Annotated in this window: 101 protein-coding genes and 1 riboswitch (2 of these 102 only partly in view); of the genes, 51 read left to right on the top strand and 50 right to left on the bottom strand. The window is 68.4% G+C overall.

The features are described from left to right. Positions 1 to 1,122: the start of a TonB-dependent receptor gene (locus ACZ9YD_RS11600; protein ID WP_465075365.1), read on the bottom strand. Its footprint begins 1,131 nt before the window's first position; 1,122 of the gene's 2,253 nt are visible here — the first part of the coding sequence; it begins with the start codon at positions 1,120 to 1,122; its stop codon lies off the left edge, out of view. A 302-nt stretch (positions 1,123 to 1,424) separates the two neighbouring features. Between ACZ9YD_RS11600 and ACZ9YD_RS11595 the strand changes: the two genes are divergently transcribed. Beyond that, positions 1,425 to 1,916 (top strand): Lrp/AsnC family transcriptional regulator, encoded by a 492-nt coding sequence (locus ACZ9YD_RS11595; protein WP_465075364.1) that lies wholly within the window; start codon positions 1,425 to 1,427, stop codon positions 1,914 to 1,916. A 7-nt stretch (positions 1,917 to 1,923) separates the two neighbouring features. On the opposite strand, the gene ACZ9YD_RS11590 is transcribed toward ACZ9YD_RS11595, so the two are convergent. Continuing rightward, positions 1,924 to 4,029, bottom strand: a complete 2,106-nt coding sequence (locus ACZ9YD_RS11590; protein ID WP_465075363.1) for a gluconolaconase — start codon at positions 4,027 to 4,029, stop codon at positions 1,924 to 1,926. Positions 4,030 to 4,038: 9 nt separating this feature from the next. Further along, positions 4,039 to 5,208, bottom strand: coding sequence for a class I SAM-dependent rRNA methyltransferase (locus tag ACZ9YD_RS11585; RefSeq protein WP_465075362.1), 1,170 nt, complete (start codon positions 5,206 to 5,208; stop codon positions 4,039 to 4,041). A 245-nt stretch (positions 5,209 to 5,453) separates the two neighbouring features. Between ACZ9YD_RS11585 and ACZ9YD_RS11580 the strand changes: the two genes are divergently transcribed. Continuing rightward, entirely contained in the window at positions 5,454 to 6,413 is a 960-nt protein-coding gene (locus ACZ9YD_RS11580) for a TerC family protein (protein WP_465075361.1), read from the top strand. Between the two features lie 12 nt (positions 6,414 to 6,425). Here the strand turns inward: ACZ9YD_RS11580 and ACZ9YD_RS11575 are convergent, their stop codons facing one another. Continuing rightward, a complete protein-coding gene (locus tag ACZ9YD_RS11575; RefSeq protein ID WP_465075360.1) occupies positions 6,426 to 7,622 on the bottom strand; it encodes a GGDEF domain-containing protein in 1,197 nt (398 codons plus the stop codon). A 134-nt stretch (positions 7,623 to 7,756) separates the two neighbouring features. Between ACZ9YD_RS11575 and ACZ9YD_RS11570 the strand changes: the two genes are divergently transcribed. The 5 genes from ACZ9YD_RS11570 to ACZ9YD_RS11550 all read left to right on the top strand — a co-directional run bounded on the left by ACZ9YD_RS11570 (position 7,757) and on the right by ACZ9YD_RS11550 (position 12,693). After that, entirely contained in the window at positions 7,757 to 8,563 is an 807-nt protein-coding gene (locus tag ACZ9YD_RS11570; protein ID WP_465075359.1) for a rhomboid family intramembrane serine protease, read from the top strand. A 299-nt stretch (positions 8,564 to 8,862) separates the two neighbouring features. After that, complete coding sequence (locus ACZ9YD_RS11565) at positions 8,863 to 9,945, top strand: two-component system sensor histidine kinase NtrB (protein WP_465075538.1); 1,083 nt, start codon at positions 8,863 to 8,865, stop codon at positions 9,943 to 9,945. Continuing rightward, positions 9,942 to 11,363 carry a nitrogen regulation protein NR(I) gene (gene ntrC / locus ACZ9YD_RS11560; RefSeq protein WP_465075358.1) on the top strand — a complete coding sequence of 474 codons (1,422 nt, stop codon included), beginning with the start codon at positions 9,942 to 9,944 and terminating at the stop codon, positions 11,361 to 11,363. The genes ACZ9YD_RS11565 and ntrC overlap by 4 nt, the downstream gene beginning before the upstream one ends. 45 nt (positions 11,364 to 11,408) lie before the next feature. Beyond that, positions 11,409 to 11,960, top strand: coding sequence for a superoxide dismutase family protein (locus ACZ9YD_RS11555; RefSeq protein ID WP_465075357.1), 552 nt, complete (start codon positions 11,409 to 11,411; stop codon positions 11,958 to 11,960). Between the two features lie 103 nt (positions 11,961 to 12,063). After that, a complete protein-coding gene (locus tag ACZ9YD_RS11550) occupies positions 12,064 to 12,693 on the top strand; it encodes a superoxide dismutase family protein (protein ID WP_465075356.1) in 630 nt (209 codons plus the stop codon). A 226-nt stretch (positions 12,694 to 12,919) separates the two neighbouring features. Here ACZ9YD_RS11550 and ACZ9YD_RS11545 read toward each other — a convergent pair whose 3' ends face one another. Further along, entirely contained in the window at positions 12,920 to 13,819 is a 900-nt protein-coding gene (locus ACZ9YD_RS11545) for a hypothetical protein (protein WP_465075355.1), read from the bottom strand. Between the two features lie 92 nt (positions 13,820 to 13,911). Between ACZ9YD_RS11545 and ACZ9YD_RS11540 the strand changes: the two genes are divergently transcribed. Beyond that, the gene (locus tag ACZ9YD_RS11540) at positions 13,912 to 15,189 is read left to right on the top strand and encodes an acetyl-CoA C-acetyltransferase (protein ID WP_465075354.1); all 1,278 of its coding nucleotides are present in this window, start codon (positions 13,912 to 13,914) and stop codon (positions 15,187 to 15,189) included. A 17-nt stretch (positions 15,190 to 15,206) separates the two neighbouring features. Then, a complete protein-coding gene (locus ACZ9YD_RS11535; protein WP_465075353.1) occupies positions 15,207 to 15,782 on the top strand; it encodes a hypothetical protein in 576 nt (191 codons plus the stop codon). A 231-nt stretch (positions 15,783 to 16,013) separates the two neighbouring features. Here the strand turns inward: ACZ9YD_RS11535 and ACZ9YD_RS11530 are convergent, their stop codons facing one another. Then, a complete protein-coding gene (locus ACZ9YD_RS11530; protein ID WP_465075352.1) occupies positions 16,014 to 17,297 on the bottom strand; it encodes a heme biosynthesis HemY N-terminal domain-containing protein in 1,284 nt (427 codons plus the stop codon). A gap of 85 nt (positions 17,298 to 17,382) precedes the next feature. Continuing rightward, a complete protein-coding gene (locus ACZ9YD_RS11525; RefSeq protein WP_465075351.1) occupies positions 17,383 to 18,159 on the bottom strand; it encodes a uroporphyrinogen-III synthase in 777 nt (258 codons plus the stop codon). 67 nt (positions 18,160 to 18,226) lie between these two features. Between ACZ9YD_RS11525 and ACZ9YD_RS11520 the strand changes: the two genes are divergently transcribed. Next, entirely contained in the window at positions 18,227 to 18,697 is a 471-nt protein-coding gene (locus ACZ9YD_RS11520; protein WP_465075350.1) for a YiiD C-terminal domain-containing protein, read from the top strand. Between the two features lie 136 nt (positions 18,698 to 18,833). Next, positions 18,834 to 19,274, top strand: coding sequence for a YkgJ family cysteine cluster protein (locus ACZ9YD_RS11515; RefSeq protein ID WP_465075349.1), 441 nt, complete (start codon positions 18,834 to 18,836; stop codon positions 19,272 to 19,274). A gap of 105 nt (positions 19,275 to 19,379) precedes the next feature. Here the strand turns inward: ACZ9YD_RS11515 and ACZ9YD_RS11510 are convergent, their stop codons facing one another. Next, a complete protein-coding gene (locus tag ACZ9YD_RS11510) occupies positions 19,380 to 20,321 on the bottom strand; it encodes an alpha/beta fold hydrolase (RefSeq protein ID WP_465075348.1) in 942 nt (313 codons plus the stop codon). A 125-nt stretch (positions 20,322 to 20,446) separates the two neighbouring features. Here ACZ9YD_RS11510 and ACZ9YD_RS11505 point away from each other — a divergent pair, with 125 nt between their 5' ends. Together ACZ9YD_RS11505 and ACZ9YD_RS11500 are read left to right on the top strand one after the other, a co-directional pair. Next, the gene (locus ACZ9YD_RS11505) at positions 20,447 to 21,034 is read left to right on the top strand and encodes a biliverdin-producing heme oxygenase (protein WP_465075347.1); all 588 of its coding nucleotides are present in this window, start codon (positions 20,447 to 20,449) and stop codon (positions 21,032 to 21,034) included. Continuing rightward, complete coding sequence (locus ACZ9YD_RS11500; protein ID WP_465075346.1) at positions 21,031 to 22,752, top strand: GAF domain-containing protein; 1,722 nt, start codon at positions 21,031 to 21,033, stop codon at positions 22,750 to 22,752. Before ACZ9YD_RS11505 ends, ACZ9YD_RS11500 begins: the two co-directional genes overlap by 4 nt. A 73-nt stretch (positions 22,753 to 22,825) precedes the next feature. Here ACZ9YD_RS11500 and ACZ9YD_RS11495 read toward each other — a convergent pair whose 3' ends face one another. The 5 genes from ACZ9YD_RS11495 to ACZ9YD_RS11475 form a co-directional block, all read right to left on the bottom strand. After that, positions 22,826 to 23,077 carry a hypothetical protein gene (locus ACZ9YD_RS11495; protein WP_465075345.1) on the bottom strand — a complete coding sequence of 84 codons (252 nt, stop codon included), beginning with the start codon at positions 23,075 to 23,077 and terminating at the stop codon, positions 22,826 to 22,828. Between the two features lie 43 nt (positions 23,078 to 23,120). After that, entirely contained in the window at positions 23,121 to 24,137 is a 1,017-nt protein-coding gene (locus ACZ9YD_RS11490) for a 3-oxoacyl-ACP synthase III (RefSeq protein ID WP_465075344.1), read from the bottom strand. 167 nt (positions 24,138 to 24,304) lie between these two features. Continuing rightward, a complete protein-coding gene (locus ACZ9YD_RS11485; protein WP_465075343.1) occupies positions 24,305 to 25,603 on the bottom strand; it encodes an amidohydrolase in 1,299 nt (432 codons plus the stop codon). 113 nt (positions 25,604 to 25,716) lie between these two features. After that, positions 25,717 to 27,669 (bottom strand): S8 family serine peptidase, encoded by a 1,953-nt coding sequence (locus tag ACZ9YD_RS11480; RefSeq protein ID WP_465075342.1) that lies wholly within the window; start codon positions 27,667 to 27,669, stop codon positions 25,717 to 25,719. Between the two features lie 47 nt (positions 27,670 to 27,716). Continuing rightward, complete coding sequence (locus ACZ9YD_RS11475) at positions 27,717 to 31,292, bottom strand: YadA-like family protein (RefSeq protein WP_465075341.1); 3,576 nt, start codon at positions 31,290 to 31,292, stop codon at positions 27,717 to 27,719. A gap of 162 nt (positions 31,293 to 31,454) precedes the next feature. Here ACZ9YD_RS11475 and ACZ9YD_RS11470 point away from each other — a divergent pair, with 162 nt between their 5' ends. After that, on the top strand, positions 31,455 to 32,819 hold the full coding sequence (locus tag ACZ9YD_RS11470; RefSeq protein ID WP_232136343.1) for a sensor histidine kinase: 1,365 nt from the start codon (positions 31,455 to 31,457) through the stop codon (positions 32,817 to 32,819). A gap of 74 nt (positions 32,820 to 32,893) precedes the next feature. On the opposite strand, the gene ACZ9YD_RS11465 is transcribed toward ACZ9YD_RS11470, so the two are convergent. Continuing rightward, positions 32,894 to 33,616, bottom strand: a complete 723-nt coding sequence (locus ACZ9YD_RS11465; RefSeq protein WP_465075340.1) for a response regulator transcription factor — start codon at positions 33,614 to 33,616, stop codon at positions 32,894 to 32,896. A 190-nt stretch (positions 33,617 to 33,806) separates the two neighbouring features. Between ACZ9YD_RS11465 and ACZ9YD_RS11460 the strand changes: the two genes are divergently transcribed. Genes ACZ9YD_RS11460 through ACZ9YD_RS11450 form a run of 3 tightly spaced genes read left to right on the top strand, consistent with a single transcriptional unit; the run spans position 33,807 to position 35,840 of the window. Next, positions 33,807 to 34,781, top strand: coding sequence for a transaldolase (locus ACZ9YD_RS11460; protein ID WP_465075339.1), 975 nt, complete (start codon positions 33,807 to 33,809; stop codon positions 34,779 to 34,781). A 1-nt stretch (position 34,782) separates the two neighbouring features. Beyond that, positions 34,783 to 35,649, top strand: a complete 867-nt coding sequence (locus ACZ9YD_RS11455; RefSeq protein WP_465075338.1) for an acid phosphatase — start codon at positions 34,783 to 34,785, stop codon at positions 35,647 to 35,649. A gap of 26 nt (positions 35,650 to 35,675) precedes the next feature. Continuing rightward, entirely contained in the window at positions 35,676 to 35,840 is a 165-nt protein-coding gene (locus tag ACZ9YD_RS11450; protein WP_465075337.1) for an oxidoreductase-like domain-containing protein, read from the top strand. A 12-nt stretch (positions 35,841 to 35,852) separates the two neighbouring features. On the opposite strand, the gene ACZ9YD_RS11445 is transcribed toward ACZ9YD_RS11450, so the two are convergent. The 8 genes from ACZ9YD_RS11445 to ACZ9YD_RS11410 all read right to left on the bottom strand — a co-directional run bounded on the left by ACZ9YD_RS11445 (position 35,853) and on the right by ACZ9YD_RS11410 (position 43,772). After that, positions 35,853 to 37,253 (bottom strand): PepSY-associated TM helix domain-containing protein, encoded by a 1,401-nt coding sequence (locus ACZ9YD_RS11445; protein ID WP_465075336.1) that lies wholly within the window; start codon positions 37,251 to 37,253, stop codon positions 35,853 to 35,855. Between the two features lie 2 nt (positions 37,254 to 37,255). After that, a complete protein-coding gene (locus ACZ9YD_RS11440; protein WP_465075335.1) occupies positions 37,256 to 39,487 on the bottom strand; it encodes a TonB-dependent receptor in 2,232 nt (743 codons plus the stop codon). A gap of 111 nt (positions 39,488 to 39,598) precedes the next feature. Further along, positions 39,599 to 40,003, bottom strand: coding sequence for a DUF2946 family protein (locus tag ACZ9YD_RS11435; RefSeq protein ID WP_465075334.1), 405 nt, complete (start codon positions 40,001 to 40,003; stop codon positions 39,599 to 39,601). A gap of 92 nt (positions 40,004 to 40,095) precedes the next feature. Next, positions 40,096 to 40,482 (bottom strand): hypothetical protein, encoded by a 387-nt coding sequence (locus tag ACZ9YD_RS11430; protein WP_465075333.1) that lies wholly within the window; start codon positions 40,480 to 40,482, stop codon positions 40,096 to 40,098. A gap of 153 nt (positions 40,483 to 40,635) precedes the next feature. Continuing rightward, positions 40,636 to 40,989, bottom strand: coding sequence for a hypothetical protein (locus ACZ9YD_RS11425; RefSeq protein WP_465075332.1), 354 nt, complete (start codon positions 40,987 to 40,989; stop codon positions 40,636 to 40,638). Between the two features lie 17 nt (positions 40,990 to 41,006). Then, positions 41,007 to 41,810, bottom strand: a complete 804-nt coding sequence (locus ACZ9YD_RS11420) for a MetQ/NlpA family ABC transporter substrate-binding protein (RefSeq protein WP_465075331.1) — start codon at positions 41,808 to 41,810, stop codon at positions 41,007 to 41,009. Between the two features lie 280 nt (positions 41,811 to 42,090). After that, positions 42,091 to 42,768 carry a methionine ABC transporter permease gene (locus ACZ9YD_RS11415; protein ID WP_465075330.1) on the bottom strand — a complete coding sequence of 226 codons (678 nt, stop codon included), beginning with the start codon at positions 42,766 to 42,768 and terminating at the stop codon, positions 42,091 to 42,093. After that, positions 42,765 to 43,772: a methionine ABC transporter ATP-binding protein gene (locus ACZ9YD_RS11410; protein ID WP_465075329.1), complete on the bottom strand. Its 1,008-nt coding sequence runs from the start codon at positions 43,770 to 43,772 to the stop codon at positions 42,765 to 42,767. Before ACZ9YD_RS11410 ends, ACZ9YD_RS11415 begins: the two co-directional genes overlap by 4 nt. A 175-nt stretch (positions 43,773 to 43,947) precedes the next feature. On the opposite strand from ACZ9YD_RS11410, the gene ACZ9YD_RS11405 reads away from it, so the two are divergent. The 3 genes from ACZ9YD_RS11405 (at position 43,948) to ACZ9YD_RS11395 (ending at position 46,607) form a co-directional block, all read left to right on the top strand. Continuing rightward, complete coding sequence (locus tag ACZ9YD_RS11405; RefSeq protein WP_465075328.1) at positions 43,948 to 44,841, top strand: fructose bisphosphate aldolase; 894 nt, start codon at positions 43,948 to 43,950, stop codon at positions 44,839 to 44,841. Positions 44,842 to 45,551: 710 nt separating this feature from the next. Further along, positions 45,552 to 45,701, top strand: coding sequence for a hypothetical protein (locus tag ACZ9YD_RS11400; RefSeq protein ID WP_465075327.1), 150 nt, complete (start codon positions 45,552 to 45,554; stop codon positions 45,699 to 45,701). Positions 45,702 to 45,938: 237 nt separating this feature from the next. Beyond that, positions 45,939 to 46,607: a class I SAM-dependent methyltransferase gene (locus ACZ9YD_RS11395; protein WP_465075537.1), complete on the top strand. Its 669-nt coding sequence runs from the start codon at positions 45,939 to 45,941 to the stop codon at positions 46,605 to 46,607. A 34-nt stretch (positions 46,608 to 46,641) separates the two neighbouring features. Here the strand turns inward: ACZ9YD_RS11395 and mntR are convergent, their stop codons facing one another. After that, the gene (gene mntR / locus ACZ9YD_RS11390; protein WP_465075326.1) at positions 46,642 to 47,109 is read right to left on the bottom strand and encodes a manganese-binding transcriptional regulator MntR; all 468 of its coding nucleotides are present in this window, start codon (positions 47,107 to 47,109) and stop codon (positions 46,642 to 46,644) included. Between the two features lie 193 nt (positions 47,110 to 47,302). Continuing rightward, entirely contained in the window at positions 47,303 to 47,680 is a 378-nt protein-coding gene (locus ACZ9YD_RS11385) for an acyl-CoA thioesterase (protein WP_465075325.1), read from the bottom strand. A 306-nt stretch (positions 47,681 to 47,986) separates the two neighbouring features. Between ACZ9YD_RS11385 and ACZ9YD_RS11380 the strand changes: the two genes are divergently transcribed. Then, positions 47,987 to 49,276: a LysM peptidoglycan-binding domain-containing protein gene (locus tag ACZ9YD_RS11380; RefSeq protein WP_465075324.1), complete on the top strand. Its 1,290-nt coding sequence runs from the start codon at positions 47,987 to 47,989 to the stop codon at positions 49,274 to 49,276. 187 nt (positions 49,277 to 49,463) lie between these two features. Then, a complete protein-coding gene (locus ACZ9YD_RS11375; protein ID WP_465075323.1) occupies positions 49,464 to 49,781 on the top strand; it encodes a hypothetical protein in 318 nt (105 codons plus the stop codon). A 123-nt stretch (positions 49,782 to 49,904) separates the two neighbouring features. Here the strand turns inward: ACZ9YD_RS11375 and ACZ9YD_RS11370 are convergent, their stop codons facing one another. From ACZ9YD_RS11370 to ACZ9YD_RS11350, 5 genes are all read right to left on the bottom strand, one after another. After that, the gene (locus ACZ9YD_RS11370; protein ID WP_465075322.1) at positions 49,905 to 50,231 is read right to left on the bottom strand and encodes a thioredoxin family protein; all 327 of its coding nucleotides are present in this window, start codon (positions 50,229 to 50,231) and stop codon (positions 49,905 to 49,907) included. Then, positions 50,203 to 50,697, bottom strand: coding sequence for a flavodoxin (locus ACZ9YD_RS11365; RefSeq protein WP_465075321.1), 495 nt, complete (start codon positions 50,695 to 50,697; stop codon positions 50,203 to 50,205). The genes ACZ9YD_RS11370 and ACZ9YD_RS11365 overlap by 29 nt, the downstream gene beginning before the upstream one ends. A gap of 6 nt (positions 50,698 to 50,703) precedes the next feature. Beyond that, positions 50,704 to 51,435, bottom strand: a complete 732-nt coding sequence (locus ACZ9YD_RS11360) for a hypothetical protein (protein ID WP_465075320.1) — start codon at positions 51,433 to 51,435, stop codon at positions 50,704 to 50,706. 35 nt (positions 51,436 to 51,470) lie between these two features. Next, positions 51,471 to 52,520: a ribonucleotide-diphosphate reductase subunit beta gene (locus ACZ9YD_RS11355; RefSeq protein WP_465075319.1), complete on the bottom strand. Its 1,050-nt coding sequence runs from the start codon at positions 52,518 to 52,520 to the stop codon at positions 51,471 to 51,473. A 178-nt stretch (positions 52,521 to 52,698) separates the two neighbouring features. Next, a complete protein-coding gene (locus ACZ9YD_RS11350) occupies positions 52,699 to 55,203 on the bottom strand; it encodes a ribonucleoside-diphosphate reductase subunit alpha (protein ID WP_465075318.1) in 2,505 nt (834 codons plus the stop codon). Between the two features lie 185 nt (positions 55,204 to 55,388). Next, positions 55,389 to 55,603: riboswitch (cobalamin riboswitch) on the bottom strand. 910 nt (positions 55,604 to 56,513) lie between these two features. Here ACZ9YD_RS11350 and ACZ9YD_RS11345 point away from each other — a divergent pair. Beyond that, complete coding sequence (locus ACZ9YD_RS11345) at positions 56,514 to 57,305, top strand: hypothetical protein (protein ID WP_465075317.1); 792 nt, start codon at positions 56,514 to 56,516, stop codon at positions 57,303 to 57,305. Positions 57,306 to 57,318: 13 nt separating this feature from the next. Here ACZ9YD_RS11345 and ACZ9YD_RS11340 read toward each other — a convergent pair whose 3' ends face one another. The 7 genes from ACZ9YD_RS11340 to ACZ9YD_RS11310 all read right to left on the bottom strand — a co-directional run bounded on the left by ACZ9YD_RS11340 (position 57,319) and on the right by ACZ9YD_RS11310 (position 67,208). Next, positions 57,319 to 59,790: a mechanosensitive ion channel family protein gene (locus ACZ9YD_RS11340; RefSeq protein WP_465075316.1), complete on the bottom strand. Its 2,472-nt coding sequence runs from the start codon at positions 59,788 to 59,790 to the stop codon at positions 57,319 to 57,321. Positions 59,791 to 59,884: 94 nt separating this feature from the next. Next, positions 59,885 to 61,087, bottom strand: coding sequence for a cell division protein ZapE (gene zapE / locus ACZ9YD_RS11335; RefSeq protein ID WP_465075315.1), 1,203 nt, complete (start codon positions 61,085 to 61,087; stop codon positions 59,885 to 59,887). Between the two features lie 46 nt (positions 61,088 to 61,133). After that, on the bottom strand, positions 61,134 to 61,802 hold the full coding sequence (locus ACZ9YD_RS11330) for an alpha/beta hydrolase (protein WP_465075314.1): 669 nt from the start codon (positions 61,800 to 61,802) through the stop codon (positions 61,134 to 61,136). A gap of 254 nt (positions 61,803 to 62,056) precedes the next feature. Next, positions 62,057 to 63,763, bottom strand: a complete 1,707-nt coding sequence (locus ACZ9YD_RS11325) for an ExeM/NucH family extracellular endonuclease (RefSeq protein WP_465075313.1) — start codon at positions 63,761 to 63,763, stop codon at positions 62,057 to 62,059. 86 nt (positions 63,764 to 63,849) lie between these two features. Beyond that, positions 63,850 to 64,365, bottom strand: coding sequence for a c-type cytochrome (locus ACZ9YD_RS11320; protein ID WP_465075312.1), 516 nt, complete (start codon positions 64,363 to 64,365; stop codon positions 63,850 to 63,852). 236 nt (positions 64,366 to 64,601) lie between these two features. Next, complete coding sequence (locus tag ACZ9YD_RS11315; protein ID WP_465075311.1) at positions 64,602 to 66,287, bottom strand: electron transfer flavoprotein-ubiquinone oxidoreductase; 1,686 nt, start codon at positions 66,285 to 66,287, stop codon at positions 64,602 to 64,604. 222 nt (positions 66,288 to 66,509) lie between these two features. After that, entirely contained in the window at positions 66,510 to 67,208 is a 699-nt protein-coding gene (locus ACZ9YD_RS11310; protein ID WP_465075310.1) for a rhomboid family intramembrane serine protease, read from the bottom strand. Positions 67,209 to 67,434: 226 nt separating this feature from the next. On the opposite strand from ACZ9YD_RS11310, the gene ACZ9YD_RS11305 reads away from it, so the two are divergent. Then, positions 67,435 to 68,763 (top strand): OmpP1/FadL family transporter, encoded by a 1,329-nt coding sequence (locus ACZ9YD_RS11305; protein ID WP_465075309.1) that lies wholly within the window; start codon positions 67,435 to 67,437, stop codon positions 68,761 to 68,763. A 110-nt stretch (positions 68,764 to 68,873) separates the two neighbouring features. Here the strand turns inward: ACZ9YD_RS11305 and ACZ9YD_RS11300 are convergent, their stop codons facing one another. The 3 genes from ACZ9YD_RS11300 to ACZ9YD_RS11290 all read right to left on the bottom strand — a co-directional run bounded on the left by ACZ9YD_RS11300 (position 68,874) and on the right by ACZ9YD_RS11290 (position 74,042). Beyond that, a complete protein-coding gene (locus ACZ9YD_RS11300; RefSeq protein WP_465075308.1) occupies positions 68,874 to 69,788 on the bottom strand; it encodes an AEC family transporter in 915 nt (304 codons plus the stop codon). 358 nt (positions 69,789 to 70,146) lie between these two features. Then, entirely contained in the window at positions 70,147 to 73,323 is a 3,177-nt protein-coding gene (putA, locus tag ACZ9YD_RS11295; RefSeq protein WP_465075307.1) for a bifunctional proline dehydrogenase/L-glutamate gamma-semialdehyde dehydrogenase PutA, read from the bottom strand. 92 nt (positions 73,324 to 73,415) lie between these two features. Beyond that, positions 73,416 to 74,042 carry a hypothetical protein gene (locus ACZ9YD_RS11290; RefSeq protein ID WP_465075306.1) on the bottom strand — a complete coding sequence of 209 codons (627 nt, stop codon included), beginning with the start codon at positions 74,040 to 74,042 and terminating at the stop codon, positions 73,416 to 73,418. 292 nt (positions 74,043 to 74,334) lie between these two features. On the opposite strand from ACZ9YD_RS11290, the gene coxB reads away from it, so the two are divergent. From coxB to ACZ9YD_RS11265, 5 genes are read left to right on the top strand one after another with little or no spacing between them, the layout of a single operon-like run. Further along, positions 74,335 to 75,264: a cytochrome c oxidase subunit II gene (gene coxB / locus ACZ9YD_RS11285; RefSeq protein WP_465075305.1), complete on the top strand. Its 930-nt coding sequence runs from the start codon at positions 74,335 to 74,337 to the stop codon at positions 75,262 to 75,264. 20 nt (positions 75,265 to 75,284) lie between these two features. Continuing rightward, positions 75,285 to 76,910, top strand: coding sequence for a cytochrome c oxidase subunit I (gene ctaD / locus ACZ9YD_RS11280; protein ID WP_465075304.1), 1,626 nt, complete (start codon positions 75,285 to 75,287; stop codon positions 76,908 to 76,910). Next, positions 76,910 to 77,053 (top strand): hypothetical protein, encoded by a 144-nt coding sequence (locus tag ACZ9YD_RS11275; RefSeq protein ID WP_465075303.1) that lies wholly within the window; start codon positions 76,910 to 76,912, stop codon positions 77,051 to 77,053. Before ctaD ends, ACZ9YD_RS11275 begins: the two co-directional genes overlap by 1 nt. Positions 77,054 to 77,061: 8 nt before the next feature. After that, positions 77,062 to 77,682 carry a cytochrome c oxidase assembly protein gene (locus ACZ9YD_RS11270; RefSeq protein ID WP_465075536.1) on the top strand — a complete coding sequence of 207 codons (621 nt, stop codon included), beginning with the start codon at positions 77,062 to 77,064 and terminating at the stop codon, positions 77,680 to 77,682. A 49-nt stretch (positions 77,683 to 77,731) separates the two neighbouring features. After that, positions 77,732 to 78,613 carry a cytochrome c oxidase subunit 3 gene (locus ACZ9YD_RS11265; protein WP_465075302.1) on the top strand — a complete coding sequence of 294 codons (882 nt, stop codon included), beginning with the start codon at positions 77,732 to 77,734 and terminating at the stop codon, positions 78,611 to 78,613. A gap of 54 nt (positions 78,614 to 78,667) precedes the next feature. Here ACZ9YD_RS11265 and ACZ9YD_RS11260 read toward each other — a convergent pair whose 3' ends face one another. Further along, positions 78,668 to 78,886 (bottom strand): twin transmembrane helix small protein, encoded by a 219-nt coding sequence (locus ACZ9YD_RS11260; protein ID WP_232136828.1) that lies wholly within the window; start codon positions 78,884 to 78,886, stop codon positions 78,668 to 78,670. A gap of 65 nt (positions 78,887 to 78,951) precedes the next feature. Here ACZ9YD_RS11260 and ACZ9YD_RS11255 point away from each other — a divergent pair, with 65 nt between their 5' ends. The 5 genes from ACZ9YD_RS11255 (at position 78,952) to ACZ9YD_RS11235 (ending at position 83,721) form a co-directional block, all read left to right on the top strand. Next, the gene (locus tag ACZ9YD_RS11255; RefSeq protein WP_465075301.1) at positions 78,952 to 79,686 is read left to right on the top strand and encodes an SURF1 family protein; all 735 of its coding nucleotides are present in this window, start codon (positions 78,952 to 78,954) and stop codon (positions 79,684 to 79,686) included. After that, complete coding sequence (locus ACZ9YD_RS11250; RefSeq protein WP_465075300.1) at positions 79,683 to 80,279, top strand: hypothetical protein; 597 nt, start codon at positions 79,683 to 79,685, stop codon at positions 80,277 to 80,279. Before ACZ9YD_RS11255 ends, ACZ9YD_RS11250 begins: the two co-directional genes overlap by 4 nt. Further along, positions 80,279 to 81,478, top strand: coding sequence for a COX15/CtaA family protein (locus ACZ9YD_RS11245; protein WP_465075299.1), 1,200 nt, complete (start codon positions 80,279 to 80,281; stop codon positions 81,476 to 81,478). The genes ACZ9YD_RS11250 and ACZ9YD_RS11245 overlap by 1 nt, the downstream gene beginning before the upstream one ends. Before the next feature lies 1 nt (position 81,479). Beyond that, positions 81,480 to 82,412, top strand: coding sequence for a heme o synthase (gene cyoE / locus ACZ9YD_RS11240; protein WP_465075298.1), 933 nt, complete (start codon positions 81,480 to 81,482; stop codon positions 82,410 to 82,412). A gap of 490 nt (positions 82,413 to 82,902) precedes the next feature. Continuing rightward, the gene (locus ACZ9YD_RS11235) at positions 82,903 to 83,721 is read left to right on the top strand and encodes a hypothetical protein (RefSeq protein ID WP_465075297.1); all 819 of its coding nucleotides are present in this window, start codon (positions 82,903 to 82,905) and stop codon (positions 83,719 to 83,721) included. Positions 83,722 to 84,111: 390 nt separating this feature from the next. Here the strand turns inward: ACZ9YD_RS11235 and ACZ9YD_RS11230 are convergent, their stop codons facing one another. The 6 genes from ACZ9YD_RS11230 to rpsU form a co-directional block, all read right to left on the bottom strand. After that, on the bottom strand, positions 84,112 to 84,747 hold the full coding sequence (locus ACZ9YD_RS11230) for a hypothetical protein (RefSeq protein ID WP_465075296.1): 636 nt from the start codon (positions 84,745 to 84,747) through the stop codon (positions 84,112 to 84,114). Positions 84,748 to 84,967: 220 nt separating this feature from the next. Continuing rightward, entirely contained in the window at positions 84,968 to 86,695 is a 1,728-nt protein-coding gene (gene dnaG, locus ACZ9YD_RS11225; RefSeq protein WP_465075295.1) for a DNA primase, read from the bottom strand. A 137-nt stretch (positions 86,696 to 86,832) separates the two neighbouring features. Further along, positions 86,833 to 87,816 carry a YihY/virulence factor BrkB family protein gene (locus ACZ9YD_RS11220; protein ID WP_465075294.1) on the bottom strand — a complete coding sequence of 328 codons (984 nt, stop codon included), beginning with the start codon at positions 87,814 to 87,816 and terminating at the stop codon, positions 86,833 to 86,835. 104 nt (positions 87,817 to 87,920) lie between these two features. Next, positions 87,921 to 88,418, bottom strand: coding sequence for an N-acetyltransferase family protein (locus ACZ9YD_RS11215; RefSeq protein WP_465075293.1), 498 nt, complete (start codon positions 88,416 to 88,418; stop codon positions 87,921 to 87,923). Next, positions 88,415 to 88,861, bottom strand: a complete 447-nt coding sequence (locus ACZ9YD_RS11210) for a GatB/YqeY domain-containing protein (RefSeq protein ID WP_465075292.1) — start codon at positions 88,859 to 88,861, stop codon at positions 88,415 to 88,417. Before ACZ9YD_RS11210 ends, ACZ9YD_RS11215 begins: the two co-directional genes overlap by 4 nt. Before the next feature lie 144 nt (positions 88,862 to 89,005). Then, a complete protein-coding gene (rpsU, locus tag ACZ9YD_RS11205; protein WP_101926061.1) occupies positions 89,006 to 89,221 on the bottom strand; it encodes a 30S ribosomal protein S21 in 216 nt (71 codons plus the stop codon). A gap of 183 nt (positions 89,222 to 89,404) precedes the next feature. On the opposite strand from rpsU, the gene tsaD reads away from it, so the two are divergent. The 11 genes from tsaD (at position 89,405) to ACZ9YD_RS11150 (ending at position 99,548) form a co-directional block, all read left to right on the top strand. Continuing rightward, positions 89,405 to 90,442 carry a tRNA (adenosine(37)-N6)-threonylcarbamoyltransferase complex transferase subunit TsaD gene (gene tsaD, locus ACZ9YD_RS11200; RefSeq protein WP_465075291.1) on the top strand — a complete coding sequence of 346 codons (1,038 nt, stop codon included), beginning with the start codon at positions 89,405 to 89,407 and terminating at the stop codon, positions 90,440 to 90,442. A 113-nt stretch (positions 90,443 to 90,555) separates the two neighbouring features. Next, positions 90,556 to 90,915 carry a dihydroneopterin aldolase gene (gene folB, locus ACZ9YD_RS11195; protein WP_465075290.1) on the top strand — a complete coding sequence of 120 codons (360 nt, stop codon included), beginning with the start codon at positions 90,556 to 90,558 and terminating at the stop codon, positions 90,913 to 90,915. Positions 90,916 to 90,926: 11 nt separating this feature from the next. Continuing rightward, positions 90,927 to 92,243 (top strand): mechanosensitive ion channel family protein, encoded by a 1,317-nt coding sequence (locus ACZ9YD_RS11190; RefSeq protein WP_465075289.1) that lies wholly within the window; start codon positions 90,927 to 90,929, stop codon positions 92,241 to 92,243. Between the two features lie 67 nt (positions 92,244 to 92,310). Further along, entirely contained in the window at positions 92,311 to 92,814 is a 504-nt protein-coding gene (folK, locus tag ACZ9YD_RS11185) for a 2-amino-4-hydroxy-6-hydroxymethyldihydropteridine diphosphokinase (RefSeq protein WP_465075288.1), read from the top strand. Next, a complete protein-coding gene (locus ACZ9YD_RS11180; protein ID WP_465075287.1) occupies positions 92,814 to 93,818 on the top strand; it encodes a 3-oxoacyl-[acyl-carrier-protein] synthase III C-terminal domain-containing protein in 1,005 nt (334 codons plus the stop codon). The genes folK and ACZ9YD_RS11180 overlap by 1 nt, the downstream gene beginning before the upstream one ends. A gap of 1 nt (position 93,819) precedes the next feature. After that, a complete protein-coding gene (locus ACZ9YD_RS11175; protein WP_465075286.1) occupies positions 93,820 to 94,698 on the top strand; it encodes an MBL fold metallo-hydrolase in 879 nt (292 codons plus the stop codon). Next, entirely contained in the window at positions 94,683 to 95,639 is a 957-nt protein-coding gene (locus ACZ9YD_RS11170) for an NAD-dependent epimerase/dehydratase family protein (RefSeq protein ID WP_465075285.1), read from the top strand. The genes ACZ9YD_RS11175 and ACZ9YD_RS11170 overlap by 16 nt, the downstream gene beginning before the upstream one ends. After that, on the top strand, positions 95,627 to 96,790 hold the full coding sequence (locus ACZ9YD_RS11165) for a glycosyltransferase (protein WP_465075284.1): 1,164 nt from the start codon (positions 95,627 to 95,629) through the stop codon (positions 96,788 to 96,790). Before ACZ9YD_RS11170 ends, ACZ9YD_RS11165 begins: the two co-directional genes overlap by 13 nt. After that, positions 96,780 to 97,361: a hypothetical protein gene (locus tag ACZ9YD_RS11160; protein WP_465075283.1), complete on the top strand. Its 582-nt coding sequence runs from the start codon at positions 96,780 to 96,782 to the stop codon at positions 97,359 to 97,361. The genes ACZ9YD_RS11165 and ACZ9YD_RS11160 overlap by 11 nt, the downstream gene beginning before the upstream one ends. Next, a complete protein-coding gene (locus tag ACZ9YD_RS11155; RefSeq protein WP_465075282.1) occupies positions 97,346 to 98,608 on the top strand; it encodes a glycosyltransferase in 1,263 nt (420 codons plus the stop codon). Before ACZ9YD_RS11160 ends, ACZ9YD_RS11155 begins: the two co-directional genes overlap by 16 nt. Before the next feature lie 109 nt (positions 98,609 to 98,717). Then, positions 98,718 to 99,548, top strand: coding sequence for a DUF6159 family protein (locus ACZ9YD_RS11150; RefSeq protein WP_465075281.1), 831 nt, complete (start codon positions 98,718 to 98,720; stop codon positions 99,546 to 99,548). Positions 99,549 to 99,668: 120 nt separating this feature from the next. Here the strand turns inward: ACZ9YD_RS11150 and ACZ9YD_RS11145 are convergent, their stop codons facing one another. Continuing rightward, positions 99,669 to 100,400, bottom strand: a complete 732-nt coding sequence (locus ACZ9YD_RS11145; RefSeq protein ID WP_465075280.1) for a pteridine reductase — start codon at positions 100,398 to 100,400, stop codon at positions 99,669 to 99,671. Between the two features lie 238 nt (positions 100,401 to 100,638). On the opposite strand from ACZ9YD_RS11145, the gene ACZ9YD_RS11140 reads away from it, so the two are divergent. Both ACZ9YD_RS11140 and ACZ9YD_RS11135 read left to right on the top strand, forming a co-directional pair. After that, positions 100,639 to 101,823 carry a class I SAM-dependent methyltransferase gene (locus ACZ9YD_RS11140; RefSeq protein WP_465075279.1) on the top strand — a complete coding sequence of 395 codons (1,185 nt, stop codon included), beginning with the start codon at positions 100,639 to 100,641 and terminating at the stop codon, positions 101,821 to 101,823. Between the two features lie 10 nt (positions 101,824 to 101,833). Next, a complete protein-coding gene (locus tag ACZ9YD_RS11135; RefSeq protein ID WP_465075278.1) occupies positions 101,834 to 102,253 on the top strand; it encodes a VanZ family protein in 420 nt (139 codons plus the stop codon). Positions 102,254 to 102,367: 114 nt separating this feature from the next. Here ACZ9YD_RS11135 and ACZ9YD_RS11130 read toward each other — a convergent pair whose 3' ends face one another. From ACZ9YD_RS11130 to ACZ9YD_RS11120, 3 genes are all read right to left on the bottom strand, one after another. After that, positions 102,368 to 104,710: a beta-N-acetylhexosaminidase gene (locus ACZ9YD_RS11130; RefSeq protein ID WP_465075277.1), complete on the bottom strand. Its 2,343-nt coding sequence runs from the start codon at positions 104,708 to 104,710 to the stop codon at positions 102,368 to 102,370. 129 nt (positions 104,711 to 104,839) lie between these two features. Then, positions 104,840 to 107,551 carry a TonB-dependent receptor gene (locus tag ACZ9YD_RS11125; RefSeq protein WP_465075276.1) on the bottom strand — a complete coding sequence of 904 codons (2,712 nt, stop codon included), beginning with the start codon at positions 107,549 to 107,551 and terminating at the stop codon, positions 104,840 to 104,842. A gap of 164 nt (positions 107,552 to 107,715) precedes the next feature. Continuing rightward, positions 107,716 to 108,732 (bottom strand): glucokinase family protein, encoded by a 1,017-nt coding sequence (locus tag ACZ9YD_RS11120; RefSeq protein ID WP_465075275.1) that lies wholly within the window; start codon positions 108,730 to 108,732, stop codon positions 107,716 to 107,718. A gap of 382 nt (positions 108,733 to 109,114) precedes the next feature. Between ACZ9YD_RS11120 and ACZ9YD_RS11115 the strand changes: the two genes are divergently transcribed. The 4 genes in view from ACZ9YD_RS11115 to nagA are tightly spaced (at most 41 nt apart) and all read left to right on the top strand, a layout consistent with a single transcriptional unit that may run on beyond the window. Further along, on the top strand, positions 109,115 to 110,395 hold the full coding sequence (locus ACZ9YD_RS11115; protein ID WP_465075274.1) for a sugar MFS transporter: 1,281 nt from the start codon (positions 109,115 to 109,117) through the stop codon (positions 110,393 to 110,395). A 41-nt stretch (positions 110,396 to 110,436) separates the two neighbouring features. Next, positions 110,437 to 111,513 carry a LacI family DNA-binding transcriptional regulator gene (locus tag ACZ9YD_RS11110; RefSeq protein ID WP_465075273.1) on the top strand — a complete coding sequence of 359 codons (1,077 nt, stop codon included), beginning with the start codon at positions 110,437 to 110,439 and terminating at the stop codon, positions 111,511 to 111,513. Further along, a complete protein-coding gene (locus tag ACZ9YD_RS11105; protein ID WP_465075272.1) occupies positions 111,497 to 112,549 on the top strand; it encodes an SIS domain-containing protein in 1,053 nt (350 codons plus the stop codon). The genes ACZ9YD_RS11110 and ACZ9YD_RS11105 overlap by 17 nt, the downstream gene beginning before the upstream one ends. Beyond that, a protein-coding gene (nagA, locus tag ACZ9YD_RS11100; RefSeq protein ID WP_465075271.1) for an N-acetylglucosamine-6-phosphate deacetylase crosses the window boundary here: on the top strand, positions 112,549 to 113,279 show its 5' portion. Its footprint extends 409 nt past the window's final position; the window shows 731 of its 1,140 coding nt (coding positions 1-731); it begins with the start codon at positions 112,549 to 112,551; its stop codon lies off the right edge, out of view. Before ACZ9YD_RS11105 ends, nagA begins: the two co-directional genes overlap by 1 nt.

Genomic DNA, 113,279 nt, shown 5'->3' with positions numbered 1-113,279 from the left:
AGGCGAGGCCAGACGCAGTTCGAGGCTGCGGCCTGTGCTTTCGCCGCCCGAGGCGATGAACAGCGGCGTGTCGAGATCGAGGTCGAGATCGGCGTTGTAGGCGCCGCGGATCGGGGTGAAATCGAACTGCCAGTCTTGCTGCTTGTGCTGCTGCGACAGCAGCGCGGTCAGCGTGGCGAAGCCGAGATCCTGATCCAGCCGCAGGCTGTGCACGGCGACTTTCGTATCGGTGAATTCGGGAATCGCGGTGTCGCGCTCGAACTCGCCGAGTCCGGCGATGCGGTAGCTGTTGTCGTCGGCATCGGTGTTCTGCCACAGGCTCAACCAGCTCAGCGTGGTCGCCTCCGAAGGCGTCAGCGTCACCGACAGGCGGCCACCCGCGGTGCGGCTGTCGTTGCTGCCTTCGCGGCCGAGGCCGATGTTGTCGAGATAGCCGGGATCGTCGCGGTACTGCGCAACCGCGCGCACCGCGAGGATGTCGTCGGCGATCGGCAGGTTGACCATCGCCTTGCCGCCGAAGCCGATGTCGGCGTTGCGGGTCTGGCTGGCGGTGGCCTCCACGGCCGCATCGAAGCCGGTCGGGTCGGCGACATTGGCCACGTAGTTGATCGCGCCGCCCATCGAGGCCGAACCGAACAGCGTGCCCTGCGGCCCGCGCAGCACTTCGACGCGGTTGATGTCGAAGGCGTCGATGTCGGGGATGACGATGCTGAAGCCCGGCTCGGTCAGCGGCACTTCGTTGAGGAAGTACCCGGTGGTCGTCTGGCCCTGCACGTTGCCCGAACTGGTCGCGATGCCGCGCATGACCACATGCGAGACGCCCGGCTGATAGCTGTTGAACACCACGCCCGGCGTGCGCTGGATGTAATCGGCCAGCGACTGCGCGCCCAGATCCTCGAGCTGCTGGCCGGTGACGGCCGAGACGGAGCCGGCGATCTCGCGCACGGACTCGTTGGTCTTGCCGGCGGTGACGACGATCGTGTCGAGTTCGGTGGTGGAAGCAGGCACCGTCGAAGCGCCAGACGCTGCGGTCTGCGCCAGCGCCGGCGCGGCGATCAACGGCGTACACAAACAGACGAGACGGATGGCGTGGGCCAGGCGTGCGGTGGTGAGCGGCTTCATGTCGATTCCCGTTGGGCGATGGCTGGGCTGGGACCAGGCCGCTTCGACTTCAGGCGTGATGCCGAAGCGCGGCGCTGACGTACGAGTAATAGAAGACCGGCGCTATCGCGTCCAGCAGATTCCACGGGTCGGAAAGATCGTGCAAGAGATTGATTCAAAAAAGTTTTGCAGTGACATGCACCGAATAAATCACGGAATGCAGACACGAATTACGCAGGATCTGCGCCTGCGATCCCGGAATTCGATACGTTGTAGCGCTGCCGCAGCCCGTCGCGGCCGCCGGAACCGCCCAGGAGCGCCGCATGTCCGCCCGTTCGCCCGACCGCACCGACCTGAAGATCCTCGACGTGCTGCAGCAGGATGCACGGATCACCAATCACGCCCTTGCCGAGCGCGTCGCGCTGTCGCCCAGCGCCTGCCTGTCCCGGGTGCGCGCGCTGGAGCAGCGCGGCCTGATCCGCAGCTATCGCGCGCACGTCGCCGTCGACCGCATCCGCTCGGCGACGATCGTCATGGCCCAGATCAGTTTCCAGAAGCACGCGCTGGAGGAATTCAGCGCCTTCGACCACTGCATCCTGGCGATGCCCGAGATCGTCGAAGCCAGCCGCGTGTCCGGCGCCTATGACTACATGCTGCGGGTCATCGTGCGCGACGTGCACCACTGGAAGGACATCGCCCGTTCGCTGCTCAGCGGCGACTACGGCGTGGAGAAGATCGTCTCCCACTTCCTGATGGACGAGGTCAAATCCTTCGCCGGCTATCCACTGACCGACGACGAGCCGGCGCGCGGTTGAGCGCGAGTCAGTACAGCCGGATCGGCAGGTCGCGCGTCGCGGTATTGCCGCTGGCATCGCGCACGGTGGCGCGCAGTGCGTAATCGCCCATCGGCAGGTCCGCCGGATCCCACAGCATCGGCTCGAGGCGACCGTCGCGGACGATGTTGTTGACCGCGTAGCGGAAGCGCGTGCGCGAGGCGCCGTGCACGGTGATGCCGCTGTCGGCGGAATAGGCAACGCGCACCGCGTCGCGATGCGGCGGCATGCGGTCGAAATCGATCGTGAAGCGCGGCACCTCGAAGCCGGGCATCGGCCTGCCGTCCGCGGCGAGCAGCTGCCAGCCGAGCGTATGCAGGCCGAGGCGCCGGCGCGCCTGGTTGCCGTCCACCTGGTCCCAGGCCTCGACGATGATCTGCAGGCCGCCGCCATCGCGCGGCAGGATCACGCGGCCGCCTTCGAGAGACGTCATCGGCGCATCGAGGGCGTCGAGCAGCGCGAGATCGTCGATGCGGGGCACGACGGTGTCGACGAAATTGCGGAAGCCCAACACCACCGCGTTGCGCTGGTAGCCCGACGGGCCGACCACCAGATGCACGTGCGCCTGCGCGTTGATCGTGCCGATCGCCTCCCCCGCCCGCACATGCGTGCCACGCGGAATGCGCACGCGCATCGGGCGGCCGTCGTCGCCTGCGATCAGCTGGAAACGCGGATCGAGCACGTCCCCGCGCGGTGTGCGGCCGACGCGCATGTGGATGTAGGTCAGGTCGTCGATCGCCAGGCGCTCGGCCTGGTCGCCGAACCCGGACGCGGCATAGGGACTCGCGACCTTGGCATCCGCGATCGCCAGCACCGGCGTGCCGACATCGCCGCGCACATCGAAGCCGGCATGCAGATGGCTGCGCGATTCACCACGGAAATTGCCGCGCACTTCCCCGAGCGTGCCGACCACTTCGTGCCAGCCGTCCTGCGGCGCGAGTGGCCAGCGGCCACGTGTGTCGGGCAACGCGGCATCCGTGGCGGGACCGACTGCGACGTTGGCGAGATTCTGCTTCGCACCGGCGCGGCGTACCTGGGTGATGCGATGCACGCGATACGCCGCGGCATCGGCGACCCACAACCGGCCGAAGCGATCGAACGCGAGACCGGCCGGACGCGCGAGACGCTGCGCCATGTCGCGACCGGTCAGTACGCGCGCGCGACCGTCGGCTTCGATCTGCAGCACGCGGCCCTGCGCGAGTTCGCCGACGTAGAGGCGCTGCTGCGCATCGATGGCGATGGACACTGGCGACGCGGGTGCCGCGTCGGGTTCGTCACCGTGCAGTTCCAGCGTCGTCGTGGTGCCGTCGGGCGCGACGCGACGCAGCGCGTGGTTGCCGGTGTCGGCGATCCACAGCGCGCCGGTCGCATCGAGTGCGAGTCCGCTGGGCGTATCGAAGCGCGCCTGTGCGCCGATGCCGTCAACGAATCCCGGGCGTCCGTCGCCGGCGAGCGTGCGCACGGCGCCGGCTTCGATCACGCGGATGCGGTCGTTGAAGCCATCGGCGACGAACACGCGCCCCGCTGCATCGACGGCCACGCCGGTCGGCGCATGGAAACGTGCTTGCGCAGCCGGGCCGTCGAGGAAACCTGCCTCACCGGTGCCGGCGAGCGTTGTCACCGTCCCGTCGGGCGCGATGCGACGGATCGCGTGGTTGCCGGTATCGGCGACATACAGCACACCGCCCGCATCGAGCGCGAGACCGGATGGCGTGTGGAAACGCGCATCGGCGCCGCGGCCATCCTTGAGCCCTTCGAGACTGCCGGCGAAGGTTTCGACGCGGCCGTCGGGCTGCACGCGGCGGATACGGTTCGACGCGCCGCCATCGGCGACGAACGCGGTGCCGTCCGCTGCGATGACGATGCCGAAGGGATCGTCGAACCGGGCCTCGGATCGCGCGCCATCGCGCACGCCTCGATGTCCGTTACCAGCCACGGATTCGATCCGCGCCGGCAGGCCCGCAGGCGGCGGACCGGGATCAGGCCGCTCGAGCGTGCGCCAGTCCCAGACGAAGCTCGCCGCGAGCACGACCGCCGTCAGCGCGGCGACGCCCCAGATCGCGCCACGCAAGCCGGGCCGCAGCCTCCGCGCCATGCAGCGGGATCAGTCCACGACGCGGCAGAACACCGCCTTGAGATAACGCGATTCCTGCACGTGCGCCATGAACGGATGATCCGCGCCCGCGCCCGACACCTTGAGGATCTGGATCGTGCGGTTGGCGTAGAACGCCGCGCGCCGCAGCATGTCGAGGAACTGTTCTTCGCTGACCAGGCCCGTGCACGAGAACGTCGCCAGCAGGCCGCCCGGCTTGACCACGCCGAGCGCGAGCTTGTTCATGTCGAGGTACTTCTTCAGCGCCGGAATCACCTGCTCGCGGTCGCGGGTCATCTTGGCCGGGTCGAGCACGACGACGTCGTAGGCATCGCCCGCGTTCGATGCATCGCGCAGCCACGGGAAGATATCGGCCTGTACGAACTTGATGCGCGCGTCGTTGAGCCTGGCGTTGCCCTTGGCGATCTCGATCACGTCTTCGTCGATGTCGATGCCGACGACTTCGCTGGCGCCACGGACCGCCGCGTACACGCCGAAACCACCGGTGTTGCAACACAGGTCGAGCACGCGCTTGCCGGTCACCTGGCGACTCAGCCATTCGCGGTTCTCGCGCTGGTCAGCGAAGAAGCCGGTCTTGTGCGCGCCGGCCGGATCGGCGCGGAAGCGCACGCCGTACTCGGTGATGACCGCCGGATCGGCCGGCACGCTGCCGCGGTAGTCGAAGCTTTCCTGCTTCTGCACGTGTTCGTCGGCGAAGCTGTGGAAGCGGCAGCCGGGGAACTGTTCGGTCAGCGCTTCGTAAATCCACTCGCGGTGGCGGAACATGCCGGCGCTGAAGAATTCGACGACCAGCAGATCGTCGTAGCGATCGACCACCAGGCCCGACAGACCATCGCCCTCGCTGTGCACGACGCGCCAGGCATTGGAGACTTCGTCGAGCTTCAGCACCTCGCGGCGCAGCGACACGGCCTCGGCGATCTTGCGCGAGAACCAGCCGGCATCCACCGGCACATCCGGATGCGTTTCGAGGATGCGCACGGCGATGCGCGAATGGCCGTTGTAGAAACCACGGCCGATCCACTCGCCTTCGACGCCGATGACATCGACGATGCTGCCCGGCTTGGGGCGCTGCGCCGGCTTTTCGACGAGGCGCTGGAAGATCCACGGATGGCTGGAACGCCAGGCGTTCTTCAGGTGTACGGTCGGGTAGGGTGCGTTCATCCTTGCGATTTTACCGCGTGCACTTGCCCATCACGCGCTGTATCCGCAGAATCCGTACCCGAAGGGGAGTAGCTCCCAGCGTGCAGGCCGTCATTTCGAGCAGCGATGCTCCGGTCCCACGGCAGCCCAACCGGGCTGTGAGCAAGACCTTCGCCGCATGGCGAAGGCATGTCCCCGGATTCCGGTTCCCGGTTCCCGACGATGTCCGCGCCCTGCGGACCTCCTCCACATGCTCGGGAATCTCGATGGAAACGATTGGCAATCTCTGGTTATGGGCTGGCTTCGGCGGTCTGGTCGTGGTCGCGCTGCTGGTCGATCTGGTGCTGATGCGCCATGGCGGCGCGCACAAGGTGACGTTCAAGGAGGCCTTGTGGTGGAGCCTGGGCTGGGTGGCGCTGGCGCTGCTCTTCAACGCGGGCCTGTGGTGGTACCTGCACGAGACCGCGGGCGCTGCGATCGCCAACCGTGTGGGCCTGGAATTCCTGACCGGCTATCTGGTCGAGAAGTCGCTCGCGGTCGACAACATCTTCGTCTTCCTGCTGCTCTTCACCTTCTTCGGCGTGCCCGAGGAACAGCGCCAGCGCGTGCTGATCATCGGCATCCTGCTGGCGCTGGTGCTGCGCGCGGTCCTGATCTTCGTCGGTGCCGCGCTGCTGGCCCAGTTCCACTGGCTGCTGTACGTGTTCGGCGCGTTCCTGCTGCTGACCGGCTTCAAGATGTGGTTCGCCGCCGGCAAGGAACCGGATCTGGAGAACAACGTGGTGCTGCGCTGGATGCGCGGGCATCTGCGGCTCACCGACGGCTACCGCGGCGATGCGCTGCGCGTGCGCGAAGGCGGTGCCTGGGCCTACACGCCACTGTTCGTGGTGCTGGTGCTGATCGGCGTGATCGATGTGATCTTCGCGGTCGACAGCATCCCGGCGATCTTCGCGATCACCACCGATCCCTTCATCGTGCTGACGTCCAACGTGTTTGCGGTGCTGGGCCTGCGCGCGATGTTCTTCATGCTCGCCGGTATGGCCGACCGCTTCCATCTGCTGCCCTATGGTCTGGCCGTGGTGCTGGTCTTCATCGGCGCCAAGATGCTGCTGATCGACGTCTACAAGATTCCGGTGCTGTGGTCGCTCGGCGTCGTGGCGGTGATCCTGGCGGTGACGGTGGCACTGAGTCTGGCGCGGCCGCCGAAGTCGGTGTCTGACGCCTGAGCGGCGTGTGCGTCAGGCCGGCGCGGGCAGCGCGACTTCGACATCGCGATCGATGACCCGGTTGCGGCCCGCGCGCTTGGCCAGATAGAGCCGGCGATCGGCCATCGCCAGCAGTGCGTCGAGGTCCGGCTCACGGCCCTCGCGCACATGGGCGATGCCGATCGACAGCGTCACGGCTGTGGCCACGCCGTCGACCACCGGCGGATATGCGGCGACCTGCGCGCGCAGACGTTCTGCGCGCTCGGCCGCATCGCCGATGCCGCCACCGGTCAGCAGCATGCAGAACTCGTCGCCGCCGAAGCGGCCGACGACTTCGCCATCGCGCATCGCGGCGCGCAGGCGCGCGGCGACGCTCGCCAGCACGCCGTCGCCGGCCGCGTGGCCATGTGCGTCGTTGACCGCCTTGAAGCCGTCGACATCGATCATCAGCAACGCCGCCAAACCGGTGTCGTGCGCACGCGCGAGTCGCCGCTGCGCGAGTTCGAAGAACGCACGCCGGTTGTGGATGCCGGTCAGCGCGTCTTCGGCTGCCAGTCCTTCGAGCCAGCGCTGCTGGCGTTCGAGCTGCAGCAGCAGGAACGCGAACGTCGCGAACACCGGCGCCACCAGGAAGTACCCGAGCGCAACCTGCTGGCCCGGCGTGATGCTGGCATCGAAGGTCGGGCCGGACTGCGGATTCCAGCCCTGCTCGGCGAGGCGATAGACGCACACCAGCGCCGCGCCGACGAACAGCACCACCAGCGCGCGCTCCGGCCACGGTCGTCGCCCGCCGCGTCGCAATGGCGCACGTATCGCCAGCAGCACCGTCAGCAACGCGGCGATCCAGAACATCGCGATGCGCTGCTCCGGGCCCTGCCCGGGCATCAGCAGCGCGAGCAGCAACATCAGCGACGGCAAATAGACCACCGCCCACGACCACGACGTGCGCGCGGGTGTCGACGGCAGGCTGCGCAGCAGGGCGCGCAGCATCGCCGCGTAACCGGCCACCAGCAGCGCGCAGGCGATGGCTTGTACGGTTCCGCCGAGGACCGACGTGGGCACCGCGAACAACGGCCAGGCCAGCGTCTGCAGCGCGAGTCCGACGGTCCATTCGCGCAGACCCGCCCGTTCGCGGATGCGCTGCTCGCGCAGCACCAGCCACGTCATCGCCGCCAGCGAGACCGCCAGCAGCACGAACATCGACAGCAATGTGACGTGCCAGGCATCCACGTCGACACAGGCTCCATCAGCCACCCCGGGGCGGGGCCGGGCGATACGGTAGCGTGTGGCGACGGCATGCGTGTTGTGCGCGACGTGAACGGCGACGCGCGTCACGCCGGCTTGCAACCGCGCGATCCGTCGCCATGCTGGGACGCATGCATCTCGACAGTCCCGACGACACCCCCGATTCCGACCTTCAACGCGCACGCGACAAGCGCCGCCTGTCGAACGCGCTGAAGACCAGCGTGCTGTTCGTGCTGCTGCTGTGCATCGTGTTCGGCGTGCAGGCGGCGATCGACTGGCGCTTCCTCGCGGTGCAACCCGGCGATTGGAGCGGCCTGCTCGGCCTGCTGACCGCACCGCTGCTGCACGGTTCGCCCGAACACCTGATCGCCAACGCCAGCGCGCTGCTGCTGCTCGGCTCGCTGGCACTCGTGGTCTACCCGCGCGCCACGCTACGCGGCCTGCCGCTGATGTGGCTGGGCTCGGGCCTGGGCGCGTGGCTGATGGGCAATCCCGGCTCGCATCATCTCGGTGCCAGCGGCGTGACCCATGGGCTGATGTTCCTGGTGTTCGTGCTGGGCCTGCTGCGCCGCGACCGGCCCTCGATCGCCGCCGGCATGATCGCCTTCCTGTTCTACGGCGGCATGCTGCTGACGATCCTGCCGCAGGAGCCCGGCGTGTCCTGGCAGTCGCACATGGGCGGCGCGATCGGCGGCGTGCTGGCCGCGTTCTGGTTCCGCTACGCCGATCCGATCCCGCCGCGCCGGCGCTACAGCTGGGAGATCGAAGAGGAAGAAGCCGCGCGCGCCGAACTCGAACGCCGCGACACCTTCGAACCGCCCGCGCCGCACGACGTGCCGGTGCTGTGGGAGCGGCCCAGTGAGGAGCCGCGCGGAGTGGTGCTGCGGTTTCCGGATCGGCGCGGCGGGCGTAGCGAGGAGAGTTGAGCTTCGCGGCAGATCTTCGGCAGCGCGACTCTTCAGCGGCGCGACCTTTCCGCTCGAGCCCTCCCCCGCGCGCGGGGCATTGCGCCCTTCACTGGTGGAGGGTTGGGAGGGGGCGAACGATCAGAGGTGGAAAAGTTCTCCAAAGCGGAGGGCTTCAAATGCAAAGCATTTCGCTTGGGGCGTCATATCGTCACCGGACACTTCGCCCCCACCCAACCCTCCCCCGTGCACAAGGGAGGGCTCAGTCGAACGCGCCATGCAAGCCTGTCGAAATCTTTTCAATGCACTACATTGGTGCAATGGCCGACGAAACCCCACCGCCGCAACCTTTCGACGCCCTGGTCACGCCGCTGGTCTGGGCCGACGCCGACGGGCGCATCCGCACCTGCAATGTGGCTTTCGCACGCTGGCTCGGGGTCGGGCGCAAGCGCCTGATCGACCAGCCGCTGGCAGCGCTGGAGGTCGATGGCGAAGTGCTGCGGCTGGCGCTGCGCACGCCCAGCGATCCGGCTGACGGCCCGATGCGCGTGCGCCGGCTGGTGCTGGCCTTCCTCGGCGGCGAGCCGCGCTTCGCCGATGCCTGGCTGTCGCGCGAGGCCGATGGCGGGCTGCTGCTCGAAGCGCATCCGGTCGATGAATTCCCCGGGGCCGATCCGACGCTCGCGATGCCGCTTGCGCTGTCGGCCGCGCTGCGCGGTCTCGCCCACGAACTGCGCAATCCGTTGGCCGGCCTCAAGGGCGCCGCGCAGTTGCTGGCCCGGCGCGTCAGCGATGGCGAATCACGCGAGCTCGTCGCTCTCGTCGACACCGAAGTCGCGCGTCTCGGCACGCTGGTCGACCAGTTGCTGTCGCCGCGTTCGCCGACCCCGCACCGCGCGCTCAACATCCACGGCGTGCTCGAACAGGTGCTGCGCCTCGCCGAAGCCGACGCCGGCTGGGCGGTGCGCATGCTGCGCGATTACGACCCGAGCCTGCCCGAACTTTCCGGCGATCCCGACCGGCTTACCCAGGCGATCTGGAATCTCGTGCGCAACGCGATCCAGGCCGGTGCCGCCAACATCACCCTGCGCACCCGCGCCGCCCTCGGCGTGCGCATCGGCGATGAAGTGCACGCGATGGTGCTGCGGCTGGAGGTCGTCGACGACGGCCGCGGCGTGCCGGACGACATGGTCGAACAGATCTTCCTGCCGCTGGTGTCCGGACGTCCCGACGGCAGCGGTCTGGGCCTGGCGATGGCGCAGCAGGTCGCGCGCGAACACCGTGGCGCGCTGGTCTACCGCTCGCGCACCGGGCATACCGTCTTCACCTTGCAACTGCCCTTTCCTGTCGAGGACGACGCGCCCGACGCAGCCGCCACTACCGCGCCGGAGCCCGCCGCATGAGTACGCCCGCCCCGCGCATCTGGGTCGTCGATGACGATCGTTCCGTCCGTTTCGTGCTGGCCACCGCGCTCAGCGAAGCCGGTTACGACGTGTCCGGTTTCGACAGCGCGCAGGCCGTGCGCGATGCGCTGGCCCAGCGGCCGCCGCCGGACATGCTGTTCACCGACGTGCGCATGCCGGGCGATTCGGGCCTGCAGCTGCTCGATGGCCTGAAGCAGAAACATCCGCAGCTGCCGGTCGTGGTGATGTCGGCCTACACCGATGTCGCCAGCACGGCCGGTGCGTTCCGCGGTGGTGCGCACGAATTCCTGTCCAAGCCCTTCGATCTCGACGAAGCCGTCGCACTGGCCGCGCGCGTGCTCGGCGACCACGACACCGCGCCTGACGATGCGCCGCTGCCGACCGGCGACAGCGACGCGCTGGTCGGCGACACCGCCGAAATGCGCCAGCTGTTCCGGGCGATCGGCCGCCTCGCGCAGGCGCCAGTGTCGGTGCTGGTCACCGGCGAAACCGGTACCGGCAAGGAACTCGTCGCGCGCGCGCTGCATCGCGAATCGCCGCGTGCACGCAAGCCCTTCGTCGCGCTCAATACCGCGGCCATTCCGGCCGATCTGCTGGAGAGCGAACTGTTCGGCCACGAGGCCGGTGCGTTCACCGGCGCGTCGCGGCGCTACATCGGCCGCTTCGAACAGGCCGACGGCGGCACGCTGTTCCTCGACGAGATCGGGGACATGCCGGCCTCGCTGCAGACACGCCTGCTGCGCGTGCTGGCCGAGGACGAATTCTTCCGCGTCGGCGGGCGCGAACTGATCCGTGTCGACGTGCGCGTGATCGCCGCGACGCATCAGGATCTGGAGCGTCTGGTCGCCGAAGGCCGCTTCCGTGCCGATCTGCTGCATCGCCTCGATGTCGTGCGTCTGCGCCTGCCGCCGCTGCGCGATCGCCGCGAGGATGTCGGCCAGCTCGCCGAACGTTTCCTGCAGGCTGCGGCCGAAAAACTCGACGCGCCGCCCAAGCGGCTTGGCCGCGCCGCGTTGCAGCGCCTGCGCGAACACACGTGGCCGGGCAATGTGCGCGAACTGCAGAACCTGTGCTGGCGTCTGGCCGCACTCGCGCCGGCCGATCTGGTGACGCCGCTGGATCTCGACGGCCTGCTGACCGCGAGCGCCTCAGTGCCGGACACAGCCGAACCGGTGGCGGCAGGCGACTGGGACGACGCGCTGCGTGCCTGGGCCGATATGCGGCTGCGCGCCGGCGACGACGACATCCATGCGCAGGCGCGCGAACGCCTGGACCGCGCGTTGCTGGAAACCGCGTTGGTGCACACCGGCGGGCGCCGCGCCGAGGCCGCCACCCGGCTCGGCGTCGGCCGCAACACGCTGACCCGCAAACTCGGCGCGCGCCGGCGTCGCAGTTGAATGCCCTTCATCGACGAGCCGCGCGCGCCGGCTAAGGTGGCCGCCATGAACAGCACGACCCGACTTCCCATTCTCGCGGCCGCCGTCGCGACCCTGCTCGCCGGCTGCGCCAGCGCGCCCCGTCCTGCCGCGCAGACCGCGCCGCCCGCCGTCACCGCGATCGCCAGCACCGGCACCGCGCAAGGCGCGATCGCCAATCTGGCCTCCGCGTCCGGTTCGCTGGTCAGCGGCCGCCTCGCGCTGTCGCCCGATGTCGGCGGCGTGCGCGTGCGCGGGGAGGTCGGCGGTCTGGTCCGCAACGGCACCCACAACCTGCGCCTGCACACACGCGGCGACTGCAGCGCGGTCGATGCGATCAGTGCCGGCCCCGAGTTCGACGCGCAGCAGGGCGTGCCGTCACGGCAGCCGGATTCCGGTGAGCGCGGCCGCATCGTCGCCGATGGCAGCGGTGTGGCCACACTCGATCTGCTGCTGCCCGGTGCCGTGCTCGGCGGCGGCGCGGCGAACGACATCGTCGGCCGCGCGCTGTTGATCCTCGGCGCGACGCCCGGTGCGATCAGCGCCCGTGTGGCCTGCGGCACCGTCCAGATCCAGTAGCCGCCACCGCTCACTCACGCGGTCCAGACCCGTGGACCGGGATGCTGGTCGCTGCGTTACATCGCGTGTTCGACGCGTCCCACACGATTCTGAGGAGAGCTCCATGCGCAATTACCGATTCCTGATGCCGATCCCCGCCGCGCTGGCCCTCGCGCTGGCTGCCTGCGGTGGCGGTGCCGAGACGCCCAACGGCGACAACGCGGCAGCCGAAGCCGACCGCGCCGCCGAGTCCGCACCGGCCATGCCGGCAGCGGGTGCAGCGGGCACGGACGCGATGACCGCTGCGACCGCGACCGCCGCACTGCAGCCGACCGCCGGCAACCAGACGGCGGGCGACCTGCGCTTCGCGGTGGTCAATGGCCGGATCGAAGTCACCGGCACCGTGACCGGGTTGACCGCAGGCAGCAGCCATGGCTTCCACGTGCACGAAACCGGCGATTGCAGCGCGCCGGACGGCACCAGCGCCGGTGGCCACTTCAACCCCGGCAGCACCGATCATGGTCGCGTGGGCCAGGGTGCGCATCATGCGGGCGACAGCGACAACATCATGGCGGGCGCTGACGGCACCGCGCAGGTTAGCGGCTGGCTCGAAGGCGCGACCATCGGCGGTGGTGGCGCAGACGACATCGTCGGCAAGGGCGTGATCGTCCACAAGGACGCCGATGACTACGCGACGCAGCCGACCGGCAATGCCGGTGATCGTCTAGCGTGTGGTGTGATCCAGGCGGGTTGAGCGATCGCTCTATCGCGTCGCAAGCAACGTGCTGACGCCCGTCTCCTGATGCAGGAGGCGGGCGTTTTCATGTACGAGGTGATGGGCCGTGGAACGCCGGAGCGTCATGCCCATCTTGCGCGATGCCGTGCCTCCCTCCGGCAGAGGGCGGCGCGAAACGCGTGTCGGGAGAGCGTGTTTTTCGCGTCGGCCTCGGCGCGAAAATGCGGCCGAGGCGACTGGAGACTCAGCGCAGCGCCGCGACCGGGTCCTGTCCGGATTCGACCTGCACGAACACCACCGGCACGCCATGCGCCTGCAGCACCGCGGACAGCTGCCGCTGGCGGGCCACGTACATCGCGAAGCCCTTCGCGAGACGGTCGTCGTCCGACTCGCCCGCTGCGCACCGACGACGCCAGTCTTCGGCCGCGAGTACCGCGACCCGCACTTCGCCATCGACATGCCGCAACAGCGGTTCCGGCGGCGCGTCGAGCCACGCCTCGGACTCCGGCGCGAGCAGCGCGGTTTCCAGCACGTCCCACAACGGTTCGAGGCCCTGATTGTTGTATTGCAACGCCGTCATCGCCAGCAGGTCGTGCAGGGTCAGGTACCGGGCGTGTTCGATACGTGCGCCGAACGCTTCCTGCGCGCACAACGCCGTGTCGGCCTGGACCATGCCGAGGTCGATCAGCATCGACTCCATGTGCGCCGCAACGGCTTCGGTCGCCGCCGGCTCGCCGACGAACAGGTACGGCAGCACGCGCAGGCGTCCGCCTGCGAGCTGCGGGTCGGACTGGAACGGCAACGGCACCGCGCCGCCGGCATCGGCGCCGAACGCGATGATGCGCGGGCCCTGTCCGGACTGCGGCGCGCGCACGCGCAGCTCATCGAGGCGGCGGTGCACCGGCCAGCCAGGGCGCAGCAGCTCGGCGGGGTCGAAATGGGCAGCGGCGAACGACAGATCGAGATCGCGCACGCCCGGGACCAGCGCGCCCAGGTCGCGGCCGAGCAGCCTGGCGAGTTCGCCCGCGGCCTCCTGGCCCAGCGCACCGCGGGCGGGCGTGGAATCGTCACTCAGTTCGAGGGCGAGCACGCCAAGCACTTGAGGGGCTGGAATTTGTCGGGAAATGTCGGGAACTGCGGTCATTGGCCGTGCACATCGTCAGCGATAGACTCATTCACATTATGCCCGTCCCGGGTCCGGGACATGTCCAAGCCACTCATCCCGAGGTCATTCCGATGCTGCTAGGTCGTCCCGTCGCCGTGCTCGGTGGTGTGCGTATTCCGTTCTGCCGCCAGAACACCGCTTACGCGGACGTCGGAAATCTCGGCATGTCGGTGCGCACGCTGGGGGCCCTGGTCGAGAAGTTCGGCCTGCACGGCCAGCAGCTCGGCGAGGTGGCGATGGGCGCGGTCATCAAGCATTCCAGTGACTGGAATCTCGGCCGCGAGGCGGCGCTGTCGTCGGGCCTGTCGCCGCTGACGCCTGGCATCACCCTGCAGCGTGCCTGCGGCACGTCGCTGGATTCGATCATCACGATCGGCAACAAGATCGCCGCCGGCCAGATCGAGTCGGGCATCGGCGGCGGTTCGGACACCACGTCCGACGTGCCGATCGTCTACGGCCGCGCGCTGCGCCGCCGTCTACTCGCTGCGAATGCGGCGAAGACGCCGAAGGACAAGCTGGCCGCGTTCAAGGGCTTCCGCCTGCGCGAGCTCAAGCCCGATTTCCCGGGCGTCGCCGAGCCGCGCACCGGCAAGTCGATGGGCGAGCACTGCGAGGACATGGCGAAAGAGTGGAACATCGCCCGCGATTCGCAGGACGAACTTGCGGTCGCCTCGCACCACAAGCTGGCCGCCGCCTACGAGCGCGGCTTCTTCGACGATCTGGTGGTGAGTTTCCGCGGCGTCTCGCGCGATAACATCCTGCGCCCCGACACGTCGCTGGCGAAACTGGCAACGCTGAAGCCGGCGTTCGACAAGGTCTCCGGCCGCGGCACGCTGACCGCCGCGAATTCCACGCCGCTGACCGATGGCGCCTCCGCGTGTCTGCTGGCCAGCGACGAGTGGGCGGCGACGCACGGGCATGAAGTGCTGTGCCATATCCGCGACGCCCATGTGTCCGCGGTCGATTTCGTGCACGGCGAAGGCCTGCTGATGGCGCCGACGATCGCGGTGTCGGAGATGCTCGCGCGCAACAATCTGACGCTGCAGGATTTCGACATCTACGAAATCCACGAAGCCTTTGCTGCGCAGGTGCTGTGCACGCTGCGCGCCTGGGAGAGCGAGGACTACTGCCGCACGCGGCTCGGTCTCGACGCGCCGCTGGGTCGCATCGATCCGACGAAGATCAATCCGGTCGGCTCGTCGCTGGCAGCGGGTCATCCGTTTGCGGCGACCGGTGCGCGCATCGTCGCCACCGCCGCCAAGCAGCTCAAGGAACGCGGCGGTGGCCGGGCGTTGATCTCGATCTGCACCGCGGGTGGCATGGGTGTCGTCGCGATCCTCGAACGCTGATCGCTGGGAGCGTCGTCATGTCCGTGTTACGTACTTCGGGTCGTTTCGGCCTGCTCGCCGCCGCCGTGTGCGCGTTCGCTGCGTGCGACAAGAACGAAACAGACGCACCGCAGCCGCCGACCGCGTCCGGCCCCCAGCTGGTCTCGGCACCGCCGCCGCGCGATGCGCTGCCCGATTGCCCGCGCTTGGCGTCGGCACTTGGCGGCATGGTCGCCGGTCTCGATGCCGTCGACGACGCCGGCACCCGCCAGGACAGCCCTGAGAGCTATGGCATCAGCTGTGCCTGGCGTGCGCCCGACGACGGCGCGGCGATCGGCGCGATCGTCATCGTCGACAACGAGCCGCTGACCGCACACGACATGCAGCGCGCCGGCATGTATGTCGAGGATCCGCGCGTGGCGGCGCTGGGTGGGTTCGTCGCGATTCCCGATGCGCTGCTCGACGGCAATGCGCCGCTCGGTCCGGTAGGACCGCAGGTGATCGTCGGGCCGGTCACGGTCACGCTGGCGAGCAACGGACGTGGACGCGCGGCGGAGATCACGCTGGATCAGGCGGTCGACGGCGCGGTGGCGGTGCACCGGTCGATGCGTTGATCAGCGCTTGCTATCCGACATCGCCCTAGTCGCGACTGCTCGACAGCACTAAACGAGTTCCCATCACCCGCATGCGAGCCATCGCGCGCGTGATGGATGGCGCCTTGGGATGGGAGCGAGGCATCCGGACGCCACTCAGGCCGCGACCGTATCACCCGTTGCGTCCGATCGGACGGAATGCCCCGCCCAGCCCTCCCCGCAAGCAGGGGAGGGACCGAATCTCGCTCGCCGTCAGAACCGATCCGTCGAATGCGGCGGCGCGTCCCCGTGCACGTAGGGCAGGCCATGCGCATCACGGGTTTCGGGTTCGATCAGATCGTCGCGCGGTGCGAGCGGCGGCGGTGCGAGTGCGAGCACCGGTTCGTTGCGTGCGGCGCGCAGGGCATTTGCGTAGCACAGGCGTGCGTTGCGATCGTCGCCCTCGGCTGCGTAAGCGTCGCCCATCTGCACCCAGGCCTCGCTGCCGGCGCCTTGGTCGATCGCGCGCTGCAGGTAGTCGCGCGAATTCGGCCAGTCGCGCTGCATGTGATGCAGGCGCGCAAGGCCGAGCATCACGCCCGGGCTGGACGGATGCGCATTGAGCCAGCGCTCCATGCGTGACTGGCGGTGCGCCGGGTCACCGACTTCCAGTGATGCATAGCGCGCAGCCACGCGCTCATCCCAGCGTGCATCGAGCGAGGTTTCCAGGCTTTTGAGTGCGGCGTCGTGCCAGCCCAGCGCGACCGCGCGGTCGGCATACGCCAGCACCACCGGCGTTTCAGTGCGGATCTGCTTGGGCAGCGCTTCCCAGCGCTCGGCGAGCACATTGGCATCGGCCGCCTCGTGCAGCGAGGCCGCAGCCCAGCGGATCTCACGGATCTCGAGTTGCGCATCGGGCAGCGCGTTCTGGCGCCGCAGCGCACCGAGCAGGCCATAGGCTTCGGCGGCGTGACCGGTCATCGCCCAGGCGTCGGCGCGCAACGCGAGACCGCGCGGCGGCAACGGCTGCGCGGCCGGCGCATCGAGCGCGGTGAGTGCATCGATCGGACGTTCGTCGAGCAGCGCGAGCTCGGCGAGTGCGATCGCGCGCGTCGCCGGATGGCGATCGCCAAACTTGTCGAGATGGGCGCGCGCGCCTGCGTCGTCGCCGCGTCCGATTGCGGCCTGGGTCGCCGCGATACGCGCGGCCGGTTCGTAATGCGGGTTTTCGTCGGCGGACTGCGCCAACAGCTTTTCGGCACGTGCGTAGTGGCCCTGGTGCAGGGCGTCCAGGCCTTCGCCGACTCGGCTCTGCGCCTTGGTTTCGCGGTAGCGTCCCCAGCTGCGGAACGGCAGCAGGATCAGCGTGACGACCAGCCAGACCACGACCATCGCGCCGAGCAGCATCGCGATCGCATTGATGACGGTGGTCGTGTAATCGACACCGCCCCGACGGACCAGCACGTAGCCGGGATCACCGGCCATCAACAGTTGCGCGGCCAGGGCGCCGAGAAGGGCGATGACGGTCCAGACCAGCAGGGCACGGAGCAGGGACATGGCGGAATTCCGGATGACGCGGGAGATAGACCGCTACCGTGCCAGAGGCCGCCGTGACGGGTCCGTCGCGGGCGCCTCCGTCCATTCAGTTTGTCGTGCGCGCCGTCGCGGCAGCCGCCAGCAACGATGCGGGGCGCGCATCCGTGGCCTGGTGGATATCTGCGAATCCTGCCTCCCGCGCCAGCTCGGCAAGCCGCGCGCTGGCGGCCAGCACGCGCGCCTCGCGCAGCCGCGCGGCCGCCACCGGTGGCAGCGATGCCAAGGTGCGTAGCAGTGCCTCTCCGCTGCTGAGGGGCAGTAACCAGGGGGCCGGCAGCGCCATCAAGCGGGCGATGCGTCGTGTCGATGGCGGCGTCGGTCGACGTGTATAGACATCCGCGCGTCGCAGATCCACGCCGGCGTCGCCCAGGGTCTGCGCGATCACGCCCCGCCCGCCGGGTGCGGTGACCAACCCGACGCTGCGACCTTGCATCGTCGACATCTCGGGCAGTGCCAGCAATCCCTCGCTGTCCATGCGTGCCGGCGCACGAACGCCGACGATGCCGGCATGTTCGAGTGCGGTTGCGGTACCGGCGCCGACGGCGAGCCATGACTGCGCGACACCCGAAACCAATGCTTGCAGCGCCGACGCGGCCGCGACTGCAGGCGGGCTGGTGAAGATCACGACATCGGCGGCGAGCGCATGTCGCAAGGCGGCGCGGGTGTCGGCGTCGTCGCAATGCGCGATGCGCCACGGCGACAGTGCGAATGTGCGCGCGCCGAGACGCGTGGCTTCGCGGCGCAGGCCTGAATGTGCACCGGCCGGTCGTAACGAGATCACGTAGTATTCCGCCAGATGCGGAAAGGCCGGCTCGGCATGCATGCGCCAAGCTTGGTGGCTGCGGTGGTGCGGCGCAAGCCGGACGACCGCACCCTCCACAGGATTCCGCATGACGCTCGATGATTCGCTCCGCGCCCTCGAGGCTTACTACGGTTCGATGCCGCCTGTCGCCGCGATGGACGTCTCCGTTGCCGGTTACGACGGTGATTCCCTGCGCCTGCATGCGCCGCTGTCCTCGCACGTCAACGACAAGGGCTCGGCCTTCGGCGGCAGTCTGGTGTCGGTGATGACGCTCGCGGCGTGGGGGCTGGTGACGTTGCGCGTGGAGCAGGCCGGCCTCGATGCCGAGGTCTATGTGGCCGATTCGACGGTCCGCTATCGGGCACCGTTGCTGGGCGATCTCGAAGCCGAAGCCACGCTCGACAAGGCCGGTGACTGGTCGACCTTCGCGCGCACCTTGCGCGAGCGTGGACGTGCACGCGTCGCGCTCACCGCGCGCATCGCGCTGCCCGACGGCAGCACCGCGACGGAAATGCAGGCGCGCTACGTGGCAATCCGGCGGCCGACTGCGAACGCCTGAAGCGGGCGTCCGTCGCGACACGCGTGTCGGCCGCAAACGGAATCCTGACGGGCCGCGCCGTGGCACTTGCGCGCGGCACGGCTGGCGCCAAGACTCCGCGCTCCTTGTCCGTGTCCGCGATCCCCGGGGTCGTCCCATGCGCCATCCGTGTATGACCTGTGGGGCCTGCTGCAGCCAGTACCGGGTGTCCATGCACTGGATGGAGACGGATGCGTCCGGCGGCGTCGTGCCACATGCGCTGACCGAGACGTTCGACCTGCACCAGGTCGCGATGCGTGGCACCTGGCAAGCGCAGCCGCGCTGCATCGCGCTCGACGCCGAGATCGGCCTGTCTTCGCGCTGCTCGATCCATGCGGTCCGGCCGCAAGCCTGCCGCGATGTGCAGGCGTCATGGGAATCCGGTGATGCGAGTCCGCAGTGCGATCGCGCGCGCGTCGCGCATGGCTTGCCGGCGCTCAGCGCGTCGGACTGGATGCCGATGCTCGAGGTCGTGCTGGTCGACGCGATCGCGCCGCCAGCGCCGTCATCGTTCGGCGCCGCGGCGATGGTGCAGGTGGGCGCCGCGCCCGTGATCTGATTGCCGCATCGGCGATGCAGGTCCCGGTGTGTGGACGCCCCATCCCTGCAGCGCATGCGACACCTGGCATCGCGTGCAGGTGCATGCGCCGCGAGTGACGAACGCTCAGAGTGGATTCGCGTCCAAGAAGTTGCGGATCGCCGGCACCAGCATCGCGTGCCTGTCTTCCAGCACGTAATGCCCGGCGTCCTCGAACGCCATGACTTCGGCCTGCGGCAACGCCGCGCGGAAGCCGGCGAGGAAGTGGTGGTCGAACACGAAGTCCTTCAGACCCCAGCCGATGAAGGCGGGGCGGTCGGCATATGCGGGCAGACGCTTGCCGGCCGCTTCGAGCAGCGGCCACGCGCGGTCCTTTGGACCGAGCGGGATGTCCTGCATGAAGCGCACGGTGCTGATGCGGTTCGCCCAGCTGTCATAGGGCGCGACATACGCGCGGCGCACGTCGGCCGGCATGCGCGTCTCGACGCCCTGCCACGATGCGCCGGCGGAGAACGCATTGAAGCCGCGGATGATCCACTCGCCCACGGTGTAGTCGCGGCCGAGCGCGATCTGCCACGGCATCGGCTTGTCGGACGGCAGCGGAAACGCGGCGGTATTGGTGATCACCAGACGCTTGACCTGCGGCATGTGCTCGAGCGCCCAGCCGAAGCCGATCATGCCGCCCCAGTCGTGCACCGCCAGCGTCACCGGACCGTCGATGCCGAGATGCGCGAGCAGCGCGCCGATATCCTCGACACGCGAGGCCAGCGTGTAGTCGTAGCGCGGCATCGCATTCGGCGCATCGTCGGGCTTGTCCGACCAGCCCATGCCGATATGGTCCGGCACGATGCAGCGGTACCGGTCGCGCAGGCCGAGCACGAGGTGGCGCCAGTAGTAACTCCACGACGGATTGCCGTGCAGCATCAGCACGATCTCGCCGTCGCGCGGGCCCTCGTCGAGATAATGCATCTGCACGCCGGGGCGCGCTTCGAAACGGTGGCCGCTGAATGGATAATCGGGAAGCTGCACGGGCTGCACGGACCGTTGGTTGCGATGAATACGTCGCATTGTAAGGGTCGGATGCGGTTGGGCCCGGAAACGCCCAGAGACGCCTTCTTCACACCGCTGAAGATGCGCGGGTCTGTGTGCGTTAGGAGACGGTCACCGCGGTCTCGGCGGCGTATGCTCGAAAGATGAATACGCCACTACGCAAAGTGGGTGCAGGACCCGAAGATCTGCGCCAGTTCCTCCGTGCCGGCACGTCGGATCTGCATGCGCGTGTCGATGCGTGCTTCGCCGACGGCCTCGATACGCCGCTCGCCTACGCGCGCTATCTGGTGGGCATGCACCGGTTCGCATCCGACTTCGAGATCGTGATCGATGCGTTGCCGCGGGCCTCCTATTGGCTGGCGGGCGATCTGCGTGATCTCTCGCTGGCCCCGCTGCCGCCGTTCGGCGTGCGCGGCGTGGCCAGTGAGGCGGACGAGCGCCTGGGCTGGGAATACGTCATGGCTGGCAGCAGCGTGGGCGCGCGATATCTGTTGCGCGGCGCGCAGGCGCTCGGTCACAGCGAAGGCGCCGGTGCCCGGTTTCTGGCGCGGCATGCCGCCGGCGACAGCTGGCGCAATGTGCTCGAGCGCCTGAGCGCGCGCTCGACACTCGTCGACCTGCCGACCACACATTTGCTGCAGGGCGCGCGCGATGCCTTCCAGCTGGTCCAATGGTGTTTCCAGCGCAGCTTTGACGTAATGCCCGCCCCCCACGAGGAGCCTGTTGCATGAATCCAGCACTCGAACGTGCACTTCAGGAATGCGCCAACGAACCGATCCATCTGTCGGGCGCGATCCAGCCGCACGGCTATCTCATCAGCTGCCAGCTGCCCGACTGGACGATTCGTCACGTCTCGGCCAACGTCGAGGCGCTGACCGGTGCGACGCCCGAGGACATGCTGCGGCATTCGCTGCGCGAGTTTCTGACCGACGACCTGATCCAGGCGATCGCCGAGACGATCGGTTTCGGTGAGCCGGGTTCGCCGCCGCAACGCGCGGCGGTCGGCAACATCGGTCCGCTCGCGAACCTGTGCGATATCAGCGTGCACGTGGCCGATGGTCTGGTGCATATCGAAGTCGAGCCGCAGCCACGCAGCACCGCCGAGCGTTCGCCGACCGTGGTCGCGCAGACGATGATCGCGCGCGTCGCCGGCAGCGACGACATCGACGATTTCAACCAGCGCGTCGCCGAGCAGGTGCGCCTGCTGACCGGCTACGACCGCGTCATGGTCTATCGCTTCCGCCACGACGACGCGGGCGAGGTGATCGCCGAGTCGCGTGATTCCGCGCTGTCCGCGTATCTGGGTCTGCGCTATCCGCAGTCCGATATTCCGGTGCAGGCGCGCATGCTGTATCTGCGCAACCGCATCCGCGTGATCCCCGACGCGACCTATGTGCCGGTGCCGATCCTGCCGGATCGCGACAGCCGTGGCGGCGCGCTCGATCTCGCCCAGATGGCGCTGCGCAGCGTGTCGCCGGTGCATCTGGAATACCTCGCGAATATGGGCGTGGTCGCGTCGATGTCGATCTCGATCGTGTCGGGTGGTCGCCTGTGGGGCCTGATCGCCTGTCATCACCGCTCGCCGCGCCGCGTGCCGCCGGGCGTGCGTGCAGCGGCCGATCTGTTCGGCCTGTTCGTGTCCATGCGCGTGGCCTCGCGCGAGCAGCAGGACGCGGTGGCTCTGGAAGACGGCGCGCGCAGCGTGCGCGACTCGCTGGCCCTGCGTCTCGACAACGCCGCCGATCCACGCCTCGCACTGCAGGGTGAACTGGATCTGCTCAACCGCGCGATCAACAGTGATGGTGTCGCGCTCGTGCAGGCTGGCCACTGGTACAGCGCCGGCCGTGCACCGGACGTGTCGCGTCTCCCCGCTCTGCTCGACTGGCTGCGCCGGTCGCATACCGGCTCCGGTGCGATCAGCACCGAGCGTGCCGCCGACTGGAACGGCAGTCCGGAACAGGCCGACGGCATTGCCGGCGTGCTGGCGTTGCCGCTGGATCTGTCGCGGGACGAGTGGCTGTTCTTCTTCCGTTGCGAGCAGGTCGAGGAAGTGCGCTGGGCCGGTCGCCCGGACGAGCCGTTTCTGGTCGACCACGACGGCAGCAAGATCGGCCCGCGCGCAAGCTTCGCCGCGTGGCATGAGACCGTGCGCGGCAGCAGCGCGCTCTGGAGTGATGCCGATCGCCGCATCGTCGGCCGCCTGCACATGATGCTGCGTGAACGCTACCGCCGCAGCGGACTGCATACCGAGATCGGCGATCTGCGCGGCCACCGTGTGCGTCTGGACGTGCGCGAACAGCGGACGCGTTTGCTGCAGCTCTCGGAACTGCTTGAAGGTCTGGTGCACGTCAGCCCGCAGGAGGCCTCGCAGCTGTCGGAACGCATCAACAGGCTCGAGAGCGACCTGCAGTCGATGATCGGCACTGTGCACGTGGCGAACGCCGACTAGTTGCTGCTGCCCCGCTCTCCGGATACGAAAAAAGCGCCTCCGGGCGCTTTTTTCGTTGCGGCGGTGTTTACGATCAGGCCGACGTCAAACCGTGTGCGCTGCGCACCTGCTGGATGCGGGCCAGCACGTCCGCATCCACGCCATCGCGCTCCGCGCGGTCGAGGATATTGCCGAGCACGCGCGTCTCGTCGGCATCGATGACTTGATCGCGCAGGGCGAGGCCCAGCAGATGGTCGAGCTCGTCCAGCGACAGACGGCCGTCGTCGACGAAGGCCGGAATCGCGGCCAGCGCCAGCTGCAGGTGATCGGGAAGTCGGTGCGGCATCGGGCGTCCTTGCAATGGGCGGTGGATCAGCGAAGCGTAGCGCTTACCACTCGACCTCGGCCATCGTGCAGTTCAGGCCCGAACCGATCCCCAGCAGCGCGATGCGGTCGCCCTTCTTCAGGCGGCCGAGTTCCTTGAGCTTGCTCAGCACGATCGGCACCGAGGCCGGACCGATGTTGCCGTGCTCGCCGAAGATCGTGTGGACCTTGCTCGGGTCGATGCCGAATGACTGGATGAAGGCGCCGGTGTGCACCTTGCTGACCTGGTGGATCACGAACTGGTCCAGCTCGTCGACCACCCAGCCCATCGCCTCGCGCGCGGCGACGAAGGTCTTCTGCGCCAGCTTCATGCCTTCCATCAGCAGCATGCGGGTGTCGGTGACCATGCGGTCGAGATTGCCGCGGCACAGGGTGTTCCACTCGGTCGCCGAACGCGTCACGCCGCCTTTGTAGCGCGGGGCGTCGGGCAGCAGGTCGGCGCGTGCGAGCACCATCGCCGCCGAGCCGCAGCCCAGGGTCAGCGTGGCCAGCTCGTTGCGGAAATCGTCTTCGGTCGTCTCCGGGCGCAGCAGGCGTTCGATGGTCTTCTCGTAGGCGAGATTCGCGGTTTCGCCGTCGACGATCAGCGCGTAGTCGATCTCGCCCAGCTCGATCATGCGGCTGGCGACATCCATGCCGTTGACGAACGCGAGGCAGGCATTGGCCAGATCGTAGTTCTGGCAGGTGTCCGGAATCCCGAGGTTGCCGCCGACGATGCTGGCGGTGGACGGCTCGAGGTAATCGCGGCTCACCGAGGTGTTGACCAGCAGGCCCAGCTTGCCGACGTCGATGCCGGCGTCGTCCAGCGCCTTGCGGCCGGCCATCGTCGCGGCGTCCGAGGCCTGGACCTCGTCGCCCCACAGGCGACGGGCATGGATGCCTGCGATGTCCTTGAGCACGTCGGTCTTGATGCCGAGGCGGTCGATGGTCGGCTTCAACCTTGCATTGATGTCGTCGCTGGTCACGCGGTTCGGCGCATCGACATGGGCGAGGCCGGCGATGGCGACGTTCTTGAAGAGCATGGGCTGGGCGCCGGATCTGGCAAAGGAGCCGCATAGATTACCCGCTTCGGCGGGGTGACGCATGACGGGGGGCTCACGCAAAACCCGGCGCACACCGCGGCGCGACGGGTTTCGCGCCGGTTCCACGCGATCCGCGGCGCTTGCGTGGAACCGGATCGGGCGCCTGCTCAGCCCTGTGGTGCAGCGCCCAGCAGATCTAGCGTCGTGCGCAGCATCGCGCGCACGCCGACCGCCAGCGCGGCCTCGTCGGGCGCGTAATGCGGCGAGTGGTTGATCGGCATCGTCGCCGGATCCTGGCCCGCGGGCGTGGTGCCGACGAAGAAATACGCGCCGGGCACGACGTTGGCGAACTGCGAGAAATCCTCGGCCACCGTCACCAGCAGCATCTCGACGACATTGTCGGCGCCCACCGCGGCCTGTAGCGACGGCAGCACGCGGCGCGCCAGTTCGGGATCGTTGACCGTGGCCGGCGCGTTGTTGACGACATCGAGCTTCGCGGTCGCTCCGGCTGCATGCGCATAGTCGGTGGCGATGCGGTCGAAGCGCGCGATGACATCCGCGCGCACGGCGTCGTCGTAGGTGCGCAGCGTGCCGACCAGACGCGCGTCGTCGGGAATGATGTTGAAGCGCACGCCGCTCTGGAACTGGCCGGCAGTCAGCACCACCGGCGCGTTCACCGTATTGATCTGCCGCGCGAGCATGCTCTGCGTCGCCAGCAGTACCTGCGCGCCGACCGTGATCGGATCGACGCCATCCCACGGCCGTGAGCCATGCGTCTGCTTGCCGGTGATCGTCAGCGACCACTCGTCTGCGCTGGCCAGCGAAGGCCCGCTGCGGAAGCCGATCTGTCCGGTCTGCAGGCCCGCCCACACGTGCAGGCCGAGAATCGCGTCCGGCTTCCCATCGTCGAACACGCCCTCGTCGAGCATGCGCTTGGCACCGAAGACTTCGCCGGGTTCCGGCGGACCTTCCTCGGCCGGCTGGAAGATGAAGACCACTTCGCCGGCGAGCTGTTCGCGCATGCCGGCCAGCGCTTCGGCCACGCCCATCAGGATCGCGACGTGCATGTCGTGGCCGCAGGCGTGCATCACACCGACCTCCTGCCCGCGATAGGTCGCACGGGTGGTCGAGGCGAAGGGCAGGCCCGTCTGTTCGGTGACGGGCAGCGCGTCCATGTCCGCGCGCAATGCGATGCGTGGGCCGGGCTTGCCGCCCTTGAGCACGGCGACGACGCCGGTCGGACCGATGGCGGTGCGAGGTTCCAGACCGAGGCTGCGCAGATGGTTCGCCACCACGTCGGCGGTGCGCGTTTCCTGGTTGCCGAGTTCGGGGTGCTGGTGCAGATCGCGACGCCAGTCGACGAGCTTCTGGGTCAGTGCCGCGTCGGGCGCGGCGGCTACAGCCGAAGCGGCGCAGGCCATCGCGAGTGCGAGACCGAGTGGCAGCGAATGGAGTCGGATGCGCATGGGGGCGGTCCAGATGGAGGGCCCGTCATGCTAGCGCCTGCGACACGGATGCCGCAGGCGAGTGGAAGTGCAGACACGCGCGACGATTCGCCGCCGCGCGTGTCGCGCTGGGCTTACTGGCCCGAGTAGGTAGCGATGACGCTGACGCCCTGATAGCCGCCGGTGCCGCCGACGACGCGCACGAAGTAGCTGTCGTTGAGCGGAATCGTCACCTGCACGCTCTGCGTGGTGCCCGGGCGCGAAGACGTCAGCGCGGCGTTGCTGCCATCGAGCGCCGGCGAACGACCGACACGTACCAGCAGCTTCGCCTGGCCACGACCACCGTAGGTGCGGATCTGCAGATTGCGCGCACCGGCCGGCACGTCGATGCGATACAGCGTGCCGGCACCTGCGGCTGCGGAGATGCCGTTGACCGGCACGGTCTTCGCCATGCGGATCGCGGTCGGCTCATCACCACCGGCTGCATTGCCGGCACCGCGCGCGGCGGCCTTGGCGGCATCGAGAATGCCTACGCCGATCTGGCGCAGCGGACGCACCGGGAAGTCGCGCGAGGTCTGGGTCAGGATCTCGCGCATTTCCTGCGGTGTCGGCACCGGACGTCCAGCCTGCATCGCCGCGCTGATCACCAGCGCCGCGACGCCTGCCACGTGCGGGGCCGCCATCGAGGTGCCGGCCTGGCCGACGTAGGCCGACTCGCCCGGCGTGGTCAGTCCGCGGTTGCCTGCCGACCACACGAAACCGGTGCGTGCCGTCGGGCCGCTGGTGGCGTCGTTCGGATACACGCCGCCACCCGGCGCCGACAGCGCGATGTTGGCGCCGAAGTTCGAGTACACCGCGCGTGCACCGGAGATGCCGGTCGCGGCCACGTTGATGACGCCCGGGCAGCTGGCCGGCGTGAACGACGAAGCATCGCTGTTGCTGTTGCCTGCCGCGACGACGACGGTCGTGCCGCGCTGGCGGGCCGAGGCGATCGCCTGGCCGTAGGCGCTGTCGGCTTCGCAGACGCCGAAACCGCCGAGGCTCATGTTGATGATCTCGGCCGGGTTCTGGTTGGCCGGCACGCCCGGCACGCTGCCGCCCGAGGCCCAGACGATCGCATCGGCGATGTCGGCCGTGGTGCCGCCGCAATGGCCGAGCACGCGCACCGGCAACACCTTCGCGTCGGGTGCGACGCCGGCCATGCCGACACCGTTGCCGGTGATCTGCGCGATCGTGCCCGCGACATGACTGCCGTGCCAGCTGCTGTTGGTCTGCTGGCCCGGGAAGACGCAGCCGCCGTTGTCGGCCAGGAAGCGGTCTTCGGTATTCCAGTCGCCGGTGTCCCAGCCGCCGGGTGCGCGGCCATCGGTCGCGCGGCCGGAGTTCAGTGCATCGCTGATGAAGTCGTAACCGGCGTCGGCCAGCGAGGTGTCGAGATCGGGGTGGGCCAGGATACCGGTGTCGAGCACTGCGACCACCACGCCCGCGCCGCGGCCGTACTGCCAGGCGTTGAGGATGTCGATGCCGCCGCGGTTCGCATAGCCCGGATCCGGCGCCAGCGTTTCGAGCGTGCCGTCGGGTGCACGGAAGTGCCACTGCACGTTGAAGCCGGGATCGTTCGGGGTTGCCGCCGTCGCCGCGGGCACCGTGCGCAGACGCTGCCAGTAGCGGTTGGGTTCGACGTGCGCGACCGAGGGATCGGCAGCAAGCGTGCGCATCAGCGTGTCGAGTTCGCCATCGGACAAGCGGCGGTTCGGACGCACCAGATCGGCGCCGATCGCGAGACGACGCGTCGATGCGAGTGCCGGCGCGGCGGCGCGATGCGTGGCATTGAACTGCGACGCCGTGGCCGGTGCGCGCAGGATGCGTTGCATCGTCGCCGCGCCGGTGGTCGCATTGCGGCGTTCGGCGGTGCCGGCCTTGTAGGTCACCAGCAGGCCGTCATAGGCGACGCGCGGTGCTTCGGGATCGGCGGTGGACATCACCGACAGCGGCGCGGCCGGCGATGCGGCGAGGGCGGGTGCGACGACGGCGCCGAGCGCGGCGGCCAGCAGGCCACGGCGGAGAACACGGGAAGACAGGGACATGGGTGCGATTCCTGGAAGATGGGATGGAAGAAAAGAGGTGCCTGTCGTTACCAGCTGAAGCCGCCGCCGACGCCGACCGAACTTTCGGAGCCGGACATCGAGCCGCCGATCGAGACGCTGGCGCGGTTGTCACGGAACGCGCGCTGGTAGCCGACCGCCAGGGCTTCTTCGCCGCCCTGCTGGCCGACGCCCACGCCGATGCGGTTGGCGCCGGACAGGCCTGCGCTGTTGACCGCCATCTGCGACATCGCCGTGCCCATCGCGCCGATCTTGTCGACGCGACGATCGACCCGCTGGAAGCGGTCGTCGACGCTGCTGCGGAACGCGTCGAAATCGCTGCGGTTGAGCGCGCGTGCGAACACGTCGTCGGTGTAACTGCGCGCGCTGTTGAGCGTGGCGGTATCGCCGGCGGTGGCATGCGCCTTCGCGTCGGCCAGCGTGCGTGTGTCGCCGGCATCGGCGTAGGTGCGGCTGGCGGTGGCGCTGCTCTGCACCTGGCCGACCGTCGCCGCATCACTCACGGCCACGCCGTCGGCGACGTTCGTCACGCGGCGCTGGTTGCCCGCACTGCCCACCGACACCGTGTTCGCCGCATCGGCGACCGAGCCCTGACCGATCGCCACCGAACCATCGGCGCTCGCAACTGCACCCGCACCGATCGCGGTGCCGCCGCTGCCAGCCTGCGCGTCGCTGCCGACCGCAGTGCTGTCGGCGGTCGTCGCGACGCTGCCGCTGCCGATCGCCAGACCATCGCCAGTGCCGACCGGCACGTTACCGCCACCGTTACCGATTGCATCGAAGCGTGCGCGGATCGCATCGAACTGGCTGTCGACGGCGCCGAAAGCAGCGCCGACCGAGCCGAAGCTGCTGCCCTGGATCGTGTACGACGGACCGGTGAAGCCAGTCGCCGTCATCGCCGCGCCGCCGCCCAGCGCCTGCGCGAACGCGGTGCCGACGCCGAACACCTGGCCGCCGTTGACCGCGTCCAGACTGCCGGCCGCAAGCGCGCCGTCGGCCACATTGCGCAGCGCCGTGCCGCCTGCACCGGCGAACGTCACCGAATCCTTGCTGACGATGTCGTCGTACTTCACCGCCGACGCATCGAGCACGCCGACGTCGCCGCCAACCGTCGCGATCGCGGTGTCGAGCTGGCCCTTGTTGACCGCGTCGGTCGCGAGTACGCCGTCGGCCACGTTGACCAGCTGGCGCTCGCTGCCGACGTCGCCGATCGACACCACGTTGTCGCGATCCGATACCGACGACGCGCCCAGCGCGACGCTGTTGATGCCGGTCGCGGTGGCGTTGTAACCGAGTGCGAGGCTGCCGGCTTCCAGCGCGAACGCACCGCTGCCGAGCGCAGTCGCGCCGACGCCGTAGGCTGCCGAGGTCGCGCCGACCGCGGTGGAATAGACGCCGCTCGCGTAGCTGCCGGCGCCGAGCGCGCTGGCTTCTTCGGCGAGGCCCAGCGCATTGGCACCGACTGCAAGGCTGCGCGTCGCATCCGCGTGGCTGTCGAAACCGATCGCGGTCGCGTAATCCGACAGCGCCCACGAGGCCGCGCCGACGGTGGTGCTGCCGAGACCGTTGGCCTGCGTCGGCACACCGCCGTTGCTCGCGCCGATCGCTACGCTCTGCTGGCCGGCGGCGAGCGCGCCGTCGCCCATTGCGATGCCGCCGTCGCCCGTCGCGCGCGCATCGCTGCCGAGCGCCAGCGCTGCAAAGCCCGTGGCATTTGCGTATGCGCCCAGGCTGGTCGCGCCGAAGTTGCTGGCCTGCGCGCCGTAGCCGATCGCGATGGCTTCGATCTCGGATGTCGTCGCTGCACGGCCGATGGCGATCGCGCCATCGGCGTCGGAGAACGCAGTCGCGCCCACCGCCACGGCATCGTTGCCGGTCGCACGCGAGGACCAGCCCAGCGCCGTCGACGTACCGCCGGTGGCTGTCGTCGCCGCACCCAGCGCGATCGATCCGAAGCCGGTGCTCTGCGCGCCGTCGGATTCGCCGAACTCGCTGCCGAAGAACGTGCCGCCTATGGCGATTGCGCCGGTGGCACTGGCGAGCGAACCGTCGCCCATGGCGATGGATGCCGAACTGGTGGAGCGTGCGCGACTGCCGATGGCGACGGCATCGCCGCCACTCGCATCGGCGCGCGGACCGGCCGCGATGGAACGTGCGCCTGCAGCGCTGGCGACATCACTGCCGTCACCCGCGCCATTTGCGGAGAAGTAGGCCTGCGCCTCGCTGCCCGCGGCGATCACCGCGTCGAGCTGGCGCTTGTTGACGGCGTCGGTCGCATCCACGCCGTCGGCGAGATTCACCAATTGGCGTTCGCCATCGACGCTGCCGATCGACACCACGTTGTCGCGATCGGCGACGGACGCCGCACCGAGCGCGACGCTGTTGATGGCGGTCGCGCTGGCGTTGTAGCCGAGTGCGAGGCTGTTTTCCTCGAGCGCGAATGCGCCACTGCCGATCGCGGTCGCACCAATGCCCCAGGCGGCCGATGTCGCGCCGACCGCGGTTGCGTACTCGGCGCTCGCGTAACTGCCGGCACCCAGCGCGCTGGCTTCGCTCGCGAGTGCCAGCGCATTGGCGCCTGCAGCGAGGCTTCGCGTCGCATCCGCATGGCTGTCGAAACCGATCGCGGTCGCGTAATCCGACAGCGCCCAGGACGCCGCGCCGACGGTCGTGCTGCCGAGGCCGTTGGCCTGGGTCGGCACGCCGCCGTTGCTGGCGCCGATCGCCACGCTCTGCTGGCCGGCTGCGAGGGCGCCGTCGCCCATTGCGATGCCGCCGTCACCCGGCGCGCGTGCGTCGCTGCCGAAGGCCAGCGCCGCGAAGCCGCTGGCGTTCGCGTAGGCGCCCAGGCTCATCGCGCCGAAATTGGTTGCACGCGCGCCGTAGCCGATGGCGACGGCTTCGATCTCGTCAGCCGTCGCCGCGCGGCCCATCGCGATCGCGCCATCCGCTTCGGCATAAGCCGTCGCGCCGACGGCGACCGCGTCGTTGCCGGTCGCACGCGACGACCAGCCGAGCGCCGTCGACGTCCCGCCGCTGGCTTCAGTCGCTGCGCCCAATGCGATCGCACCGAAACCGGTGGCCTGCGCACCGTCGGACTCGCCGAACTCGCTGCCGAAGAACGTGCCGCCGATGGCGATCGCGCCGGTGGCGCTGGCGAGCGAGCTGTCGCCCATGGCGATGGACGCCGAATTGGTGGAGCGTGCGCGACTGCCGATGGCGACGGCATCGCCGCCGCTCGCATCGGCGCGCGGACCGGCTGCGATCGAGCGCGCGCCGGTGGCGCTGGCATCGTCGCTGCCGTCCTGTGCGCCGTTGACGGCGAAATAGGACACGGCCGCGTCCAGCGAGTACGCCTCGACGACACGGTCGTAGGCGACCGCATCGACATCGGCGTCGGGGTCGGCTGCGTCGGCGTCGTCCGTGTGTTCGGCCTCGTCGGCGGGCGCTGCGTCGGACGCGGCGCTCGCGACGGGCGCGGGGGCCGCCTGCGGCGCGGCGATGGCATGACCCGACAGGGCGAGCAGCAGGGCCGCCGACAGCAGGCCGGGGCGCAGCGTGCGCCGGGCGGTGAGACGGGATGAAAGGGTGCGCGGCGTGGACATCGTCTGGCTTCCGGTTGCGGCGGGATGACGGCGCCGTGACAGGCGCTGGGTCCTCGATCTAAGCCGTTGCGATGGCGGTCGCTCAATGCACCGGAACTCTCCTCCGACTTACACTCGACTCTCATCTGCAGTCGGGGCGTCGCCCCGGGACACGTCATCCCCATGTCGCACGCGTCGCCCCTCGTCGCCCCCGGCCGTCGCCTGGCGGCATGGCTGCGCCGGGTGCCGATCTCCGATCCCGTCGATCGCCGCAATGCGCCCGCGCTGCAAGTGCTGCTGTTGTTCCTCGGCTTCGAGATTCCGCTCAACAAGGGTTATCACCTGCTGAGCGGGCACATCTCGATGACCGGGCCGCGGCTGTTCGTGGATCTCGGCACCGATGTCGCGATCGCCGGCGCGGCGTTCTTCGCGGTCTGGATGATCCGTCGCGGTCGCCTGCGTCAGGGCATCGCCGCGTTCCTGACGATCCTGATGAGTTGCGCGGTCGCGGCGAACATCGCGTTCGGCTACCAGCTGCAGGCCTTCGATCCGTATCCGATGGTGATGCTGACCACGGCCGCGCTGGTGATCGGGCGGCGCGCGCTGTGGATTGTCTACGCCTGCATTCCGGTCGTGTTCGCGCTCGGCATGGCCAGTCCATGGGGCCTCGGCCCGGCGCGCAGCGGCGGCGCCTTCCAGAACCTGCCGTCGCTGGCTTTCAGCTACCTGATGATCGCCATTGTGCTCGACCGCACCGTGGCCGCGCTGCGCGAAACCCTGTGGAAAGCGCAACGCAGCGCCCAGCAGTTGCGCGAGCAGATGATCGAACGCGAGCGCATGCGCGAACGCATGCTGCACATGCAGAAGATCGAATCGGTGGGCCATCTCGCGAGCGGCGTCTCGCACGATTTCAACAACGTGCTCGGCGCGATCGTCGGCTACACCGCCGAGCGGCATCGCCTGGAGGAACTCGATTTCGATCCAGAGCCGGATGCCCGACGCATGGGCGATGCACTCGAAGGCATCGAACTCGCCGCGCAACGCGGCATCGCGCTCAGCCGCAAACTGCTGAGCTTCAGCCGCCGCGAACTCGCGGTGCCGGCGCGCTTTGACGCGGCGCAGGCGCTCGCCGACCTGGTGCCGATGCTGCGGCAGCTGTTCGACGGCCGCGTCGATGTCGTGCTCGATCTGCCCGACACGCCGGTACCGGTGTTCCTCGATCGCAGCCAGCTCGATCTGGTGATGCTCAACTTCGCCGCGAACGCGCGCGATGCGATGCCCGGTGGCGGTCGCTTCGGCGTCACCCTGCGCGACACCGGCGACGGCTGGGCGCGCATCGTCGTCACCGACACCGGTCAGGGCATGCCACCCGAGGTGATGCGTCAGGCGTTCGAGCCGTTCTTCACCACCAAGCCGGCCGGCGAAGGCACGGGTCTGGGTCTCGCTGTTGCGCGGGAGATGGCGCAGGAAGCCGGCGGCACGCTGACCGTCGACAGCACGCCCGGTCGCGGCACGCGCTTTGCCCTGCAGTTGCCGCGCGTGACCTGAGAGCCTGTTCGAGGTCCGTCGCGAGCGCGCCAGCCGGTACGCGCAGCAGGACATCGAACAGATTCTGAGCGGGCTCAGCCGCCCGGGCGCAGCACGTAGCCTTCGCCGCGCACGGCATCGAGCGGCAGCGCCAGACCTGTGCGGTCGAGCACCTTGCGCCGCAGGCGGTGCAGCAGCACGTCGAGCCGGTGCGGATCGGCGCCGCTTTCATCGCGCGCGCGCCCGGGCGCGGCGTCGAGCATGGCCTCGCGCGTGACCAGCTGATCGCGCTGCGCCCACAGCGTCTGCAGCACGTAGCGCTCGGACCCGGTCAGCGCCATCGACTGGCCGTTCGGCGCGAACAGACACCAGCCGTCGGGTTGCAGTTGCCAACCCTCTTCCGCCACCTGCGGCGCGCGCGACAGGCGTCGCGCCAGGCTGAAGATCGTCGCGGCGAGGATGTCGATCTCGACCGGCTTGACCAGATAGGCATCCGCGCCGCCGCTCAGGCCGCGCAGCCGGTCGGGCGGTTCGCCACGGCCACTGAGGATCACGATGCCCAGCCCCGGATGCGCGGCCTGCAGCGACTGGGTCACGGTGAAGCCGTCGCTGTCGGGCAGGCCGATGTCGAGCACCACGATGTCGACCGGCGCCTGCGGCAACAGCGCTGCGAGCGCGGCGGCGGTGCGCAGCGGGCGCACGTCGAGACCATGCCGACGCAGCCCGGGCACCAGTACGCGATCGCGCAGGACGTCGTCGTCCTCGAGCAGAGCGACGCAGAGAGGGCGATCGGTGATGGGCAGAGAAAGATCGGTCAAGAGGGGGCGGCCTGGCCATGTGGCGTAACGGGCCGCACGTCGGGCGGTCCTGCCGACAACGCGCGCCCGGAGGTTGTAGCCAAATCACGCCCATGTCGCAACCGCCGTCAGGCTGGCCCTCGACGACGCCGGGCGCGACAATGACGGGCCCGCCTGAAGCGCGGCGCGCGTCCCGAACCCTGAGGTGTCCATGTCCGCTGCATCATCCGCGTCCAAACTCGAACAGCTGCGCGAGCTCTCCGTGGTCGTCGCCGACACCGGCGATGCCGACGCCATCGCCCGCCTGAAGCCGGTCGACTGCACCACCAACCCGACGCTGGTGCGCAAGGCGCTGGACCTGCCGATCTACGCCGATCTCGTCGAGCGCGAGCTCGAGCGGGCACGGGATCTGGAAGGCGACATCGACACGATCGCGCGCGTGGTCGTCGATCGCCTGACGGTCGGCGTCGGCCGCAAGCTCTCCAGCCTGGTGCCGGGCCGGGTGTCGACCGAGGTCGATGCCGACCTGTCGTTCGACACCGAGGCGACGGTCGCCAAGGCGCGCCAGTTCATCGATATGTACCAGGACGCCGGCGTCTCGCGCGAGCAGGTGCTGATCAAGATCGCCGCAACCTGGGAAGGCATTCGCGCCGCGCGGGAGCTGCAGCGCGAGGACATCGATTGCAACCTGACGCTGATCTTCAACCGCACCCAGGCGATCGCATGCGCCGAGGCCGGTGTCTTCCTGATCTCGCCGTTCGTCGGCCGCATCCTCGACTGGCACGTCGCGCGCGGCGACACGCCGGCGACGATCGATGACGATCCGGGCGTGCGCTTCGTGCGCGAGGTCTATGCCGAGTTCAAGCGTCGCGGTTCGCCGACCGTTGTCATGGGTGCCTCGTTCCGTTCGACCGCGCAGATCGAGGCGCTGGCCGGTTGCGACCGCCTGACGATCGCGCCGGACCTGCTGGAGAAGCTCGACGCCGAGCACGGCGACCTGCCGCGCAAGCTCGAGGCCGGCGACGACGATGGTGCGTTCGCGCCGCCCGTTGATGCCGCGCGCTATGCAGCCGATCTCGCTGCCGATCCGATGGCGACCGAGAAGCTGCGTGACGGCATCGCCGCGTTCGCCAAGGATCTGGACGCACTGCGGGCGACCATCGCCCAGCGCCTGCAGGCCCGCTGACATGCAACGGTGTGTGCGGGATGGCGTGCGCGTCGCCGCGTGCGGCGCGCTGCTGTCGGTGCTGGTCGCCTGCGCGCTGCCCGCGCGCGAGGCGTCCGCACCCGCCAATGCAGTGGTGGTGCCGGAAAGCCGGCCCGGCGTGACGATCGGGTATCTCGATGCGCCCGCATTCGACAGTCGCGTGCTGCTGCCGGCGCCGCCCGCACCGGGCTCGGCTGCGCAGGCACATGACGATGCGATCGCGGCGCGCAGTCTCGCGCTGCACGACACCGCGCGCTGGCGGCAGGCCACGGTCGATGCCGATCTGACGTTTCCGGCGGCCGAGCCGCTGTTCGCCTGCGCGCTCGGCGTCGAGATCAGTGCCGCGCGCACGCCACACCTCGTGCGATTGCTGCGTCGCAGCCTCGCCGATGCATCGAATGCGGGCCGCGCAGCGAAGGATCACTGGCAGCGCGGCCGTCCGTTCGTGCGCAATGCGGCGCCCGTGTGCACGCCCGAAGACATGCCACGGCTGACGAACAGCGCGTCGTATCCGTCGGGCCACACTGCGATCGGCTGGGCGTGGACGCTGATGCTGGTCGAACTCGCGCCCGAGCGCAGCGACGCATTGCTGCAGCGCGGCCGCGCGTTCGGCGAAAGCCGGCTGGTCTGCAACCTGCACTGGCACAGCGACATCGTGGAAGGCGAACGCGTCGGCGCGGCGACGTTCGCGCGTCTGCAGGCATCGCCCGACTTCCGCAGCGATCTCGACGCCGCACGCGACGAGATCGCCGCGCAGCGCGCAGCGGGTGCGACCCCCGCGCACTGCGACTCTGAAACCCTCGGCCTGCGGCAGTCGCCGATCCCGGCCGCCGACGCACGCGACTGACGGTGCCTGACCTGCCTGCTCTTGACGTGCCCGCGCCCGACCCGCGTCCACAGCCGCCCGAAGCGCCGTTGCCCAGCGACTGCTGCGACAGCGGTTGCGCGGTGTGCGTGCACGACAGCTACGCCGAGGATGTGCAGTACTACCGCGAACAGCTCAAGGCGTGGCGCGCACGGCATCCAGGCGAAGACTGATCCGGCGCCGGCTCAGTCGAGCCAGCGCAACGCATGAATGTGCGGCCGGACCCAGCGGTCGAACGCGAACACGATGACCATCGAGAGCGCGAGCAGCGGCAGCAGCAGCGCGGTCGCGACGATCAGCGCGAACAACACGCGCGTCGGTGTGGGTCGTGCGGTCCGCGGTGCACCGATGCGTCCGACGGGCCGCCGGCGCCACCACATCACCAGGCCGCTGACCGCCAGGCCCACGACACCGATGCACGCCGCGAGCATGACCAACTGGTTCGCGCGGCCGAAGTAGTTGCCCATATGCAGTTGCACGCCGAGCTCGATCGCCTGCGCCACGCGGCCGTAGTCGGCGAAACCGGCACTGACCAGCAGCGCGCCGTCGCGATCGAAGTGGTAGGTGATCTGTCCCTGCGGACGATCCGGATACGTGTAGGCCATCAACGCGCCGCGCGCGTCGGCGGGCAGGAACACGCGCAGATCATCCTGCGTGCCTGCGCTCCGCACGTGCGCGATCGCGCGTTCCAGTCCATTCGGTGTCCATGCGCGCGCCGCGCCGGCCTGCGGGCCCGGTGCGCCGTGATGGCCGTGATGCGTGTCCGGCGAGACCGGTGGCAACGGTGCCTGCTGCAGCGTCCACGGCACATCGTTGAAATCAATGCCGACGACGGGTGCGTCGACCGCGGCGTAGCGTCGATACACCGGTGGATAGCCTTCGCCGATCAGTTCCGCGCCGCCGCGGATCCAACCACCCCAGAACGCCGCCCACGGCAGGCCGGTGAAGATCAGGAACAGCACCAGCAACGCGACCCACAGACCGATCGCGGCGTGCAGCGACTTCCAGAACGCGCGGCCGCGTGCGCGTAGGTTCGGCAACAACGCCCGCCACGCGCGGCGGCCGTCGCGTGGCCAACCCAGATACAGACCCGACACGATCAACAGCACCGCCCAGCACGCGGCGAGTTCCATGACGTAAGCACCGAAGGTGCCGAGCATCAGCGAGCCGTGCAGCCGGTCCGCGATGCCGACCAGCGTGCGCGCCGGGGCCAGCGTGCCCAGCAGTGCGCCGCTACCGGGATCGATGAAAGCGACTCGCGTGTCGCCCTCTGCTGTCTTGAGATGCACGCGCGCGCTGCGCGTGCGATCGCTGGGCACATCGATGCGCGTCGCGGTCGCGTCGTCGACGCCGGCCTCGGCGGTGTCGATCATCGCCGCGAGCGCAACACGCTCCGACCAGGGCGCTGGTGCGAAGCGAAGCTCCGGATAGAGCGCATCGTCGAGTTCGTCGTTGAACAGATACACCGCGCCGGTCATCGCGAGGATGACCAGGAACGGTGCGACGAACAGGCCGGCGTACAGATGCCAGCGCCAGAACAGCCGGTAGCGATCGCCTGCATCTGCAGACTTCGGAAGACGGGCCATCGTCAGAACCGCGTGCGCAGGGTCATCTCGACGCTGCGCGGCGCGCCGAGATAGACGTGGGTGGCCGGATAGCCGGAGTACTCGCCGTAGAGCGCGTCGCCGAGGTTGCGCACGCGCAGCGCCAGCGAGGCGCGGCTCCAGTCGTAGCTCGCCCAGGCATCGAACGTGGTGCGGCCGCGGACGTAGATCGTGTTCGCGGTGTCGGTATAGAAGCCGCCGACGTGATGGCCGCTGGCGCCGATCGACACGGGCACGCTCGCGAACCGGTAGGTGCCTGCGAGCGTCGCGGTGCCGTTGGGCACGTTGCTTGGACGGTTGCCACGGCGGTCCACGCCGCCGGCTTCGATCAGCTCGTCGAAGCGCGCGCGTCCCCACGTGGCCGATGACTCCAGCCGCAGCCCGCGCGTGGCTTGCAGGTCCGCCGACAGTTCCAGCCCCTGCGAAGACTGGCGACCGCCCTGCACGCTGATCGACGAATCCGCCGGATCGCGGGTCAGGATGTCGTCGCGTTCGATCCGGTATGCGGCGGCGGTCAGCGACAGGCGTTCGTTCCAGGCATCCGCTTTGGTCCCGACTTCGGCGGACGTCGCGTCAGTGAGATCGAAGATGCCCGACGCGGTCTGGATCGTAAGCAGGCTCGACACCGGGCTGGCCGCGGTGGAGAACTGGCCGTAGAGCTGCACGTTGTCGCGCAGATCGAACACGCTGCCCACGCGCCACGACAGCGGCGAATAACGCGGCGAGAAGGTGGTCGTCGCACCGGTGATGCGGTTGTCGATGCTGCGCTCGAGATCGATCCGCTCGTAGCGCAGGCCGCCGACCAGCAGCCAGCGCGGCGTGAGATTGAACGCGTTCTCGACGAACACCGCGCGCGTGCGCAGATCGGTGCGGAACAGCTGGTCGCTGGTGTACACCGGCGAATCCGCACCGGAAAATACGCCTACTTCCGGATCGACCGGCGCGACCGGCGTCGTGCTGCCGCTCTGGCGTGGATTGACGAAGTCGGTGCCGTTGAGTTCGACGCCCGCGGTGAACCGGTTGCGGCGGCCGCCGAGCGGCCCGTCATGGGACAGCGCCAGGCGCTCGTTCCAGAACCGGTGATCGTGGAACACGCGCTGCGCCCCCCGCGCGTACTGACCGGTGCCGCGGTTGTAGAGCCAGTCGTCGGAATAGACGAAGTCACGATCCGCCTGATACCAGGCCACATCATTGCGGAGCTGCCAGCCAGAGGAGAGATCCATCGCCACGTTCCACCGCAGCAGGTCGCTGCGTGCGCCGGTGTGCGCGCCGATCGGGTTGTAGTTGACGCGGCGCGTGGCTGCGTCGATCACCAATCCGTTCGCACTGCGCACGACGCGCGAGGGTGTGATGGCGTCCTCGAGCGCGACCATCGGCGAGCCTTGATAGGTGCCGGTGCTGTCGTCCTCGGCGTGCTGCCAGGACAGCAGCATCGACAGCGCATCATGCGGCGTCCACGCCACGCTGGTCGACAGCGTGGACATCTCGACCCGGTTGTGTTCGATGTCGTAGAGGCTGTCGGACCGCAGGCCGCTGGCATCGAATCGCAGCGCCAGCGTGTCCGACAGCGGCTGGTTGATGCCGAATCCGGCGCGGCGGGTATTGAAGCTGCCGAACCCGAGCATGGCGTCGATCACTTGCGCCTCCGTGCTCGGCCGACGCGAGACCAGATTGATCGCACCGCCCATCGTGCCCTCGCCGTAGAGCACCGACGCCGGCCCGCGCAGCACTTCGACGCGTTCCAGTCCCCAGGTGTCGACATCGCGCGTCACGAAGGTCGAAGCGCCGATGCGCACGCCGTCGTGCAGCACCGAGATGGTGTTGCCGCTGAACCCGCGCAACGTCACCACGGCTGGATTGCCGGGCACGTTGCCGACCATCGCGCCATCGGCCAGTTCGAAGACTTCGCGCGTGGTGCGCGCGCCCTTGCGGGCGATCTTCTCGCGGCCGATCACCTGCAGCGATGCCGGTGTTTCGCGTTGCGACAGGCCGAGCCGGCTGCCGGTCTCCTGCGGCGCGTCGAGCGTGCGCAGGCGTTGGCCCTGCACCTGCAGGGTGTCGAGTGTGGTCGCCTGGTGTGTGGCGTCTGTCGACGACTGGGCGAATGCCGGCGCCACCACTGCGGCGGCGATCAGACTGGCGAGCAGGGAGATCGCGGGGGTTGTACGGAACAGGGTGTCGGCCGGTGCAGGCCGGGCGATTGCGGAACGGAACATGTGGGCATCCAGTGCGGGTGCGGCGCGGCATGGGCACGCGCGCACGGGCGACGCCGCGCACGCGCGGCCATCGCAGGAAAATGACGACCGGAGCGGTCGCCGCAGCTCAGCTCAGGCCGCGAGTGGCGGGCCGCGTGAGCCGAGTCCGCAGGGATGGCGTTCGACCAGCCGGAACGCGTGCACGACGCGCGCGCGCTGCGGCACATGCAGCAGGCGCGCGATCGCGAACCACAACACCGCCAGCATTGCGGTGGCGAGCAGCGGGCAGTAGCCGCAGTCCTGCATGTCGACATGCGCCGACGGTGCCGGGCGCGGCGCATCGTCAAGCAGGCTGTGGGGATCGACGATGCTGATCAGCGTGTCGCTGCCCATCGTGCACATCTCCATCAGGATCATGCGCGGCGCGCCGTCGTGCGCATGCGCGATGCGTCCGATCGACGGCAGCAACGCGAGCAGCAGCACGGCCGTCAGCGACAGCCAGGCGAATGCGTGCTGGAACCGGCGGCCGGCGATCATCGGCACAGTCTATTCGGGCATGCACGCAACTAGACGACGATGCGCGCGCTGCAGGCCGCGACCGATCGTCGCACCCGCATTGGCGACCGGCGTCAGAGTCGACGCAGCGGCACCACGTACTGCTGCGCCTGGCCGGCCGCATCGGTCCAACGCTGGGTGACCTGCGCGGTATCCGCGGTGAGGCGTTCCCAGCAGAACGCGCTCGGCGCCTGCAGCGGCTCGAAGCACGCCTTGCCGGGCACCAGTTCGACGGCTTCCCAGGTGAAGGTCATCCAGGTCGAGGTCACACGGCCCGCGTGCAGCGCGACCACGCTGCCATCTTCGGCCTGCGCGAACGTCGCATCGCCGTAGCGCGTGGACCGCATCTCGGTCTGCGACGGAAAGCTGTATTGCTCGTAGAACGGCGCGCCATCCGGACCGGTCCCCTCCCAGCGACCTTCGAGAAAACGCAGATGGGCGAAATCGGCAGGCGTGAACATCGGGCGGGTCTCCGACATGGGGGCGCACGCCCCGAGGAGTGACACAACGAGCAGAACGACTGGCAGGCGCATCGGCGGCTCCTTCGATCCGCCCGCGGGCGGTTTTGTGGACTGTACGCCTGCCGCCCAAGCCGGCGCGATGTGCGTTCGCGATCAGCCGGTCGTGCCCGGGCGGCTGCCGCCACGCACCCACGCGAAATCGATCAGACCCTGCGGCACGCATTCCCGCACTGGCGTATGCGGCGCAACCAGAAATTCCGCACGCTTGCCGAAGAGCCCTGCATGCACGCGCACGATCGCCACGCCGGATGCCACGCCGGTGATTGTCGAATGCGACGACGAAAACTGCAGGAAATGCTGCGCCAACACCGCGTCGACGAGCGCGGAGAGCGGTGCCGTATCGGGCAACGGCACCGCCACGGTCAGCGGGTTCATCTGGTCGTCCGCCGAGCACACCGCCTCGCGCGTGACCGTGATCGTCTGCAGCGGGGCTTCGTGTGCGGTCATGCGTGCGCTGCGATCGATCAGAACGCCGGAATCACCGCGTCGCGGTACTGCGTCTGGATGAAGCTGCGCACTTCCTCGCCCGTCAGCGCGGCAATCAACTTCTGCACGCGCGGGTCGTCGCGCTTGTCGGGGCGGCCGACGAGGAAGTTCACGTACGGCGAATCCTGGCCTTCGATCGCCAGCGCGTCCTTGCCGGGATCGAGACCGGCGTCGAGCGCGTAGTTGGTGTTGATCAGCGCGAGGTCCACCTGGTCGAGTACACGCGGCAGCATCGCGGCATCGAGTTCGCGGAACTTGAGGTTCTTCGGATTCGCGGTGATGTCGCGCAGCGTGGCGAGTGCGTCGTCCGGATCCTTCAGCGTGATCACGCCGCTGTGGTGCAGCAGGATCAGCGCACGGCTGTTGTTGCTCGGGTCGTTGGGGATCACCACGTCGGCGCCATCCGGCACCGCGTCGAGCGAGGTGTAGCGACGCGAGTACGCACCGAAGGGTTCGATGTGCACGCCGGCGAGCGTCGTCAGATCGGTGCCGCGGTCGCGGTTGTAGGCGTCGAGGTAGGGCTCGGTCTGGAAATAGTTGACGTCGATCTGGCCCTGCGCGACCTGGTCGTTGGGCTGCACGTAGTCGTTGAAGATGCGCACCTGCAGATCGACACCCTGCGCGGCGAGCAGCGGCTTCACCACTTCCAGAATTTCGGCGTGCGGCACCGCGGTCGCGGCAATCGTCAGGCGCTCGCCATTCGCGCCGGATCCGGAACCACCGCAACCGGCGAGTGCGGACAGCAGCAGGGCGGCAGTGGCGAGTCGGGGCAGCAGGGCCATGTCGGATCCGGTGAAGCGAAGGGGCCGATCAGTATCGGGGTCTGCGCGTGGGGATCGAGTGCGGGGGTGGAAATCAGTGTGTGGTGGGGAAGCAGACCGCGCCTTCCCCCGCTTGCGGGGCATTGGGCCCTTTACGGGTGGAAGGTTGGGATGGGGGCGAGCCGTCCGGCTGCAGGAAAGTTCTTCCGTGCCATCGCTCGGATCCGATGACATGGAGGCCTGTAGCTTCGCCCCCACCCAACCCTCCCCCGCGTCGCGGGGGAGGGCTTCAAGCGTCGCCCTACCGCCGCGTGAACCGCGCCACCAGCCGGTCGCCGACCATCTGCAGCACCTGCACCATCACCAGCAGCGCGACGACGGTGACGATGGCCACGTCCGTCCGCGAGCGAAGATAACCGTCTCGATACGCCAGATCACCGAGACCGCCGGAACCGATCGCACCACCCATCGCGGTGAAGCCGATCAGTGCGATCGTCGTCACCGTGGCGCCGGCAATCAGGCCCGGCAGCGCTTCGGGCAGCAGCACGCGCGTGACCAGTTGGCGCGTGGTCGCGCCCATCGCGAGGCTGGCTTCGACGACGCCACGGTCGATCTCGCGCAATGCGGTCTCGACCAGGCGCGCGTAGAACGGCGCCGCGCCGACGACCAGCGGCAGGATCGCGCCGCGCACGCCCAGCGATGTGCCCATGGCTTTGAGCGTGATCGGGATCAGCACGATCATCAGGATGATGAAGGGCACCGAGCGCAGCAGGTTCACCACCAGCGACAGCCCGCCGTACAGCACCGGGCGCGCGTGCAGCTGGCGCGGTGCGGTGAGGTAGAGCAGCACGCCGAGCGGCAGGCCGATCAGCAGCGTCAGCGGCAGCGAGCCGGCGAGCATCAGCAGAGTGTCGACCGTGGCCTGGCCGATCTCGACCCACTTGCCGGCATCGACGTTGGGCAGCAGTGGCGCGCTCATCGCGGCACCTCCTGCACGTGTACACCGGCGTCGGCGAAGCTGCGCGCGGCGGCGTCGAAGCGGTCGCCGGTCACCGCCAGCGTCAGCTGGCCGTAGGGCAGGCGTTTGATGCGATCGATGCGTCCCGAAAGAATGGTGTAGTCGATACCGGTCTCGCGCGCGACGCGGCCGAGCAGCGGCTGCCAGGTCGCATCGCCGGTGAAGGTCAGCCGCAGCAGGCGACCTTCGACATGGGCGATGTCGTCGTGCTGCGCGCCCTCGTCGATGTCTTCTGATTCGGCCACGAAGCGCCGCGTCGTCGGATGCTGCGGATGCAGGAACACGTCGGTCACCGGGCCGCTTTCGACCAGATGCCCGGCATCGAGCACGGCGACGCGATCACAGACCCGGCGCACGACATCCATCTCGTGGGTGATCAGCACGATGGTCAGGCCGAGTTCGCGGTTGATGCCGTCGAGCAGCTGCAGCACCGAGGCGGTGGTCTGCGGATCGAGCGCGCTGGTGGCCTCGTCGCAGAGCAGGATCTTCGGCTCCGTCGCGAGCGCGCGCGCCACGCCGACGCGCTGCTTCTGGCCGCCCGAGAGCTGCGCCGGATACTTGTCGCGATGCGCTTCGAGTCCGACGCGCACCAGCAGTTCCTGCGCGCGCGTGCGCGCCTGCGCTTTCGACACGCCGGCCAGGCGCAGCGGAAACGCGATGTTGTCGATGACGGTCTTGGCCGACAGCAAATTGAAGTGCTGGAAGATCATGCCGACGCGGCGGCGCAAGGTCCGCAAGCCGTCGCCATCGAGCGTGTCGAGGCGTTGGCCGTCGACGGTCAGGCGCCCGCCACTCGGCGTCTCCAGTCCGTTAATCAATCGCAGCAGCGTGGATTTGCCCGCACCGGAATGGCCGACGATGCCGAACACCTCGCCGGCCTCGATCGTGAGATCGAGCGGATGCAGCGCGACGGCCTCGCGCCCGGCGGCGGAATACGACTTGTGGATGCCTTCGAAACGGATCACGGCGATGGGCTTGCGGGCGGCCGGGCAGCCTAGCAGGGCGTCGCGGCGGCAGCGTTTCAAGCATGCGGCCCCAGTGTCCCGAAATCCGTCAAACGCCGCGCCGAACGCCCCACGTGGCGCGGGGCGGTATCATCGCGGCCCCGGGTCTCGCACCGATCGCATAGGACGTACGCACGTGGCCGTGAATCAGGAACAGCTGGACAGGATCAAGTCGGGTCAGGGCTTCATCGCCGCACTCGACCAGAGCGGCGGCAGCACGCCCAAGGCGCTGAAGCTCTACGGCATCGAGGAAGCCGAGTACGCGAACGACGCGGAGATGTTCGGCCTCGTCCATGCGATGCGCACCCGCATCGTCACCAGCCCCGCCTTCAGCGGCGAGCGCGTGTTCGGCGCGATCCTGTTCGAGCGCACGCTCGATGATGCGTTCGAAGGCCAGGGCGCCGCCGAATACCTGTGGCAGGTCAAGGGCGTCGTCCCGTTCCTGAAGATCGACAAGGGTCTGGAAGACGAGGCGAACGGCGTGCAGCTGCTCAAGCCGATCCCGGGCCTGTCGGACCTGCTCGCACGCGCGAAGGCCAAGGGCGTGTTCGGCACCAAGGAGCGCTCGGTCATCAAGCAGAACAACGCCGCCGGCATCGCCGCGGTGCTCGACCAGCAGTTCGAACTCGGCCAGCAGGTGCTCGACGCTGGCCTGGTGCCGATCATCGAACCGGAAGTCGACATCAATTCCGCCGACAAGGCCGACATCGAGACCACGCTGAAGCAGGGCCTGCTCGAGCGCCTCGACAACGTGGCCCCGGCGACGCCGGTGATCCTCAAGCTCACCCTGCCGGAAGTCGACGGTTTCTTCCGCGAACTGGTCGAACACCCGAGCGTGCTGAAGGTCGTCGCGCTGTCGGGCGGCTACAAGCGCGATGACGCGAATGCACGTCTGGCGAAGAACCCCGGTGTCGTCGCCAGCTTCAGCCGCGCGCTGACCGAAGGCCTGAGCGCGCAGCAGAGCGATGACGCATTCAATGCGTCGCTGGACACCGCCATCGAGTCGATCTATCGCGCGTCGGTCGCCTGATACGCAGCGTCAGTGAGCTCATCAAGAGCCGGCGCATCTGCGCCGGCTTTTTTGTTGTAAGGCGCGGCATGTGTAGGAATTTGCACCCGGTCCGGAAGCGATGCGTGGATCGTTCATCAGCACCGTGTGAAGCGCGCGGCGCGACCGCGTGAACGAATGTGCCGCGATCGTTAGCAAGTGGTGTGTTGGAACGGCACTGTTCTCGACAACCCCGAAGTGTGGATAAATGTCGAGGGCGTGAGGCGGCTGATTACACCGCGGGTTGCGCGACGCGGTCATAGGGTTGGATCCATCGCGGCACACGCCTGAAGGATCACCTGATGTCACAGCCGGTATTCGTCACTCATTACATGGTCCGTCGCCCGAAGGTGGGCACTCCATCGTCTTCGCGTCCGTTCGAAGATGAAGAACGTATCCGACACGGCGCGTACGCCTCTGGCGATCCACGTCCGGCCTCGCGATTGCGATTCAAGACCGCATCTGCTGTCCGTCGGGCGAGCTGACGGGTGCAATGTTCAACGCGGTGTCTGACGTCGCACGTGGCATATGCGTTGAATCTGGCTCTCCGCAGTCCGTTGCGCGGCGTATGCGCCCGCGTGCGAGGGCGCGCCATGCGCCGCACGCGCGACATCATTGACGCTTGCCGTGGGGCGGGCTCTCTCGTCCCGCCTGGATCTTCCGACGAAAACCGCGCTCGCACTGTTCGCGCCATGATTCCAGGTCTCGCGCTTGCACGGACGCCCGACGAGCGCTCGGAAACGCCTGCGCAGCCGGATGGTCGCTCAGTGTCGCCACGACTGGCCGGCAGTCCTTATGTCGGCGAGGACGCGCGCTTCCAGGCGTTTCCGACGTTCTCCTGAAAGGCCTACGTCTGTTCCTGCGCGGCATCACCGATGGCATCCGCCTGCGGTGTCTGGCCTGTCAGCAACCCGTTCTGGTCTCCAGCCGCGACCGTTGGGCGTGGCGCTGTCAGGCGCAGTGGACGCTGCAACTGCACTGTAGATACGACGCGGCTTCCACAGCGCAACGCTGTGACTGGGTTTCAAGAAACATCATATGTTACGTTAAAGGCCGATCTTCTGAATCATCGGCCCACCATGTCCTTTTCCGATCCCGCTGCGGTGTCGCAGTACGCCGTCAATCTCGTGCGCCAGGTGCCGGGCGTGCATGCGCTCCACCGGATGACACACGTTCTGCTCGACGAGCACGTGCCATCGCACGGACAGGTACTGGTGCTCGGCGCGGGCGGCGGCATGGAGCTCAAGGCATTCGCTGGTGCGAGTGCTGACTGGACGTTTACCGGAGTCGATCCGTCGTCCGAGATGCTCGCGCTCGCCACGCGCCTACTGGGACCGCTCGCCTCCCGCGTCGAGCTGGTCGAGGGTGATATCGATGCCGCGCCGGAGACCGCGTTCGATGGCGCCACGTGTCTGCTCACGCTGCACTTCCTGTCGCGGGACGAACGCCTGCACGCATTGCGCGCGCTGAAGCGGCGTCTCAAACCGGGTGCGCCACTCGTCATTGCGCATCACAGCGTCTCCGATGATCCCGACGAGAAGCGCGCCTGGTTCCGCAGATGGGCCGCGTTTGCGGCAAGCAACGGCGAGTCGGACGACAGCGCCAACGCGCGCGCCGACACGGTCGCGGAGCGCTTGCCGACGCTGTCCCCGGACTGCGAAGTTGCCTTGCTGGAAGAAGCGGGATTCAAGCGGCCTGCCCTGTTCTACGCAGCGCTGACGTTCAGAGGCTGGGTGGCTTATGCCTGAGCGTGTCTGACGCGCGCGACGGACGTCGGGTCGCTCAGGCGTTGGACTTGCCGACGAACGCCTCGAACACCGCCAGCGTTTCCGGGCTCACGTGATGTTCGATGCCTTCCGCATCGCGGCGTGCGATGTCGGGCGGCACGCCGAGCGCGACGAGGAAGGATTCGACGGTCTGGTGCCGCACGCGGCTGGCGCGGGCCAGCGTCTCGCCGGCATCGGTCAGGTACGCGCCGCGATAGGGCTTCTGCAGCACCAGGCCGTCGCGCACGAGGCGCTGCAGCGTGCGTGCGACCGTGGGCTGGGCGACGCCCAAGCGTTCGGCGATGTCGACCTGGCGCGCGCGGCCGGTGGTGGCCAGCAGATCGGAAATCAGTTCGACGTAATCCTCGACCAGTTCCACCCGTCGCGCCTCGCGCACCTGGCGGAAATTCTCGACGTGGACCTCCGCGTCCGGCAGGCCGGCGTCGCGCGCGGCCTGGGCGGCGGCCTTCTTTCGAGCGGTCATGGCAGGGGTCCCGATGGCAGCGTGCATATTGTGACCGATCGCGCGCGCCGATCAGGCAGCCCTGCGACCCGCGTGCGTCAACGCCCGCGCGCCGGTGTGACTCAACGCTTCGGGCCGCGCCACGCGCGCACGGCCGCGTACAGAATGCCCAGGCTCACACCCAGACCGATCCACTGCCAAAGCGTCATCTCGCTCATGGCGTGACCTCGCCATCGTCCTTCGGCAGCTGCGCGACCTGCGCCGGGCGTCCGCGCGAATCGAGCGCAATCATCACGAAGCGGCCGCGCGTGCACAGCTCGCGGTCGCCGCTGAGCAGATCCTCGGCGATCAGTTCCACTTCCACCTGCATCGACGTACGGCCCACTTCGACCACGCTCGCGATGATCTCGACCAGCTGGCCCTGCTTGATCGGCAGCTTGAAGTCGACCTGTTCCGAGCGCGCGGTCACCACCGTGCGACGCGCATAGCGCGACGCGGCGATGAAGGCGGCCTTGTCCATCCACGCCAGCGCGGTACCGCCGAACAGCGTGCCCAGATGGTTGGTGTGATCGGGGAACACGATCTCCAGCATGCGGGCTTCGGTCTTGGGGGTGTCGACGATCTTGATGATGGAGGTCTCCGGGTAGGGGCGCCGGACGGTGCGTGGCCTGGCAGGATGGAAGCGGCGTCTATGTGCCGATCGGATGTCGGCGACGCGCGGCGCGCTGAACAGGGTCCAGGACCGAATTATGGGTGACGAACCTAGGGCCGTCACGAGGACCGGCCTGAAGACGGCGGCGCTACGCTGGCTGCACCGTATGTGCAGAGTGTCGACATGACCGGAATTTCCAGCGCGCTGCCTCGTGCCGAGCCCTTGCAGGCGCGAGTCCGAGCCGATATGCCGCCCGCCGCCTCCACGCTGTCCCGTCAGGGGGAATCGCTCGCGGATGTCGCGCAGCGTGCAGGGACGTCCGAGGCCGCCCTGCGCGACGCCAATCCGACGCTGACGCCATTCGATGTGCTGCCCGCGAATACCTTCGTTTCGACGCCGGTGCCGGCGCCTGCACCTCCCGACGACGCATCCACGCCCGTTTCCGGCGATGGACGCGGCGCCATTCCCGACAGCACGCCCAGAACGCCGCACAGCACGCTGGCCGAGATCGAGGCAATTCCAATACCGAATACACGCGACCTGCCAGCGCAGCTGCCGCCGGAAGACAAGCAGCAGATCCTCGACGCGCGTCAGGCCACCTATGACGCGCGCGTGCTCGCGCTGGCCGAGGCAGGTCTGGCATCCGACGCGCCGCAGTTGTCGGATTACGCAGCGTTGCCGCTGCCGATCGCGCACGCGGAATATCAGATGGCGCTGCAGCAGTACCACAGCGATATCGCCGCACTGCAGGGCGTCGTGGCCGACAGTCGCCAGCGCCAGCTCGAAGCGTCCCCGGCCTTCCAGGCGTTACCGGCCGAGCAGCAGGAGGGCGTCAACGACGTGCTGCGGGATCCCGCTTTCCAAGCGCTGCCGATGGCCGAGCAGCAGGCGATCATGGCGGCGATGCTGGCCGGCGAGTACCACGTCACCGGCGTCTCGTCCGTCGACGACCACGGCTTCAATTCGGGCGACGCGGACGCCGTGCAGTTCGACATCACGATCGATGGCCATACGACGCCGGTCTACCTACCGGTCGAGCCGGATCCTGCGCTCGACTACCATGGCCTCGACGAGGCGGCCAACGGCCTGGCGTCATTGCCGGCCCACTCGCGCGAGCGGATCGAGCGTGTCGACGTCAATCCCGCCGCCAACCCCGACGATGCCCACTGGGCGCAGGAGTACAACAGCCCCGGGTTCCGTTCCTACATGACGGCAGGCGCCGACGGCATCGTGTCGATCTATCCGTCCCAGGGCGGCACGCCAGGCCAGGAGTCGCTCAATGGCGGGTTGGCACATGAAGTCGGCCATATCGTCATGGGGCAGGATTTCAACTTCCTGGACACCATCGCCTGGTCCATGGCCATGGCGTCGGACGGCCAGTCGGTGTCGGATTACGCGGACAACTCGATCAAGGAAGACTTTGCCGAGAGCTACAAGCTGTACCTCTCGGTGGTCGGCACATCGGAGGAAGCGGCGGCGCGTGCGCAGTATCCCGAACGCTTCGAGATGCTCGACCGGATCACGGGCAATGACTGATCACGACGTTGCGCGGCCAGACAGCGATCGACGGCCGCGCCCCATGTCGATGCACGTGCGGCTGCGCAACTGGTGGGCCGGCATGTGCCGTCTTCCGCAATGGCTGCTGCCCATGTGCCTGCTCGCAGTCTCGGCATGTGCCACAACGCCCCCGCCTGCCGCGCCATCCGTTCCGGAGTCCTCGCCCATGACCGTGACCTCTCCCAAGACTGCGTCAGCAGGACCGGCCGGGCGTGCCTACGTCGGACGCATCGACGATCTGCATCAGAGCGTCTCCCTTCAGGTCCGCCCCGATGCCAGCGTGCGCCTGGTGCTGATGTATGCGCTGCACACGCCGCCCGCAATGGTCGAAGAATACGAAGGACAGATGGTCGAGCGAGAGAGCGGCTGGTGCCTGACGCCGGCGCCGAAGTCGTTCCAGCCCTGTTTCGACCTGACCGCGGAACAGGCCACGCTGACGCGTGTGTCTGGCGAGCGGGTCGATCTGCGCCACATCGAGCGCTGAGACGCATCGCGCGTCCCGGCATTGCGTTGCACGCAGTGTCGAGCGCCGGCGCGGGCCACGCCGGTCGATCCGCAGTGAATGCAGTCGCGTCGGCGCCGCAACAGCGCGCCGACGCAGGGTGCCTCAGAGGTTGATCGACACGGCCTGTGCGATCTGGCCCGGTGCCTGGAAGCCAGGCAGGCGCGCGGCCTCGGCGCCGTCCTTGAACAGCGCCAGCGTCGGCGTCTGGCGCAGGCCGAGCGTGCGGAAGAAGTCCTCGCCGATCGTTTCCATCTTCACCTTCAGCAGCGCGACGCCGGCGGCGTCCTCGCTCGCGGCGAACTTCGCCAGCGACATGTCGAGCATCTTGCAGCCCGGACAATCGTCCTTGTAGTAATCCACCAGCAGGCGCGGATGCGCGGCGAGGGCGGCGGCGTAGTCGTCAGGGGTGGAGGCGTGGAGCGTCTGCATGGGGGATGTTCTCGAACGGTGCGTTGGCTAAAGCAAGAATGGTGTCGGTCCAGCGTTGGATCGTGGCGGCGTCGCGCTCGCCGTGGGGCATCTGTTCGATCTCCAGCCGCGGGTAGGGCGTGTTGAAGAACGCGCCCATGCGCCGGGCCGCCCCGCAGTAGTACTCCTCGCCCCACTGCGTCTCGCCGGTGCCGAACACCGCGACCCGGTCCGGCTTGCCGACCGCGGCGACGAGGTCTTCGATGAAGCGCTTCATCTCCGGCGGCGTGCGCCCGGCATTGATGCTCCAGCTGCCGAGCACGTAGAGATCGTGTTCAGCGCCGTCGGGGCAGGCCTTGGCCAGCGTCTGGATATCGGCATCGATCCAGGTGACGGCATGGCCCAGTGCTTCGCACCGCGCGCAGATCGCACGCGCGACATCGCGGGTATTGCCGCTCAGCGATGTGTGGGCGAGGAGGATGCGCACGAATAATCAGCCGCCGAATTTTTCAAGCATTTTGAAAACGCGCTCCCCCACTTGGAGCAATCCGTTAGCCCGAATCGCTGAATCAGCCAGACGATTCATTCGGCCCCACATCTGGCTAAGCAATGCCGTAGCTTCGTTATTTGCTTCCAAGATCGGACCGCCAGCCAGCGCGATGTCACCGAATGCGTACTTCACTGCGTCCTTAAGAGAACTCGCGCCACGTATCGGATAGTCGGCAATGGCGATTTCAGCAATCTTTATGTGCTTTCGAATCAACGCGATTAGAGAGCTTGGAAGTGACGAATCGCTGAGAAGCAGTTCCAGATCGTTGATCAACGAAACCAGGCTAGAAAAATCTTCCTTGCTTATCGATTCTTCTTCGTCAGGCAGAAGGTCGCTGCAAAACACGAGGGCAGTGAAAACATCTGGAGTTAGATGTTGCTGCACGCTGGTGCAGTGTCCGGCAATTAGCAGAGGAGAGAGCGAGCTTCTAACTTTCTTAAGTGGAGGGCCGTATGTGGAACCAGACAAGCCTTTAACCACGAGCTGTTCCTGAAGAAGGTCGACTTCGGTCGCGAGCAGGTCAAGCGCATGGGCGATCGCGAGCTGAGCGACGATGCTCCGGTCGGATTCAATCTCAAGAACCCGTGCCCATCCGTTTAGTGCCAAGTCTCGTCCCGGAACGTCCCCCCAGCGACTAAGAGTCCGGTGGACTCGCCCAGCGATGTTGTTCTTCATCCGGTTTCAGTCCAATACGCTTGCGGCTGATAGCCTCAAAGATCATCAAACCCGTTATCCGAATTCGTCTTCTTGTACGACGCGTTCCGCATTTCAAAGAAGTCGGTCTTGGTCTCGGTGAAATTGTCGGCGTAGGCCTTGATCCACGGCATCACGTTGTCGGTGGTGTCGGAATACAGCTTCTCGATGCCGAGCATGCCGGCCATCTTGTTGGCGCGGTACTTCACGTAGCGCACCATCTCGTCGACGTCGATGCCGTCGATGCCGTCGAGCACCTCACTCGTCCAGCGCGTCTCGAGCTGGATCGCGTGTTCGAACGCATCGTGCACGTACTGGGTGAGCTGGTCGCCCTGCAGGGACTGGTTCTCGCCGACGATGGCGCGGATCAGTTCGCTGATGAACTTGCTGTGCGCCAGTTCGTCGCGGTTGATGAAGCTGATGATCTTGCCGGTGCCGGTCATCCGGTTCTGGCGGACCAGGTTGTAGAAGTACGCGAAGCCGGAATAGAAGTTGATGCCTTCGAGGATCGACGACTGCACCAGCGAGCGGATCAGGGTTTCGGCCGAGCGCTCACGCATGAAGTCGTTGTAGGACTCCATGATCGGCTGGTTGCGGGCGATGATCGTGGGATGCGTGCGCGCGAGTTCGAACACGCGGTTCTGGTCGGCGAGGCCGGTGATCGAGGCCAGCACGTAGCTGTAGCTCTCGTTGTGGATCACTTCCTGCTGGCCGATGATCGCGGCGTTCGCGTGCGCGGCCGGGTCGGTGATGTATTCGGCGACGTTGTAGATGTAGCGCGTCTGCGGCGAATCCAGCGTGGCTAGCAGGCCGATGATCGAATCGTAGGCGTTCTTCTCGCGCGCCGAGAGCTCGCCGTACTGCTTGGCGTCGCTCTTCATGTCGACCTCGTCCGGAATCCAGAAGTTGGTCGTGAGTTCCTTGTAGGCGCGATAGAACGACGGGTACGGAATGTCGTTCCAGTTGAGGATGCCGCTGGTCTGGCCGTTGATGATGCCGGTCGAACGGTTGGGGTGACGCGGCTCGAGGATCTTGATGCGGTCGAGCGGGGTGGACGTGGCGGCCATGTATGTCTTGTCTCGGAATTCGGTGTCGCGCCCCGAATCACGATGCGGCACGACGAATCACTCTGGAGGAAAGCCCCCCTGAGTCAGGGGGGCGCGCCAAGGGCGCGGGGGTCTGGGTGTTGGTAATGCAGGGTCCACGGTTCGCAACGCGAACCGTGGAAGCGAAGCGCGAATGCGCTTAGCTACTGCACCACTCGCATTCGGCGATATCGATATCGTTCGAACGCACGTAGTACGTGGTCTTCATGCCGAGATTCCACGCGGTCATATGCAGGTCGAGCAGGGTGCGCGCGGGGATGGTGCTGGGCACGTAGAAGTTGAAGCTGATCGCCTGGTCGACGTGGCGCTGGCGACGCGCGTTCTGGCGCACCGATGCGAACTGGTCGACCTTGTAGGCGCCCTTCTCGTAGTAGGGCCAGGTCTCCAGCGACAGGCCGGGGGCTGCGACCGGACGACGGTAGTCCTTCTTCTCTTCGTAATAGAACGCGGAGTAGATCGGGTCGATCGACGCGGTGGAGCCGGCGATCTGCGCGGTGGACATGTTCGGGGCGACCGCCATCAGCCAGCCGTTGCGCATGCCGTTGACGCCGACCTGCGCAGCCAGATCCATCCACTCGGGCGAGTTGTAGTTGCGGTCGCTGAAGTACGCGCCGGTGTGCCAGTCGCTGCCGGCGAACACCGGGTAGGCGCCCTTTTCCTTGGCGAGTTCCATGCTGGCCTGCACGGTCAGGAAGTTGATGCGCTCATACAGCGAATCGCTGAAGTCCTCGGCTTGCGCGTCGTTCCACTGGATGCCCTTCTGCGCCAGCAGGTGGTGCCAGCCGAAGGTGCCCAGACCGATCGCACGGTACTTCTGGTTGGTGATCGTCGCCTGTGGCACGGGCAGCATGTTGAGATCGATCACGTTGTCGAGCATGCGCACCTGGATCGGGATCAGGCGCTCGAGCACGTCGGTGATCAGATCGCTCTGGCCGGCCTGCGGCACGATCGCGCGGCCCAGGTTCACCGACGACAGATTGCAGACGACGAAGTCGCCGGCCTGCTTGGTGGTGACGATCTGATTGCCGGAGATGATCTCCTGCATCATCCGCGTCGGGCTCATGTTCTGCAGGATCTCGGTGCAGAGATTCGACGAGTACACGCGGCCGACGTGCTTATTCGGGTTTTTCCGGTTCACTTCGTCGCGGTAGAACATGAAGGGGTTGCCGGTCTCGAGCTGGCTCACCATCACGCGCTTGAAGATGTCGATCGCCTTGACGGTCTTGCGCGAGATGCGCTCGTCCGCCACGACTTCTTCGTACTTGCGGCGGAAGCTGCCGTTCGGGTCGCCCTTCTTCTCGTCGAAGAAATCCTGCAGGTAGAAGCCCTTGATCTTGTGGACCTCGTGCGGGTCGAACAGGTACCAGTCGCCCCGGCGGTCGACGGCTTCCATGAAGATGTCGGGGATGCAGATCGAGGTGAACACGTCGTGCGCGCGCAGGCGCTGGTCGCCGTTGTTGAGGCGCAGGTCGAGGAAGTTCTCGATGTCGCGGTGCCAGATGTCGAGATAGACCGCGACCGCGCCCTTGCGCTGGCCCAGCTGATCCACCGACACGGCGGTGTTGTTGAGCTGCTTGATCCACGGCACCACGCCGCCGGAGGAATTGGGCACGCCGCGGATGGCCGAGCCGCTGGAACGCACGTAACCCATGTACGCGCCCACGCCGCCGCCGCCCTTGGAGACGCGGGCGATGTCGGTGTTGGAGTCGTAGATGCCCTGCAGCGAATCGTCGACGGTGTCGATGAAGCACGACGACAGCTGGCCGCCGACCTTGCCGGCGTTCTGCAGCGTCGGGGTGGCGACGGTCATGTACAGGTTCGACAGCGCCCAGTAGGCCTCGCCGACGAGCTGCATGCGGCGCTCGCGGCCGCCCCTGGTCTCGTTCTGCATCAGGTACAGGGCGATGGTCAGCCAGCGCTCCTGCGGCAGCTCGAACACGGCGCGCGAGGTGTCGGTGGCGAGGTAGCGCGTGGCCAGCAGGTACAGGCCGTTGTAGGCGAACAGCTTGTCGCGCTCGGGCTCGATCATGCGGCCGGCTTCCTGCAGCTCTTCCTTGGAATAGGCGCGCAGGATGTCGTTGGAATAGATGGTGCGGTCGGCCAGCGATTCCTGCAGGCCGACGTAGGAGCCGTACTTCTGCTCGGCGTCGTAGAAGCGGTTGCGGCTGGCGCGCTTGTACAGGCGGTGCAGGTACAGGCGGGCGGCGAAGAATTCCCACTCCGGCGCGGTGACATCGACGCGGGCTTCGGCCTCGCGGATCAGATGGTCGGTGAGGTCGTCGGCGTTGACGGCTTCCTTGCGCTCGACGAAGCCGAACACGCTGCGCTTGTAGTCGACGATGTCGAGCTGCGGGAACTCGGCATGGGTGCGATCGATGCTGCGCTCCAGGCGCGCACGGTCGTACGGAATCCGGCGGTTGCCGGCTTCCTTGGTGATCCAGTTGGAGACGCCGGCATCGGCGTTGAAGACATCTGCAATTGCGGTGTTCATAACGGCACTCGGGGGTGGCGGCACCACGTCGTCGGGTTCGACGGCGGGCGGCGCAACGGGCATGGGGGATGGGGCGGGCGCGGTATCGGTGATCGGTGTGGCGTCTGCGGCGGCGGCCGGGGTCTCGGTCGCGAGGGTCTCGTGGCTGGTCATGCGTCCTCTCTATCTCTAGTGCATTCGCGCACACGACCGTCCCGCCCACGTCGGGTTCGGCGGCATTGGAGGGGGCCCAGGGTGATGGGGCGGCGTCGCAGGGATCGCGATCGGGCGCACAGCGCCATCGCCCCCACTCCGCAACCCGCCCCCCACGGGACGTCCGCAGCCGGCACCGCGCGTTGTGCTCCACGCGGCTGTCGGCAGGTCTTCGGACTCATGGGCACGAAGGCAGCGCCTTCTCCTCCCCCACCGCTTCCCGGATCGCTCCAGTGCATTGGCGGGTTTGTTCCCAATTACCGCTGCGGGGCAGTGCCGGAGTGGCGCAAGGCGTCACCGGCTTCCCGTTTTAATCCACATTCCCTTGTGGGTCTGCGGAACCGACCGACCCAAGATAGTGGGGTGCGTGTGCAGCGTCAACGCTAAATGTAGTGAACGGGCGGCAGGCCGCGTCGTGACGGGAATTGCCGTTCGTCAAGCCCCATGAGTGGGCCGGTGGATGCAGATCGGGGCGCGAAGGGCAAGTCCTTTGGGGTGGTTTTTCTGGATCCTTCTCGTCTGGGGGCGGCGCCGCGAGCGCCTGCCTCCGCGGCTTTCAACAGCCGAACGGCTGCTCTGGCGAGAGGATGCGGGCGCTCTTGGACGCCCTGTAGGGATCCGGCCATCACCTTTAAACGCGGAGGGCTCTGTCCTCAACCCTCCGGCCGAGAAGCGCGCTTCGAGCCCTCCCTCGCGCGGGGCATTGGGCCCTTTACGGGGCGAGGGGTGGTAGGGGCGAAGTGTCTGGTCGTGGTTCGGCTGGCGATCCAGAAAGCTTTGGATCCTTGAGCTCGATGTCCGTACGGCCTGACCGTTTGCCCCCACCCAACCCTCCCCCGTACACGGGGGAGGGCTCTGTCCCCAGCCCTCTGGCCGAAGCGGGCTTCAGGCACCCCCCTCGCGCGGGGGAAGGCTTTGTTCCCAGCCCTCTGAGCGAAGCGCGCTTCAAGCCCTCCCCCGCGCGCGGGGGAGGGTTGGGTGGGGGCGAAGGATCCAGGCGTGGTCCGGCTGGCGATCCCAGAGCTTTGGATCTTTGAGCTTGATGTCCGCACGGCCGGGCCGTTTGCCCCCATCCAATCCTCGACCCGTAAAGGACCCAATGCCCCGGACACGGGGGACGGCTTTGTCTCCGGCCCCTGGTAGACGCCTCACGCGGGGTCGAGTCCGCCTCCACTGTCAAAACCCCCAACCCCGCCACACACCCTGCACAATTTCCGGCGCAATCTGCGCCAACGCGCGGCCAGCCCGGCCGGCCTATCCGGAGGTGTCTCATGTCCAGCATCCGCCGCAGCGCACTGGCCGCTGCCACGCTTTCGCTGTCGTCCCTGTTCGCGCCGGCGCTGGTCGCCGCGCAGGACCCCGCGCCCGGGCTCGGCGATCTGCAGGGCCTCGACGACCGCGCCGCTTCGCGCACGCTGGGCGCGCGTGGGTATGTGCGGCAGTCGGGCTCGGGCGATTACGGCAGCTGGTGGAATGCGCGCGACCGGCGTTGCGTCATGGTGCGCAGCGACCGCGGCCGTGTGCTCTCGGTGGTGACCACGCCGGCGCCCGATTGCGGGCAGCAGGACGGCGGTGGACGCGAGGGCATGAGCGATGGCGCCAAGGCCGCTGTCGCGGCGGCCGCGATCCTCGGCATCGCCGCACTCGCGCACAACGCGCATCACCACGACGACGGCGACCACGACGACGATCCGCGCCACGAGGCCGATTACGAACGCGGCTACCGCGACGCGCTGCACGGCTACCGCGCCGACTCGGACCGTGGCGGCTACAGCGACGGTTACGGCGCCGGCATGCGCGAGCGCTCGGCGCAGGTGCCGTGGCAGTCGGGCAATACCGGCGGCTCGGGCAGCGTCCGGCTCGACGATCTGGTGGGTGCACGCGCGGCTGGTGCCGACACCGAACTGCGCGCGCGTGGTTTCGTCGATCGCGATGCGCAGCAGCGCGACGGCCGCTCCGTCGTGACCTGGTGGAACGCGCGCTCGCGCGAGTGTGTGCACGTGGCGACCGGCAACGGCCGCATCGAATCGATTCGCGGCGTCGACGCGTCCAACTGTCGCTGACGCGGCGCCCGGATCAGGTGCCCTCGGGCGCCGGCGGTGGCGGCGGATACACCGTCGCCGCCGCGTGCGCCAGGCCGATGCCGCGCGCGAGCAGTGCGTCGTAGAGGCGGCCGACGAGGGCACTGCGGATCGTGCCGGCGTCCTCGTATTCGTGGGTCCAGGCGCGCACCACGAATTCCATCGCCACGTTGCCCAGGCCGTCGAACAGCACCACCGGCGCAGGTGTGGCCGCGACACCGGGCGTGGCCGCGGCCACCTCCGCCAGCACCGCCTCCACGTCGCCGGGCGCGCTGCCGTAGGCCACGCCGACGCGGACTTCCAGCCGGCGGCTGCGGTCGCGCAGGGTCCAGTTGACCAGTTGCTGCGAGATCAGCTGCCCGTTCGGCACCACCACGCTGGCGCCATCGAAGGTCGAGACCCGGGTGGCGCGCATGCCGATGTCGCGCACGCGGCCCGTGGTGCCGCCCACCTCGACGACATCGCCGGGCTGGAACGGCCGCTCGAAGATCAGCACCAGCCCGGAGACGAAGTTGTTGACCACATTCTGCAGGCCCAGGCCGACGCCGACGCCGAGCGCGCCGAGCACGAAGGTCAGCTGGCTGGCCTTGAATCCGGCCGCCGACAACGCGCCGACCAGGCCCAGCAGCAGCACCGCGTAGTAACTCAGCGAGGCCACGCTGTTGGCGACGCCGTGCGGCAATGACATCCGTGGCAGCACTTCACCGTCGAGCACCAGGCGCACGGTCTTCGCCAGCCAGAACGCGATTACCACCGTCAGCACGAACAACAGCACGTGGCCCAGGCTCAGGCGCAGGTCCCCCAGCGCCCAGCTGTAGCCCAGCAGCGCCGACAGCGAGGCGTGCACCGGCGACAGCACGCGGAACCGGTCGAGCGTGTAGACGATCCAGCCGGCGACGGCGGCGACCGCCATCAGCTTGAGCAGCATCTGCACTGCCGGTCCCGCGTGTTCGCGCGCCAGCCGGAACTGCGACACGCCGGGTCGCTTGAGCAGCAGCTGGATCCACGTGGCCAGCACCGTCAGTCCCGCGGCGAGCAGCAGCGCGAAATACAGGCTGTCGATGACGCCCCCGGTCAGGGTTTCGGCCAGCGACACGTTGCCCAGTGCATTGGCGAGCAGGGCCACGAGCAGCAGCGCCGCACCGACGCGCACCCCGACGCGGAGTGCCTGTCCGATGCGTCCGGTGTGCGTCTCGTGGCCATAGCGATGCGCACGCCAGAGCAGCCAGCCGGCCGCGGCCAGACCCAACAGGGCGAGCGCGAAGATGTAGAGGCGATAGGCGACCGCGCTCGACAGGAACACGAACCCCAGCCGCAGCAGCAGGAACAGCGCGCTGGCGACATACGGCGCCATGCCCAGCAGGCGTCGCTGCGAGACCGGCAGCAGGCGTAACACCGGCACCACCGCGGCCAGCAGTGCGAACTGGTGGGTCAGCATCGGCGCGTCGGGCTGGAACGCGAACACGCCGATCACCACCAGCAGCAGCCAGCACGAGATGGGACGCGACAGCACCGTCGCCTCGGCGCGGCTGATCTGGCCGGCGCTGATCGGCGCGCGGCTCCGCCAGGCCAGCCACAGCAGCAGCGGCAGCGAGCAGACCAGCAGCGTCTGCAACGCACGCAGGCCGCCCATTGCATCGCCCTGGGCGTATTCCGCGGCGAAGCGTGTTTCGATCTGCAGACCGCTGCGGATCACGTCGCCGGTGTCGGCGTTGGGCGCCAGGCTCCGGGTGTTCAGGCGCCACAGCGGCGGCGTGTCGATGTGCAGCAGGCGTGCGTCGTACGCGGAGACCGCATCGGTCACCCGGCTGCGCGCGGCCGTGATGCCTGCGTCGACGGCATTGCCGCGCCGGCCGAGCGCGATCAGCCGCGCGAGCGGGTCCGACAGCGCGGTCTCGGCCTGACCGAGTTCGATGACCACCTCGTCCACCCGCTGGCGCAACGCGGCCGGCAGTTCCTGGCCCGCGGTGGCCGTGATCTCCCAGGCTTCGCGGCGCGCGGCCAGACCGGCCGCATCGCGGGCCTGGTGCGTGGTGGTCTGGCGCAGGTCGTCCTGCCACTGCGCCAACCGCCGTGCCTGGAAGGTCCAGTGCCGCGACAGGCTCTCCAGCCGCGGAATCGGCAGCGTTCGCAGTTCGGCCGAGGTGAAGCGCCAGAACGGATCCTCGACCGACGCCTCGATCGTCGCCAGCCGCCTGGCGTAGGCGTCCGCGGGTGTCGCGGCTCCGGCTTCGGCGGCCGCGGCCCGGATGCGCTCGGCCAGACGTTGGTCGACATCGGCCTGCGCGGGAATGTCGGCGACATCCACGGCCGCCGCCGCTGGCGTGGCAACGGCGTCGGCGGGCGCAGGATCGGGCGTGGTCGTCATCGCGGCGGCGCCGGCCAGCAGCGGCGTACGCGCGCCGACTGGCGGCGTCAGCGCGAGGCTCGCGAGCAGCACACACGCGAAGCGGAAAGCGAAGCTCATGGCGAGTCCGGAAGGCAGCCGGCAGATGTCTGCATGCTACCTGCCGCGCCGGCGCGGCGTGATGCGCGTGGCGCCGCAGCCGCGCGGCGTGGCCTCAGCCGCGGTGTTCGCGGGCCAGGTACTCGGCGCTGCGCATCTCGATCAGCCGCGAAGCGGTGCGCTCGAACGCGCCGGTCAGACGCTCCCCAGAATACAGCGCCGGGGGTTCGGCGGCGGCCGTGCAGACGAGGTTGACGTGGCGGTCGTAGAGCTCGTCGATCAGCGTGACGAAACGGCGCGCAGCGTCGTCTCGGGTGGCATCCATGTGCGGGATGTCGCCCAGCAGCACGGTGTGGAATTCGGTGGCCACCTGGATGTAGTCACTGGCGCCGCGCGGGCCTTCGCACAGCGCGTCGAAATCGAACCACGCCATGCCCGGCGTGCGTGCGCGCACGCAGATCCGACGGCCATCGATCTCGACACCGGCATCGCGGTGTTCGTCGTCACCGCCGAGCTCGTGCCAGCGCGTGTCGAGCCAGCTGTCGGCGTCCGCATCGAGCGGCGTGCGGTAGACCGGGGAGCGCGTCAAGGCACGCATGCGGTAGTCGGTGTCGCTTTCCAGATACACGACGCGGGTGTGGCGTTGCAGCAGCTCGATCGCCGGCATGAAGCGTGCGCGCTGCAGGCCGTCCTTGTAGAGATCCTTGGGGTCGACGTTGGAACTGGTCACCAGCACGATGCCGTCGGCGAACATGCGGTCGAGCAGGCGCGCGAGCAGCATCGCATCGCCGATGTCGCTGACGAAGAACTCGTCGAGCACCAGCACGCGCAGACCCGCATCGCGCCAGCCGCGCACGATCGCCGCCAGCGGATCGCGTTCGCCGCTGTGCGCGCGCAACGATTCGTGGACCTCGCGCATGAAGCGGTGGAAATGGGTGCGGCGTTTACGGCCGAGTTTCGGGTCGGGGGTCGCGTGGCGCGCGGGATCCTTCACTGGCGTTGCGGGCGTTGCGGGCGTCGCGGCATCCGACGCCGCGGGACGCATCGACTGCAGGGGAAGGCCATCGTGGAACAGATCGATCATGAAGGTCTTGCCGCGACCCACGCCGCCCCACAGGTACAGGCCGGCCGGCACATCGGGCGCATCGCCACCACCGAACAGGCGGCCGAGCATGCCGCGTCGCGCAGGCGGCTCGATCAGCGCGGCATGCAAGCGGTCGAGTTCGACCAGCGCCGGCTGCTGCGCGGGATCGGATTGCCAGCCGCCGCGGGCGACCCCGGCGGCGTAGCGTTCGGACGGTGTCGGCAGCGCGCTCATGCGCAGCGCGTCCGGCGCGCCTGCGCCCGGATCGGCCACACGCGCATCAACCCGCAGCCTGCGGCAGGTGCGGGCTGGCCCAGTGCCTTACCACGCCGCGCAGATCGATCATGCGGCGATGGAAGAAGTGGCTCGTCTCGGGCATGCGCACGAGTTCGGCCTGCGCGCCGCTGTCGTCGAGCCAATTGTAGACGGCCTGCGGATCGACGATCTCGTCGGCCTCGCCCTGGATCACCAGCCATGGGCAGGTCGGCAGCACGATCGATTCGAAATCCCAGCGTCCGGCCGGGGGTGCGACCGAGATCAGCACGTCAGGCTGCAGTGCATCGGCTGCACGCAACGAGACGTAGGCGCCAAAACTGAAACCGGCGAGCCACAGCGCGTGGCCGGGCCGCTCGCGGCGGACCCATTCGACCACCGCGGTGAGGTCGTCGATTTCGCCGACGCCATCGTCGTAGGTGCCGTCGGACGTACCGGTGCCGCGGAAGTTGAAACGCACCGTGGCCGCGCCGAGTTCGCGCAGCGTGCGCGCGACCATCGTGACGACCTTGTTGTGCATCGTGCCGCCCTCGGTGGGCAGCGGATGGCAGACCACGGCGACGAACGGCAATGCCGCGACATCGGCGTCGGGCAGATCGATCGCGGCTTCGAGGTTGCCGGCGGGACCGGACAGCAGCAGCGGCCCGGATTGCGTGGGGAACGTGGGGGACGTCATGCGCCCATGATAACGGGGCGGTTGGGATGGGGCTGTGGGTGGGATCGAACCGCCTCGCGAAATCAGCCCCTCCCCCGCTTGCGGGGGAGGTTGGGAGGGGGCAAACGTTCCGCTCGCCAGCTGACAGTCACACGCAAGAAGGCCAATGCGTTCGCTCGAACCGAACGCTCTCGACACCTGAAGGTTCGCCCCCATCCAACCTTCCCCCGCTTGCGGGGGAAGGCTTTGATCAAGCGTCAGAGGGCCTCTTTGGCTCAGCGCCCGCGCAGCCGCAACCCAACCACCAGCGGATCGTGATCCGAACTGCGCCACGGCCCGGCCGCTTCGCGCTCACGCGTGTCGACCGGTTCGTCGGCGTTGCTGTGCCATTTCGCCGCGCCCGCCACGCGCGCGGCGAGGGACGGGCCGAGCAGCAGGTGGTCGAGGCGACCGGCCTGGCCGTCGAACACGAAGCTGTAGTGCGCATCACCGTCGCCGCCGGCGAACGGGTCGCGCCAGCCGGCGTCGGTGAACACGCGCACCGGGTCTTCCATCGCATAGGCGTTGAAATCGCCGACCACCGCGACGCGATCCGCGGTGCCGGTCGGCGCAGTGGCCAGCCAGTCGCGCAGGCGCTGGGCGGCGTCGACGCGCGACGCGTTCCAGCAGGCCTGGCCATCGCGCTGATCCAGATTCAGGCCTTCGGCTTCGCCGCAGCCTTTGGACTTGAAGTGCACGGCGACGACGCTGAAATCGACGCCGTTCGCGCGTCCGTTGCGCAGCGGCACGAAGGCCTGCGCGAGCGGCACGCGGCTGAGTTCGGCGAACGGGCCGCCATCGAGTGTCGCCGGCTGACCCTTCGGGCGCACGCGCGTGTCGCGGTAGATCAGGCCGACCCGGATCGCATTCGTCCCCGGACCTTCGCCTGCATCGACGAAGCGCCAGTCATGCGCAGGGCCTTCGGCATTCAACGCGTCGACCAGCGCGGCGATGCTCGACTGGGCGTCGTAGCCGTCGTTCTCGAGTTCCATCAGCGCGGCGACATCGACATTGAGCGCGGCGATCGTCGCGACCAGCCCTTCGATCTGCCGCGTCAGTTCCTCGGGCGTGCGCGCACCACGCGGGGTCGGGAAGCCACCACCGCGGCCGTCGCCGTTGAACAGGTTCTGCAGATTGAACGCGGCGACGCGCACATCACCGCCGACCACCGGCGCCGCCGGGCGCGAGGCCGGCTGCGGTTGCAGCGGCGCGGTGAGCTGCAGGCGCCAGGCGCCGTGGCGATGGTCGACCACGCCTTCGATGCCGGTCAGCACGCTGCCGCTGCGCAGGGCCTGCGCGGTTTCGGGCAGGTACCAGAGTTGGCCGTCGGCCGGTGCGTCTTCGCGGCCGTCGTCGAGCAGCACGCGACGACGCGCATTGTCGGACGCGACGCGCGCGGCATCGGCGCCGGGGCGTGCGATCTCGGTCGGCGTAAACAGCCGGCCGTCGAAACTCGCGGCCAGCGTGCCGCGGCGCGCGCGCTCGTGCTGGCCGGTCAACGTCAGCGGCGCATCGATGCGCACCCAGGTGCCGGCGAGCGCAGACCAGTCGGCCGGCGGCGCGTCGAGCACAAACGGCGCGATCGCCGGCGCGGGTGTCGGCAGGACGTCCACGCGCTGGGCGCGCAGATGCACGATGTCGCCGTCTTCGCGCAGGCCGAGCGCGCGCACGTGCGCGCCCACGGCCGGGAGCGGGAGACCGGCCGGCACCTGCACGAACACGGCATCGGGCGTCGCTGCATCGCCGTCACCGGCGTCCTGCACGAAGAAGCCGCCCAGACCCTCGAAGCGTGCGGTCACGCGGCCTTCGACCTGCGCAGGTCCCGCTATCGGCACGCGGTGCAGTTCGCCGATGGTGATGGTGGCGCTGCCCGGTGCGGGCGCGGTGGACTGGCAGGCGGCGAGCAGCGCGACGGCGAGCAGGGCGGCGGTCGGTCGGAACATCGGAACTCCAGCGGCCACGGCAGGCCGGATGCGACGACGCCGCCCGGAGAGGCGGCGTCTGGGACAGGCAACGTACCCGGCCAACATTACTTGAGGTTGTCGACCATCCAGTCGACCGCGGCGTGCATCTGCTCGTCATTGAGCGCCGGATTGCCGCCGCGCGGCGGCATCACGCCCGCGGCGCCGGTGAAGCCTTCGATCGAGTGGCGGTACAGCGTCTCAGTGCCTTGGGCGATGCGGGCATCCCAGTGCTGGTGATCGAGCGTCGGCGCACCACCGGCGCCCGAGGTGTGACAGCCTGCGCACAGGTTCTGGTAGATCACCGAGCCATCGGTGGTGCCGCCGTAGGCGACCTGCGCTGCAGCGGCCGCCGCGGCTGCGGCAGTGGCCGCCGCCTGCGATGCGGCACCCGTTGCGCCCGCGTAGACCGCGCCTACCGGCGCGATACGCGCTTCGGTGCGCTTGGCGACATTCGGCGGGACGTCGGTCGGCAGCGAGTTGTGCAGATACCACGCGCCGAGCATCAGACCGAGCGTCACGATGGTCAGGAAACCCAACACCATCGAGAAGCGCTTGAGGAATTCGAGATCGTAATTACGCACGAAACACCCTTGGCAACATGGCCTCTGGCCACAGCTGCGCCCGAGTATACGGGCAGGTTTTCAAGAATGCTGCGTCCGGCCCAATCGGTTGAAGGCGCGGCCTGCCGAACGGCAAGCGCGTCGCGACGCCCATCAGACCCAAGACCCCGTTTTCGCGACGCCGCCAGGCAGGGCCGGCGTCTGCATGCGCGTGTGAGGCTGCGGGCGCATCATCCTGCGGATGTCGAGGGCTGGCCTCACATGCCCGCGTAGTTCGGACCGCCGCCGCCCTGCGGCGCGACCCAGACGATGTTCTGTGTCGGATCCTTGATGTCGCAGGTCTTGCAGTGCACGCAGTTCTGCGCGTTGATCCGCAGAAACGGGCCGTCCGGACCGTCGAGGTATTCGTAGACCGCGGCCGGGCAATAGCGCGCCTCGGGACCGGCGTAGGTCGCCAGGTTCACGTCCACGGGCACGGCCGCATCCTTGAGTGTCAGATGCGCCGGCTGGTCCTCGTCGTGGTTGGTGCTCGACAGGTACACCGAGCTCAGGCGGTCGAAGGTCAGCGCGCCGTCGGGCTTCGGGTACTCGATCTTCGTGTGCTGCGCGGCCGGTTCCAGGCAGGCGTAATCGGGCTTGTCGCGGTGGATCGTCCACGGCGGCACGCGCATGCCGAGCTTGGGCAGCAGCCACTGTTCGATGCCGGTCATCAGCGTCGCGGTGGTGCGGCCCTTCTTGAACCACTGCTTGAAGTTCTTCGACTGCGACAGCTCGGCATGCAGCCAGCTGGCTTCGAACGCGACCGGATATGCGGCCAGTTCGTCGCCACTGCGGTTCTCGCCGAGCGCGGCGAACGCGGCCTCGGCGGCGAGCATGCCGGTCTTGATCGCAGCGTGGCTGCCCTTGATGCGGCTGGCGTTGAGCGTGCCGGCCTCGCAGCCGACGAAGGCGCCGCCCGGGAACACGAGCTTCGGGATCGACAGCAGGCCACCGGCGGTGATCGAGCGCGCGCCGTAGCCGATGCGCTTGCCGCCTTCGAGATACTTGCGGATCGCCGGATGCGTCTTGAAGCGCTGGAATTCCTCGAACGGGCTCAGCCACGGATTGCGGTAGTCGAGCCCGACCACAAGACCGATCGCGAGCTTGCCGTCCTCGGCGTGATAGACGAACGAGCCGCCGTAGGTGTCGCCGTCGAGCGGCCAGCCGGCGGTGTGGACCACCAGGCCCGGCTCGTGCTTGGCCGGATCGATCTGCCACAGCTCCTTGATGCCCAGGCCATAACTCTGCGGATCGCGGCCCTCGTCCAGCGCGAACTTCGCGATCAGTTCGCGGCCGAGCTGGCCGCGCGAGCCTTCGGCGAAGATCGTGTACTTGGCGAGCAGTTCCATGCCGAGCTGGAATTCGCCGGTGGGTTGCCCGTCCTTGCCGATGCCGAGGTTGCCGGTCGCGACGCCGCGCACGTGGCCGTCGTCGGCATACAGCACTTCGGCCGCGGCGAATCCGGGGAAGATCTCCACGCCCAGCGCTTCGGCCTGCGTGGCCAGCCAGCGCACCAGCGCGCCGAGGCTGATGATGTAGTTGCCGTGGTTCTTGAAGCAGTCGGGCAGGAAGAAATCCGGCGTCGACTTCTGACCGGTCTCGTCGAGAAACAGGAATTCGTCGCGGGTGACCGCCTGCTTCAGCGGCGCGCCTTTCTCTTTCCAGTCCGGAATCAGTTCGGTCAGCGCGCGCGGGTCGATGATCGCGCCCGACAGGATGTGCGCGCCCGGCTCGGAGCCCTTCTCCAGCACACAGACCGACACTTCGCGGCCCGCTTCGGCGGCCAGTTGCTTGAGCCGGATCGCAGTCGCCAGTCCGCCGGGGCCTGCGCCCACGACGACGACGTCGTACTCCATCGATTCGCGTGGGCCGTGGGTGTCGAGCAGTGCCTGGGAAGTGGTCATCGTTGCCTTGGGCGGTGTGCCTGGGTGGCGGCGCGTGGGGCCAGCTTCGCAGCCGGCACGCGATGGCCGCGTGGGCAGGCGAGTGTAACGCGGTGCTTCGGACGGCCCGGTTCGCGCCGCGTGGACGGGTGATCGGGATGCCCGGTCATGCGTCCGTTGCGAACCGCGATTCGAAACAGACGATCTGCTTCATCCACGCGCGCATCGCACACCACAGCGCCCTCAGTATCCTTTGAGCCGCCGCAGCCGCTTGCCGATGGCATGTCGCGAGATCAGCGCGAACACCACGCCGAACAGGAAGCCGGCCAGATGCGCGGTCCACGCCACGGCGCCGAAGGCCGGGCCGATATACGCGAAGATCACCTGCAGCGCCGCCCACACGCCGATCAGCAGCGAGGCTGGCGCGCGCACGAATTCCAGGAACAGTCCCAGCGGCACCACCACGCCAAGCCGCGCGCGCGGGAACAACGCCAGATACGCGCCGATCAGGGCCGACACCGCGCCGCTCGCGCCGATGATCAAACGGTCCGGCGCACCGATCGCCAGCACCGCCGACAGATTCGCCAGTGCGCCACCGACGATGAAGAGCACCAGCAAGCGCCACGCGCCCATCAGCCGTTCGGCCGGCAAACCGAAGATCAGCAGGAACACCAGATTGCCGAGCAGGTGCGCCCAGTCCGCATGCAGGAACAGCGCGGTCACCAGGCGCAGCCAGGGCCCGGCGTAAAGCCAGTTCACCAGCGTGCCATCGGTGCTCACCGGGCCGCCGTACAGCGCACCCCAATCGAGCAGCAGCGTGTAGTGCTCGTTGGCCGAGCGCGTGCTCGCCCACAGGAACGCCAGCCACAGCAGCGCACACAGCATCGGCACCGCCCAACGGAAGGGGGTGCGCGCATGCCGGTTGGGGATCGAGATAAACATCGGGCGGCCATTGTCGAGGGCCGTCGCAGGGCCGGTAAAGCGCGGTGGAAACAGACGCCGGGAATGCCGCATCGCAGCAAGTTTTCCACACGCAATCGTACGGTATAGTGCGCCCGCTACGCGCGTTCGGGAGGGGAATTCCGACAGGTGGCGGCGGACGGAGGGGGCCCCCGTCCACGCCAGGCGCAGCATCACAACAACACCTGTTCGGGAGAGAACACGAGACATGGCTACCACCCCCCGCTACACGCGCAACACCGTCCTCGCCGTCGGCATCGCCGCCGCGCTGACGTTCGCAGGCCAGGCCAGTGCAGCCGGCTTCCAGCTCAAGGAAAACAGCGTCAAGTCGATGGGCAGCGCCTTCGCCGGCACCGCCGCGAAGACGGGCGACAGCTCGGTCGTGACCAACAATCCGGCGATGATGACCCAGTTCGAAGGCACCACGGTGCAGCTCGACCTGACCGTCATCGACCTCAACTACGAGTTCCAGGGCAGCGGCACCGACCCGCTCGGCCGTCCGCTGAGCGGCAGCAACGGCGGCAACGCCGGCGACGTGACCCCGGTTCCGGCGTTCTCGGTCGTGCACAAGCTCGACAACGGCGTCGCGCTCGGCGCGATGGTCAGCGCCCCGTTCGGTCTGAAGACCGAATACGACGCCGGCTGGGTCGGCCGTTACGCCGCCCAGAAGTCCGAAGTCGAAGTCATCGACTTCACGCTGTCGGGCGCCGTCGACATTACCGATCGCTTCTCGGTCGGCCTGGGCGTCATCGCTTCGCGCGCCGACGTCACCCTGTCGAAGGCAGTGGATTTCGGCTCGTTGCTGGCAGGCGCCGGCGCTCCCGGCTTCCTGCCGCAGAGCGCCGACGGTCTTGCCGAAGTGCAGGGCGACGACAACGGCTTCGGCTACATCCTCGGCGCGAACCTGCGTCCGACCGACAATGTGTCGATCGGCGTCAGCTACCGCTCCGAGATCGATTATGAGCTGACGGGCACCGCCGACTGGACCGTGCCGGGCAATGCCGCTGCCGTGTTCGGCCAGGTCCGTCCGGGCCTGTTCCTCGACGGCAATGTCACCGCCGAACTGACCACCCCGTCGATCCTCAACATCGGCGCCGCGTGGCAGGTCACCGACGCGCTGATGCTGTCGGCCACGTACGCCGAGACCAACTGGTCGTCGCTGCGCGAAGTCCGCATCCAGTTCGAGAACCCGGATCCGGATTCGGTCGAGCCCTTCGAGTGGAAGGACACGTATTTCGCGTCCGTCGGCGCCGAGTACAAGCTCAACGACAGCTGGAAGCTGCGTGGCGGCGTCGCGTACGACGAAACCCCGACCAGCCTCGAGCACCGCACCCCGCGCCTGCCCGATGCGAACCGCATCTTCTATTCGGTCGGTGCGACCTGGACGATGAGCGACGCGTTCGACCTGAACTTCGGTTACAGCCGCATCGAGCCGCGTGACCCGAAGATCGACACCACCAGCGGCGGCAGCCGCGTCGCCGGCGACTTCGACGGCAACGCCAACCTGTTCGGCGTCTCGGCGCAGTACCGCTTCTGATCCAGGCGACATCGTGACAAGAAAAAGCCCCGCTTCGGCGGGGCTTTTTTGTGCGCGTCCGATGTTCGTCGAGGACGGGTCGGCGCAGCGACACCATCATCCGGAACTCTCTAGACGAACCGCCCCAGCAGCCACGCCCACGCCGGCAACGTCACCAGTGACAGCAGGATCCCGTAGCCCACCAGCGCAGCGGCAAGGCGCGGCGCCAGGCCCGCTGCGATCGCCAGCGCGGCCGCGGTGATCATGCTCGGCATCGCCGACTCGAGCACGTTCGCCTGCAGCATCGTGCCGGACATGCCGAACAGCAGCGACAGCGGCAGCGCGATCGCCGGCATCACCAGCAGCTTCAGCACCAGTCCGGTCGCCAACGGGCGGATCTCGTCGCGTGGCATGCGCAGCTGGATCGACAGGCCCACCGCCAGCATCACCAGCGGCAGCAGCGCGCCGGCGAGATTCTCCAGCGCCGACGCGATCCACGCCGGCGGCGCGGCCGGCATCAAGATCAGCCCGAACAGCAGCGCCCACACCGGCGGAAACCGCACGATGCGCCGCGCGATGTCGCGCCAGCCCGGCGGCGTGTCGCCGCCGTAACGCGCGAGGATCGTCAGGCCGAACGTCGACAGCAGCACGAACGTGCCGAACTGGTCGTAGACCACCGCGTAGGCGACCGCGTCGTCACCGAGCAGCGCCGCGATCATCGGATAGCCGATGAAGCTGCTGTTGCACAGCGCCACGCACAGCAGCAGCACCGCGGTCTCGTCGCGCCGGAACTTCAACCAGCGCGCCACTGGCAACACCAGGATGAGCGTCGCGACCGCGAGCAGCCACGGCGTCGCGGCGACGCCGAGCAGCGACGCATCGAAACGCAGCTTCGGCACATGCACCAGCACCGCGGCCGGCAGGCAGACATAGAGCACGACGAGGTTGAGCACCTCGGCGGCATTGGCCGGCATCACCCGCAGGCGGGCGAACAGCATGCCCAGCGCGAGCATCGCCAGGATCAGGGCAAAGGCATCGAAGGCCATCGGGGCCGTGAGGGATGAAGTGGGGAATGCAGAATCTTAGCCGGCGCGTGCAAACGCGTCGGCCTCGCATCGTGCTTCAAGCCCCTCTACCCCCGGGGTGAGAAGGGACGCTTGCGCGCCACTGGCTCACGTGCCTTCGAACGCCCTCGTGATGGTGCGAGGGCAGGGGCGCGGAGCGGGAGTTGGGGTGAGGGCCGCTCGCGATCAGAACATTCTGCTGATCAAGAAATCTCACTCAGCGAGCAGCATTCCGGCCGAACGAATCGCGGCGGACGATCTGCCGCGACCAAAGCGCCTGCTGACCGCCGAAGCGCAGCGGGCACTCGTCATCGCGCGCGGCATGCCGCGCAAGCCGCGATTACTCGCCGAGCGTCAGCAGCGAGGCATTGCCGCCGGCGGCCGTGGTGTTGATGGTCACGGTCTTCTCGGTGGTGAAGCGCGGCAGGTAGTGCGAGCCGCCGGCCTTCGGGCCGGTGCCCGACAGGCGCTGGCCGCCGAAGGGCTGCACGCCGACGACGGCGCCGATCTGGTTGCGGTTGACGTAGACGTTGCCGACGCGGGCGCGCGCGCTGATCTTCTCGACGGTCTCGTCGATGCGCGAGTGGATGCCCAGCGTCAGGCCGTAACCGGTGTTGTTGATCGCGTCGATCACGGCGTCGAGCTGGTCCGCCTTCCAGCGGATCACGTGCAGCGCCGGTCCGAAGTTCTCGCGCTGCAGCTGGGTCAGCGACTGCAGTTCCCACGCGCGCGGCGCGAAGAAGGTGCCGTGGGCGACCTCGGGGCCGACCGGCGTGGTCGCGATCAGGCGCGCCTCGCTGGCCATGCGCTCGGCGTGCGCGTCGAGCATGCGCAGCGCGTCGGCATCGATCACCGGGCCGACATCGGTCGACAGCAGCGCCGGATCGCCGACGGTGAGTTCCTGCATCGCGCCGGCCAGCATGCCGATCACCTTGTCGGCGATGTCGTCCTGCACGAACAGCACGCGCGCGGCCGAGCAACGCTGTCCGGCCGAGGTGAACGCCGAACCCAGCGCGTCCTTGACCAGCTGTTCGGGCAGCGCCGAGGAGTCGGCGATCAGCGCGTTCTGGCCGCCGGTCTCGGCGATCAGCGTGCCGATCGCACCGTCACGCGCGGCGAGCGCGCGGTTGATCGCCAATGCGGTCGCATTGGAGCCGGTGAACACGACGCCGGCGACGCGCGGGTCGGCGGTCAGTGCGGCACCGACGCTCGCACCATCACCCGGCACGTACTGCAGTACATGCGCCGGCACGCCGGCTTCGTGCAGCAGCTTGATCGCGGCATGGCCGACCAACGTGGTCTGCTCGGCGGCCTTGGCGATCACGGTGTTGCCCGCGGCCAGCGCGGCGGCGATCTGGCCGGCGAAGATCGCCAGCGGGAAGTTCCACGGGCTGATGCACACGAACACGCCGCGGCCGGAGAGCTGCAGACTGTTGGATTCGCCGGTCGGGCCGGGCAGGGCCTCGACGACGAACAGGCGACGCGCTTCAGCGGCGTAATAACGCAGGAAGTCCACGGCCTCGCGGACTTCGGCCACGCCGTCGGGAATCGTCTTGCCGGCTTCGCGCGTGCACATCGCGATGTAGTCAGGCGTGCGCGATTCCAGCAGGTCGGCGGCGTGCTCGAGAATCGCCGCGCGCGACGCGGCCGGCACCGCATTCCAGTCCGCGTGTGCGTCGGTCGCATTGCGCAGCGCCTGCTCGACGGTCGCGCTGTCGGCGGCCTGCCACTGGCCCACGCGCACACGGCGGTCGGCGGGGCTGGTGACCTCGACGGTCGCGCCGGCGCTGGTCGCGCCCGGCACCAGCGGGCCCGCGGTCCACGGACCGGTCGCGGCCTGGATCTGCGCGGCCAGCGTGGCGAGCTGTGCGTCGTTGGCGAGATTGACGCCCATGGAATTGCTCCTGTCTTGGAACTGGCTGCGGAAGAGATCGACCGGCAGCGGAATACGGGGATGGGGAATGGATTCGAAACCGGCGACGACCTCGACCGGATCGCGGATCAGATCGTCGATGGCGACGTCCTCATCGCTGATGCGGTTGACGAAGCTGGAGTTGGCGCCGTTCTCGAGCAGGCGACGCACCAGATACGGCAGCAGGTCCTCGTGCGAACCGACCGGCGCATACACGCGGCACGGCACGTCGAGACGATCAGCCGGGATCACCTCGGCGTAGAGGTCGTCGCCCATGCCGTGCAGCTTCTGGAATTCGTAGGGCTTCGCGCCGCCGCCGTTGCGCAGCGTCATCCCCAGCCTGTGCACCGCCGCAATCGTGTGCGCGTTGTGCGTGGCGAACATCGGATAGATCGCATCGGTCGCCGACAGCAGGCGGCGCGCGTTGGCGAGATAGCTGACGTCGGTGTTCGGCTTGCGCGTGAACACCGGATAGCCCGGATGGCCTTCGACCTGGGCGCGCTTGACCTCGCTGTCCCAGTACGCGCCCTTGACCAGGCGCACCGGAATGCGACGGCCCTGCGCGCGGGCCAAAGCTGCGATCCAGTCGATCACGAACGGCGCGCGCTTCTGGTAGGCCTGCACGACGATACCGAAGCCGTGCCAGCCGGCCAGCGAGGCATCTGTAAGCGCGGCTTCGATGACGTCGAGCGACAGCTCCAGACGATCGGCTTCCTCGGCATCGACGGTCAGGCCGATGCGGTAGCCCTTCGCGCGCTGGGCGAGATCGAGCACGCGCGGTGCGAGTTCGGCCAGCACGCGTGCGTGCTTGGCGTGTTCATAGCGAGGATGCAGCGCCGACAGCTTGACCGAGATCGACGGCGCGGTGATTTCGTCTTCGAACGGGCCGGTGCGGCCGATCGCGTCGATCGCATCGCGGTAGGCCTTCAGATACCGGTCGGCGTCGTGCTGGGTCAGCGCGGCCTCGCCGAGCATGTCGAACGAATAGCGATACGCGGCGTTGTCGCCCTTGCGCGAGCGCGTCAGCGCTTCGCCGATCGTGCGGCCCATGACGAACTGGTGGCCCATGATCCGCATCGCCTGGCGCACCGCGAGGCGGATCACCGGCTCGCCGACGCGGCCGATCAGGCGCTGGAAGGCGTTGTGCACGTTGCGCTTGGTGTCGTCGGCCAGATCGACCAGACGGCCCGTCAGCATCAGGCCCCAGGTCGAGGCGTTGACCAGCACCGAATCGGACTGGCCCATGTGCTTGCGCCAGTTGGCTTCGCCCAGCTTGTCGCGGATCAGCGCATCGGCGGTGTCTTCGTCCGGGATGCGCAACAGCGCTTCGGCCACGCACATCAGCAGCACGCCTTCCTCGCTGCCGAGGTCGTACTGCTGCATGAAGGCTTCGATCGCGCCACGGTCCTGCGCGCGCAGGCGCACGCGGCGGACGAGATCGGCGGCCGTCGCCTGGATCGCGGCGCGGTCGGCATCGGGCTGGCGTGCTTCGGCCAGCAGCGCGTGGACGCGTTCGGTTTCATCGCCGGTCCAGGCGGCGGTGATCGCGTCGCGCTGCGGCTGAAGGGAGATCGCAGGGGCGGCGGGCGACAAACTGGCGTTCAAGGTGGGACGACCGGCTTAGGGCAGGAGCGGAATTCTAGCCTGCCGACCCGGTCCACCACTGTGCGAAACCCGCCCGAAGCCGGGCGGGATGTTCAGGAAATGACGGGCGCGTCGTAGGTCCGCATCGCAAAGCGCACACGTGCATGCGTGGCGGCCAGGGCGTGCAGCGGTTGCAGCAGGCGCGGCATGCAGGCCGCCAGCTCGACCATCGCTGCGCCATGCCGCGGCGGCAGCGTGCCGGCACGCGGATGCCACTGTCCGCTGCAGAACGTCTCGAGCGTTACGCTTTCGATCATCGGCGTATCGCCGTAGGGCTGTCGCCATTCGATCAGCAGGCCATTGCCGCGCGCGGCGCCGCTGCGATCGAGCGGGTCCAGATACAGGCGCGTGCGATGCAGGTCGGCCACCGATTCGGCTGCGGCCAGGCAGTGCGCGGCGGCTTCGGCGAAGCGACTTTCCAGCGCGCCGGGCAGGCGCAGGCGCGGGCCTTGCGCGTCATGCCGACGCGCATCGGCGCCGAGGATGTCCTCGGCGGTGAAGCTGGCGACGCGGCCGTCCGCGTCGCGCAGGTCCAGTCGAAGGCGCTGGCGGGTGGGCGACAGGCTGCCGAATCCGCGGCGGGTGGCGGTATTCGAGGCGCCCAGCGCTCGCAGAGTCTGCGAGCGGCGCGCGCCGCCGTCGACTGGCATCGGCGGAGAAACGGGAGAACGGTGGGCCATGGGGGTATCCTCGGGGCTGCGTACGACAGGCTATAGCCGGCTGTAGCGCCTCTCGACACCCGGGCCAACCCGAGGGGTCGCAGCGGTTGCGGCAGCGCGGCTTGCCCCTGCCGAACGCCGACAGCTACCATTCATGCGTTATTCGCAGCACGCCGCCGCTCCTGCGTATATCGCCCGGCACTCACCGCCGGGCGAGGACGGACGCGTTCCCGCCAGCACCAAGGCCAGCTCAGGTATGGGGTCCGATGTGAAGCAAGGCGCTTGTTCCAACAGGTACGCGTCCAAACTGTGGATGGGGGGCGCCGCTGCGCTTCTGGCATCCACGAACGTTTTGGCGCAGTCCGCTGACCCCAAGCCGTGGCAGCTCAACATGGGCCGCGGTGTCACCACATCCGCGCAGCACGCCTACGACGCGCACATGCTCGCGCTGTGGGTCTGCGTGGTGATCGGCGTGCTGGTGTTCGGCGCGATGGCGGTGGCGATGTTCCGCTTCCGCAAGTCGCGCGGGGTCACCGCGGCGCAGTTCACCCACAACACCACCGCCGAAGTCATCTGGACCGTCGTCCCGATCGTCATCCTGGTGCTGATGGCGGTGCCGGCCACGCAGAAGCTGATCGCCATGTACGACACGCGCGACGCGGCGATGACCGTCAAGGTCACCGGCGTGCAGTGGATGTGGAAGTACGAATACATGGGCGAGGACGTGATGCTGACCAGCCGCCTCGACCGCGAGAGCGACCGCCTGCGCCAGAGCCGCGACACCACGCGTGCCGAGCTCGACGCCCACGGCCACTACCTGCTCGATGTCGACAACCAGCTGGTGCTGCCCACCAACACCAAGATCCGCTTCGTCGTCACCGCCGACGACGTGATCCATTCCTGGTGGGTGCCGGCCTTCGGCTGGAAGCAGGACGCGATTCCGGGCCTGGTCAACGAGGCCTGGACCGAAATCCTCGAGCCGGGCGTGTACCGCGGCCAGTGCGCAGAGCTGTGCGGCAAGGACCACGGCTTCATGCCGATCGTCGTGCGCGCCGTGCCGCCGGAAGAGTTCCAGACCTGGCTCGCCGCCGAGAAGGCGAAGAACGCCCCGGCCATTCCCGCTCCGGGCGAACCCGGACCCGCCGACGCCGCACCCGCACCGTCGCCTGACGCCGCGCCCGCCGAGGCTGCCGCCTCCGCCACGCAGTCCCCGTCCGCCCCTGCCGCGCCCGCGGCCGGCTGATCGATCGAGGCACACCGCACATGTCGACGACGCACCCCGCCACCGCTGACGCGCACCACGACGATCACCACGCCCCGACGCAGGGGTTCGTCCAGCGCTGGTTCTTCTCCACGAACCACAAGGACATCGGCACGCTGTACCTGCTGTTCTCCTTCCTGATGTTCATCGTCGGCGCGGCGATGAGCGTGGTCATCCGCACCGAGCTCGCCGTCCCGGGCCTGCAGCACGTCAGCCCGCAGTTCTTCAACCAGATGACCACCATGCACGCGCTGGTGATGATCTTCGGCGGCGTGATGCCGGCCTTCGTGGGCCTTGCGAACTGGATGATCCCGCTGCAGATCGGCGCGCCGGACATGGCGCTGCCGCGCATGAACAACTGGTCGTTCTGGATCCTGCCGTTCGCGTTCACGCTGCTGCTGATGACGCTGCTGCTGCCCGGCGGTGGTCCGGCCGGTGGCTGGACGCTGTATCCGCCGCTGTCGCTGCAGGGTGGCAGCAGTGTGTCGCTGACGATCTTCGCCATCCACATGATGGGCATCAGCTCGATCATGGGCGCGATCAACGTCATCGCGACCATCCTCAACATGCGCGCCCCGGGCGTGGACCTGTTGAAGATGCCGATCTTCTGCTGGACCTGGCTGATCACCGCGTTCCTGCTGATCGCGGTGATGCCGGTGCTGGCCGGCGCGGTCACGATGCTGCTGACCGACAAGTTCTTCATGACCTCGTTCTTCAACGCGGCCGGCGGCGGCGACCCGGTGATGTACCAGCACATCTTCTGGTTCTTCGGGCATCCCGAGGTCTACATCATGATCCTGCCGGCATTCGGCGTGGTCTCGGAAATCCTGCCGACGTTCTCGCGCAAGCCGCTGTTCGGCTACCAGGCGATGGTCTACGCGACCGCGTCGATCGCCTTCCTGAGCTTCATCGTGTGGGCCCACCACATGTTCACCGTCGGCATGCCGCTGGGCGGCGAGATCTACTTCATGTTCGCGACGATGCTGATCGCGATTCCGACCGGCGTGAAGGTGTTCAACTGGGTGTCGACGATGTGGCGCGGCGCGATGACGTTCGAGGCGCCGATGCTGTGGGCGATCGCGTTCGTGATCCTGTTCACCATCGGTGGATTCTCGGGCCTGATGCTCGCGATCGTGCCGGCCGACTTCCAGTACCACGACACCTATTTCGTCGTCGCGCACTTCCACTACGTGCTGGTGACCGGCGCGCTGTTCTCGATCATCGCGGCCACGTACTACTGGTGGCCGAAGTGGACCGGGCGGATGTACAGCGAGTTCTGGGCGAAGGTGCATTTCTGGTGGACGATCGTCTTCGTCAACCTGCTGTTCTTCCCGCAGCACTTCCTCGGTCTGGCCGGCATGCCGCGCCGCATCCCCGACTACAACGTCGTGTTCGCGGACTGGAACCTGATCAGCTCGATCGGCGCGTTCGGCATGTTCGCCACGCCCTTCATGATGTTCGCGATCCTGCTGCACTCGAAGCTGCGCGGCGCGCCCGCTGCGGCGCGTTCGTGGGAAGGCGCACGCGGTCTGGAGTGGACGGTGCCGTCGCCGGCGCCGCACCACACCTTCGCCAAGCCGCCGGTGATCAAACCGGGTGATCTGGCTCACGACGACATCAGCCACTGATGCGCATTGCGATGACCACGCCTGATCCCGGTTCCGATCTCGCTGCCCGCCGCCGTCGCGCGCGGCGCACCGCGCTGGTCGTCGCCGCGGTCGCGGCGCTGGTCTACATCGGCTTCATCGCGCGCGGGGTGCTGCTGTCGTGAGCGACGACTTGCGCACGCTTGAGCCTGCCGCGCGGACCGACACCCGGCCGAAGTCGGCGACCGTCGGCATCGGCAAGCTGGTCGGCATCTCGATCGTCGCGTTCGCGTTCACGTTTTCGCTGGTGCCGCTGTATCGCATCGCCTGCGAAAAGGTGTTCGGCATCCGCCTCGAGAACAGCGCGGTCGCCGCGCCGGCGACGAGCGCGACACCGGCCGAGCGCTGGGTCACCGTCGAGTTCGACGCGACCGTGAACTCGCATCTGCCGTGGTCGTTCCGCCCCAACGAAACCCGCATGCGCGTGCGCGTCGGCGAGCAGTACGAGACCACGTACTACGCGCACAACGACAGCGTCGCGGCCGTCGTCGGCAGCGCCACGCCGTCGGTGGCGCCCGCACGCGCGTCGGGCTTCTTCCAGAAGACCGAGTGCTTCTGTTTCACCGCGCAGACGCTGCAGGCCGGCGAGACCCGCGATATGCCGGTGCGCTTCATCATCGACCCGTCGTTGCCGAAGGATGTCAACACGGTCACGCTGAGCTACACCTTCTTCAAGAACGACGTTCTCACGTCGCGTCTGACCGCCCATGCGGCGCCGGTACGCGGCAATCCGGGTGTGGTCGCGGCGCCCTGAGCCCGCACCCCGCCTTCCCGAACCACGCATCGACGATCCGGATATCGCCATGGCCCACGCCAAGACCGAGCAGGACCCCGACCTCTATTTCGTGCCCCACGACAGCAAGTGGCCGGTGTTCGCCTCGGTGGCGCTGTTCGCCACGATGCTGGGCCTGGCCAGCTGGTTCAACGAGCACAGCTGGGGCCGTCCGCTGTTCTTCGTCGGCATCGCGGTGCTGGCGCTGATCCTGTTCAAGTGGTTCGCCGATGTCGTGCTCGAGTCGGTGTCGGGCTACTACAACAAGCAGGTCGACCTGTCGTTCCGCATGGGGATGGTGTGGTTCATCTTCTCGGAAATCATGTTCTTCGCCGCGTTCTTCGGCGCGCTGTTCTACGCGCGCACGCTGTCGCTGCCGTGGCTGGGCGGCGAAGGCTCGGGCGCGATGACCAATGCGGTGTTGTGGGACGGCTACAGCGCGGCGTGGCCGTCGGCCGGCCCTGGTGATATCGGCGGCGCGTTCCAGACGATTCCGGCCTGGGGTCTGCCGCTGCTCAATACGCTGATCCTGTTGGCGTCGGGCATCACCATCACCATCGCTCACCACGCGCTGCGCGCCGCGCACCGCACCCAGCTGCTGGTGTTCCTCGGCGCGACGATCCTGCTCGGCTGCGTGTTCCTGTTCTTCCAGATCGAGGAGTACGTCCACGCCTACCGCGATCTCAACCTGACGATGGGCTCGGGCATTTACGGCTCGACGTTCTTCATGCTCACCGGCTTCCACGGCGCGCACGTCACGCTCGGCACGATCATGTTGATCGTGATCTGGCTGCGCTGTTATCGCGGCCACTTCACCAAGGAAAACCACTTCGCGTTCGAAGCGGTGGCCTGGTACTGGCACTTCGTGGACGTGGTCTGGCTGATCCTGTTCCTGTTCGTCTACGTCGTCTGACGACGCGTCGACGCCGGGCGGCGCTTGGTGGCCGCCCGCTTCCCACTTCCGGCCTCAGCCGTAAACGCCATGCGGCTTGATCCAGCCCATCCAGATCGCCAGCAGCACCAGCAGGATCAGCCCGACCGACAGGCCGATGCGGCGCGTGAGCGCTTTCACCGTGCGGTCGGTCGTGCCCTTGTCGGTCATCATGTAGAACAGCGCGCTGCCCAGATTCCACAGGATCAGCAGCACGAAGGCGATGATCAGCAGCAACTTCAGCGAATCGTTCATCACCATCGCAGGCTCCGGGACACTGGGTGTGTCGGTCGATTATTGCAGTCTGCGGAGCGCCGCGCATGAGTCCGCGCCACACCCGCATCATCGGCTGGACGCTGGCCGTGCTGACGATCGCGGCCTTCGTATCGCTGGGCCAGTGGCAGCTGTCGCGGATGAGCCAGAAGCAGGCGATGCTCGACGCCGTTGCAGCGACGCTCGAGGCCCGCACGCCCGTGTCGCTGGCCGCTGCCGGCGACGCCGCGCGCATCCGTGATTACGACTGGAGCGGCGGACGCGGACGTTTCGTCGACCGTCCGGCCTTCGTGCTCGACAACCAGATCCAGGCCGGCGTGCCGGGCCTGCGCGTGTATCGCCTGTTCGCCCCCGACGACGCACCGCCACTGCTGGTCGATCTCGGCTGGACCGCACTCGTCGATCGCACGACGCGGCTGCCCGATGCCGCCATCGTCCGCGGCGACGGCCTGCTCGGGCGCGACCTCGACCTGCGTGGTCTGCTCGCACCACCGCCGTCGGCCGGCCTCGCGCTCGGCCCTGCGCTGACGTCCGGCGATGCGGTGCTGATGACCCGCATCGACATCGCGGCGATCGCAGCCGAGACAGGCGTGCCGGCGTTGCCGCCGCGCGTGCTGCGGCTCGATCCGGCGCTCGACGTCGGTTATCTGCGCGATCTCGACGTCCTGCCCAACACGCTCACGCCCGACAAGCACCTCGGTTACGCGGTGCAATGGTTCGGGCTGGCCCTCGCGGTGCTCGTCATCGCCCTCGTGCTCACGTTCCGGACCCGCCGCCGATGAATCCGTCTCCCGCGCAGACGCTGCCGCCCGCGCAGCGCAACCGCAATCGCCTGCTGCTGGTGCTGATCGTGGTGCTGTTTCTCGGTAGCGCCGTCGTCGCCGGCGCGCTGCGGTTCTCGGGCTGGCGCCCGTCGGGCATGCAGAACAAGGGCGAGCTGCTCGATCCGCCCGGGGACCTGCGCACGCATCCGCTGCACCTGATCGATGGCGGCAGTTACGAGTGGCGCCCGGCCGAGCGGCGCTGGCGGATTCTCGTCGCGCCGCCGCGCGACTGCGCGCAGACCTGCGTCGAACTGTCGCGGCAGCTCGATCTGGTGTGGCAGCTGTTCGGCCGCAACGCCGACCACGTCGACATCCTGTGGGCGGGCGCGGTGCCCGACGGCGCGATCCGCAATCCGGCATGGCGGATCGTCGAAGCTGACCCGGCGCTGCGTGCGACATTACCGCGCGTCGACGGCGGGCCCGGCGAGGCGGACAATGGCGTCCCCGCCTATGTCGTGGACCCGAACGGGTTCGTCATCCTGCGCTACGCCCCGGGCTTCGATCCGGGCGATCTGCGCAGCGACATGGCCAAGCTGCTGAAACTCAAGTGATGACCCACACGCCCCCCGCGCGCGCGACATCGTTCCGTCCGTCGACCCACAAGCATTTCCACCGCATCGCCTGGCTCGCCACCGCGCTGACGCTGTGCGTGATCGTATTCGGCGCGTTCGTGCGTCTGTCCGATGCCGGCCTCAGCTGCCCCGACTGGCCCACGTGCTACGGCCGCGCGGCGTGGCCGCAGGCCGCCAGCGAAGTCGTCGACCACGCCGCCAGCGCGATCCGCGAGTTCGAATCGGACAAGGCCTGGCGCGAGCAGGTGCACCGCCACCTCGCGGCAACATTGGGCGTGCTGGTGCTGGGTCTGGCGCTGCTGGCTGCGCGCCGTCGCCGCTTCGGCATGCTGCAGATCATCGGTGCCTCGGCGTTGGTCGCGCTGGCGATTCCGCTGTACATGCAGGGCCACGTCATGGCCGCGCTCGGCATCGCCGCGCTCGGTGAAGCACTGCTGCTGATCGCGGCGCTGCGCTGGTCGAACATCGATCTCGCACGCGCCGCGGCCCTCACGCTGGCGGTGGTGATCTTCCAGGCGCTGCTCGGCAAATGGACGGTCACCATGCTGCTCAAGCCGGTGATCGTCATGGGCCATCTGCTCGGCGGCATGCTGACGTTCTCGCTGCTGCTGTGGATGGCCTGGCGCGCGACGGTGCAGCCGATCGTGCTGGTCGACGCACCCACGCTGCGACGCTGGACGCTCGGTGCGATCGGTCTGGTCGGCGTGCAGATCGCGCTCGGCGGCTGGGTCAGCGCGAACTACGCTGCGCTTGCCTGCGGCGCCGGTGGCTGGGTGACCGATGCGCACCATTACGTCGATTTCCCGAAGTGCGTCGGCGAATGGTGGCCGCAGGCCGACTTCCGCGAAGGCTTCGTGCTGTGGCGCGGTGTGGGCGTGGATTACGAAGGCGGTGTGCTCGACGGCGCGGCGCGCGTGGCGATCCAGCTGGCGCACCGGGTCATGGCGATCGCGGTGTTCGCGTATCTGATCGCATTCGCCGCGCGCCTGCTGCGCACGCCGGGCCTGCGCGGCTGGGCGGTCGCGCTCGCGCTGCTGACCTGCGCGCAGGTCGCGCTGGGCATCTTCAACGTCAAGCTCGCGCTGCCGTTGCCGGTCGCGGTGATGCACAACGGCGGCGCCGCGTTGCTGCTGTTCGTGCTGGTGTCGCTGCTCGCGCGCCTGAAGCGGCCGGACTGACATGGCGATCCAGGCACGCGACTACTGGGCGCTGACCAAACCCCGCGTGGTGGCACTGATCGTGTTTACAGCGCTGGTCGGCATGTTCCTCGCCGTGCCCGGCCTGCCGCCGTGGCAGGAAACGGTGTTCGGCCTGCTCGGCATCTGGCTGGCCGCGGCATCGGCGGCGGCGATCAACCATCTGATCGACCAGCGCATCGACAAGGTCATGGCGCGTACCGCGCATCGGCCACTCGCGACGGGCGCGCTGCGCCCGGTGCAGGTGCTGGTGTTCGCGCTGGCGCTGGGTGCGCTGTCGATGGCGATCCTGGTGCTGCTGGTCAACGTGCTGACCGCCGCGCTGACCTTCGCCTCGCTGATCGGCTATGCGGTGATCTACACCGGCTGGCTCAAGCGCGCGACGCCGCAGAACATCGTCATCGGCGGCATCGCCGGCGCGGCGCCGCCGCTGCTGGGCTGGGCCGCGGTGACCAACATGCAGGGCCAGTGGGACTGGGCGCACGCGCTGCTGCTGGTGCTGATCATCTTCGTGTGGACGCCGCCGCATTTCTGGGCGCTGGCGATCTTCCGCCGCGACGACTACGCGCGCGCGCTGGTGCCGATGCTGCCGGTCACGCACGGCGTGGCGTACACGCGCTGGCAGATCCTGATCTACACCGTGCTGCTGGTCGTGATCACGCTGTTGCCGGTCGCGATCGGCATGAGTGGCGTGTTCTATCTGGGCGGCGCCGTGGTGCTGGGCCTGGTGTTTCTCTGGTACGCGTGGCGTCTGCTCGATCCGCCGGACGAGTTCTTCGCGATGCGGATGTTCAACTATTCCGTCGTGTACCTGATGGCGCTGTTCGCGTTCCTGCTCGTCGACCACTGGCTGCTGCCGTGGTTGCCGGGCGCCGGCGCCGCGGTCGGCGGACTGGGTTTCGAGCGCATCGGCTGAGAATCGCCGCATCCGCTCCGGCGGGCGCAGGGCCCGCCGGAGCGGTGGACGTCAGGACTTCTTCGCGGCCTTCTCGGCCCGCTTTTCCTTGAGGGTCTTGACCGGCTTCTTCTTGGTCTCTTTCTTCTTGTCGAGGCTCTTGGCCATCGTCGCGCTCCGCTGGGATCTCTGGGGCGGCGACGGAATCGGGTTCCGTGCCGGATCTGATCCGGCATGCCGCCGCCGGACCACGACGCATCCTACGCCGAGTCGTTCAAGCCGCCCATCCCGGAGGTGTCCGGCCGCGGTCCCGCCGCGCCGGGCTGCGACCGGGTTGCGTGTCGGCACCGGATGGCGCCTCTGTTCGCCCAAGCGATGGAAACGGTTTCATGAATGCGGCAAGATAGCGCCCCGCCAGCCCCGGCCGATGTCGCCGGATGCCCGCATTCCATCTGTCCGAGCGTTCCGCCCACGTGCGCGACGCGGGCGTCCTCGTTGTCCAGGAGCTGTCATGACCCATCTTCAGGCGCTGCTACCGCAGCGCGATCTGCGTTTCACCCGCAACGTGCTCGGCATGGGGGGCGGTTATCTGCTGGCGTTGGTGCTGCTGGTACTGGCCGGGGCGCTGGCGTGGTGGCAGGCGCCCGGCCTGCTGCGTGACCAGCACATCCGCTCCAATCCGCTCGAGCTCGAGGACTACGCCCTGCGCGATGCGCGCTGCACCACGCGCAAGGCCGTGCTCACCGACTGCGAGGCGGATGTCGCCTACACCGTCGATGGCGTCGACTACGAAAAGCACATCAGCCTGATGTTCCTGTCAGCGTCGCGCGGCGACTACGAGGCGAGCCTGATCGTGGCCGCGGATGATCCGGAGCTGGCGACGCTGAGCATCGGTCTGGAGCGCTTCTGGAATCGGATGGCGTTCTTTCTGGTCGTGTTCGGCGCGTTCCTGGTGGGCGGCATCGTCTGCGTCGTCACCGCTGCAGGCAACGCGCGCATCAACCGGGCGTCGCGGCAGCCGCAGCGCTGGAGTCCCGAGCTGGTCGAGATCCGCGCGGCGCAGTCGTCCTTCGGCGGCACGCTGGTCACCTATGCCCACGGGCCTGGTGCAGGTCGACGCGCTCCCAAGGCGAACACACGCTTCCGCAAGCGGGAAGCACCGCTGCTGATCGAGTCCGCCGACGGCGCCTCGTATGCGGTCGCGCTGCGTCCAGCGGCGGGTGGTACGCCGCTGATGCTCGACGCTGCGTTGCAGCGTATCGACCTGACCGAGGCCGAGCGCTCGGCCGCGTTCTCGGCGCTCGAAGCGCTGGAAGTGACGCCCGCCTGAGCCCGGTGGGCCGGAGAGGCCGCTCGCCGGAATGCAGGTGGACCGCTTTGCCCGTTCCGGCGGCGGGCGTCTCCTGGCTGCACGGCGAGGCGAGACGGCGCCGTGCGCTTCTCCCACGTGTGCCATCCGCTTCAAAAGCGCAATGACAGGCCGTACAGCGCAGCCTGTCCGTTGCCCGTTGCGGTCTTCCATGACGCCGCGCCCCGGCAGTCCGATGCTGCGGGGATTGCGCGCGAAGCGGCTGCCAGCGGTTGAACAGGCGATCGGCAAGGCCGCATCCGTTTGACGGTGCGGCATTCCTGCCTCGGGCGTATCAGCCTGTCAGCCCGCACGTCCGCAGGAACCGGTCGGGGTCACACCGACGCGCGGGCCGGAACTTTCTGCCGGATCTCAGCCGCCCGCGATCACGGTCGAGGTCGGCGTGGCCTGCAGACAGGCATCCGGATCGCCGTCCAGACCGGCCGGCATTTCGCAGGCGCGCGGTTCGAAGTCGAGCGTGGCCTGCCAGCCCGCCTTGTTGCCGGGGGTCAACGCGACCTGCACGTCCACGTCGCGGATGGTGACGCGTGCGGTCTGCTGCGCACCGTCGCGCGCCGCCCAGCCGTCGAGCGTATGGGCCAGCGCCGGATCGAGCAGACGGTTGGTGTCGAGCAGCTCGCGGGTCTGGGCGAGCGCATCGGGGTGGTCGAGGGCGCCGCCGACAGGCTGGATGTGCACGCCGACCAGCAGGCCACCCTGCTGCTTGAACGCGACGCGATCGGCCGGCACGACGATCTGCTGCCCATTGGGCAGGCGCAGGGTGACATCGCGCGGCTGGGTGATCGTGTAGTCGGCGGCCAGGGCGCCCTCTTTCTGCGGCCAGGCAAGATCGACCTGTTCGGCGACGGGCGCAGCGAGATCGATGTGTAGCGGCTTGGAGGCCGTGGGCGCGGTGTCGATCTTGGCGCAGGCGCCTAGCAGCAGCGCAGCGGAGAGGGCGAGACCGGCGCCGAGGCCGGCGGGCGGAAGGTGGGGGGATCGGATCATGGTGACGACCTGTCGCGGTAAGGAAAAGGACGGGGCACCGCGCCGGACCCGTCTACGCGGACTCGGCGGACACTCGGTGTTGGACCGACAGGTTGTCCTGACGCAGCTGCGCCATGTCTTGACCGGTCGATCCCCCTGAAGGGATCAGATCAGCGTGAAGGTTAAGGAATCGTCACCGGGGCGTAAGCGCTATGTAGCTGAAAACGCTTACATTTCGGAATCAGCGGGCGCGCTGAAGCAGGAGTTCCCGCAGTGCCTGCTTGCCGACGGCGTCGAGCGTGCCCTCGCGCTGCTGGCCCAGCAGGTCGTCGATGCGCTGTTGCAGCACCTGGCGGTCGAGCTGCGCGATGGCGTCGCGCAGTTCCTGTTCCCACGAGGCCTCGTCGCCGGCGAGATCCTGGGTTGCGAGCTTGCGCAACGCCGGCGCTTCTTCGCGTTCTTCGAACTGTGACAGCAGCACGCCGGTGGTGATGTCCGGGCGGACGCTGCCAATCGCGATCAGCTCGGTCAGCAGTTCGACACCGGGCTGGCGCAGGGCGACGAAGGGATACGGCGGCGGCAGCTGCGCGGCCAGGCCGGGTTTCTGCAGCAGCAGGGCGATCGCGTGGCGCACCACGCTGCGCTTGGGTGGCGGCGCACCGCGACCGCCACGCAGCATGCGGCTGGGCGCAGCCTGCTGCGCCGGCGCTGCGCCGCCCAGCCCGGTGAGCTCGCTCAGGCGCTGGCGCATCAGATCAGCGAAGGCACCGTCTGGAATCTGCCCCAGCATCGGCTTGGCCCGCTCGGCCAGTCGGGCCTTGCCGTCCAGCGTCGACAGGTTGATGCCATCGCCCAGGGTGTCGAAGAAGAACGTCGACAGCGGCGTGGCCTGCGTCAGGCGGGCCTCGAAACCGGGCGCGCCCTCGGTGCGCACGATGGTGTCGGGATCTTCGCCGTCGGGCAGGAACAGGAAGAACGCCTGGCGGCCGTCGCGCATGCGCGGCAACACCGATTCCATCGCGCGCGTCGCGGCGCGTCGGCCGGCGGCGTCGCCGTCGAAGCAGAAGAACACGTCGGGCGCGTTGCGGAACAGCAGTTCGGCGTGGTCGGGCGTGGTGGCCGTGCCCAGCGTGGCGACCGCCTGCGGCACGCCGAACTGGAACAGCGAGACCACGTCCATGTAGCCCTCGACCACGACCAGGCGCTCGATCTTCTGGTTGGCCTGGCGCACCTGCCACAGGCCGTAGAGTTCGCGGCCCTTGTGGAACAGCGGCGTCTCGGGCGAGTTGAGGTACTTGGGCGAATCCTCGGGCTTGAGCACACGGCCGCCGAACGCGATCACGCGGCCGCGGCGGTCGTGGATCGGGAAGATCACCCGGTCGCGGAACTTGTCGTAGCTGTGGCCGCGGTCGTTCTTCGACAGCAGGCCCACCTTCTCCAGCACCGCAATGCGGCGTGCGTCGTCCTTGCCCAGTGCGTCTTTCAGCGCGGAGAAACCGTCGGGCGCGTAGCCGATCGCGAACTGCTCGCGAATCGAAGCGTCGACGTCGCGGCCATCGAGATAGCTGCGCGCGGCGTCGTTGCCGGCGAGTTCGCGGACGAAGAACCGCGACGCGGCATCGAGCGCGTCGTACATCGGCGCGCTGTCGGGCCGCGCCTCGCGCTGCTGGGTGTCGCGCGGAATCTCCATACCGGCGCGCTTGGCCAGCTCGTCGACCGCGTCGAGGAACTCGAGGCGGTCGTAATTCATCAGGAAGCTGATCGCGGTGCCGTGCGCCCCGCAGCCGAAGCAGTGATAGAACTGCTTGGTCGGCGAGACGGTGAAGCTCGCCGAGCGCTCGTCGTGGAACGGGCAGCGCGACGAATATTCCTTGCCCTGCCGCTTCAGCGGCACGCGCGCGTTGATCACCTCGACAATGTCGGTGCGCGCCAGCAGATCGTCGATGAACGCGTCGGGGATGCGTGCCATCAGTGCGTCCCACGCATGCGTGCGCACGCGGCGGCAGGGCGCACGTGGGGCAGGCAGGGCAGGGTAGGGGCGACGCGGATCATGCGGACGCTAGGATGCCACGCGCGGCGCGGATCGCCGCATCCGGTGCGCTTCTTTCAGACCGCGGGCGGCGGTCCCTTTGCGAGGGCCGCGGCCTGGCGCTCGGCGCGCTTGCGCAACGCACGGTCGACTGAACTGCGGCGCACGCGCTCGTCGATGACCGCGGTGATCAGCGCGCCGACGAAGAAGATCGTCGCCGCGTAGTACATCCAGACCAGCAGGATCACCAGTGTGCCGAACGAGCCGTAGGCGCTGCCGGGCGCGGCGTGGGTCATGTAGATGCCGATGCCCCAGCGTCCGATCACGAACAGCACCGAGGTCACCACGCCGCCGAACAGGGCCTGGCGCCAGCGGACGCGGCGGTCGGGCAGGTAGTGGTAGAGCACCGCGAACGCGAAGGAGTACAGCACCAGCATCAGCGAGTTGCCGACCAGCGGCAGAATCGACGGCACGTTGGCGAAGATGAACTCCACCGCTGTCGTCAGCAGCGTCGACACCAGCACCAGGAAGCCGAGCGCGAACACCACGCCGGCCGAAAACACGCGCTTGCGCAGGAACACCATCAATCCGCCCGGCAGGCGGTCGCCGTCGGTGCGGAAGATCAGGTTCAGCGTGCCTTGCAGCTGGGCGAACACCACCGTCGCACCGACGAACAGCAGCAGCGTGCTCCACAGGCCTGCCAGCGAGCCGATGTCGGGCCGTTCGGTGGCGTTCTGGATCACGGTGCCGGCGACATCGCGTGCGCCGTCACCGGCGAGCGCGCCGATCTGTCCCAGCAGCGCTTCCTGCGCGGACGGATACAGCGACGCCGTGATCCACAGCACCAGCACCAGCATCGGCGCCAGCGAGATCAGTGTGTAGAACGACAGCGACGCCGCCTGGGTCAGCAGATCGGCATCGACGAATCGCTTGACCAGTGCGGCAGGCAGGCTTTCTTCGAACTTGCTGACGCCCTTGTCGACGCGGGTGCGCAGGCGGCCCCAGCGCGTGTGGCGCACGGGTGCATCGGTGTGTTGGGTGTCCTGTGGCGACGTGCTCATGCGTGGCGATTCTTGAAGGCCGACGTGTGGAGCGCGTGCGTCCACTGCGGCGTTGCCGTCACCTTATGCACGAGGTCGTAGCAGCGCGTGAAGCGCCAGGCGTTTCAGCGCGTCGTCTTCGCGAGTGCGTGCAGGGCGTCGCCTTCGACGCGCTGCACGGTCCAGCCGTCCTGCGGCTGTGCACCGAGCGCACGATAGAAACCGATCGCCGGCGCATTCCAGTCGAGCACGGTCCACTCGAAACGGCCGCAGTCGCGCGCGACCGCGAGTGCAGCCAGATGCCGCATCAGCTGCGTGCCGATGCCGCGGCCGCGATACGCGGGCCGCACGAAGAGATCTTCCAGATACAGACCACGACGGCCGAGGAAGGTCGAGAACGTGTGGAAGAACAGTGCGAAGCCGGCGGGCATGCCGTCGACTTCGGCGATCACGACTTCGGCCGCGGGTGCATCGCCGAACAGGGCGTCGGCGAGCAGGGCCGCATCGGCGACGACGGCATCGGACAGGCGTTCGTAATCCGCCAGCTCGCGGATCAGCGCGAGCACCAGCGGCACGTCGCCCGGACGTGCCGGGCGCAGGACGATGCCGTCGCCGGCGGTCATCCGCCCAACGACTGCTTCACCAGGCGCGAGACCACGCCCATGTCGGCCTTGCCAGCCAGCATCGGCTTCAGCACACCCATCAGCTTGCCGATGTCGGCCGGGCTGGCGGCGCCGGTTTCGGCCTTGGCGCTGGCGATCGCGGCCAGGATCTCGTCTTCGCCGAGCTTCTCCGGCAGGTAGCGCTCGATGATGACGATCTCCTCGCGCTCGACCTGGGCCAGATCCTCGCGGCTCGCCGCTTCGAACTGGCTGACCGAATCGCGGCGCTGCTTGACCATCTTCTCCAGTGCGGTCAGCACGGCGGCGTCGTCGAGCTCGATGCGCTCGTCGACTTCGCGCTGCTTGATCGCGGCCAGCATCAGGCGGATCACGCCGAGTGCGTGCTTGTCGCCGCCCTTCATCGCGGCCTTCATGTCTTCGGTGAGTTGCTGCTTCAGGGTCATGGCGGGCTCCGGGTGCAACGGGTGCGGGACGTGCCGGGACCGGGCGGACCCACGGCGGAGACGACAAAAAGCCGGCGGCGCAATGCGCTGCCGGCTTTGTGCTTCATCGAACGGTCGAGCCGGGGAACCCCCGGCCCGGGCCGATCAATACAGGCGCTGGCGCTTGGTGACGTCGCGGGAAACGCGACGCGACTGACGCTTCACAGCAGCAGCTGCCTTGCGCTTGCGCTCCTGGGTCGGCTTCTCGTAAAACTCGCGCTTGCGGGTTTCAGCGAGCACACCGGCCTTCTCGCAGGTGCGCTTGAAACGACGCAGCGCAAACTCGAAGGGCTCGTTTTCGCGGACTTTGACGCTTGGCATGGAATCTCCGGGGATCTGATCGTCCGGTCCTGACGGCCGGCTCGAATCGAATTTCGAATGCGATACCACCGGGCTCAGGCCCGGCGAGCCGCGTATCATAGCGGTCCCCTGCAGCGGTGTGCAAGCCGTGGGGTCGCCGCGCCCGCCGCGGCCTTCCGTTTCCGCTTCAAAGGCAGTCCCCCGATGAAAGTCCTCGGCATCGAAACCTCCTGCGACGAAACCGGCGTCGCCGTGTACGACACCGCGATCGGAGGCGCCGACGGTCTGCGCGCGCATGCGGTCTACAGCCAGATCGCGCTGCACGCCGAATACGGCGGCGTGGTGCCCGAGCTCGCCAGCCGCGACCACGTGCGCAAACTGCTGCCCCTGGTGCGGCAGACGCTGGACGAAGCCGGCCTGTCGACCGGCGACATTGACGGGGTGGCGTATACCGCTGGGCCCGGCCTCGTGGGCGCGCTGCTGGTTGGCGCCGGCGTCGCGCGTGCGCTGGCCTGGGGTCTCGACGTGCCCGCGATCGGCGTGCACCACATGGAAGGCCATCTGCTGGCGCCGCTGATGGAAGACGATCCGCCGGCCGCGCCCTTCGTGGCGCTGCTGGTGTCGGGCGGACACACGCAGCTGGTCGCGGTCGACGCGATCGGCAGCTACCGCCTGCTCGGCGAGACGCTCGATGACGCCGCCGGCGAGGCCTTCGACAAGACCGCGAAGATGATGGGCCTGCCGTATCCCGGCGGTCCGCAGCTGGCGGCGCTGGCGGAACACGGCACGCCCGGCGCGTTCAAGTTCCCGCGGCCCATGACCACGCGCCCGGGTCTGGATTTCAGCTTCAGCGGACTCAAGACCCAGGTGCTGCTGGCCTGGCAGGCCAGCGACAAGACCGACACGACGAAGGCCGACATCGCCCGTGGCTTCGAAGATGCGGTGGTCGACACGCTGGCGATCAAATGCGCGCGCGCGATGGATGCCACGGGCTTCGACACATTGATCGTTGCCGGTGGCGTCGGCGCGAACACGCGTCTGCGCGAGAAGCTGCGTGCCGATGCGCAGCGTCGCGGCGGTCGCGTGTGCTTCCCGCGTCCGGCGCTGTGCACGGACAACGGCGCGATGATCGCGTTCGCTGGCGCGCTGCGTCTGGAAGCCGGCCAGCATGGCGATGCCGCGGTGCACGTGGTGCCGCGCTGGGATATGGCGTCGCTGCCGCCGCTGGCGGTGGTGCCGTAGTTGGTGATTCGACAGAGCGTGGTTGTCGCGAACGTGGCGGCCTCGTGACGCGCACTCGCTAAGCTGTCGCTGCTCCGAATCACCAATCACCAATCACCAATCACGGCCTCCCCATGGACAAAGTCTTCATCGAAGGCCTCGAGATCGAGGCGTTGATCGGCATCTACGACTGGGAGCGGCGCATCCGCCAGCCGCTGGTGTTCGACGTCGAAATGACGTTCGACAACCGCGTGCCCGCAGCCAGCGACGACATTGCCGACACGCTGAACTACAAGGCGGTCAGCAAGCGGCTGATCGACTACGTGTCCGCGTCGGAATTCGGTCTGGTCGAGACCTTGGCCGAGCACTGCGCGGCGATCGTGATCGATGAGTTCAAGGTCGCTTCGGTACGCTTGAAGCTCAGCAAGCCGGGTGCGGTGCGTGGCGCGCGCGCGGTTGGCGTGATCATCGAGCGCAACGCGCCCCCGAAATAAGAGGTCAATTGATGCAACAACAGCTGGAGAATCTGCAATCGGCGCTGGCGCCGTATCCCTTTGCGTACCCCCTGATCGTCATGAGCGGCATCCTGCTGGTCGCCTGGCTGGCGAACTGGCTGACCAAGCGCGTGCTGCTGCGCGGCCTGATGCGCGTGCTGCGCGCGACACCGCTCGGCGGACGCGAACACGACCACGACGTGCAGTTGCGCGTGATTCCGCGCCTGGCCAATGTGGTGCCCGCGCTGGTGATCTCCGCCGGTATCGCCTTCGTTCCCGATATGCCGCCCCAGCTGGTGACGATCGTGCGGGCGCTGTGCCAGGCCTTCATCGTGCTGACGGTCGCGCTGTCGGTCGCGCGCCTGCTCGATCTGATCAACGGTGCCTACGAGCGCCGGCCCGAGGCCCGCAGCAAGCCGATCAAGGGCTACTTCCAGATCGTCAAGATCATCATGTTCGTGCTGGTCGGTATTTCCGTGGTCGCCACGCTGATCGGTGCGGAGTTCCTGCACATCATCACCGGCCTCGGCGCGATGACCGCGGTGCTGATGCTGATCTTCCAGGACACCATTCTTTCGCTGGTCGCCAGCGTGCAGATCAGCAACGACGGCCGCGTACGCGTCGGTGACTGGATCGAGATGCCCGGCCAGAACGCAGATGGCGATGTCATCGATATCGCCCTGCACACGGTCACCGTGCAGAACTTCGATCGCACCGTGACCACGGTGCCGACCAAGAAGCTGGTCAGTGATTCGTTCAAGAACTGGCGGCACATGAGCGAGGGCGGTGGGCGCCGGATCAAGCGATCGCTGTACATCGACCAGCGCAGCGTGCGCTTCCTGGAGCGCGAGGACGTGCAGCGTCTGCACCGGTTCCAGATCATCGACGGATATCTCGACGAGAAACATCGTGAGCTGGACGACTGGAATGCGCGCCTCGACGGTGCCGACACGGTCAATACGCGTCGTGTGACCAACCTCGGCACGTTCCGCGCGTACATCGAGCACTACCTGCGCCACCATCCCGGCATCCACCAGGAGCTGACCCTGCTGGTGCGCCAGCTGCAGCCGACCGAAACCGGCCTGCCGCTGGAGATCTACGCGTTCACCTCGAACACCGCGTGGGCGGTCTACGAGGGCATCCAGTCGGACATCTTCGATCACCTGCTGGCGATCCTGCCGGAGTTCGGATTGCGCGTATTCCAGGCCCACAGCGATGCGCCGGTGGACGTGAATCTGCACCGGATGGACGCCGACGGCGCGGACGCCGATGCGCAGGGCCCGCGACCGCATGCCGACCGGTCGATGCCGGCACCCGACGCCGGCTGAGCGACGCCCCACGCCTCGCGCGAATGCGGGGCGATGGGCGATCATGGCGTCCCCACCGGAGCGCGCCATGCCCATCGCCCTGCTCAGCCTCGGCAGCAATGTCGATCCCGAGACCCATCTGCGCGCGGCGATCGCCGCGTTGCGGGCGCGCTTCGACGAGGTGGTGGTTTCGGCGGTCTACCGCTTTCCCGCGGTCGGCTACACCGGCCCGGATTTTCTCAATGCCGCGGCGACGGTGCGGACCGATCTCGCGCCCACAGCCTTGAACGACTGGCTGCACGCACTCGAAGACACACGCGGCCGCGATCGCAGTGGCCCGCGCTACAGCGATCGCACGCTCGACATCGACATCGTGCTGTTCGACGACGCGGTGCTGAGCGGCGCTGGCAATCTCCGTATCCCGCGTGACGAACTGCGCCACGCGTTCGTCCTGCGGCCCGCGGCGGAAATTGCGCCGCGATGGCGGCATCCCGTGGACGGCACGCCGCTCGCGCAGCTGTGGGACGCGCATGCGGATCGCGACACGGTGTTCGAGCGGGTGGACGGAGTCGACGCGGACGCGCCCGTCTGATGGACGCGCCTGCGGGCCTGCGCATTCTCGGCACCGGCTGCCATCACCCGGCGCAGCGCGTGGCGTCGACGGTGTTCGATACCCGGCTCGGGCTGGCGCCGGGCAGCAGCGAAGCCGCGACCGGCGTGGCGATGCGCGGCGTCGCTGGCAGTGACGAAACCGCGTCATGGATGGCGGCGCGTGCCGCCGAAGCGGCCCTGCAGGCAGCCGGCATCGACGGCAGCGCACTCGATGCGCTCGTCTCGACCTGCGCGGTCATGGAGCAGCCGATTCCCTGTCAGGCCGCGCTGGTGCAACGCGCGCTGGGCCTCGGAAGCTCCGGCATTCCGGCCTTCGATATCAATGCGACCTGCCTGGGATTTCTGGTCGCGCTGGATCTGATCGCCGCATCGATCGCGGCCGGCCGGTATCGACGCGTGCTCGTCGTCGCCAGCGAAGTCCCGTCGCGCGGCCTACGTGCCGACGATCCGGTCACCGCACCGTTGTTCGGCGATGGCGCCGCGGCGGTCGTGCTCGGTGCCGCCGCGCCTGATGAGAACTCGGCACTGCTAGCCTGGCGCATGGAGACCTTCGCCGACGGTGCGGATGCCTGCCGCATCCGCGGCGGCGGCACGCGCATCGCGCCGGGTGATCCGCGCCATGACGACCGCGATGCCTATCGCTTCGAGATGGACGGCCCGGCGACGTTCCGCATGGCCGGCCGTCGTCTGCCACGCCTGCTGACGCGCCTGCTCGAATCGGCCGGCCTCACGATCGATGCACTCGACTGCATTGTCCCGCATCAGGCCTCGGGCGGTGGACTCGATCGCATCGTGCAGGCGCTGCGTCTGCCGGAAGCACGCACGGTGCGCATCCTCGGCGCACACGGCAACCAGGTCGCGGCCTCGCTGCCGCACGCGTTGCATCACGCGATCGCTGCCGGCCGCCTGCAGCGCGGCCAGACTTGCCTGTTGCTGGGCACCGGCGCCGGCCTGTCGGTCGGCGGCGCGGCGCTGCGGTACTGACGTGCGCGTCGATCTGACCCTGTTCGATGTCGGCCGGTGCCGCCACTGCGAGCGCGTCACGCTGGCCGGCGGGCGCTGGGGCAACGTGACGTTTCCGTCGATGGTCGCGCTGATCGTGCATCCGACCGAAGGCGCGATCCTCTACGACACCGGTTACGCGCCGCATTTCATGGATGCGACCGCGGGATTCCCCGAGCGTCTGTACCGCTGGGCGACGCCCGTCGACCTGCCGCAGGCGCAGCGGCTCGAGGTACAGCTCGACGCGCACGGCCTGCGACCGTCCGACATCCGCTGGTGCCTGGTCTCGCATTTCCATGCCGACCACATCGCCGGCCTGCGCGATCTGCCGAACGCGCGCTTCATCTGCATGCGCGAGGATCTGGAGTCGATGCGCGCGATGTCGCGCGTACGCGGCCTGCGCAACGGCTGGTTGCCGGCCTTGTTGCCGAGCGATTTCTATACGCGCGTGCGCTACGCCGGCGATGGCATCGCGCGCGCGCTGCCGGTGCCGTGGGACACCTTGGGAGAAGGTGTCGACCTGTTCGGCGACGGCAGCCTGTTCGCGGTGCCGATGCCGGGCCACGCACCGCGGCAGATGGGCCTGTGTTTGCGCGATGCGCAGGACCGCGCGGTCCTGCTGTGCGCCGACGCGTGCTGGTCGCATCTCACGTTCCGCGAACGGCGTCTGCCGACCTGGCCGGCGCGGCTGGTGACGCACGACTGGACGGCTTACGTGCGCACGGTCGAGCGCCTGCACACGCTCGCGGTGAGCGCGCCCGATGTCGCGATCCTGCCGTCGCATTGCCAGGCCAGTCTCGACGCGTATCGCGCGGCGACATCCGCGCCCACACACGGAGGTATCGCATGCGCATCCTCGTGACCGGCGCGTCCGGCTTCGTCGGCGGCGCGTTCATGCGGCGTCATGCCGGGCGCGCCGATCTGCAGCTGACCGGCACCGGACGCCGCGCGACCAACCTGCCGGATTACGTGAGATGCGATCTCAGTCAGCCGTTCGACCTGCCGGTGCAGCCCGACGTCGTCATCCACGCCGCCGCGCGTTCGTCGCCCTGGGGCACACGCAGCGAGTACATCGCGCAGAACGTCGATGCGACGCGGCACGTCATCGACTTCTGCCGCCGCAACGGCCATCCGCGTCTGGTCTATCTGTCGTCGAGTTCGGTGTTCTACCGCGAAGCGCACCAGGTCGGCCTGCGCGAGGACAGCCCGGCCGGTCCGATGTTCGTCAACACCTACGCCGAAACCAAACATGCAGGCGAAATGCTGGTGCGCGACTATCCCGGCGAGCATGTGATCGTGCGGCCGCGCGCAGTGTTCGGCGTCGGCGACACGGTGCTGTTTCCGCGCATCCTCGAAGCCGCGCGTCGCGGTGCGTTGCCGTTGTTCACCGGGCAGGACCGGCCCGTGGTCGGCGATCTGATCCAGATCGACACGCTGTCGGATTACCTGCTGCGCGTCGCGACAATGGACCGCCCGGCCGACAGTTACAACCTGACCAACGCGCAGCCGGTCGACATCCAGGCCCTGCTGCTCGACGTGCTGGCGCGTCTGGAGCTGCCCGCGCCGACGCGCCGCGTGCGCATCGGCGCTGCCTTGCGTTTGGCGACTGTCGCAGAATGGCTGTGGCGCGGTCTGCGACTGCGCGGCGAGCCGCCGCTGACACGCTTCGGCGTCGGCGTGTTCGCGTATTCGAAGACCTTCGATCCGGCGCGCATGCTCGCCGACCTCGGCCCGCCGAGCGTGTCGATCGAAACCGGCATCGATGATTTCATCGCCTGGCAGCGGGCGCAGTGGGCGGCCTGATTTTCGCGGCGTTGCTCGCCTGCGCGTACGGCGCATTGCTGCTGTTGCGCGCGGTCGGTGCGTGGCGCGTGATCCGGGTGCAGGCAGCGACGCGATCGGCCAATACCGCATTCGCGATGCACGAGGTCGCGGTCCTGCAGCCGATCCTCGGTGGTGATCCGAAGCTGATCGAGGTACTGGGCGGCACGCTCGATGCACTTCCCGACGCACGCTTCCACTGGCTCATCGATGACGGCGATTCGCAGGCGCAGTCGGTGATCGCATCGCTGCAGGACGCGCATCCGCATGCCGCCATCATCGTGCACGTCAATCCCCCTGCGCCGGATGGCGTGAATCCCAAGAGCTTCAAGCTCGATCGCGCGTTGGCCGCGGTCGAAGCGCCGGTGTGTCTGGTGCTCGACGATGACGCCACATTGACCGCCGACGCGCTCGCACGTCTGGTCGCGGCGCTCGACAGCGCCGACATCGCGACCGCGCTGCCCGGCTACGTCGACGATGGCGAGCGCCTGCCGGGTCGACTGCTGGCGCAGTTCGTCAACGACAACGCGGCCCTGACCTATCTCGCGTCGCTGACGTGGGCGCCGCCGGTCTCGATCAACGGCATGTGCTACGCGTTGCGCACCGCACGCCTGCGCGCGCTGGGCGGATTCGCGCCACTGCTGCACGCACTGGCCGACGACCTGGCGATGGCCGACCGGGTGCGTGCGCAGGGCGGCCGCATCGCCCAGACCATCGCCCCCGTGCGCGTGCGCACCAGCATCGACGGCGCGGCACATTACCTGCGCCAGATGCATCGCTGGATGCTGTTCGCGACGCTGCTGCTGCGACGCCAGCCGATGCGGATGCGCGTCCTGATCGCGCTGCTGCATGGCTTGCCGCCACTGCTGCTGTGGGCGATGGGCGTGGCGCTGGCGGTGCAGCCCACGATGATGGGTGCGCTCTGCGTAATCGGCGTGTTCGTGCTGCGCGCCGCCGTGCCCGCCTGGCTGCAGCGCAGGCTCGGCGTCTCCGCACCGCAGCGCCCGCTGCTGTCGCTGCTGGCCGAACTTCTGCAGCCGCTGCACCTGTTGCATGCAATCTGCGTGCGCACGGTGCGCTGGCGCAGCCGACGCTATCGCGTGCATGCCGACGGCGGCTTCCATGTCGTCTGAGACCGCCACGCCGATCCGTATCGCGTTCCTGACCGGGCGCAGCGATCCGTCGCATTGCGGTCTGAGTCCGGAGCAGCACGCTTTTCTCGATGCGCTGTGCGCGCCGGGCCGGGCATGCATCCACTCCAATTTTCCTTATGTCGCGCCGACGTCCGGGTATGCGGGCGTGCCGTTGCCGCTCGCGGCGTGGCGCAATCTCGGCGATTACATCGGTGCGCGCCGTCCCACATTCGCGGTGCAACACCGCGGACCGGTGGCGGCGATGTTCGAAGGCGACGGCGCCGTCGTGCTGTTGGCCGGCAGTTGCGGGCTGGAGCTGCTGGCGAACCTGCACCTGGACGCATCGGTACGCGCGCGCCTGCATGTCTTCGCCTACGGACCGGTGGCACGACAGGCGCCGGACGTCGCCCGCCTGCTGTGCGTCCAGGGTCGTGGCGACTGGATTTCGCGTGCCGGCTGGCGCGGGCCGGTGCGCCGCGTCGAAGGCGGGCATATGGCGTACCTGCGGCAGCCCGACGTGCGGGCCCTGTGCGAAGACTTCATCGCGGCGACGCCATGCGCATCGACCTGATCGCGCCGCCCTACAGCGGTCACCTGCATCCGGTGCTCGCGATGGCCTGCGAACTCGCCACGCGTCACCAGGTGCGCGTGCTGTCGACGCCGTCGGCGATGGCACAGATTGCGCGCGCCGGTCTCGTCGGCGTGCCGCTGCTCGACGTCAACGCCGAACGCGCGCTCGATGCGATCTCCGACCCGCGCCATGCCGTGCGCAACCATCCGCTGCGCATGCACCGGCAACTGCGCGCCGCGCTTGATGTCATGGCGCGCTTCGCGCAGGCGTTGCGCGACACCTATGCGGATGCGGCGACGCGACCCGACCTGGTCATTGCCGATTTCACCGTGCCGGCCGCGGGCGCGGTTGCGCAGTCGCTCGGCATCCGCTGGTGGACCAGCCTGCCGTCGCCGTGCGTGCTCGAGTCACCCGATGGGCCGCCGGCCTACATGGGCGGCCTGTTGCCTGCCACGCATGCAGGCCAACGCGTCCGGCACGTGCTGGCACGGCTTGCAGTGCGTGGCTTCAAGCGCGGCGTGCATCGCGCGTACCGGCGGCGCATGACCGCGCTGGGTCTGCCGCAGCTCTACCGCGACGACGGTAGCGAGGCCGTCTACTCGCCCGAACGCATCCTCGCGCTCGGCATCGAGGCGCTGGAATTTCCGCGCACCTGGCCGGCGGTCTTGCGCTTCGTCGGGCCGCGACTGCCCGCGCCCGGCACCGGCACGCCATGGCTGGCACCACGCGCCGCGCCACGCTTCGTCGAAGGTCGCCGCCACGTGCTGGTGACGCTGGGCACGCATCTGCGCTGGGCCAAGGATGCGTTCGATGCGCGTCTGCGCGCGCTGGCCGCAGCGATGCCGGATGTCGAGTTCCATTTCACCGATGGCGATGCCGCGGCGACGCATCACGCGCACGCCGGCAACCATCAGCGGCTGGCCTACGTCGATTACGCGCGCTGGGTCGGTCGTTATGACCTCGTCGTGCATCACGGCGGCGCCGGCATCCTCTACCAATGCCTGGCAGCGGGACGCCCGGCGATCGTCTGCCCGCAGGATTACGACCAGTTCGACCACGCCGCGCGCCTGCAGCACGCGCGTGCGGCGCTGTGGCTGCGCGATCCTGCCGGGATCGAGGCCGCCGTGCGCCGCGCATTCGCCGAGCCGGCGCTCTTCGCGGGCCTGGCTGCGCTGCAGGCGGCGGTGCGCGCGACCACCGATGCGCATCCGCTGGTCACGTTGGTCGCCGACGACACGTCGTGGTAGTGCCCGACCGCCGAAGGTGACGTCTGTCACTGGGCAACGCGCCTGCCGGGCGACACCATCGCATCGACGCCTGCGTGCCGGCGTCGCGTACACACAGGGGAGACCGATCATGTTCGACAAGCTGTCGCGGAGCTGGGATCTGGTGAAGGCGAGCGCGGCCGTGCTGCGTTCGGACAAAGAACTGATGCTGTTCCCGATGCTGTCGGGACTCGCCACGCTGGCGGTGCTGGCGACCTTCGTGCTGCCGCTGTTCGCGCTGCGCGTCTTCGAGCACGGCATCGGTTTTGCCGGCCTGCTGCTCGCGTTCGTCTTCTACTTCTGTCAGTACACGGTGATCGTGTTCTTCAACTGCGCGCTGGTCGGCGCGGCGATGATCCGCCTCGACGGTGGCGATCCGACACTGTCCGATGGACTCGCCGCGGCGAGGCGCCGCTTGCCGGCGATCCTGGGTTACGCGGCCATCGCCGCGACCGTGGGCGTGCTGCTGCAGTCGCTCAAGCACAAGGACAACTTCTTGGTGCGGCTGCTCGGGAGCGGCCTCGGTGTGGCCTGGACGCTGGCGACCTTCCTGGTCGTGCCGGTGCTGGTCAGCCGCGACATCGGCCCGATCGACGCGCTCAAGCAGAGCGTGACCCTGCTCAAGCGCACCTGGGGCGAGAACGCGATCGGCAACGTCGGCATCGGCGCGGCCTTCGGTCTGCTGACCACGCTGGTCGCGATGATCGGTGTCGGCGTGACTTTCATCGCGCTGCAGAGTTCAGTCGTGCTGGGCGTGATTATCGGTGTGGTCTGCGCGCTGGGCGTGCTGCTGCTGGGCGTCTACCAGGCGGCGCTGACCGGCATCTATTCGGCGGCGCTGTATCGCTACGCGATGTCGCACGAAGTGCCGGACGGATTCTCCGGCGCGCAGCTCGAACACGCATTCGAGCCGAAGCGCTAGGCGTACGCCGCAGGCCCACTGTAGGAGCGCGCTTGCGCGCGATGCGGGATTTGCTGGAGAGCCTGTTCGCGCGCGAGCGCGCTCCTACAAAAGATGCCCGTGACGCAGATCGGGCGGAGGCTAGAGCGAACGCCCGCCGTCGAGCCGCAGCACCTCGCCAGTGGTGAAACCGCCACGCAGCAACCAGGCGACGGCGTCGGCGATTTCCGCCGCGCTGCCGAGCCGGGCCAGCGGTGTCGCCTCGAGAATGCGCGCCTGCTGCGTGGCATCCGCGCCGTCTTCCGGCCACAGGATCGCGCCGGGCGACACCGCATTGACCCGGACCTCCGGTGCCAGCGCGACGGCCAAGCCGCGTGTGAGACCCAGCAGCGCGGCCTTCGACGCCGCGTAGGCGACCAGATCGGCGCGCGGACGTTCGGCATACAGATCGCCGATGTTGACGATCGCCCCGCGCGTCGTGCGCAGATGCGGGGCGGCGGCCTGCGCGAGCAGAAACGGCGCGCGCGCATTGGTCGCCATCAGCGCGTCGAAAGCATCGGCACCCGTCGCATCGAACGCCGTCGGCGCGAAGGCCGCAGCGTTGTTGACCAGCGCATCGAGACGCCCGAAGTGCGCGACGGTGTCCTCGACCAGCTTCGGCAGCACGGTCGCATCGGCCAGATCGCCCTGCAGCACGTGCACGCTGCCGGCGCGTTGTGCGTCGAGTTCGGCAGCCAGCGCATCGGCGGTGCCGCGCGAGTGATTGCAGTGCAGGGCGACCGCGTAGCCATCTGCATGCAGGCGACGCACGATCGCCGCGCCGATGCGACGGGCAGCGCCGGTGACGAGGACGACGGGAGCGGATGCAGACATGCGTGGACATGCGGTGGCGATGGGTGGTCACCTTACGCCACCGGTCGGTCCCAGTCCCGTGGGCCGGAGGCGGTCATCGTCCCTCTCCCGCCGGGTGAGGGGTTGGGGCGAGAGAAGAAGCATCGCGACCGACCGCCATCGCGCACCGACGCCTTTTGCGTGCTGAAAGCGCGGGCGTGACGGCAGGCCGTCAGGTGGCCTCGCGTATCCTGATCCGTGACTGTTCCGGAACCCCTGCATGTCCAGCCAGCCCCACGCCCCGAGCGACGATGCGCTCGCCCACAGCGAGCGCCTGCGCGCCCTGATCCACGCTCAGATCGACGAAGCGGGCGGTGCGATTCCGTTCTGGAAATTCATGGAGCTGGCCCTGTACGCGCCGGGCCTGGGCTACTACAGCGCGGGCGCGGCGAAGTTCGGCGCTGCCGGCGATTTCGTCACCGCCCCCGAGCTGGGTCCGCTGTTCGCCGAATGCATCGCCGAGGCGTTCGCGCCGGTGCTGCGCGAGATCGGCGCGGATGCGCAGTTCTTCGAAATCGGCGGCGGCAGCGGCGCGTTCGCGGGTGATGCGCTGGCGCATCTGGCGGCGCTCGATGCGACGCCTGCGCGTTACGCGATCCTCGAACCCAGCGCGGATCTGCGCGAGCGCCAGCGTGCGCATCTGCAGCAGCGCCTGCCGGCGGAGCTGTTCGCGCGCGTGGAATGGGTCGACGGCCCGATGCCCGGCGACTGGCAGGGCGTGCTGTTCGCCAACGAGGTCGTCGATGCACTGCCAACGCCGCGCTTCGTCATCGGCGAAGGCGAGGTGTTCGAGGAGTACGTGACCCATGACGGCGACGGTTTCGGCCGCACCGTGCACCCGGCCGATGCGCTGCTCGGTTCGGCGGTGCGCCACGTCGAGCGTCAACGCGGCGGGCCGCTGCCCGATGGCTACCGCTCCGAACTGCTGCCGCAGCTGCCGTACTGGGTGCAGGCGGTCGCCGGTGGCCTGACCCGTGGCGCGATGCTGTTCGTCGACTACGGCTATGCGCGGCGCGAGTTCTACCGCGACGATCGCGACGCCGGCACCCTGCGCGCCTTCCATCGCCACCAGGTCACCGGCGATGTGTTCGCGCTGCCGGGCCTGCAGGATCTGACCGCGTCGGTCGATTTCACCGCACTGGCCGAGGCCGGTACGCATGCCGGCTTCGAGTTCGCCGGCTACTGCAACCAGACCTCGCTGCTGCTCGGCAACCGTCTGGAACAGCGGTTGGCCGCGCACGAGGCCCTGGCGACGGACGAGGCCGGTCGCTATGCGCTGCGCCAGCAGGCCAAGCGGCTCACGCTGCCGGGCGAAATGGGCGAGGCCTTCCAGGCGATCGGATTCGCGAAGGATGTCGAGTTCGACCACGCCTTCCTGATCGGCGACATGAGCCATCGTCTTTGAGCACGCACGCGTGAGCCGACGTCCGCGCTTCGGCCGTTCGTTCAAGCCGCTGCGTCGCCCGGCGCTGTGGGGCGGGCTGTGGATCGCGGCGATCGCGGCCGTCGTGGTGCTGTCGCTGGCGCCGTCGGTGCCGATGCCGGACGTGCCTGATGGCGACAAGCTCGGCCATTTCCTCGCCTATTTCACGCTGGCCGCGGCCGCTGTACAGCTCTACGCGCGCTGGCCGTCGTTGCTGGGCGCGGGCGTCGGACTGGTGCTGCTCGGCATCGGTCTCGAATACGCGCAGGGCGCGTTGACCCAGACCCGCATGCAGGATCCCGCCGATGCATTCGCCAACACGCTCGGCGTGATCGTCGGCCTGTCCACGCGGCTCACGCCGCTGCGCGATGTGCTGCTGCAGTTCGACGGCGGCGGTCCGGGATCGCGATAGCAAGGCGCTGTCCGCAGCGCCTTGGGGCGTCTACGCCGCAACCCGGGCCCTCGCGGGCTGTGCGCGGCCCGAGTCCATCGAACGGCAACCCCTTCGAAGTGTGGGGTCTCGCCCTCAGCGTGGCTGCAGCGTCACCGAATCGACCACCCACATTGTCGGCCGCGTGTCGCCGGTAAAGGTCAGGCACAGGTCGGTTGCGTTCCGCCCGGCAATCGCCGCTGTGTCGATCGGCGCATGCAGGGTGATGAAGCCGTCGACGTCAGGTTCGGCCGGCAGCGGCAGGGTCGCCAGCCGCGGTCCGGTGCAGCCTGCCGCCTGGATGTGCAGTTCACCGTAGGCACTTTCGGCTGGCAGGAACGTCCGGTGCGGTTCGTCATGCGCCAGCTGGAAGTAGTACGGCATGCGTCCGGCGCGGATCTCGATGCCGCCGATGCCGTCGAGGTCGGCATTCGGCCACAGCCAGCAGGGGTAGAAGATGGTCACGTCGAAGATCGCGCGGTCGCCGTGCAGCGGGCCGTCGTCCTCGAGACGCAGCAGCAGCTGGCCGGTGTCGGGGCAGGTCGACAGATGCGCATTGCGGCGGGTCAGCAGCGAGGTCGCGTCGAAGGCATGGCGGGTCGCGGTGGCAAGCGGGACACCGTTGGCGAACGCAGCGGCCCGCATGTCGGCCGGCAGGCGTACGTCGAAGGGGCCCGTGTAGCGCGGCGATGTCGCGACCGGTGTGCTGCCGTCGGTCGTGTAGTGCACTGGATAGCCGAGCGGGTTGCGCAAGGTGATCCGCGCGGTGCCGGCGCGGCGATCGTCGTCGATGTCGGCCAGCGCCTGAAAGGGCGTCTGCGCATAATCGATGCCCATCGCCCGATAGCGCTGCAGCTGCACCGGCAGACGTTGCAGGAAGTCGGCGTAGTCCCGGGTTTCGACCGGTGACCATGCACGTTCGGCCAGCGCAGCCAGACGCGGGAACATGTGGTGCTGCAGGCGCGCGAAGGTGCGAGTGTGTTCGGTCCACAGGTTGGCCTGCACGCCGAGGATGTGGTGGCGCTGGGCAGCCGGCAGGGCGGTGGGCACCGGTTCGAATTCGTAGACCTGCTGCAGCGTGACCATCGCCGGGCGGCCCGGTGGTTCGTCCGGTGCGTCGGTCTGCAGGTAGTCGAGGTAGAGATCGGACACCGGCGTCATCACCACGTCGTGGCCCTGACGCGCGGCTTCGAGCCCGCCTTCGATGCCGCGCCACGACATCACCGTGGCCTCGGGTGGCAGGCCGCCTTCGAGGATTTCGTCCCAGCCGATCAGGCGGCGGTCGTGCGCGACCAGAAAGCGCTCCATGCGTTTGATGAAGTGGCTCTGCAGCTCGGCCTCGTTGCGCACGCCGAGCTCGCGCATGCGCTGCTGGATGCGCGGTGACGCCTCCCACTGGTCCTTGACCGCCTCGTCCCCGCCGACATGCACGTAGGTGCCGGGGAACAGGTCGACGACTTCGGTCAGCACATTCTCGAGGAACGTGAACGTCGACTCCTCGACGTTGAACAGCGTCCGATTGACGCCCCACTCGTTGAGCACCGGCACCGGCGTGTCGAGCACGCCGAGTTCGGGATATGCGGCGACCGCGGCCTGCGCATGGCCCGGGCCATTGATTTCCGGCACCACGGTGATGTGTCGCGCCGCGGCGTAGGCGACGACGTCACGGACCTGGTCCTGGGTGTAGAAGCCGCAGTAGGGCGCCGGCGCGCCGGTCTGCGGATCGATGCCGCCGTCGCCGGCCGGAATCCGGCAGCCGCCTACTTCCGTCAGGCGCGGGTAGCGCTTGATCTCGATGCGCCAGCCCTGATCGTCGGTCAGGTGCCAGTGGAAGACGTTGAGCTTGTGCAGCGCCATCGCATCGAGCACCTGCTTGATCTCGTCGACGCTCTGGAAATGCCGGGCCGAGTCGAGCATGAAACCCCGCCAGCCGAACCGCGGTGCGTCCTCGATGCGTAGGGCCGGCAGCGTCAACGAAGTGCTGTCCGCCTGCGCGACCAGCTGCCACAAGGTGACCGCGCCGTAGAACAGGCCGCGCTCGTCGGATGCGCGGACCGAGATGCCGTCCGGGGTGATGTCGAGGACGTAACCTTCCGCGTGCTGCGGCGAGGCGGCGGCGTCGAGTGCGAACGTGATCGGGGGGGATGTGTCGTGGCCGGTAGTCCCCGTCTGCAGATGCAGTCCGTTCGATGTCGCGACGACACCGGCGAAGTGCTGTGCGACGCGACGTGCGACGTCGCCCTCGGCCTGCAGCGGCGTGGCGGGTGTGAGCGCGAATCCGCCGTCCCCCGCGACCAAGTGCGCCGGCGCCGGAATCAACGCCGGCGCGATGACGGCGGGCGGCGGTGCCTGCGCGCGCGGCGAGCAGGCCGCCAGCGCCATGAAGGCGACGAGGACCAGCGAGATGGCGGCAGTGGGACGGAAGGGACGATCACTCATGCGGACGACCTTGCAATGCGGCAACGGGCCGCGACCGGCGACCCGCGCACCGTGGCGCGGGTCGCGCGGACGCGCGAGGCGTGGTCATGCCCGGCATATGCACCGGGCACGGACACGCCGACGACGTGCTCAGAACTTGAAGCGGAAGTTGACGTAGTACTGCCGGCCGTTCGAATAGAACGCGTACGGCAGGAAGCCCGCGTCGGTCTCCGTGTAGTACTTGTGGTCGGGGTTGTTGAGGTTCAGGCCTTCCAGCGTCACGGTCAGCCAGTCAGTGGCCTTGTAGCCGAGCGACGCCGACAGGGTGCCGAAGTCGTCCTGGTAGAACGCGTCGGTGCGGCTGACGCCGGCGTAGAACGCGTCGCGGAACGTGTAGCTCAGGCGCGCATTGAACCGCTCGTTCTCGAAGTAGCCCGACAGGTTGTAGGTGTTCTCGGACGTGCCGTTCAAGGGTCGGCCGCCCTCGGCGCTGCCGTCGGCGTAGGTGTAGTTGGCCGCGATGCCGAAGTTCTCGCCGATCGGCTGCTCGTAGGTCAGCTCCACGCCCTGCACCTTGCCGTCGCTGTTGACCGGCGTGGAGACCTGGTACTCCGCGTAGACGTCCTGCCCGGCCTCGATGCTCGCGGCCTGGTCCTTGAACTGGATGACGGCGGTGCCGAAGTTGATGTAGTCGTCCAGCTCCATCCGGAACAGACTCGCCGCCAACAGCGCGCGCGGTGCGAAGTACCACTCCAGCGACACGTCGACGTTGGTCGAGACGATCGGGTCGAGGTACGGATTGCCGCCACTGCCGGTGTGGGTGAGGTCGTCGAGTGCCAGCGTGCCCGACAGCGCCGAGAAGTCCGGGCGGGTCATCGTCTGCGAAGCGCCGAACCGCGCGACCAGATCGTCACTGATGTCGAGCTTCAGATTCAGGCTCGGCAGCAGTTTGCTGTAGTTGTTCTCGTCCTGGACCGGCAGGTAGGCGCCGAAGTCCGAGCCGATGATCGCGCCCGGCACGTCGTCGGGCGCGGCGACGGCCTGGTTGTAGCGGACATCGGTATCGGTCTTGACGTAGCGCAGGCCGAGGTTGCCGCTCCAGCGGTCGCCGGCGAAGTTGGCCTGGACGTACGCGGCCGAGACCGCTTCTTTCACGCCGTAGACGCCGGAGAAATCGAAGCGTCCGACCGGGTCGCGGTTGGCGAACTGGTTGTTGAGCTCGGCCAGCTGCTCGGGGGTGTAGTACCAGATACCGCCCGGCACGCTGCCGCCGACGCCGTTACCAAAGTCACCGGGGAACTGTCCGCCGGGCGCGGGATAGGCGTCGATGTTCTGCCAGTCGCTGGCCCAGTTCGGCCCCTGGCCGATCTGCCGGTCGTTGCGACGCTCGTGTTCGGCGTAGCGCACGCCGACATCGAGCGTCGACAGCACGCCACCGAAATACAACTCGCCGTCGGCCGAGAACCAGTCCTCGTCGTCGCGCACGTCGATCGATTGCCCGCCGAAGATCCAGCCGAACTGCGGCAGATGCGCGCCGGCGCTGTTGTCGCCGCCGAGCGACCAGTTGATCGGCGAATCCAGTCCGCCCATCTGCCAGCTCGCGCCGGCGTTGCCGGCGACGCCGGTCTCGATCACGTCCTGGGTCGGGCTGGTGCCGCGGCCGCGGGTGCTGCCGGCCTGGAGTTTGACGCCGAAGGTGTCGCTGGCCTGCCAGTCGGCATCGAGCGTGACGAACTTCGATTCCGACCCGGCGCCCGGGCGCGAGATCATGTCGTAGACGCCGTACGGGGTGATGCTGTCGGCGCCGGTCACCGGCGCGTAGACCGCTTCGGTCAGCACGCCGTCGCGGACCACGTAGCCCGGCTGGGGCGCGCGATTGTTGACGAACTGGCTGCCCCACATCATGTAGTTGCGGTTGTAGTTGTCGGCTTCGAGCTTGGAATAGAACGCATTGAGGCCGAGCGTCAGGTTGTCGGTCGCGCGGACCTCGATGTCGAGCACGCCGCCCTTGCGCTCGCGTTCCTGCTCGAACAGCACCGCGCCCAGTAGGTTGGGATAGAGCACGCCCGCGAGGTCGGGATTGGTCGCCACAACCGGCGCATCGTCGGCGATGACGCCGTAGCCGCCGACCACTTCCTGTCCGTCGCGGCGCAGGTTCCGCTTCTGGTAGAAGCCTTGGACCATGACGCCGACATTGCCGGCGTCGTTCTTCCAGTTGAAGAGCGCGCTGACCTGCGGATCGGTTTCGCCGGGCAGGTCCGAATGCACCGCGCCGACCGAAGCCTCGGCCGTGAACGGCTCGGTGAACTGCAACGGGCTGCGGGTGACGATGTTGACCGAACCCGCGGTGCCGCCTTCGACCAGCTTGGCCTGGGAACTCTTGTAGACCACGACCTGGTCGACGATCTCGGCCGGCAGCAGCGAGTAGCTGACGCTGCGCCCGACGTTCGCCGTCTGGCTCAGCACGAACCAGTCGCCGGTACCGATGGTGTGGCCGTTGACGAGCGTCTGGGTCAGGCTCGGATTGGTGCCGCGCAGGCTGACGCGATCGGCCTCGTCGAAGCCGCCTTCGCTGGCGCTGGACGAGCTGATGTTGACGCCTGGCAGGCGCTGCAACGCATCGGCGACGTTCTTGGCGGGCAACTTGCCGATGTCTTCGGCCGAGACTGCCTCGACGTGGGATTCCGCTTCGCGCTTGGTGTCGAGCGACTTCTGCAGGCTGCCGCGGATGCCGGTCACGATGACGCGGTCGAGTTGCGTCGCGGCCTCGCCCTCGGGCGCGGCCTGTTGTGCCTGGGCCTGGAAGGAGACGCACAGACCGAGGGTGATTGCGGCCGAAAGCACTGATCTACGGGTGTTCATGGTGGTCCCCATCGCTGATGTAAGTGGCGCCGGGGCGGACCATGCCGCCGCGGCGTGCCTGTACCGGCGTCACCCGAACCGCGGTGTCGCTTGTCGCGTTGGCCAGCGCTGTCGCGCCATCCGCACGCAGGTCCTTCCCCGACCTTCCGCGCGCTGATGGCGCGTCAGTCGTGCTGGCCGAGATACCAGCTGGCGGCGCCGATGACGCCCAGCTGCCCGTGCTCGACCAGCCGCACGGGAATCCGCTCAAGCGCCTCGCGCATCGGTCCCTTGTTGAGGAACCGTGCGACGAAATCGCTCTGCATCAGGTAGTCGCGGATCTGCGGCAGGATGCCGCCCGCCAGATAGATGCCGCCGTGCACGCCGTAGAGCAGGGCCATATCGCCGACGGTGCTGCCGAGCAGGCCGCAGAACGCGTCCAGGCTCTCGCGCGCCAGGGCGTCGTCGCCGTGCATCGCCGCCGCCGTCACCTCGCCCGGTACGGCGTGCACCGGCGCCTGGCCGTGCAGCGCGCACACCGCGCGATAGAGGTTCATCAGGCCAGGACCCGACAGTGCATGTTCGATCGGCACGTGGCTGCGGCTGCGCTGCAATTCGCGCAGCAGCGCCATCTCGCGATCAGTGCCCGTGGTCAACGCGGCCTGGCCGGCTTCCGTCGCCAGCACCACCGGGCCGTGCGCAGTGGGGATACGCACCGCGGCGCCCAGTCCGGTGCCGGGACCGACGATCAGCATCGGGCCCGGCTGGACGATGTCCGGCCCGGTCAGACGCAGCACTTCGCTGCCGTCGACCTGCGCGGCGGCGTGGGCAACGGCTTCGAAATCGTTGACCAGGCGGAAGGTCCGGAAGCCGAGCCGCGCGCGGATCTCTTCCAGCGAGATCCGCCACGGCAGGTTCGCGGTGATGACCGTGCCGTCCTCCAGCGCGTAACCGGCGCTGGCGATCGCGCCGGCATCGACACGCGTGCCGGGCAGGGCGGCAAGGAAGTCCTCGATGATGTCGGCCAGGCCCGCGTGCTCGGCGCAGACGTACTTGCGGTACTCGAGCACCCGCACCGGATGCGCGGGATCGCCGGTGGCTTCGACCAGGCCGATGCGCACATGGGTGCCACCGACATCTGCGGCGATGAACGGCGCGGCCGGTGTCAGCGGGCGGGACTGCGTAAGAGAAGGTGCGACCACGGAATCTCCGGGAGGGAAGGGCGCCATACGATGACAGCCACCACCAGACGGTTCGACTCTCGGCGTTCAATGACAACGATGTCAACGCCAGGCCCGAAAATAATTGCAATCACCGCCGTATTCCTCACGCCAACGCAACAATCTGGCGTGAGGTGTCAAAATGAGCGATGAAATGCTGCTAATACGGGGCGTCCGACCAGGTCATGGCTATGTCGGTTCGGACTCGTTGCCGCGCTGCAGCAGGATTTACGCATCGAATCTGCGGCATGATCGGCGCGCCGGATGGTGTCCGGCGCAGTTCTATGACAACGTTGGTACCGGATGTCCGAACACGACATCCGCTGCAGGTTCCGTCTCTGACCGCACCACGGGAGCGCACCAGATGTCCGCGATCGCCACACCGCACGTCCGCCCGAGCCACGCGAGTTCGATCGCGATCATGGGCCTGCTGTTCTTCATCATCGGGTTCTTCACCTGGATCAACGGACCGCTGATCACCTTCGTGCAGCTCGCCTTCGAGCTCGACGAGGTCAACGCCTTCTTGGTGCTGATGGTGTTCTACCTCTCGTACTTCTTCCTCGCGTTGCCGTCGGCGTGGGTGCTGCGCCGCACCGGCATGAAGAAGGGGCTCGCACTGAGCCTGTTCGTGATGGCCTGCGGCGCGATGCTGTTCGGCGAATTTTCGACCCAGCGTTGGTATCCAGGCGCGCTGTCGGGCCTGTTCGTCATCGGCGGCGGCCTCGCGCTGCTGCAGACCGCGGTTAATCCCTACATCAGCATTCTCGGCTCGATCGACAGCGCCGCGCAGCGCATCGCGCTGATGGGCATCTGCAACAAATGCGCCGGCATCCTCGCGCCGATCGTGCTCGGCACGGTGGTGTTGCACGGCATCGGCGACCTCAGCGCTGAAGTCGCAGTTGCAGACGCGGCGCAGCGCGCGCAACTGCTGGATACGTTCGCAGCGAAGATCCACACGCCGTATCTGGTGATGGCGGGCGTGCTGATGCTGGTGGCGGTCGGCGTGTTGCTGTCGCCGCTGCCGGAACTGAAATCGGCCGAGGCCAATGCGTCGGACGAGACGGCGGGCGCGCCCGCCCGCGGCATCTTCCAGGTGCCACACCTGTGGCTGGGCGTCTTGTGCCTGTTCGTCTACGTCGGCGTGGAAGTGATGGCCGGTGATGCGATCGGCACGTACGGCAACGGCTTCGGCCTGCCGCTGGACCGCACCAAGTTCTTCACCTCGTTCACCCTGGGCGCGATGCTGCTCGGCTACGTCGTCGGCCTGGTCGCGATCCCGCGCTTCATCAGTCAGGAACGCTACCTCGGCATGTCGGCGGTGCTCGGCATCGTGTTCACCACCGGCGCCTTCCTGACCCACGGCTACGTGTCGGTCGGCTTCGTCGCCGCGCTCGGCTTCGCCAACGCGATGATGTGGCCGGCAATCTTCCCGCTGGCGATCAAGGGCCTGGGGCGACTGACCGAAACCGGCTCGGCGCTGCTGATCATGGGCATCGCTGGCGGTGCGATCATTCCGCAGGCGTTCGCGGTCCTGAAGCAGCACTACGACTTCCAGCTGGTGTTCCTGGCGCTGACGCTGCCCTGCTACCTCTACATCCTGTACTTCGGGCTGCGTGGGCATCGCGTCGGCCGCACACCGGCATGAACCGGGCGATCATGACCGTCTGAGCATCCGGAACCCGCCCCGTGCGCAAGCCCACCATCAAAGATGTCGCCGAGCGCGCGAAGGTCTCGCTGAAGACCGTCTCGCGCGTCATCAACAACGAGCCGTCGGTGCTGCAGGCGACGCGCGCGCGCGTGCTGCACGCGATCGACGAGCTCGACTATGAGCCCGACCCGTCGGCGCGCAACCTGCGCAGCGCGACTTCGTTCGTCATCGGCCTGATCTACGACAACCCGAATCCGTACCACATCATCGGCGTGCAGAACGGCGTGCTGGCTGCGTGCCGGGAGACCGGGTTCGGCCTGCAGATCCATCCCTGCGATGCGAGCTCGCCGCTGCTGGTCGAGGAACTGGTCGACTTCGTCCGCCGCTCGCGCCTCGCCGGTCTGGTGCTGACCGCGCCGATGTCCGAGCGTCGCGAACTCATCGATGCGCTCGCCGCGCGCGACATCCGCCTGGTGCGGATCATCGCCGCGACCGAGGATCCCGGCGACGGCCATCCCTGCGTCTTCGTCGACGATCGCGACGCGGCCTACGAGATCACCGAGCACCTGATCCAGCTCGGTCACCAGCGCATCGGATTTCTGTGGGGCGGGGCGCAGCACCATTCCAGCGGCGAGCGCCATGCGGGCTACGAGGCGGCGTTGAAGGACTACGGAATCACCCACGACAAGCACCTGGTGATTCCCGGCGATTACACCTTCGACGACGGCTTCCGCGGTGCGCGACGCCTGCTGGCGCTGCGCGATCCGCCGACCGCGATCTTCGGCTCCAACGACGAAATCGCGGCCGGTGTCCTCGCCGCGGCGAAATCTGCAGGCATGAACGTGCCCTACGACCTGTCGATCGCCGGCTTCGAGGACAGCCCGTTCTCGCGCCAGTCGTGGCCGGCGCTGACCACCGCCAAGCAGGCGACCGAAGACATCGCGCGACACGCGGCGCGGATGCTGATCGCCAGCCTGCGCGCGGAGACCGATCCGGTCTCCGCGCAGGCCACTCACAACCAGGGCTTCGTGCCGCAGCTGGTGGTCCGCGGCTCCACCGCGCCCGTGCGCCCACGCCCGCCCGCCCCGAGGAGCGACGATGCAGCAACCGGATGAGGCCGCGCGCGCGGCCGCCACGTGGATGTTCCGCGAAGCCGCCGAGGCGCCCGATGTGGTCGCCGCGCAACTGGCGCGCAACGCCGACGCCGTCGACGCACTGGTCCACGATCTGGTCGCGCGCCCGCCGCCGTTCGTCGTCACCTGCGCGCGTGGCAGTTCCGACCACGCCGCGACCTGCGCCAAATACCTGTTCGAGACCCGCCTCGGCGTGGTGACGACGTCGGCTTCGCCATCGGTCGGTTCCGTCTACGCGGTGCGGCAGCGTATGCGCGGCGCGCTGTTTCTCGCGATCTCGCAATCGGGCGAGAGCCCGGACCTGCTGCGCAACACCGAGGCTGCGCGCGAGGCCGGGGCGCGCATCGTCGCGCTGGTCAATGTCGAGACATCCCCGCTCGCGCAGCTGGCCGATGTCGTGTTGCCGCTCGGCGCCGGCCCGGAGCGCAGCGTCGCGGCGACCAAGAGCTATCTCGCGTCGCTGTCGGCTCTGCTGCAGCTGACCGCCGTGTGGCGCCGCGCGGACAGCGGCGATGGTGCGCTGGCCGATGCACTGCCCGCGCTGCCGGACGCGATGCGCGCGGCCTGGGCCTGCGACTGGTCACCGCTGGTCGACGGCCTCGCCGACGTGCGCAACCTGTTCGTGCTCGGCCGCGGCATCGGTCTGGGCATCGCGCAGGAAGCGGCGCTCAAGTGCAAGGAAACCAGCGGCCTGCACGCCGAGGCCTACAGCGCGGCCGAGGTCAAGCACGGCCCGATGGCGCTGGTCGGGCCGGGCTTTCCGGTGCTGGCGTTCGGCCAGCCGGACGCGACTGATGCCGGTACGCGCGCCGTCGTCGACGAATTCCGCGCGCGCGGCGCAGCGGTGTGGCTGGCCGCGCCGGGCGGCGAGCTGCCGGTCGCCGCCGCGCCGGATCCTGCGTTCGCACCGCTGCTCGCGGCGCAGTCCTTCTACCGCGCAGTCAATGCGCTGTCGCTGCGGCGCGGCTTCGATCCCGACCGCCCACCGCATCTCAACAAGGTCACGGAGACCGTCTGATGGCGACCGCCCTGGTCAACGGCCGCGTACTGACTGACGACGGCTTCCGCGACGATGTCGCCGTGCTCGTCGACAGCGGGCGCATCGTCGCGCTCACCGCGCTCGATGATCCGCGTGTGCGGGGGGCGCAACATCATGATCTCGGCGGTGATTGGCTCTTGCCGGGCTTCGTCGACGCGCAGGTCAACGGCGGCGGCGGTGTGCTGTTCAACAACGCGCCGACAGTCGATGCAATCCGCACGATCGCGGCCGCGCACCGCCGCTTCGGCACCACCGCGCTGCTGCCGACACTGATCAGCGACGATCTCGACGTGATGCGCGCGGCGATCGCCGCCGTGCGCGATGCGATCGACGCCGGCGTGCCCGGCATCGCCGGCATCCATCTAGAAGGCCCGTATCTAGCGCCCGCGCGCAAGGGCACGCACGACGCGGGCAAGTTCCGCGTGCCCGATGCCGACGAGGTCGCGCTCGCGACGTCACTGGGCAACGGCGTCACCCTGGTCACGCTCGCGCCCGAGCAGGTGCCGCTCGAGCGCATCCGCGCGCTGGTCGCGGGCGGCGCGATCGTCGCCGCCGGCCACACCGCCGGCAGCTACGAACAGATCCGCGACGGGCTCGAGTCCGGCATCCGCGGCTTCACCCATCTCTTCAACGCGATGTCGCCACTGCAGGGGCGCGCGCCTGGCGCGGTCGGGGCGGCGCTTGAAGACCGTGAGAGCTGGTGCGGGAT

The sequence above is a fragment of the Luteimonas sp. AC640a genome, assembly GCF_979256585.1.
This window is presented reverse-complemented; position numbering and strand designations above follow the sequence as displayed.

Coding starts and splice junctions, on each gene's coding strand:
- ctaD (WP_465075304.1), top strand. CDS start 75,285: ATGTCGACGACGCACCCCGCCACCGCTGACGCGCACCACGACGATCAC.
- ACZ9YD_RS11375 (WP_465075323.1), top strand. CDS start 49,464: ATGACCGTGACCTCTCCCAAGACTGCGTCAGCAGGACCGGCCGGGCGT.
- ACZ9YD_RS11475 (WP_465075341.1), bottom strand. CDS start 31,292: ATGTCCACGCCGCGCACCCTTTCATCCCGTCTCACCGCCCGGCGCACG.
- ACZ9YD_RS11570 (WP_465075359.1), top strand. CDS start 7,757: ATGCTGGGACGCATGCATCTCGACAGTCCCGACGACACCCCCGATTCC.
- ACZ9YD_RS11105 (WP_465075272.1), top strand. CDS start 111,497: ATGCAGCAACCGGATGAGGCCGCGCGCGCGGCCGCCACGTGGATGTTC.
- ACZ9YD_RS11155 (WP_465075282.1), top strand. CDS start 97,346: ATGCGCATCGACCTGATCGCGCCGCCCTACAGCGGTCACCTGCATCCG.
- folB (WP_465075290.1), top strand. CDS start 90,556: ATGGACAAAGTCTTCATCGAAGGCCTCGAGATCGAGGCGTTGATCGGC.
- ACZ9YD_RS11215 (WP_465075293.1), bottom strand. CDS start 88,418: ATGACCGCCGGCGACGGCATCGTCCTGCGCCCGGCACGTCCGGGCGAC.
- ACZ9YD_RS11300 (WP_465075308.1), bottom strand. CDS start 69,788: ATGGCCTTCGATGCCTTTGCCCTGATCCTGGCGATGCTCGCGCTGGGC.
- ACZ9YD_RS11425 (WP_465075332.1), bottom strand. CDS start 40,989: ATGACCGCACACGAAGCCCCGCTGCAGACGATCACGGTCACGCGCGAG.
- ACZ9YD_RS11415 (WP_465075330.1), bottom strand. CDS start 42,768: ATGAGCGCGCCACTGCTGCCCAACGTCGATGCCGGCAAGTGGGTCGAG.
- ACZ9YD_RS11395 (WP_465075537.1), top strand. CDS start 45,939: ATGTCCTTTTCCGATCCCGCTGCGGTGTCGCAGTACGCCGTCAATCTC.
- ACZ9YD_RS11530 (WP_465075352.1), bottom strand. CDS start 17,297: ATGTCCCTGCTCCGTGCCCTGCTGGTCTGGACCGTCATCGCCCTTCTC.
- ACZ9YD_RS11380 (WP_465075324.1), top strand. CDS start 47,987: ATGCCGCCCGCCGCCTCCACGCTGTCCCGTCAGGGGGAATCGCTCGCG.
- zapE (WP_465075315.1), bottom strand. CDS start 61,087: ATGAGCGCGCTGCCGACACCGTCCGAACGCTACGCCGCCGGGGTCGCC.
- ACZ9YD_RS11345 (WP_465075317.1), top strand. CDS start 56,514: ATGTCCAGCATCCGCCGCAGCGCACTGGCCGCTGCCACGCTTTCGCTG.
- ACZ9YD_RS11145 (WP_465075280.1), bottom strand. CDS start 100,400: ATGTCTGCATCCGCTCCCGTCGTCCTCGTCACCGGCGCTGCCCGTCGC.
- ACZ9YD_RS11315 (WP_465075311.1), bottom strand. CDS start 66,287: ATGACCACTTCCCAGGCACTGCTCGACACCCACGGCCCACGCGAATCG.
- ACZ9YD_RS11250 (WP_465075300.1), top strand. CDS start 79,683: ATGAATCCGTCTCCCGCGCAGACGCTGCCGCCCGCGCAGCGCAACCGC.
- ACZ9YD_RS11130 (WP_465075277.1), bottom strand. CDS start 104,710: ATGAGTGATCGTCCCTTCCGTCCCACTGCCGCCATCTCGCTGGTCCTC.
- ACZ9YD_RS11170 (WP_465075285.1), top strand. CDS start 94,683: ATGCGCATCCTCGTGACCGGCGCGTCCGGCTTCGTCGGCGGCGCGTTC.
- ACZ9YD_RS11595 (WP_465075364.1), top strand. CDS start 1,425: ATGTCCGCCCGTTCGCCCGACCGCACCGACCTGAAGATCCTCGACGTG.
- ACZ9YD_RS11360 (WP_465075320.1), bottom strand. CDS start 51,435: ATGAAGAACAACATCGCTGGGCGAGTCCACCGGACTCTTAGTCGCTGG.
- ACZ9YD_RS11505 (WP_465075347.1), top strand. CDS start 20,447: ATGAATACGCCACTACGCAAAGTGGGTGCAGGACCCGAAGATCTGCGC.
- ACZ9YD_RS11340 (WP_465075316.1), bottom strand. CDS start 59,790: ATGAGCTTCGCTTTCCGCTTCGCGTGTGTGCTGCTCGCGAGCCTCGCG.
- ACZ9YD_RS11310 (WP_465075310.1), bottom strand. CDS start 67,208: ATGTTTATCTCGATCCCCAACCGGCATGCGCGCACCCCCTTCCGTTGG.
- ACZ9YD_RS11420 (WP_465075331.1), bottom strand. CDS start 41,810: ATGGCCCTGCTGCCCCGACTCGCCACTGCCGCCCTGCTGCTGTCCGCA.
- ACZ9YD_RS11455 (WP_465075338.1), top strand. CDS start 34,783: ATGCAACGGTGTGTGCGGGATGGCGTGCGCGTCGCCGCGTGCGGCGCG.
- ACZ9YD_RS11255 (WP_465075301.1), top strand. CDS start 78,952: ATGAGTCCGCGCCACACCCGCATCATCGGCTGGACGCTGGCCGTGCTG.
- ACZ9YD_RS11140 (WP_465075279.1), top strand. CDS start 100,639: ATGTCCAGCCAGCCCCACGCCCCGAGCGACGATGCGCTCGCCCACAGC.
- ACZ9YD_RS11580 (WP_465075361.1), top strand. CDS start 5,454: ATGGAAACGATTGGCAATCTCTGGTTATGGGCTGGCTTCGGCGGTCTG.
- ACZ9YD_RS11400 (WP_465075327.1), top strand. CDS start 45,552: ATGATTCCAGGTCTCGCGCTTGCACGGACGCCCGACGAGCGCTCGGAA.
- ACZ9YD_RS11355 (WP_465075319.1), bottom strand. CDS start 52,520: ATGGCCGCCACGTCCACCCCGCTCGACCGCATCAAGATCCTCGAGCCG.
- ACZ9YD_RS11540 (WP_465075354.1), top strand. CDS start 13,912: ATGCTGCTAGGTCGTCCCGTCGCCGTGCTCGGTGGTGTGCGTATTCCG.
- ACZ9YD_RS11535 (WP_465075353.1), top strand. CDS start 15,207: ATGTCCGTGTTACGTACTTCGGGTCGTTTCGGCCTGCTCGCCGCCGCC.
- ACZ9YD_RS11470 (WP_232136343.1), top strand. CDS start 31,455: ATGTCGCACGCGTCGCCCCTCGTCGCCCCCGGCCGTCGCCTGGCGGCA.
- ACZ9YD_RS11385 (WP_465075325.1), bottom strand. CDS start 47,680: ATGCTGGAGATCGTGTTCCCCGATCACACCAACCATCTGGGCACGCTG.
- ACZ9YD_RS11265 (WP_465075302.1), top strand. CDS start 77,732: ATGGCCCACGCCAAGACCGAGCAGGACCCCGACCTCTATTTCGTGCCC.
- ACZ9YD_RS11460 (WP_465075339.1), top strand. CDS start 33,807: ATGTCCGCTGCATCATCCGCGTCCAAACTCGAACAGCTGCGCGAGCTC.
- ACZ9YD_RS11305 (WP_465075309.1), top strand. CDS start 67,435: ATGGCTACCACCCCCCGCTACACGCGCAACACCGTCCTCGCCGTCGGC.
- ACZ9YD_RS11290 (WP_465075306.1), bottom strand. CDS start 74,042: ATGGCCCACCGTTCTCCCGTTTCTCCGCCGATGCCAGTCGACGGCGGC.
- ACZ9YD_RS11190 (WP_465075289.1), top strand. CDS start 90,927: ATGCAACAACAGCTGGAGAATCTGCAATCGGCGCTGGCGCCGTATCCC.
- cyoE (WP_465075298.1), top strand. CDS start 81,480: ATGGCGATCCAGGCACGCGACTACTGGGCGCTGACCAAACCCCGCGTG.
- ACZ9YD_RS11245 (WP_465075299.1), top strand. CDS start 80,279: ATGACCCACACGCCCCCCGCGCGCGCGACATCGTTCCGTCCGTCGACC.
- ACZ9YD_RS11430 (WP_465075333.1), bottom strand. CDS start 40,482: ATGTTCACGCCTGCCGATTTCGCCCATCTGCGTTTTCTCGAAGGTCGC.
- ACZ9YD_RS11180 (WP_465075287.1), top strand. CDS start 92,814: ATGGACGCGCCTGCGGGCCTGCGCATTCTCGGCACCGGCTGCCATCAC.
- ACZ9YD_RS11230 (WP_465075296.1), bottom strand. CDS start 84,747: ATGATCCGATCCCCCCACCTTCCGCCCGCCGGCCTCGGCGCCGGTCTC.
- ACZ9YD_RS11125 (WP_465075276.1), bottom strand. CDS start 107,551: ATGAACACCCGTAGATCAGTGCTTTCGGCCGCAATCACCCTCGGTCTG.
- ACZ9YD_RS11220 (WP_465075294.1), bottom strand. CDS start 87,816: ATGAGCACGTCGCCACAGGACACCCAACACACCGATGCACCCGTGCGC.
- ACZ9YD_RS11515 (WP_465075349.1), top strand. CDS start 18,834: ATGCGCCATCCGTGTATGACCTGTGGGGCCTGCTGCAGCCAGTACCGG.
- mntR (WP_465075326.1), bottom strand. CDS start 47,109: ATGACCGCTCGAAAGAAGGCCGCCGCCCAGGCCGCGCGCGACGCCGGC.
- dnaG (WP_465075295.1), bottom strand. CDS start 86,695: ATGGCACGCATCCCCGACGCGTTCATCGACGATCTGCTGGCGCGCACC.
- ACZ9YD_RS11260 (WP_232136828.1), bottom strand. CDS start 78,886: ATGAACGATTCGCTGAAGTTGCTGCTGATCATCGCCTTCGTGCTGCTG.
- ACZ9YD_RS11500 (WP_465075346.1), top strand. CDS start 21,031: ATGAATCCAGCACTCGAACGTGCACTTCAGGAATGCGCCAACGAACCG.
- ACZ9YD_RS11275 (WP_465075303.1), top strand. CDS start 76,910: ATGCGCATTGCGATGACCACGCCTGATCCCGGTTCCGATCTCGCTGCC.
- ACZ9YD_RS11545 (WP_465075355.1), bottom strand. CDS start 13,819: ATGACCGCAGTTCCCGACATTTCCCGACAAATTCCAGCCCCTCAAGTG.
- ACZ9YD_RS11235 (WP_465075297.1), top strand. CDS start 82,903: ATGACCCATCTTCAGGCGCTGCTACCGCAGCGCGATCTGCGTTTCACC.
- ACZ9YD_RS11520 (WP_465075350.1), top strand. CDS start 18,227: ATGACGCTCGATGATTCGCTCCGCGCCCTCGAGGCTTACTACGGTTCG.
- ACZ9YD_RS11370 (WP_465075322.1), bottom strand. CDS start 50,231: ATGCAGACGCTCCACGCCTCCACCCCTGACGACTACGCCGCCGCCCTC.
- ACZ9YD_RS11525 (WP_465075351.1), bottom strand. CDS start 18,159: ATGCATGCCGAGCCGGCCTTTCCGCATCTGGCGGAATACTACGTGATC.
- ACZ9YD_RS11565 (WP_465075538.1), top strand. CDS start 8,863: ATGGCCGACGAAACCCCACCGCCGCAACCTTTCGACGCCCTGGTCACG.
- ACZ9YD_RS11485 (WP_465075343.1), bottom strand. CDS start 25,603: ATGCGCATCCGACTCCATTCGCTGCCACTCGGTCTCGCACTCGCGATG.
- folK (WP_465075288.1), top strand. CDS start 92,311: ATGCCCATCGCCCTGCTCAGCCTCGGCAGCAATGTCGATCCCGAGACC.
- ACZ9YD_RS11490 (WP_465075344.1), bottom strand. CDS start 24,137: ATGCTCTTCAAGAACGTCGCCATCGCCGGCCTCGCCCATGTCGATGCG.
- ACZ9YD_RS11480 (WP_465075342.1), bottom strand. CDS start 27,669: ATGTCCCTGTCTTCCCGTGTTCTCCGCCGTGGCCTGCTGGCCGCCGCG.
- ACZ9YD_RS11325 (WP_465075313.1), bottom strand. CDS start 63,763: ATGTTCCGACCGACCGCCGCCCTGCTCGCCGTCGCGCTGCTCGCCGCC.
- ACZ9YD_RS11210 (WP_465075292.1), bottom strand. CDS start 88,861: ATGACCCTGAAGCAGCAACTCACCGAAGACATGAAGGCCGCGATGAAG.
- ACZ9YD_RS11160 (WP_465075283.1), top strand. CDS start 96,780: ATGTCGTCTGAGACCGCCACGCCGATCCGTATCGCGTTCCTGACCGGG.
- ACZ9YD_RS11435 (WP_465075334.1), bottom strand. CDS start 40,003: ATGATCGCCGGCCGCCGGTTCCAGCACGCATTCGCCTGGCTGTCGCTG.
- ACZ9YD_RS11550 (WP_465075356.1), top strand. CDS start 12,064: ATGCGCAATTACCGATTCCTGATGCCGATCCCCGCCGCGCTGGCCCTC.
- ACZ9YD_RS11510 (WP_465075348.1), bottom strand. CDS start 20,321: ATGCGACGTATTCATCGCAACCAACGGTCCGTGCAGCCCGTGCAGCTT.
- rpsU (WP_101926061.1), bottom strand. CDS start 89,221: ATGCCAAGCGTCAAAGTCCGCGAAAACGAGCCCTTCGAGTTTGCGCTG.
- ACZ9YD_RS11445 (WP_465075336.1), bottom strand. CDS start 37,253: ATGGCCCGTCTTCCGAAGTCTGCAGATGCAGGCGATCGCTACCGGCTG.
- ACZ9YD_RS11440 (WP_465075335.1), bottom strand. CDS start 39,487: ATGTTCCGTTCCGCAATCGCCCGGCCTGCACCGGCCGACACCCTGTTC.
- ACZ9YD_RS11590 (WP_465075363.1), bottom strand. CDS start 4,029: ATGGCGCGGAGGCTGCGGCCCGGCTTGCGTGGCGCGATCTGGGGCGTC.
- tsaD (WP_465075291.1), top strand. CDS start 89,405: ATGAAAGTCCTCGGCATCGAAACCTCCTGCGACGAAACCGGCGTCGCC.
- ACZ9YD_RS11495 (WP_465075345.1), bottom strand. CDS start 23,077: ATGCCGCACCGACTTCCCGATCACCTGCAGCTGGCGCTGGCCGCGATT.
- ACZ9YD_RS11350 (WP_465075318.1), bottom strand. CDS start 55,203: ATGACCAGCCACGAGACCCTCGCGACCGAGACCCCGGCCGCCGCCGCA.
- ACZ9YD_RS11150 (WP_465075281.1), top strand. CDS start 98,718: ATGTTCGACAAGCTGTCGCGGAGCTGGGATCTGGTGAAGGCGAGCGCG.
- ACZ9YD_RS11555 (WP_465075357.1), top strand. CDS start 11,409: ATGAACAGCACGACCCGACTTCCCATTCTCGCGGCCGCCGTCGCGACC.
- ntrC (WP_465075358.1), top strand. CDS start 9,942: ATGAGTACGCCCGCCCCGCGCATCTGGGTCGTCGATGACGATCGTTCC.
- ACZ9YD_RS11585 (WP_465075362.1), bottom strand. CDS start 5,208: ATGAACGCACCCTACCCGACCGTACACCTGAAGAACGCCTGGCGTTCC.
- ACZ9YD_RS11330 (WP_465075314.1), bottom strand. CDS start 61,802: ATGACGTCCCCCACGTTCCCCACGCAATCCGGGCCGCTGCTGCTGTCC.
- ACZ9YD_RS11115 (WP_465075274.1), top strand. CDS start 109,115: ATGTCCGCGATCGCCACACCGCACGTCCGCCCGAGCCACGCGAGTTCG.
- coxB (WP_465075305.1), top strand. CDS start 74,335: ATGGGGGGCGCCGCTGCGCTTCTGGCATCCACGAACGTTTTGGCGCAG.